The organism is Pseudomonas sp. N40(2020) (genome assembly GCF_014472415.1).
Taxonomy (GTDB): Bacteria; Pseudomonadota; Gammaproteobacteria; order Pseudomonadales; family Pseudomonadaceae; genus Aquipseudomonas.
The window spans coordinates 171298-275898 of sequence record NZ_JACSZV010000002.1; the positions used below are offsets into that span (position 1 = coordinate 171298).

The 104601-nt window shown below is 59.9% G+C and carries 99 protein-coding genes and 4 pseudogenes (1 of these 103 only partly in view); 42 read left to right on the top strand and 61 right to left on the bottom strand.

The features are described 5' to 3' along the window. The 9 genes and pseudogenes from IAI51_RS02325 to IAI51_RS02365 all read left to right on the top strand — a co-directional run. Nucleotides 1-90, top strand: partial view of a type II secretion system protein gene (locus tag IAI51_RS02325; RefSeq protein WP_187677011.1) — the end only. Its footprint begins 450 nt before the window's first position; the window shows 90 of its 540 coding nt (coding positions 451-540); the start codon falls outside the window, past its left edge; it ends in the stop codon at nt 88-90. Then, nucleotides 87-479, top strand: a complete 393-nt coding sequence (csgE, locus tag IAI51_RS02330; RefSeq protein ID WP_187677012.1) for a curli production assembly/transport protein CsgE — start codon at nt 87-89, stop codon at nt 477-479. Before IAI51_RS02325 ends, csgE begins: the two co-directional genes overlap by 4 nt. After that, on the top strand, nt 476-907 hold the full coding sequence (locus IAI51_RS02335; RefSeq protein WP_187677013.1) for a curli assembly protein CsgF: 432 nt from the start codon (nt 476-478) through the stop codon (nt 905-907). The genes csgE and IAI51_RS02335 overlap by 4 nt, the downstream gene beginning before the upstream one ends. Before the next feature lie 29 nt (nt 908-936). Further along, the gene (locus tag IAI51_RS02340; protein WP_187677014.1) at nt 937-1815 is read left to right on the top strand and encodes a CsgG/HfaB family protein; all 879 of its coding nucleotides are present in this window, start codon (nt 937-939) and stop codon (nt 1813-1815) included. 902 nt (nt 1816-2717) lie between these two features. Next, nucleotides 2718-3092 (top strand): DUF6124 family protein, encoded by a 375-nt coding sequence (locus IAI51_RS02345; RefSeq protein ID WP_187677015.1) that lies wholly within the window; start codon nt 2718-2720, stop codon nt 3090-3092. Nucleotides 3093-3259: 167 nt separating this feature from the next. After that, nucleotides 3260-3442, top strand: a pseudogene (locus tag IAI51_RS02350) (antitoxin); the annotation flags it as partial. Nucleotides 3443-3633: 191 nt separating this feature from the next. Continuing rightward, nucleotides 3634-3906, top strand: a complete 273-nt coding sequence (locus tag IAI51_RS02355) for a CopG family ribbon-helix-helix protein (protein ID WP_187677016.1) — start codon at nt 3634-3636, stop codon at nt 3904-3906. Further along, entirely contained in the window at nt 3906-4181 is a 276-nt protein-coding gene (locus tag IAI51_RS02360; protein WP_187677017.1) for a type II toxin-antitoxin system RelE/ParE family toxin, read from the top strand. The genes IAI51_RS02355 and IAI51_RS02360 overlap by 1 nt, the downstream gene beginning before the upstream one ends. A 53-nt stretch (nt 4182-4234) precedes the next feature. After that, a complete protein-coding gene (locus tag IAI51_RS02365; RefSeq protein ID WP_187677018.1) occupies nt 4235-4450 on the top strand; it encodes a hypothetical protein in 216 nt (71 codons plus the stop codon). A 67-nt stretch (nt 4451-4517) separates the two neighbouring features. On the opposite strand, the gene IAI51_RS02370 is transcribed toward IAI51_RS02365, so the two are convergent. The 4 genes from IAI51_RS02370 to IAI51_RS02385 form a co-directional block, all read right to left on the bottom strand. Continuing rightward, on the bottom strand, nt 4518-5969 hold the full coding sequence (locus IAI51_RS02370; RefSeq protein ID WP_187677019.1) for a curlin: 1452 nt from the start codon (nt 5967-5969) through the stop codon (nt 4518-4520). Nucleotides 5970-5996: 27 nt separating this feature from the next. Next, nucleotides 5997-6461 carry a curlin gene (locus IAI51_RS02375; RefSeq protein ID WP_187677020.1) on the bottom strand — a complete coding sequence of 155 codons (465 nt, stop codon included), beginning with the start codon at nt 6459-6461 and terminating at the stop codon, nt 5997-5999. A gap of 72 nt (nt 6462-6533) precedes the next feature. Beyond that, on the bottom strand, nt 6534-8765 hold the full coding sequence (locus IAI51_RS02380; protein WP_187677021.1) for an Ig-like domain-containing protein: 2232 nt from the start codon (nt 8763-8765) through the stop codon (nt 6534-6536). A gap of 35 nt (nt 8766-8800) precedes the next feature. Continuing rightward, a complete protein-coding gene (locus IAI51_RS02385; RefSeq protein ID WP_187677022.1) occupies nt 8801-10147 on the bottom strand; it encodes a hypothetical protein in 1347 nt (448 codons plus the stop codon). A 401-nt stretch (nt 10148-10548) separates the two neighbouring features. Between IAI51_RS02385 and IAI51_RS02390 the strand changes: the two genes are divergently transcribed. The 4 genes from IAI51_RS02390 to IAI51_RS02400 all read left to right on the top strand — a co-directional run bounded on the left by IAI51_RS02390 (nt 10549) and on the right by IAI51_RS02400 (nt 15328). Continuing rightward, nucleotides 10549-11997 carry an ATP-binding protein gene (locus tag IAI51_RS02390; protein ID WP_187677023.1) on the top strand — a complete coding sequence of 483 codons (1449 nt, stop codon included), beginning with the start codon at nt 10549-10551 and terminating at the stop codon, nt 11995-11997. Nucleotides 11998-12158: 161 nt separating this feature from the next. Next, nucleotides 12159-12281, top strand: a complete 123-nt coding sequence (locus IAI51_RS27865; RefSeq protein ID WP_262410280.1) for a hypothetical protein — start codon at nt 12159-12161, stop codon at nt 12279-12281. Nucleotides 12282-12435: 154 nt separating this feature from the next. Next, on the top strand, nt 12436-13929 hold the full coding sequence (locus IAI51_RS02395) for a sensor histidine kinase (RefSeq protein ID WP_187677024.1): 1494 nt from the start codon (nt 12436-12438) through the stop codon (nt 13927-13929). Continuing rightward, complete coding sequence (locus IAI51_RS02400) at nt 13898-15328, top strand: sigma-54-dependent transcriptional regulator (RefSeq protein ID WP_187677025.1); 1431 nt, start codon at nt 13898-13900, stop codon at nt 15326-15328. The genes IAI51_RS02395 and IAI51_RS02400 overlap by 32 nt, the downstream gene beginning before the upstream one ends. A 12-nt stretch (nt 15329-15340) precedes the next feature. Here IAI51_RS02400 and IAI51_RS02405 read toward each other — a convergent pair whose 3' ends face one another. From IAI51_RS02405 to IAI51_RS28110, 3 genes and pseudogenes are all read right to left on the bottom strand, one after another. After that, complete coding sequence (locus IAI51_RS02405; RefSeq protein WP_187677026.1) at nt 15341-15691, bottom strand: hypothetical protein; 351 nt, start codon at nt 15689-15691, stop codon at nt 15341-15343. 66 nt (nt 15692-15757) lie between these two features. Then, nucleotides 15758-16066 carry an addiction module antidote protein gene (locus tag IAI51_RS02410; RefSeq protein WP_187677027.1) on the bottom strand — a complete coding sequence of 103 codons (309 nt, stop codon included), beginning with the start codon at nt 16064-16066 and terminating at the stop codon, nt 15758-15760. Between the two features lie 2 nt (nt 16067-16068). Further along, nucleotides 16069-16158: pseudogene (locus tag IAI51_RS28110) on the bottom strand (type II toxin-antitoxin system RelE/ParE family toxin); the annotation flags it as partial. Between the two features lie 196 nt (nt 16159-16354). Between IAI51_RS28110 and IAI51_RS02415 the strand changes: the two are divergent. Beyond that, nucleotides 16355-17161 (top strand): class I SAM-dependent methyltransferase, encoded by an 807-nt coding sequence (locus tag IAI51_RS02415; protein ID WP_187677028.1) that lies wholly within the window; start codon nt 16355-16357, stop codon nt 17159-17161. 82 nt (nt 17162-17243) lie between these two features. On the opposite strand, the gene IAI51_RS02420 is transcribed toward IAI51_RS02415, so the two are convergent. From IAI51_RS02420 to IAI51_RS02500, 17 genes are all read right to left on the bottom strand, one after another. Next, nucleotides 17244-17936, bottom strand: coding sequence for a GNAT family N-acetyltransferase (locus tag IAI51_RS02420; RefSeq protein WP_187677029.1), 693 nt, complete (start codon nt 17934-17936; stop codon nt 17244-17246). A gap of 114 nt (nt 17937-18050) precedes the next feature. Then, a complete protein-coding gene (locus IAI51_RS02425) occupies nt 18051-18842 on the bottom strand; it encodes a ChbG/HpnK family deacetylase (protein ID WP_187677030.1) in 792 nt (263 codons plus the stop codon). Next, a complete protein-coding gene (locus tag IAI51_RS02430; RefSeq protein WP_187677031.1) occupies nt 18814-20001 on the bottom strand; it encodes a GNAT family N-acetyltransferase in 1188 nt (395 codons plus the stop codon). Before IAI51_RS02430 ends, IAI51_RS02425 begins: the two co-directional genes overlap by 29 nt. A gap of 4 nt (nt 20002-20005) precedes the next feature. Next, nucleotides 20006-20695, bottom strand: a complete 690-nt coding sequence (locus tag IAI51_RS02435) for an N-acetyltransferase (RefSeq protein WP_187677032.1) — start codon at nt 20693-20695, stop codon at nt 20006-20008. A gap of 68 nt (nt 20696-20763) precedes the next feature. Continuing rightward, the gene (locus IAI51_RS02440; protein ID WP_187677033.1) at nt 20764-22686 is read right to left on the bottom strand and encodes a hypothetical protein; all 1923 of its coding nucleotides are present in this window, start codon (nt 22684-22686) and stop codon (nt 20764-20766) included. After that, nucleotides 22683-23990, bottom strand: coding sequence for an oligosaccharide flippase family protein (locus IAI51_RS02445; RefSeq protein WP_187677034.1), 1308 nt, complete (start codon nt 23988-23990; stop codon nt 22683-22685). Before IAI51_RS02445 ends, IAI51_RS02440 begins: the two co-directional genes overlap by 4 nt. Continuing rightward, the gene (locus IAI51_RS02450) at nt 23987-24988 is read right to left on the bottom strand and encodes a polysaccharide deacetylase family protein (protein WP_187677035.1); all 1002 of its coding nucleotides are present in this window, start codon (nt 24986-24988) and stop codon (nt 23987-23989) included. Before IAI51_RS02450 ends, IAI51_RS02445 begins: the two co-directional genes overlap by 4 nt. Before the next feature lie 13 nt (nt 24989-25001). Then, the gene (locus IAI51_RS02455) at nt 25002-26138 is read right to left on the bottom strand and encodes a glycosyltransferase family 2 protein (RefSeq protein ID WP_187677036.1); all 1137 of its coding nucleotides are present in this window, start codon (nt 26136-26138) and stop codon (nt 25002-25004) included. After that, complete coding sequence (locus IAI51_RS02460; protein WP_187677037.1) at nt 26131-27099, bottom strand: glycosyltransferase; 969 nt, start codon at nt 27097-27099, stop codon at nt 26131-26133. The genes IAI51_RS02455 and IAI51_RS02460 overlap by 8 nt, the downstream gene beginning before the upstream one ends. Next, the gene (locus IAI51_RS02465) at nt 27096-28463 is read right to left on the bottom strand and encodes an O-antigen ligase family protein (protein WP_187677038.1); all 1368 of its coding nucleotides are present in this window, start codon (nt 28461-28463) and stop codon (nt 27096-27098) included. Before IAI51_RS02465 ends, IAI51_RS02460 begins: the two co-directional genes overlap by 4 nt. After that, nucleotides 28460-29554, bottom strand: coding sequence for a glycosyltransferase family 4 protein (locus tag IAI51_RS02470; RefSeq protein WP_187677039.1), 1095 nt, complete (start codon nt 29552-29554; stop codon nt 28460-28462). Before IAI51_RS02470 ends, IAI51_RS02465 begins: the two co-directional genes overlap by 4 nt. Further along, nucleotides 29551-31143, bottom strand: coding sequence for a GumC family protein (locus IAI51_RS02475; RefSeq protein WP_187677040.1), 1593 nt, complete (start codon nt 31141-31143; stop codon nt 29551-29553). The genes IAI51_RS02470 and IAI51_RS02475 overlap by 4 nt, the downstream gene beginning before the upstream one ends. Before the next feature lie 17 nt (nt 31144-31160). Beyond that, nucleotides 31161-32183: a polysaccharide biosynthesis/export family protein gene (locus tag IAI51_RS02480; protein WP_187677041.1), complete on the bottom strand. Its 1023-nt coding sequence runs from the start codon at nt 32181-32183 to the stop codon at nt 31161-31163. 21 nt (nt 32184-32204) lie between these two features. Then, entirely contained in the window at nt 32205-32852 is a 648-nt protein-coding gene (locus IAI51_RS02485; RefSeq protein WP_008084477.1) for a CpsD/CapB family tyrosine-protein kinase, read from the bottom strand. Then, entirely contained in the window at nt 32852-33598 is a 747-nt protein-coding gene (locus tag IAI51_RS02490; RefSeq protein WP_187677042.1) for a sugar transferase, read from the bottom strand. Before IAI51_RS02490 ends, IAI51_RS02485 begins: the two co-directional genes overlap by 1 nt. An 18-nt stretch (nt 33599-33616) precedes the next feature. Then, entirely contained in the window at nt 33617-34654 is a 1038-nt protein-coding gene (locus IAI51_RS02495) for an NAD-dependent epimerase (protein WP_187677043.1), read from the bottom strand. Beyond that, nucleotides 34651-36003, bottom strand: a complete 1353-nt coding sequence (locus tag IAI51_RS02500) for a UDP-glucose dehydrogenase family protein (RefSeq protein ID WP_187677044.1) — start codon at nt 36001-36003, stop codon at nt 34651-34653. Before IAI51_RS02500 ends, IAI51_RS02495 begins: the two co-directional genes overlap by 4 nt. Before the next feature lie 390 nt (nt 36004-36393). Here IAI51_RS02500 and IAI51_RS02505 point away from each other — a divergent pair, with 390 nt between their 5' ends. Next, on the top strand, nt 36394-38091 hold the full coding sequence (locus IAI51_RS02505) for a sulfatase-like hydrolase/transferase (RefSeq protein ID WP_187677045.1): 1698 nt from the start codon (nt 36394-36396) through the stop codon (nt 38089-38091). Nucleotides 38092-38122: 31 nt separating this feature from the next. Here IAI51_RS02505 and IAI51_RS02510 read toward each other — a convergent pair whose 3' ends face one another. Both IAI51_RS02510 and IAI51_RS02515 read right to left on the bottom strand, forming a co-directional pair. Further along, nucleotides 38123-39142, bottom strand: a complete 1020-nt coding sequence (locus IAI51_RS02510) for a helix-turn-helix transcriptional regulator (protein WP_187677046.1) — start codon at nt 39140-39142, stop codon at nt 38123-38125. Nucleotides 39143-39266: 124 nt separating this feature from the next. Continuing rightward, nucleotides 39267-40187, bottom strand: a complete 921-nt coding sequence (locus tag IAI51_RS02515) for a LysR family transcriptional regulator (protein ID WP_187677047.1) — start codon at nt 40185-40187, stop codon at nt 39267-39269. 96 nt (nt 40188-40283) lie between these two features. On the opposite strand from IAI51_RS02515, the gene IAI51_RS02520 reads away from it, so the two are divergent. Beyond that, the gene (locus tag IAI51_RS02520) at nt 40284-41126 is read left to right on the top strand and encodes an AraC family transcriptional regulator ligand-binding domain-containing protein (RefSeq protein ID WP_187677048.1); all 843 of its coding nucleotides are present in this window, start codon (nt 40284-40286) and stop codon (nt 41124-41126) included. Between the two features lie 42 nt (nt 41127-41168). On the opposite strand, the gene IAI51_RS02525 is transcribed toward IAI51_RS02520, so the two are convergent. Next, the gene (locus tag IAI51_RS02525) at nt 41169-43142 is read right to left on the bottom strand and encodes an alkyl/aryl-sulfatase (RefSeq protein WP_187677049.1); all 1974 of its coding nucleotides are present in this window, start codon (nt 43140-43142) and stop codon (nt 41169-41171) included. Nucleotides 43143-43281: 139 nt separating this feature from the next. On the opposite strand from IAI51_RS02525, the gene IAI51_RS02530 reads away from it, so the two are divergent. From IAI51_RS02530 to IAI51_RS02550, 5 genes and pseudogenes are all read left to right on the top strand, one after another. Further along, entirely contained in the window at nt 43282-43935 is a 654-nt protein-coding gene (locus IAI51_RS02530; RefSeq protein WP_187677050.1) for an ABC transporter ATP-binding protein, read from the top strand. Next, nucleotides 43932-46403 carry an ABC transporter permease gene (locus tag IAI51_RS02535; RefSeq protein WP_187677051.1) on the top strand — a complete coding sequence of 824 codons (2472 nt, stop codon included), beginning with the start codon at nt 43932-43934 and terminating at the stop codon, nt 46401-46403. Before IAI51_RS02530 ends, IAI51_RS02535 begins: the two co-directional genes overlap by 4 nt. Next, nucleotides 46393-47460: a lipocalin-like domain-containing protein gene (locus IAI51_RS02540; RefSeq protein ID WP_187677052.1), complete on the top strand. Its 1068-nt coding sequence runs from the start codon at nt 46393-46395 to the stop codon at nt 47458-47460. The genes IAI51_RS02535 and IAI51_RS02540 overlap by 11 nt, the downstream gene beginning before the upstream one ends. A gap of 115 nt (nt 47461-47575) precedes the next feature. Next, the gene (locus tag IAI51_RS02545) at nt 47576-47758 is read left to right on the top strand and encodes a hypothetical protein (RefSeq protein ID WP_187677053.1); all 183 of its coding nucleotides are present in this window, start codon (nt 47576-47578) and stop codon (nt 47756-47758) included. A gap of 85 nt (nt 47759-47843) precedes the next feature. After that, nucleotides 47844-48427, top strand: a pseudogene (locus IAI51_RS02550) (hypothetical protein). A 335-nt stretch (nt 48428-48762) separates the two neighbouring features. Here IAI51_RS02550 and IAI51_RS02555 read toward each other — a convergent pair. Next, nucleotides 48763-49584 carry a glycosyltransferase family 2 protein gene (locus IAI51_RS02555; RefSeq protein ID WP_187677054.1) on the bottom strand — a complete coding sequence of 274 codons (822 nt, stop codon included), beginning with the start codon at nt 49582-49584 and terminating at the stop codon, nt 48763-48765. A 166-nt stretch (nt 49585-49750) separates the two neighbouring features. Between IAI51_RS02555 and IAI51_RS02560 the strand changes: the two genes are divergently transcribed. Beyond that, on the top strand, nt 49751-50566 hold the full coding sequence (locus IAI51_RS02560) for a VanW family protein (RefSeq protein WP_187677055.1): 816 nt from the start codon (nt 49751-49753) through the stop codon (nt 50564-50566). Nucleotides 50567-50606: 40 nt separating this feature from the next. On the opposite strand, the gene IAI51_RS02565 is transcribed toward IAI51_RS02560, so the two are convergent. The 7 genes from IAI51_RS02565 to IAI51_RS02595 all read right to left on the bottom strand — a co-directional run bounded on the left by IAI51_RS02565 (nt 50607) and on the right by IAI51_RS02595 (nt 58935). Beyond that, nucleotides 50607-51104 carry a hypothetical protein gene (locus IAI51_RS02565; protein WP_187677056.1) on the bottom strand — a complete coding sequence of 166 codons (498 nt, stop codon included), beginning with the start codon at nt 51102-51104 and terminating at the stop codon, nt 50607-50609. A 192-nt stretch (nt 51105-51296) separates the two neighbouring features. Continuing rightward, on the bottom strand, nt 51297-52676 hold the full coding sequence (locus IAI51_RS02570) for a VOC family protein (protein WP_187677057.1): 1380 nt from the start codon (nt 52674-52676) through the stop codon (nt 51297-51299). A gap of 88 nt (nt 52677-52764) precedes the next feature. Continuing rightward, nucleotides 52765-53985 carry a glycolate oxidase subunit GlcF gene (gene glcF / locus IAI51_RS02575; protein WP_187677058.1) on the bottom strand — a complete coding sequence of 407 codons (1221 nt, stop codon included), beginning with the start codon at nt 53983-53985 and terminating at the stop codon, nt 52765-52767. A 2-nt stretch (nt 53986-53987) separates the two neighbouring features. Then, entirely contained in the window at nt 53988-55037 is a 1050-nt protein-coding gene (glcE, locus tag IAI51_RS02580; RefSeq protein WP_187677059.1) for a glycolate oxidase subunit GlcE, read from the bottom strand. Next, a complete protein-coding gene (glcD, locus tag IAI51_RS02585) occupies nt 55037-56536 on the bottom strand; it encodes a glycolate oxidase subunit GlcD (protein WP_187677060.1) in 1500 nt (499 codons plus the stop codon). The genes glcE and glcD overlap by 1 nt, the downstream gene beginning before the upstream one ends. Beyond that, nucleotides 56533-57459 carry an alpha/beta fold hydrolase gene (locus IAI51_RS02590; protein WP_187677061.1) on the bottom strand — a complete coding sequence of 309 codons (927 nt, stop codon included), beginning with the start codon at nt 57457-57459 and terminating at the stop codon, nt 56533-56535. Before IAI51_RS02590 ends, glcD begins: the two co-directional genes overlap by 4 nt. Nucleotides 57460-57480: 21 nt before the next feature. After that, nucleotides 57481-58935 carry a flavin-containing monooxygenase gene (locus tag IAI51_RS02595; protein WP_187677062.1) on the bottom strand — a complete coding sequence of 485 codons (1455 nt, stop codon included), beginning with the start codon at nt 58933-58935 and terminating at the stop codon, nt 57481-57483. A gap of 187 nt (nt 58936-59122) precedes the next feature. Between IAI51_RS02595 and IAI51_RS02600 the strand changes: the two genes are divergently transcribed. From IAI51_RS02600 to IAI51_RS02610, 3 genes are all read left to right on the top strand, one after another. Beyond that, on the top strand, nt 59123-60196 hold the full coding sequence (locus IAI51_RS02600) for a diguanylate cyclase (RefSeq protein WP_187677063.1): 1074 nt from the start codon (nt 59123-59125) through the stop codon (nt 60194-60196). A 115-nt stretch (nt 60197-60311) separates the two neighbouring features. After that, nucleotides 60312-61550 (top strand): M20/M25/M40 family metallo-hydrolase, encoded by a 1239-nt coding sequence (locus IAI51_RS02605; RefSeq protein ID WP_187677064.1) that lies wholly within the window; start codon nt 60312-60314, stop codon nt 61548-61550. A 229-nt stretch (nt 61551-61779) separates the two neighbouring features. Beyond that, nucleotides 61780-62082 (top strand): hypothetical protein, encoded by a 303-nt coding sequence (locus IAI51_RS02610; protein WP_187677065.1) that lies wholly within the window; start codon nt 61780-61782, stop codon nt 62080-62082. A 131-nt stretch (nt 62083-62213) separates the two neighbouring features. On the opposite strand, the gene IAI51_RS02615 is transcribed toward IAI51_RS02610, so the two are convergent. The 8 genes from IAI51_RS02615 to IAI51_RS02650 form a co-directional block, all read right to left on the bottom strand. Then, nucleotides 62214-63083 carry an oxaloacetate decarboxylase gene (locus IAI51_RS02615; protein WP_016774123.1) on the bottom strand — a complete coding sequence of 290 codons (870 nt, stop codon included), beginning with the start codon at nt 63081-63083 and terminating at the stop codon, nt 62214-62216. A 188-nt stretch (nt 63084-63271) separates the two neighbouring features. Next, the gene (gene astA / locus IAI51_RS02620; RefSeq protein ID WP_187677066.1) at nt 63272-64306 is read right to left on the bottom strand and encodes an arginine N-succinyltransferase; all 1035 of its coding nucleotides are present in this window, start codon (nt 64304-64306) and stop codon (nt 63272-63274) included. 61 nt (nt 64307-64367) lie between these two features. Beyond that, nucleotides 64368-65384, bottom strand: coding sequence for an arginine N-succinyltransferase (locus tag IAI51_RS02625; RefSeq protein WP_187677067.1), 1017 nt, complete (start codon nt 65382-65384; stop codon nt 64368-64370). A gap of 117 nt (nt 65385-65501) precedes the next feature. Further along, on the bottom strand, nt 65502-66851 hold the full coding sequence (locus tag IAI51_RS02630) for an APC family permease (protein WP_187677068.1): 1350 nt from the start codon (nt 66849-66851) through the stop codon (nt 65502-65504). 91 nt (nt 66852-66942) lie between these two features. Further along, nucleotides 66943-67695 carry an N-formylglutamate amidohydrolase gene (locus tag IAI51_RS02635; RefSeq protein WP_187677069.1) on the bottom strand — a complete coding sequence of 251 codons (753 nt, stop codon included), beginning with the start codon at nt 67693-67695 and terminating at the stop codon, nt 66943-66945. Continuing rightward, a complete protein-coding gene (locus IAI51_RS02640; RefSeq protein WP_187677070.1) occupies nt 67679-69010 on the bottom strand; it encodes a glutamine synthetase in 1332 nt (443 codons plus the stop codon). The genes IAI51_RS02635 and IAI51_RS02640 overlap by 17 nt, the downstream gene beginning before the upstream one ends. Next, on the bottom strand, nt 69007-69651 hold the full coding sequence (locus IAI51_RS02645; protein WP_187677071.1) for an isochorismatase family cysteine hydrolase: 645 nt from the start codon (nt 69649-69651) through the stop codon (nt 69007-69009). Before IAI51_RS02645 ends, IAI51_RS02640 begins: the two co-directional genes overlap by 4 nt. Nucleotides 69652-69653: 2 nt before the next feature. Beyond that, on the bottom strand, nt 69654-70508 hold the full coding sequence (locus IAI51_RS02650; RefSeq protein WP_187677072.1) for a MurR/RpiR family transcriptional regulator: 855 nt from the start codon (nt 70506-70508) through the stop codon (nt 69654-69656). Between the two features lie 330 nt (nt 70509-70838). On the opposite strand from IAI51_RS02650, the gene IAI51_RS02655 reads away from it, so the two are divergent. Continuing rightward, complete coding sequence (locus IAI51_RS02655; protein WP_187677073.1) at nt 70839-71408, top strand: histidine phosphatase family protein; 570 nt, start codon at nt 70839-70841, stop codon at nt 71406-71408. Continuing rightward, nucleotides 71408-72169, top strand: coding sequence for a precorrin-6A synthase (deacetylating) (gene cobF / locus IAI51_RS02660; protein ID WP_187677074.1), 762 nt, complete (start codon nt 71408-71410; stop codon nt 72167-72169). Before IAI51_RS02655 ends, cobF begins: the two co-directional genes overlap by 1 nt. Nucleotides 72170-72270: 101 nt before the next feature. Here cobF and IAI51_RS02665 read toward each other — a convergent pair whose 3' ends face one another. From IAI51_RS02665 to IAI51_RS02675, 3 genes are read right to left on the bottom strand one after another with little or no spacing between them, the layout of a single operon-like run. After that, the gene (locus IAI51_RS02665; RefSeq protein WP_187677075.1) at nt 72271-73452 is read right to left on the bottom strand and encodes an acetyl-CoA C-acetyltransferase; all 1182 of its coding nucleotides are present in this window, start codon (nt 73450-73452) and stop codon (nt 72271-72273) included. A gap of 11 nt (nt 73453-73463) precedes the next feature. Next, nucleotides 73464-74129 carry a CoA transferase subunit B gene (locus IAI51_RS02670; RefSeq protein WP_187677076.1) on the bottom strand — a complete coding sequence of 222 codons (666 nt, stop codon included), beginning with the start codon at nt 74127-74129 and terminating at the stop codon, nt 73464-73466. A gap of 24 nt (nt 74130-74153) precedes the next feature. Further along, nucleotides 74154-74852, bottom strand: a complete 699-nt coding sequence (locus tag IAI51_RS02675; protein ID WP_187677077.1) for a CoA transferase subunit A — start codon at nt 74850-74852, stop codon at nt 74154-74156. A gap of 231 nt (nt 74853-75083) precedes the next feature. On the opposite strand from IAI51_RS02675, the gene IAI51_RS02680 reads away from it, so the two are divergent. Next, nucleotides 75084-75959 (top strand): LysR family transcriptional regulator, encoded by an 876-nt coding sequence (locus IAI51_RS02680; protein WP_187677078.1) that lies wholly within the window; start codon nt 75084-75086, stop codon nt 75957-75959. 24 nt (nt 75960-75983) lie between these two features. Here the strand turns inward: IAI51_RS02680 and IAI51_RS02685 are convergent, their stop codons facing one another. After that, nucleotides 75984-76826, bottom strand: coding sequence for an NAD-dependent protein deacetylase (locus IAI51_RS02685; protein WP_187677079.1), 843 nt, complete (start codon nt 76824-76826; stop codon nt 75984-75986). A 54-nt stretch (nt 76827-76880) separates the two neighbouring features. Continuing rightward, nucleotides 76881-77927: a class I SAM-dependent methyltransferase gene (locus IAI51_RS02690; RefSeq protein WP_187677080.1), complete on the bottom strand. Its 1047-nt coding sequence runs from the start codon at nt 77925-77927 to the stop codon at nt 76881-76883. Nucleotides 77928-78333: 406 nt separating this feature from the next. Between IAI51_RS02690 and IAI51_RS02695 the strand changes: the two genes are divergently transcribed. Both IAI51_RS02695 and IAI51_RS02700 read left to right on the top strand, forming a co-directional pair. Further along, complete coding sequence (locus IAI51_RS02695; RefSeq protein ID WP_187677081.1) at nt 78334-79173, top strand: DUF692 domain-containing protein; 840 nt, start codon at nt 78334-78336, stop codon at nt 79171-79173. Then, entirely contained in the window at nt 79166-79909 is a 744-nt protein-coding gene (locus IAI51_RS02700; protein ID WP_187677082.1) for a DUF2063 domain-containing protein, read from the top strand. The genes IAI51_RS02695 and IAI51_RS02700 overlap by 8 nt, the downstream gene beginning before the upstream one ends. A gap of 56 nt (nt 79910-79965) precedes the next feature. Here IAI51_RS02700 and IAI51_RS02705 read toward each other — a convergent pair whose 3' ends face one another. Next, the gene (locus IAI51_RS02705) at nt 79966-81273 is read right to left on the bottom strand and encodes a sensor histidine kinase (RefSeq protein WP_187677083.1); all 1308 of its coding nucleotides are present in this window, start codon (nt 81271-81273) and stop codon (nt 79966-79968) included. Further along, nucleotides 81270-82010 carry a response regulator gene (locus IAI51_RS02710; RefSeq protein ID WP_187677084.1) on the bottom strand — a complete coding sequence of 247 codons (741 nt, stop codon included), beginning with the start codon at nt 82008-82010 and terminating at the stop codon, nt 81270-81272. Before IAI51_RS02710 ends, IAI51_RS02705 begins: the two co-directional genes overlap by 4 nt. Before the next feature lie 306 nt (nt 82011-82316). Between IAI51_RS02710 and IAI51_RS02715 the strand changes: the two genes are divergently transcribed. The 4 genes from IAI51_RS02715 (at nt 82317) to IAI51_RS02730 (ending at nt 85284) form a co-directional block, all read left to right on the top strand. Further along, complete coding sequence (locus IAI51_RS02715; RefSeq protein WP_187677085.1) at nt 82317-82580, top strand: DUF2790 domain-containing protein; 264 nt, start codon at nt 82317-82319, stop codon at nt 82578-82580. A 27-nt stretch (nt 82581-82607) separates the two neighbouring features. Further along, nucleotides 82608-82904, top strand: a complete 297-nt coding sequence (locus IAI51_RS02720) for a hypothetical protein (RefSeq protein ID WP_187677086.1) — start codon at nt 82608-82610, stop codon at nt 82902-82904. A 48-nt stretch (nt 82905-82952) separates the two neighbouring features. Then, the gene (locus IAI51_RS02725) at nt 82953-84164 is read left to right on the top strand and encodes a cytochrome c biogenesis protein DipZ (protein WP_187677087.1); all 1212 of its coding nucleotides are present in this window, start codon (nt 82953-82955) and stop codon (nt 84162-84164) included. Between the two features lie 307 nt (nt 84165-84471). Beyond that, a complete protein-coding gene (locus IAI51_RS02730; protein WP_187677088.1) occupies nt 84472-85284 on the top strand; it encodes a class I SAM-dependent methyltransferase in 813 nt (270 codons plus the stop codon). 126 nt (nt 85285-85410) lie between these two features. Here IAI51_RS02730 and pcsA read toward each other — a convergent pair whose 3' ends face one another. Continuing rightward, the gene (gene pcsA / locus IAI51_RS02735) at nt 85411-86133 is read right to left on the bottom strand and encodes a phosphatidylcholine synthase (protein WP_103306921.1); all 723 of its coding nucleotides are present in this window, start codon (nt 86131-86133) and stop codon (nt 85411-85413) included. A gap of 259 nt (nt 86134-86392) precedes the next feature. Here pcsA and IAI51_RS02740 point away from each other — a divergent pair, with 259 nt between their 5' ends. Continuing rightward, entirely contained in the window at nt 86393-87154 is a 762-nt protein-coding gene (locus IAI51_RS02740; protein ID WP_187677089.1) for a tellurite resistance TerB family protein, read from the top strand. Nucleotides 87155-87236: 82 nt separating this feature from the next. Here IAI51_RS02740 and IAI51_RS02745 read toward each other — a convergent pair whose 3' ends face one another. Further along, on the bottom strand, nt 87237-87695 hold the full coding sequence (locus tag IAI51_RS02745) for an REP-associated tyrosine transposase (protein ID WP_187677090.1): 459 nt from the start codon (nt 87693-87695) through the stop codon (nt 87237-87239). A gap of 314 nt (nt 87696-88009) precedes the next feature. Here IAI51_RS02745 and IAI51_RS02750 point away from each other — a divergent pair, with 314 nt between their 5' ends. Genes IAI51_RS02750 through ligD form a run of 3 tightly spaced genes read left to right on the top strand, consistent with a single transcriptional unit; the run spans nt 88010 to nt 92969 of the window. Continuing rightward, entirely contained in the window at nt 88010-89386 is a 1377-nt protein-coding gene (locus tag IAI51_RS02750; RefSeq protein WP_187677091.1) for an iron-containing redox enzyme family protein, read from the top strand. 11 nt (nt 89387-89397) lie between these two features. Next, nucleotides 89398-90351: a methyltransferase gene (locus IAI51_RS02755; RefSeq protein ID WP_187677092.1), complete on the top strand. Its 954-nt coding sequence runs from the start codon at nt 89398-89400 to the stop codon at nt 90349-90351. 17 nt (nt 90352-90368) lie between these two features. Further along, nucleotides 90369-92969 carry a DNA ligase D gene (ligD, locus tag IAI51_RS02760; RefSeq protein WP_187677093.1) on the top strand — a complete coding sequence of 867 codons (2601 nt, stop codon included), beginning with the start codon at nt 90369-90371 and terminating at the stop codon, nt 92967-92969. On the opposite strand, the gene IAI51_RS02765 is transcribed toward ligD, so the two are convergent. From IAI51_RS02765 to sodC, 3 genes are all read right to left on the bottom strand, one after another. Then, nucleotides 92970-93371 (bottom strand): hypothetical protein, encoded by a 402-nt coding sequence (locus IAI51_RS02765; RefSeq protein WP_187677094.1) that lies wholly within the window; start codon nt 93369-93371, stop codon nt 92970-92972. 80 nt (nt 93372-93451) lie between these two features. Then, complete coding sequence (locus IAI51_RS02770) at nt 93452-93766, bottom strand: DUF2388 domain-containing protein (protein ID WP_187677095.1); 315 nt, start codon at nt 93764-93766, stop codon at nt 93452-93454. A 139-nt stretch (nt 93767-93905) separates the two neighbouring features. Continuing rightward, nucleotides 93906-94427, bottom strand: a complete 522-nt coding sequence (gene sodC / locus IAI51_RS02775; protein ID WP_187677096.1) for a superoxide dismutase family protein — start codon at nt 94425-94427, stop codon at nt 93906-93908. A gap of 247 nt (nt 94428-94674) precedes the next feature. Between sodC and IAI51_RS28115 the strand changes: the two are divergent. Continuing rightward, a pseudogene (locus IAI51_RS28115) lies at nt 94675-95430 on the top strand (MCP four helix bundle domain-containing protein); the annotation flags it as partial. Between the two features lie 132 nt (nt 95431-95562). Next, nucleotides 95563-96288, top strand: a complete 726-nt coding sequence (locus tag IAI51_RS28120) for a methyl-accepting chemotaxis protein (RefSeq protein WP_401269288.1) — start codon at nt 95563-95565, stop codon at nt 96286-96288. A gap of 167 nt (nt 96289-96455) precedes the next feature. Here IAI51_RS28120 and IAI51_RS02785 read toward each other — a convergent pair whose 3' ends face one another. Further along, entirely contained in the window at nt 96456-96887 is a 432-nt protein-coding gene (locus IAI51_RS02785) for a nuclear transport factor 2 family protein (RefSeq protein ID WP_187677098.1), read from the bottom strand. A gap of 534 nt (nt 96888-97421) precedes the next feature. Here IAI51_RS02785 and mqo point away from each other — a divergent pair. After that, entirely contained in the window at nt 97422-99068 is a 1647-nt protein-coding gene (gene mqo, locus IAI51_RS02790; RefSeq protein ID WP_123529021.1) for a malate dehydrogenase (quinone), read from the top strand. Nucleotides 99069-99146: 78 nt separating this feature from the next. Here mqo and IAI51_RS02795 read toward each other — a convergent pair whose 3' ends face one another. After that, nucleotides 99147-99575 (bottom strand): nuclear transport factor 2 family protein, encoded by a 429-nt coding sequence (locus IAI51_RS02795; protein ID WP_187677099.1) that lies wholly within the window; start codon nt 99573-99575, stop codon nt 99147-99149. A gap of 172 nt (nt 99576-99747) precedes the next feature. On the opposite strand from IAI51_RS02795, the gene IAI51_RS02800 reads away from it, so the two are divergent. Further along, on the top strand, nt 99748-99915 hold the full coding sequence (locus IAI51_RS02800; RefSeq protein WP_187677100.1) for a hypothetical protein: 168 nt from the start codon (nt 99748-99750) through the stop codon (nt 99913-99915). A gap of 76 nt (nt 99916-99991) precedes the next feature. Here the strand turns inward: IAI51_RS02800 and IAI51_RS02805 are convergent, their stop codons facing one another. The 4 genes from IAI51_RS02805 to IAI51_RS02820 all read right to left on the bottom strand — a co-directional run bounded on the left by IAI51_RS02805 (nt 99992) and on the right by IAI51_RS02820 (nt 104485). Next, nucleotides 99992-100186: a hypothetical protein gene (locus IAI51_RS02805; protein WP_187677101.1), complete on the bottom strand. Its 195-nt coding sequence runs from the start codon at nt 100184-100186 to the stop codon at nt 99992-99994. A 149-nt stretch (nt 100187-100335) separates the two neighbouring features. Continuing rightward, the gene (locus IAI51_RS02810; RefSeq protein WP_187677102.1) at nt 100336-101724 is read right to left on the bottom strand and encodes an amidohydrolase family protein; all 1389 of its coding nucleotides are present in this window, start codon (nt 101722-101724) and stop codon (nt 100336-100338) included. 13 nt (nt 101725-101737) lie between these two features. Next, nucleotides 101738-103093, bottom strand: a complete 1356-nt coding sequence (locus IAI51_RS02815; protein WP_187677103.1) for a nucleobase:cation symporter-2 family protein — start codon at nt 103091-103093, stop codon at nt 101738-101740. A gap of 348 nt (nt 103094-103441) precedes the next feature. Beyond that, on the bottom strand, nt 103442-104485 hold the full coding sequence (locus IAI51_RS02820) for a CobW family GTP-binding protein (RefSeq protein WP_187677104.1): 1044 nt from the start codon (nt 104483-104485) through the stop codon (nt 103442-103444). Nucleotides 104486-104601 lie beyond the last annotated feature (116 nt).

Genomic DNA, 104601 nt, shown 5'->3' on the forward strand with positions numbered 1-104601 from the left:
TGGCAGTTCGTTGCCGAAAAAGCCTTCCTCGACGGCACCAACGGCCCGGCAAAAGGCCATTCGGTCTTGCCGCAGGCGTTGCAGCCATGAGCCGCCAGTGGATGTGCGCGCTGATCCTCAGTGTCGTGGTGGGCTGCGCTCACGCCGCTGAAGAGGATGAATTGATGGGCTTCATCGTCGACGACACGATCTCGCACATCGGCCACGACTTTTACTACTCGTTCAGTGAACGCCTGCGCGACACCAGCCGGATGGATTTCAACCTGGTGGTGCGCGAGCGGCCCGACGCGCGCTGGGGCAGCCTGGTGACCGTGGAATATCAGCAACGCCTGGTGTATCGGCGCTTCCTGCCGCCGAACACTGTGGAACTGAAGGAAGAGGCCTACGCGGCCGCTGACTGGGTTCGACGCCAGGTTGTCCAGCGCAAGCTGGAGGCTCTGTTGCAGGACACCACCGACCTTGAGAAGGACGAACTATGAAAACCACAACGTTCTCACGGCGCAGCGGATTCTGGATCTCGGGGTTGTTGATCGGCCTTGCCAGCGCTGCCGCCGTCCAGGCCACCGAACTGGTCTACACGCCGGTCAACCCGTCGTTCGGCGGCAACCCGCTCAACGGCACATGGCTGCTCAACAACGCCCAGGCGCAAAACGATCACGACGACCCGGACCTCAAAAGCCGCTCGACCGTGGCCGGCACCTCGGCGCTGGAGCGCTTCACCAGTCAATTGCAATCGCGGCTGCTAGGGCAGTTGCTGGACAACATCTCCACCGGCAACACGGGGAGCCTGTCCACCGACACTTTTATCGTCAACGTCATCGACGACTCCGGGGCACTGAGCATTGAAGTGACCGACCGAGCGACTGGTGAAGTTTCGGAAATTCAGGTGAACGGCCTCAACCCATGACGGGCTGACGGTTCCGGGGAGAGACGGACATGAAAAAGATCATCGCGCTAGGGCTGATGTTGGCGACATTACAAGGGTGCAGTCTGCGTGAGCCGATGTCGGCCGAGCAGGACACCGAAACCCCGACCCTGACCCCCAGGGCCTCGACCTACTACGACTTGCTGAAGATGCCGCGACCCAAGGGGCGTTTGATGGCGGTGGTGTACGGCTTCCGTGACCAGACCGGGCAGTACAAGCCGACGCCGGCGAGTTCGTTTTCCACCAGCGTGACCCAGGGCGCGGCCTCGATGTTGATGGACGCGATGCAGGCCAGTGGATGGTTTGTGGTGCTGGAGCGCGAAGGGCTGCAGAACCTTCTGACCGAGCGCAAGATTATTCGCGCCTCGCAGAAGAAGCCGAATACGCCGGTGAATATTCAGGGTGAGCTGCCACCGTTGCAGGCGGCGAACATGATGCTTGAAGGCGGAATCATCGCTTACGACACGAATGTGCGTAGTGGTGGGGAAGGGGCGCGGTATCTGGGGATTGATATTTCCCGGGAGTATCGGGTGGATCAGGTGACCGTCAACTTGCGTGCGGTGGATGTGCGCAGTGGGCAGGTGTTGTCGAATGTGATGACCAGCAAGACGATTTATTCGGTGGCGCGCAGTGCCGGGGTGTTCAAGTTTATCGAGTTCAAGAAGTTGCTCGAGGCCGAGGTGGGTTATACGACGAATGAGCCGGCGCAGTTGTGTGTGTTGTCGGCGATTGAGGCGGCGGTGGGGCATATGGTGGCGCAGGGGATTGAGCGGCGGTTGTGGCAGGTGGCGGGGGATAGTTCTTCGCCTTCTCAGGATGATGTTTTGAATCGGTATTTGAGTCAGAACAAGGTTGATCCGGGGGCTGAGGCTGAGGCTGACGTTGAGTGAACGTGGCGGCCTTTGGGCCGACCAGGTTCTTGTTGATTGAGTACATATCCGTTGCTGCGGTAACGGCTGCTTAGGGTTTCGCCCTGACGGCGACTCACTTTTTTGACAAACGCCTCAAAAAAGTAAGCAAAAAAAGGCTTGCCCCAACGTTCGGCCCGCTCGCTGGGGCTCGGGGTTCCTTCGCTACGGGCTTCATCCGGGGGCATCGCTTCCGGTTTGCTGCGCTGCACCTCCTTTCGATGTATGCGGCTTCGCCGCACGGCGCTGCGCGCCTTCCCCCGGATAAATCCCTCCGCTCAGCCTGCCGACGGGGCCGGTGGATCAAGATCAAGAGCAGCAGCCGAGCTAACGCTCATCCTGTTGAGTGGTGAGGAGCGCAGCGTGGTCGGCTTTGGATTTGTGGTGGATTTGCCCCTCACCCCAGCCCTCTCCCGGAGGGAGAGGGGGCCGATTTGTGTGCTTTTCAAAGTCCGAGTTCAACGCGATAGCGCACGTCGGCGTACTTCCACCAAACCACTCGGTCAGTTCCCTCTCCCTCCGGGAGAGGGCTAGGGTGAGGGTTACGATCTGAAGTTTGTTTAAAAAAGTGTCTGAATCGGCGGAACCTTCCCACAATGTTTTCAGGTTGTCCGTCGGACGTCCGGTCTCTAGCCTGTGTTCGTCGCTGCCAATTCAGCGGCCGGGCATGGAAACCCGAGTAACTACAGAGCGCACAAGCGCCATTCATAACGTATCCTTGCGCACCTTCACTGTGTGCACTTTGTTATGGCGGCTGTGCGTGGGAGACCTTGTGTCTGCCGGGTTGCCTCTGTCCCGGGTTTCCAACCTGCGTACAGCTGCCACCTATTCGCTTGGAAACCGAATGGGGGGCCAGCTATAACCGTCATACAGGGTAAATAATCATGAAAAAACCAACACCCAATCCGCCAGAATCAGAAATCACCACCGACACCACATCCCCCTACGCCTCAGTCGACAGCAAAAAACTCCACGAAGCCGCCGACCGTGCGCTCGATTACTACCTGAATCCTTCCGCTCCGATCATGTCCAGCACTAACGAGCCGGAGCCCATGTACTTCGCCAACCCCAGGTACAACACCGAGTCTCTACTGGCCAACGCCAGCGAAACCCTCGGTTCGGCCAGTGAAATGCTCAACAACTTCGCCGCCTCGCTGCCGCCCTCACACCGCAAGACCGCGCTCGGTATTGCACAAGTCGTCATGCTGGGCGAACTGGCGGTGAATCAGGCCCTCGATCACGTCGAACTGCACGATTAAGCAACCCTCTGTTGATCGTTCCCACGCTCTGCGTGGGAATGCAGCCCTTGACGCTCTGCGTCAAATTCGCGAGTTGGAACGCGGAGCGTCCCCAGAGGCATTCCCACGCAGAGCGTGGGAACGATGAAGAACAGAGACCGCGTTTTTACCCTCGGTCCGGAGGCACCATGGATCCCCTGTTTTCCACAACTGTTCCAGATTTCGAAAGCGAAGAGCAGGCAGCCAGTTATGACCGTTGGTTCCGTGCCGAAGTCCAAGCTTCAATCGATGACCCGCGCCCTAACCTTGCGCATGAGCAGGTGATGGTTGAGATATGGGCTCTGGTTGAAGCCAAGAGAGGCAAGTGTGACCGTTCATCAGTTGCAGGTCTGCTTTCACAAATTCCGCTCGAAGGCGCGATCAGGGAAATGGAGTATTACGATTAACCATGATTAACTTCGCCTCTGTTTGTCTTGGTAATAAGCTCAATCAATCATCGCGGCTAAGCTGGCATCAAGTGGTTTGTCTATTCACCTCAGCAGTCGCCCGAGGAGTTACTCAAATGGCTACCCCTGTAAAAACCCGATCTGTGACCGCCCATGTTCCTGTGCAACTGGCCGAAAAGGTCGACTTGATGGCCGAACGCCTGGAGCGCTCGCGTAACTGGATCGTCAAACAGGCGTTGAGCGCGTGGATCGATCAAGAGGAAGAGCGCAGCCGACTGACCATTGAAGCGCTGGCTGATGTGGATGCTGGTCGTGTCATCGACCACCAAGCCGTTCAGGCCTGGGCCGATAGCTTGACCACAGACAGTCCATTGCCGGTACCGCGCTAATGGAGTTGAAGTGGACGAGCAGAGGGCTTTCTGATCTGGCGAGACTTTATGAATTTTTGGCAACCGTGAATCAACCCGCAGCAGCACGGACGGTACAGCAGCTTACAGCGGCTCCAACTATGCTGATCGGGAACCCGCGTTTGGGTGAACGGTTGGAGGAGTTCGAACCACGTGATGTACGTCGGGTTCTTGTGGGGCATTACGAGATGCGATACGAGATCGTGGGTTCTGCCATTTACTTGCTGCGAATCTGGCACACACGTGAGGATCGATAATCAGCAGTCCACGGGCAGTTGCTTTCACCACATCTAAGTTTTGAGACTCTTTTTTGGATAGTTCACCCTTTGAAATCGAAAGAGCAGCGTTCGACGAATTTATCGGTCATTGGGAACAGGGACTGTTTGAAGGACAGCGTCTGGGTCAGGCGTTCTACAATCATTTTCGGCTACATCGGCTGAGCGATCAGTCTTTGCTGATGGAGCTCCATGCCGCGGATGGAAAGAAAGCGCGCGAGCAGATACGGCGTATTTTTCATCTCAACTGATGTCGATTTGGTCATTTAAGTAAAGCCGCGTTGCTTTCAGCAATCGCGGCTTTTTTATAACCAACCCTTACTGCTGCAAAACACTCGCCTGGTTAGCCGACCCGAACTGCTGAATATTCGCCGTCTGCGTCATCCCGCTCTGATCGACATTGGCAATGTTCCCAGTCCCGCCCTGGGTTACATACGCCACGTTCATGGTGTCAGCCTGTTTGACCGTGATCATGTTGTCGCTGCCATACAGCTGCGCGGTGTACGCCTGGTTGCCAGTCCCGGATTGATCAAACTCAGCACTGTTGCCGGTGCCGTTCGACGAGCCCTGGATCAGGTTGTTAGTGCCGCGCTGATCGGAGATCAGGATGTTGTCGCTGCCGTTCTGATCAAAGTACAGCTCGTTGTAGGAGTCAGCCTGTTTGACCGTGGTTTTGTTGCCAGTGCCGGTCTGGCTGGTGGTCATGATCTGGCCGACGCCATCCTGGGTGAAGTTGGCGATGTTGCCAGTGCCGGCCTGGGTGATGTTGGCGCGCTGGTTGCTGCCGAATTGGCCGCCGGTTTGCGGGCCTTTCCAGTTGCTGGCGTAGACCTTGTTGTCGTTGCCCACGGAGGTGGCGTTGAGGACGTGGCTGTCGCCGCTTTGGTAGGTGTAGTGCACGTTGCCGTTGCCGACCTGGTACAGCGCCAGGGTCGAGTTGACCGACTCGAACTGGTCGGCATAGATGGCGTTGGTGTTGCCGACCTGGGTGACGGCGGCGGTGTTGTTTTCGCCGAAGCTTTGATCGACCACGGTTTCGTTGCTGTCGCCGTACTGGTTGACGGTGGCCTGGCTGGCGAGTTGTGCGTCTTGCCAGATCTCGGTGCCGTTGAGGTTGCCGAACTGGTTGATGGTGATGTTGCCGCCGGTGCCGTCGCGCTGGTCGCCATAGGCGTAGTTGCCTTCGCCAGCCTGGTTGATGCCGATCTGCCCGCCGTTGTGGGTGACCTGTTCGGCGGTGCCGTAGTTGGCGGTGCCGTACTGGGTGATCACCGAACTGTTGCCGGTGCCTTCGTAGAGTTGCTCGATGTTGGCTTCGTTGCCGTCGCCGTATTGGAAGGTTTTGGCTTCGCTGCCGTTCTGCGAGTCTTGATAGACGAACGAGAAGTTGCCGGTGCCTTGCTGTTGTTGCAGGGCCTGGTTGCCGGCGCCGAAGCCCAGCGACTGGCTGGCGTGGCTGGTGTTGAACGCGCCGGCTTGCTGCTGGGTGATGACACTGTTGTTTTCGAACAGTTGCTCGGCGTAACCGGCGTTGTAGTCACCGACCGCGTCTTGGGTGATCACGCTAGTGGCGTTGTCTTGCAGGGCGGCGGCGTTGTTGCCTTGGCCCAGTTGGGTCTGGGTGGCGGTGCTGAACGGGGCCTGGGTCTGCTTCACATCGGCGATGTTGGCAGTACCGGCCTGGTTCTGGGTGGACAGGCTGTCGTCGGCCATGGCCTGGGCACTGATCATGACCAGTAGGGCGGCGGTGAGGGGCGTCAGTTTGAACATGATTAACTCTCCGATGAGTGCAGTGCTTTAGCGATATTGCTTGACCGAAACGCTCATGCCGTTGCCCGACTGGGTCACGGCGCTTTGCAGCCCCGCGCCGGCCTGCTCGATGCTGGCGTCGTTGTTGTTGCCGTTTTGCGAAATCTGCGCGCGGTTGTGGCTGCCGTTCTGGGTGATCGACGCGGCGTTGCCGGAACCGTTCTGGGTGATCAAAGCCATGAGGTCGCTGCCCTGTTGCAGGATGTAAGCTTCTTGATTGCTGCCCGACTGCACGATCCGCCCAAGCAGCGACTGACCGTTTTGTTGCAGCAGCGCGAGGTTGGCCTGGCCGATCTGCTCGATCAGGGCTTGCTGGCCCACGGGGGGTGGCAGCTCGCCGAGGTCGGCGCTGGAGGGCGCCAGGTCATCGTTTTCCATCAGGTCGTCGGCACGCACCCCTGCACTGCTGCACAGCAGGAGCAGGCAAAGCAGGGCGGCGGTCGGCGTGTTCATGGCGGAAAACCTCTTGGGCAATAAGCGCTTGAAGCCAGGCCCCACCCACCCGAAAGTGGGTGGGGCGCAGGTTCAAAGCGTGTTCACCGACACCGTGCGCACGGTGCCCTGGGACGAGCGGATGGTTGCGGTCGGGTTGGCCGATGGCACCACCGTCGTGTTGTTCAGCGTCAACCGCCAGCGACCGGTCAGCGGCACCGTCGTCGTGCCCAAGGTGACCAGCCCGGTCGGGGTGGTGACCTGCACGGTGATGGTGTTGCCGGTGGTCACCGAGGACGTGCCGGTGAAGTCCCAGTTGAAGCGTCCACCGGAGCGTGCCTGCACCGTCGAGGCGGTGACCGCGAAGGTTTCCGCCGCTGGCCGTGGCGAGACTTGCACCGTCACCGTGGCCGACGTCGACTGGGCGCCGAAGCTGTCCCGGGCGATGTAGGTGAAGGTGGTGGTGAACGCCGTGGTCACGGTGGCCGGTGGGGTGTAGGTGATCACTGTGCCGTCGGTGCTGACCGTGCCGCGGCCGGCGGCCGGTTGGGTCAGGCTGGCGACGCCCAGCGGCACGTTGCCTTCCGGATCGGTGTCGTTGGCCAGGACGTTGATCGGGATCGCCACGCCCAGTGTCGCGACGCTGTCGGCGACCGCAGTCGGTGCCCGGTTAGGCGCTACGGTGATGGTCACGGTGGCCGGAGCCGTCGAGGCCAGACCTTTGACGTCTTGTGCCTTGTAGGTGAAGGTCGTGGTCAGTGGCGCATTCACCACGGCTGGCGGGGTGTAGACCACAGCGGTGGAGCCGCTGAGGGCGACGGTGCCTTGGCCGGCAGCCGGTTGGGTCAACGCGGTGATACTCAACGGCGTGTCGCCGTCGGGATCGCTGTCGTTGGTCAGCAGGCTGAGGGTGATCGGCACGCCGAAACTGGTGCTGCCGGCGTCGGTATTGGCGATCGGTGGTTGGTTCTCACCGGTGTTCGGCGCGGTGCCGACCACCACAACAGCCTCGGTGTCGCTGCCACCGGCGGCGGATTTGACCGTTACGGTAGCCGGTGGCTGGGTCAGGTCGGCGATGGTGATGCGTTGCAGGGTGCCGGTTTTCGACAGACGTCCGTAGCCCTGCGCGACCATGTCCGGCACGGCCACTTCATCGGTCGAGGTGGCCTCGATCAAAAGGCTGTGATTGCTCCAGCTGTAGCGCGCGGTCTGCACTTTCACCACGTCGGTGAGTTTGGCCGACACGGCCGTAGGTCGCGTGGTACCGGTAGGGTTGGTGGCGGTCACCACCACGACCGGTGGGACGGCGCCGGTGCCCAGGCGCTGACCGAAGAACAGGCCGTTGTTGTCACCCAGCAGACTGGTCTGACAAGGCGTCGGCGGCGGGCCGGGGAGCAATGCCACGGTTTCCCGGAAGCACAGCGCCGAGCTGCTGTCAGCCTTGGCAAACACTTCGGCACGCACGCCAGCGGCAGTGCGGTGATAGGTGGCGCGGTCGATTTCCACCTGAGTTTGCTGACGGTTGTCGAGCACCTTGCCGGACAGACTGAAGATATTGGACTGGATCGTGCCGGCGGGACCGGTGATGCGCACGAAGTTGGTGTCGAACGGGCTGCCGGTCACCGCCTCGGTGAGGTTCGGGTCGCCAACGAAGGTTTCGGTGGCGCCGGTGTCCGGGTTCACCTCGGTATAAGGCCCGTTGACGCTGCGCAGGAACGGGCCGATAGCCCCATTCAACGCACCACTGAAATTGCCCGGGGCACCGATGCCGATGTCGCGGGTGATGTTGATCGCCCGCCGACCCGGGGTGGTGACATTGACCGTTTCCACGCCGTAGGGGTGGGTGATGGTATAGGTGCCGGCGGTGGGTACCGAGACCCGAATGCGGATCCGCGCAAAGCTCGCCTGATCGCCATCGATCGGGTTCTCCGACGCGAACGCCGCTTCCATCGCGGCCACGTAGGCTTCCAGTTCATAACCACTGTTCCCGACTTGCGGAATGGTGGTTTCTGCCAGGAACCAAAACGATTCCGGTGGCCAGTTATCGGGGAAGATCATCGGCTGGGCATCGTCATAGATCCCAGGCTCGGCCAGCAAAATACACATGTAGGCCGGTGGTGTGCTGACAGGCACTCGCGAACTGGCGGCGCGCGACTGGCAGAGTTCCATCGACAGCAAATTGTTGTCCTGATACCACATCGGGAATTTCCCGGTGGCGAAGGTGTAGGGGCCGGGGTCGACGGCGGCGAGTTGCGCATAGGCACTGCCGGTCAGCGAGAGAGCAAGCCCGAGCGCGTTGAGCGCAAAGCGTGGCCACTTGTTCATGATGCCTCCTGATACGGATCTGGGCATGTGAGCGTTCATTGCACGATGACCACTTCTTCGGTATCGCTGCCGCCGTTGGACGACGTCACCCGAACCTTGGCCGGTGGTATCGGCGAGATCCCGGTGGCCAGGGTTTTCACCGCGCCGTCGCCGCTCAGGGCGCCAATGGCGGCACCACTGAAGGAGCTGGCGGTGAGCACCGGCGGCGAGGTCTCGTCACTGGTCGAGGCGACCAACGTCAATTGCCCGGAGCTGAGGCTGTACTCGGCGCGCTGGATCACCACCAGGTCGGTCAGGGTCATGGGCAGGGTGGTTGGCGTGCTGCTGGCGATGGCCAAGTGGTTGTCGGCGGTCACTTGCAGGGTGGTCGGCAAGGTCGGGTTGACTGCCGATTGCGCGTACCAGGCACCGGTTGAGTTGGCTTCGGTCATGTTCAGCACCGGGGTGCTGCTGGTGACGGCCACGGTGCCCGGCGCGGGCGGAGCTTTCACAAACACGTCCTGCTGGGCCACGGGTGCGCTGTCGCCTGCTTTGCGCGAGTAGGTGCTGCGCTCGGTGATCATTGGCGTTGGCCGGACTACGGTCGACAATTTGCCGGAGATCGCAAACAACGTGCTGCGCAGGTCGAGGCCGTTAGGGCCTTCGATCCGCACGTAGTTGGTGTTGAACGGACTACCGGTGACCGCTTCGTTGAGGTTCGGGTCACCGACAAACTGCTCGGCGGCGCCCGTCACCGGGTTGGTCTCGGTGTAGGGCCCATTGACGCTGCGCAGGAACGGGCCAATGTCACCCTTGAGCGCGCCGTCGTAGGTTTGCGGTATACCGATGCCGATGTCGCGGGTCATGTTGATCGCGCGCCGGCCGGGGGTGTCGATGTTGAACACGTCGACGCCGTACGGGTGGGTGATCACGTAGGTGCCGGCGGTCGGTACATCGACGCGGATACGGATCCGCGCAAAGCTGACCTGATCACCTTCCACCGGTTCTTCGGCAGCGAACGCGGCTTCGATCGCACTGACGAAACCGAGGTCGATCCCGCGTGCGGCATCGACGATGGTGGTTTCGCCGGTGAACCAGAACGATTCATCGGGGAAGTTGGTCGGGAAGACAATCGGCTGTGCGTCGTCGAACACGCCGGGGGTTGGCAGCAGTGTGCACATGTACGAAGGCGCGCCGGGAGCGCTGGGCACTCGCGAGCTGAGCGCTTTGGACAGGCACAGATCCAGGGTGCGGCCGTGGGTGTCCTGATACCAACTGGCGAAACCGCCGTTGGCCGGTATGTACGGACCCGGATCAACAGCGAACAAAGCGGCCTGGGCAATGCCCTGGGCCAGGGCGCTCACGACCAGGACGGTCGCGGTTTTGGACAGTAAAGGGTGCATGAGTTAATCCCTCTATCGAAGTACCTGCCCCTTAGGGATGGGTCAGTTGCAGAGGGCCTGTACACCTTCCATGCCAAGGTGTGGCGAACAGGTCGCAGAGGGCCGTGATAGAGGGGTTGCAGGGTTGGGAAGATGAGGTCTGCAGTCACTGGGGAAAGGGCGTCAGCCCCCAGGATTGGGTGTGGCTGGGGATATGCGTCGGATGAAGAACCTGAGGGAGCTGGCTTGCCAGCGATAGCAGAATTCCCGTAACGAAGATGTCGACTGACTCACCGCAATCGCTGGCAAGCCAGCTCCCACAAGGGTTTGCAGTGATCAGGGAATCTGCGCACCCCCCGCATCCGGGCAAAGCCCCAACCGTGGGCTATAACCCTATAGGGAAGTTTCCGGAAGTCGCCGCCATGAACATGCAGTCGAAATCGCTTCCAGTCGAGGACCGCAATCTACGGTTGAGCTCGCGCACGCTGCCGTTCAACCTGTTGCGCTGGTTTTCGCTGATCAGCATGGCCGTGATCGGCACTGTGGCCGTGGCGCTCGGTATGGTGTCGACACGCTTTGTGATCGACGAAAGCGTGCAGCGCGATGCCTTGCTGACGGCGCAATTCATTCAGGCCATCGCTTCGGCTGAAGTTCGGCATGTCTCGATTCCCAATGTGCGAACGATGGGCGAACTGCTCGACCCGCGCCTGGACAAGGATTTTGCCGATATCGATCCGAAGGCCCGGGCAGATGCACGCGCTGAGTTTCTTGATCACATCGAAAACCTGCCAGACGTGATCCTGGCCAACATCTACGCACCGGATCGGCTGGTGGTCTGGTCGACGAACCCGGCGCTGACAGGCACGCGCATTCATTCCGACGAAGACCTCGATCGCGCCTTCAATGAAAAGATTCCGGTGTCGGCCAGTTATCACAACGTCGACAAGGAGCGTGAGGAGCAGAAATTCGTCACCCCACCGGACTACATGTTTATTGAAAACTACATTCCGCTGTTCGACGCCGACGGCAAAAACGTTACGGCGATGGTCGAGATCTACAAGGAGCCCAAAGACCTGATTGCCCGTATCGAACGCGGGCTGACGCTGATCTGGCTGGCCACCGCGCTGGGCGGCGGGCTGATTTATCTGGGGCTGTACTGGATCGTGCGGCGCGCGGCCATTCTGCTTGCGGCGCAGCAGAGACAATTGATTGCCAATGAAACCTTTGTCGCACTGGGCGAGATGTCTTCAGCCGTGGCGCACAGTCTGCGCAATCCGCTGGCGACCATCCGCTCCAGTGCCGAACTGGCGCTGGAGTTCGACGCCGGCCCCGCGCAGAAGAACATCAACGACATCATCGGTCAGGTCGACCGCATTTCGAAGTGGGTGCGCGAGTTGCTGCAGTCGCTGCGCCCGCTCAACGATGACCCGGAACCGGTGAATCTAGTGGCGGCGCTGTACGAAAGCCTCGTCGCGTTCGAGCAACAGATCGCCAGGGCCAGCGTGCAAGTGGTGTTTCAGCCGCAAAGTACGCCCATGGTGTTGAGCCAGCCGGTGCAACTGACGCAGATCCTCAACAGCCTGTTGGCCAACGCGCTGGAGGCCATGGACAAGGGCGGCACATTGACCGTCAGCCTCGAACCGAGCGGCGACCGGGGAGTCTGCGTAGTACTCAGCGACACCGGCAAAGGCATGAACGAAGAACAGCGCAGCATGGCCTTCCGGCCGTTTTTCACGACCAAGTCCGGTGGTCTTGGTGTGGGCCTTGTGCTGGTCAAGCGCATCATGGAACGCTTTGGTGGCGGCGTGACCCTGGATAGCCGTGAAGGCGAGGGGACCACGGTGCGTCTGGCGTTCCAGCGGGTGCCATAACCGCGAGGTTTGCTGACTTTCCCCAATAGTGGGTGCCAAACCCCGGTCACGGTGGGGTGGGGCAACTCACAACACGCATAACTACCTGTTAAAGCTGGAAATAATATTCTGGCGCAGTAGTTGCAAAACACCATCACCCCTTCCTGATGAAGAGGCTGGTGATGGACATAACTATGCGTGACCTCAGCGATAGCTGGCCTCAATTCGACACTGATCATGCCCGAATCCCGATGTCCGACCGGCGTCTGGACGAGGCGTTCGCGCAGGCGATCATCGACTGTTGACTGCGCATTGACGCGAGTAAAACCGGGCGATCCCGCCGCGAAGGTGAGTCGTATGCAATAGCGGCGAAATAGCATCATTGAACCATGTGTCGCTGTCATAGCCACCTACACTGATTGCTATGACCGGCTCGATACAAATCTCCAGGGCACTCTCATGCAGCGACTGGAAGCACAAAATATCCCTGCGCCGGTGGCATCGGCCGCAGCAGGCAAAGGCTGGCGGACTCAGTTCAATCTGTTGCGCTGGTTCTCGCTCGCGAGTTTTTTCATCATCGCCGCCGTGGCGGTGGGGCTGGCCTACATCTCCACGCGGTTTGTGGTCACTGAAAGTGTCGAGCGCGATGCGCTGTTGACCGCGCAATTCGTCCAGGCAATCGGCGAGGCAGAAATGCGTCATGCCAAGATCACTTCGGCCAGGACCATGGGCGAAATGCTTGATCCGCGCCAGGACAACAGCTATCCCGATGTCGATCCGGCCGCGCATGTCTCCGCCCGCATCGAGTTTCTCGATCACGTCAAACACTTGCCGGACATTTTGCTGGCCACGGTTTATGCGCTGGATCGCACGGTGATCTGGTCAACCAATCCGGAGCTGATCGGTGTACACATCGACGATGACGACGAACTTGACGAGTCATTCGAGATGAAAGTGCCGGTGTCGTCGAGCTATCACAAGATCGATGATGAGCGTCCGGAGCAGCGGCTGCTGCGCGAACCGAAATACCTGTTCATCGAAAACTACATCCCGATGTTCAACGCCGATAAAAGCAAAGTCATCGCCATGGTCGAGGTCTACAAGGAGCCGGCGGATCTGGTCGCCCGGATCGACCGTGGCTTCGCCTCGATCTGGGCGGCAACGCTTTTCGGGGGCGCGGTGATCTTTCTCGCGCTGTTCTGGATCGTCCGCCGGGCGGCGCAGTTGCTGCAGAGCCAGCAGCAACAGTTGATCAGCAATGAAACCTTTGTCGCGCTGGGCGAGATGTCCTCGGCCGTGGCCCACAGCCTGCGCAATCCGCTGGCGACCATCCGCTCCAGCGCCGAACTGGCGCAGGAAGTCGCCAGCGAGGGCGCGCAGCGCAATATCGGAGACATCATCAGCCAGGTCGATCGCATGTCGCGCTGGGTGCGTGAGTTGCTGGTGTCGCTGCGGCCGATGGGCGAGGAAGGCGAGGCAGTGGATCTGGTTCTGGCGGTCGAAGACACCCTTGGCGCCTTCGACGCGCTGATCAAACGCAATGGAGTCGAGGTGCGTTTCAGTCCGCAACCTTGCCCGCCAGTGGTCAGTCAGCGGGTGCTGCTCACGCAAATACTCAATAGCCTGTTTGCCAACGCTCTGGAAGCCATGCCCAAGGGCGGTGTGCTCAGCGTCGAATTCGAAACACCGCAGGCCGACAGCGTGCGCATGACCCTCAGCGACACCGGCAAGGGCATGAGTGCGCAACAGCAACTGTTGGTGTTCAAACCGTTTTTCACCACCAAGCAGGGCGGCCTCGGGGTTGGTCTGGCGTTGGTCAAAAGAATCATGGAGCGTTTTCAGGGCTCGGTCGTCTTGACCAGCAAAGAGCAGGAAGGAACCCGCGTCAGTCTCAACTTCAAAGTGGCATCGGGAGGGGAATATGGAGCACAGCATTCTGCTGGTCGAGGATGATGAACTGTTGGCCGAAAATATTCAGACCTACCTGGAGCGCAAAGACTTCGAGGTGACGGTTTGCCATTCGGCCGAAGACGCGCTGGAGCAATTGGGCAGCTTCATGCCGGACATCGTGCTGACCGACAACTCGCTGCCGGGCATGAGTGGGCACGACTTGATCCAGAAGCTGCGCATCAGCGCGCCGGATCTGAAAGTGATCATGATGACCGGCTATGGCAACGTCGACGATGCCGTGGTGGCCATGAAGGAGGGCGCCTTTCATTACGTCACCAAACCGGTTGCGCTGCCGGAGCTCAAACTGCTGCTCGACAAGGCCCTGGCCACCGAGCGCATGGAGCGCACGCTGTCGTTCTATCAGGAACGCGAGGCGCAGAAATCCGGAATACAGGCGCTGATCGGCGAGTCGGCGCCAATGCAGTACCTGAAGAACACCATCGGCCAGTTGCTCGATGCCGAACGGCGCATGGCCAACACCGATTTGCCGCCCGTGCTGGTGGAGGGCGAAACCGGCACCGGCAAGGAACTGGTGGCCCGCGCGCTGCACTTCGACGGCCCACGCAGCAAAGGCCCGTTCATTGAATTCAACTGTGCGTCGATCCCGTCGAATCTGGTCGAGTCGGAACTGTTCGGCCACGAAAAGGGCGCGTTCACCGACGCCAAGGATCGTCGCGTGGGGTTAGTGGAAGCCGCTGACGGCGGGACATTGTTTCTCGACGAAGTCGGGGAAATGGATCTGCTGTTGCAGGCCAAGCTGTTGAAGTTGCTGGAGGACCGGACGATTCGCCGGGTCGGTGCGGTGAAGGAGCGCAAGGTCAACCTGCGGGTGATCAGCGCGACCAACTGCAACCTTGAGCAAATGGTCCAGCAGGGCAAATTCCGTCGCGATCTGTTTTTCCGCTTGCGGATCATTTCGATCAAGGTGCCGCGCCTGTATGCCCGAGGTGAAGACATCCTGATGCTGGCCCGGCACTTCCTCGCCAGCCACGGCAAACGCTACGGCAAACCGAACCTGCATTTCAGCCAGCAGGCCGAAGAGCTGCTGCTCAGTTACACCTGGCCGGGAAACGTGCGCGAATTGCGCAACATGCTTGAGCAAACCGTGCTGCTGGCGCCGAGCGACACCATCGCCGCGCATCAGTTGAACGTGTGCATGAGCCTGGTCGACGAACCACCGCTGCACCTGCACGAAGTGCCCACGCATTACGAACCACGTCCAGCGAGTAATACCGAGTCGATGAACCTGCCGGAAGTCGAGCGCGACATGGTGCGCAAGATGCTCGACAAGACCGACTGGAACGTCACCAAATCCGCGCGTTTGCTGGGCCTGAGCCGCGACATGCTGCGTTACCGCATCGAAAAGCTCGGCCTCGCGCGCCCGGACAAACGCCAGTGGTGAACCCACAGTGGATTAGTGTTGCACTTGGCGGCTCAGGCACTCCAGCACACAACTCGGGTCGAGCACCTCGTCATTCACATAAATCCCGCGCTCGGCATCGTACGTGCGGATAAACACCCGCACTGTCGCATCCGCCACCGTCGGCAGTTGCGAGTCGGAGAACACGCGGCGGTCGGGAATGATCACGAAATCCTGCGGCGCCGTGTCATCAAAGGGCCGCGGAGGCGTGGCGTTCAGCGAATACGGGGCAGGGTGGGCGAAGGGCTGGTTCGGCCCGTAGTAAACGAAATTGCTGTCCAGCGCTTGCACCGAAGTGGCGGCGAGCAGACAGACGGTCAACAACAGCCGATTGAGCATTTGCATGGCGGCACCTGCGAGTGCGGTTTTCCCCAAGGCTATTAACTATAGCTGCCTCTGCCATCCACGAGCTCAAGATGTCGAGTGATTGATCAAATGCCCCGGTTGTGCACAAAGGTCAATGCCAAGGGCATGGATGACCTTCAATACGGTGTCGAAGCGCGGCTTTGCGCCTGGCGCGAACGCCTTGTACAGACTTTCACGACCCATGCCTGCGTCTTTGGCTATCTGCGTCATTCCGCGGGCTCTGAGCACATAACCTATTGCTCGAAGAAACTCCTCGTTATCGCCATCTGCAAGAACCTGGGACAGGTATTCGCTGATGGCCTCGTCACTGTCCAACAATGTCGCCATGTCGAAATTCGTCAAAGTCTGGCTCATGGTTAAACCTCCCTTGCCATTTTTTTTGCGCGCCGGATGTCTGCGCTTTGTGAGGATTTGTCGCCTCCGGCCAGTAGAACGATGACTGCACCTCATTACTGACTGTATCCAAGTAGATACAGATAAGCAGTCGGCCAAGTCTTCTATCGGTCCTGGATAATTCGTCGACACTTGTGGGCGAAAAGCGCCTGTTTTGTAGGAGCGTCGCTTACAAGTTTTCGACAATTACACCTGACAGCCTGATCTAGACTCCGACCGCTCAATCACGAGCATCGTCCGGAGTGCGCCATGGAAGTGCCGAACAATAAAAACGCCATCGAAAGCAATCGACAGGCGTGGAACGATTCCGCCCGCCATCATCAGGATTCGCCTGACTGGCAGGCGCTGCTGAGCGACGTCGCACAGGCAGATTTCTCCTGCCTCGATGACACGCTGCGCGGGTTGCTGGAAGAGGTCGGTGTCGACGGTAAAGATGTGATTCAACTGGGCTGCAACAACGGTCGCGAGAGTCTTTCGCTGTTCGCACTGGGTGCGCGCAGTGTCGTGGGGGTGGATCAGTCGAGCGCTTTTCTCGATCAGGCCCGTGAGCTGAACAGCCGCTCAGCGCACAACGCCGAATTCATCGAAAGCGATATCCATCACCTACCGGCATTGCTGCACAACCGCTTCGACGTGGCGCTGATCACCATCGGTGTACTCAACTGGATGCCCGACATCGGCGAATTCTTCCGTCACGTTGCGTCGACCCTGAAACCGGGTGGAAAACTGGTGATCTACGAAACCCACCCGTTTCTGGAAATGGTCGATCCGGACGCCGAGGATCCGTATCGCCTCGCCAGCTCGTACTTCCGCGCCGAGCCGTTCGTGCAGGAAGAGCCGATTGTCTATGTCGGCAAGGTCGAGCAGCAGGCGGCGAAGTCCTACTGGTTCGTGCATAACCTCGGCGCAATCTTCAGCGGCGCCATCGGGGCAGGGCTGAACATCGCGCACTTCAAGGAATATGCGCATTCGAATCGGGAGGAATTGTATGACCGGTATCTGAACCGGGAGGCGCAGTTACCGATGTGTTTCACCTTGGTTGCCACCAAAGTCTGAGATTCATCAGCGCGGCTACAGGCCTCATCGCTGGCTTGCCAGCGATGGCGGCATCAATGCCGCCATACATTTGTGGATTGGCTCAAGTCTGCGCCGCCGCGCTCACCACCGGCCGCCCCGGTTTGCGCAATGGCTCCAGCCGCGAGCCTTCGTAGCGTGTTTCACGGAAGAATTTCCAGCGGCCGAACAGGCAGTAGACGTGAGTGATGCGCCCCTGTTCCTGGTAGCCCATGCGGATGTGCAGTTTCAGCGCCGGGATATTGTGGGTTTCGCAAACGTCCACGACCTTGTTGCAGCCCTGGGCCGCCATGGCTTCCCAGAGGGCGACTTGCACGTCCACCGACAGGCTGCTACCGAAATAGGCACGGATCATTTCGCCGCCAAACTCGAAGAACTCGCCGGGTTTTACCGGAAACATGCAGCCGTAATAGTGGCGGTCGTGATAGTCGCGAATACTGCCCCAGATAAACCCTACGGCATGACCGTCCGCATCGAGGTACATGTGCCCGGTGTGCCCCTCGGCGGCGAGCTCCGCCATGGTCTCCACGCGGTCACCAAAGTGTTTGCCGAACGCCCCGGCATTTTCCGGGGTGATGTCGACTTTGCGCAGGCCGTCGTAAGGGCGCAGCTTGTGCGGCGGCACCGGGCTGACCAGGTCTCGCTCCATCCACAGCAGTTCCCAATGGAAGAACACGTAGCGTTTCCACATCGTGCCGAAGGTGCGGCCGAGGCCTTTTTGACGGATGCGTTCTTGTAGTTTTTCGATGACGCTCATGATGTCCTCCGTGGCCGAAGCCAGGGTGCTGTGGATGGTGCTTTTGTGGGTATAGATCAAGCCTTCAATTTCATTTAAAAGTGCCATCCTGGAAAGTATTGCAGGGTATGTAAGTCAATCGAGTGCCGTGGCACCACGCACAAACTCCTTGTTCAGATCTGCGTAGGAAACCCGTGGAACGCCCTTCAGCTGCCGCTCTAGCACGCGGCTCAGGGACTCATCAGTGGGGAGATAGGCATCGCCGAAATCCGACCCAAGCTGAGTCGGATGGGCGACGATTTCCAGCACACCGTCGGTCGGCGCACTGTCGTTACGCAGGTCCACCGGCGTGCAGACGTAGTCGGCAGTGGCCCCGGCCAAACCTTGCAAACGCCAATTGAGCAGACCTTTGAACACGCGTTTGGGCAGGCTGAGGTTTTGCCCCAGATTGCGCGCCAGCCGAATCGGCACACCTTGCTGCGCAGCGAAGCGCGCGACGATCTCGCCAATCGGCCAGATGTTGTGAACGTGCTGATGCGAGTCGATGTGGCTCGGGCGCACACCGTGATCGACACAGCGCTGCCACTGCGCCTGCAACTCCTCACGCACCGCGTCGCGATCCTCACGGCAAAGCCACAAGCGATGGCGCGGCAGGCTGAGGTCGAACACACCATAACCATCGCAGAACGTGCGACGAGCCAGAATCGCCTGGCTCAACGGCCGCCCGTAAGTCAGGTTGAAGTGCAGCCCGACCCGGCCCTCAAGCGACGGATGCCGAGCCATGGCACAGGCCGCTTCGAACGCCGGCATGGTGGCCATGGCGGTGGCGGAGCTGATGACCCCGGCCTGAAACGCGGCGAAGATCACCGCGTTTTCGTTCGGGCTGAGGCCGAAATCGTCAGCGTTGACTATGACTTGGCGCGGCATTTGGTTCGCCCTCCTTGGTGATCGCGACAGGTTTGACGACGGTTGCAGGTTTGTCTGCGCGCTTGGCTCGCCACTGCTGCAGTGCAGGTTTGAACCGCTGCCATACGCGCAACGCCAGGCCGAGTGCGAGACCACTGGGCCGCCAGGAATAGAAGCTCCAGCGCCAGTGTTCCAGTTGCCCGGTCATGCGCTCATGGAGTTGATGGCTGGAGTTTTTCAGGCTCACCCGCGAGGCATCGATCCAGCGCCAGTGATCGTCCAGGCCCCAGCGAATCCACTCTTCCAGCAACACCCGACCGCTGCCCAGATCAGCGTATTGCGGCAGGAACGCGAGGTTGTAATCGTAGAGCCGACCCCGTTCGAGCAGCCCGAGCCGGTAGCTGATGCAACGCCCGTTCAACTCCAGCGTCACCACCCGCACTAGGCCTTGGTCGGCGAGCGCGGTGAACGCGCGCTCGATCAATTGGCGGCTGTGTTCGCTGGCGAAAATGCCGACGCCTTCGTCACCTTTCCAGCTCACCGCTTCGACTTCTCTGATCAGCTGCAGCAGTGGCCCCATCGAAATCGCATCCGGAATGATCCGCCGCACCTCGGCACCGCAGGCGGCAATCCGCTTGCGCGCCCGACGCAGTTTGTAGCGTGGATCGCCGGAGACTTCCTGATGATCCGCCTCGCTGATCAGATGCACTGGCACCCGACAGCTCAGCCGTCGCTCACCGGTGGAGCTGTGGGCCATCCACTCGGTGAGGGCACTTTCTTCACCGGCGGGCTCGGACAATTCGTTGAGTTGCAGCAACGCGTGGGGCAGGCGTTGGCGGATCAACAGCAAGGCCTCGCGCATGTCTTCGCTGCCGAGCAAAGAGAGCAATGCCAGCCGATCGGCCAGCGGATAGCCCAAGTGATGCAACACTCGAAGCGGTACGCCGAAAAAGCGCTCGCGACTCGCCACGAGCGGCAAGCACAGACGCAACTCCTCCGCTTCCCAACCCAGCAGAATGTGCAGATGCTCACCCTCGCCAAGTGCCTGCTCAGCCGCACACAACCAGCCAAGGTTGTTGAACGGCGTGTGATCCGTCACTCGCAGGCGCAGCGTTTCATAGGCTGCTGCCGGGAAGTCGGCGGCGCACAGTGAAGTGCGCCATTCGAATCGCGTCACCATAGGCTCAGGCCGCCGTTGCTGTTACAGGTGGTCGGGAAGGTTTGCGCAGGGCATCCAGGCGCGAACCGCTGTAGCGGGTTTCGCGGTAGAAGCGCCAGCGACCGAACAGGGTGTAAACATTCATGATCCGGTGTTGTTCGGTATAGCCCATGCGCAGGTGTAGCTTGAGTGCCGGTACGTTATGGAACTCGCAGACATCGACAACTGTGTCGCAGCCCTGGGCGGCCATGGCTTTCCACAACTCCAGTTGCAGGTCCACAGACAGCTCGGTGCCCCAATAGGCACGGGTCAGTTCACCGCCGAACTCAAAGAACTCGCCAGGTTTTACCGGGAACAGGCAACCGTAGTAATGCCGGTCGAAATAGTCCTGTGCGCAGCCCCAGATGAACGCCACGGCGTCGCCCTGATCGTCCAGGTGCATGTGCCCGGTGTGACCTTCTTTGGCCAGTTCGGCCATGGTCCCGACACGGTCGCCGAAATAGCGGGCGAAGGCGTTGGCGTTGTCCGTCGTGATCTTCACCACCTTCAGCGGCGGATAAGGTTTAAGGCTGTGCGGTGGCACCGGGCTGGCCAGATCGCGCTCCATCCACAGCAATTCCCGATGGAAAAACACGTAGTGCTTCCAAATTTTTTTCACCGTGGCAGAGAGTCCTTTCTGCCGGATGTTTTCAGTCAGTTTTCGCAGCATATTCATGGTGTTCACTCCTGATGACGATGCGTCGCGCGGCCGAACGCCGGCGCGGCAGAACATCAAAAGGGCGGTCATGAAGCGCTCCAACTCAGAGCGAATAGCGTTTGTCCTGGCAGCTCGAAGCGCACACGGCCGTCCTGGCAGTGAAAAGGCGCATCGCGGCTGCGGTTGTCGGCGCCGAAGTAACGCAACGCGCCGTTGTTCAGCGGGCACTTGGCACCGCTCAGATCGACACGCTGTAAACGCGTGCCTTTGTTTACGCCGAGCAGCTCACGCTGCTCGTCGCCGGCCATCGCCAGCACATCGACTTCAAACGCATCGTTTTCCAGCCACAACACTTGATGCAGCCAGTGTTGCGCAATGAACTGCTGGGCCAGCCCCACCGGTTTCAGTTCGAAGCGATTTTCGTCGGCCGACACCCGCAACATGCCCTTGGGGTACTGCGGCTCATCGGCGGCCTGAAACCAGTTGAGCATGCTCAGCAAGCCGTCCTGCGAGGCGTTGATCACCACCGAGGCCCACCATAGCGACGCGTAGTGGGTTTCCTGATCGTAGGGGCTGAGGCTGGAGCCGCTGGACATATTGGTCTGATCGAGCAGCAGCCTTTTGCGCGGTTGGCCCTGGCCATCGAGGCCGACCAGTTCAGCAGCACGACGCACGCTGTCGCGGTAGACGCGGGTGGCGAGCAGATCGCGGATCATCCATTCGTGCCATGCCAGCGCATCGACTTGATCACCGGACTCCGCGAGCAAGCGCCGCGCCCAATCGATGCCGCGCTTGTCGGCCGCATTGTTGGCGAACGGGCCATTGACCAGCCGCGAACTGGCCGGCATGGCGATGCGCACGCCTGCCTTGGCGTTGGCTGGGTCGCTGCGCACCTGCCGCGCCATGCTGCTGAAGATCGCCCGGTATTGTTCGTAGCTTGAATAGTTGAGATTAGGCTCGTCGGCGAAACCGATGTAATGCGTGCCTTTGCCACCCAGGGCGCGGGTGCCGGCGAGCCAGGCGTCGAGGCCGCTGTTGCTTTGCACATCGGCGCGCAGATCAGCCTGACGCTGACTGCCGGCGAGCAGGGTGATGTCCTGTTTGATGCCGAAACGATCCTGATAAAACTGGCGGAACGCGTCTTCGAAATGCGGCTCCTTCGCCGTGACATCGACAAAGCTGTAGTAACTCGCCGCTGTCGGTTTCAGCGCATCGAGCGCAGCGTGACTGGCTGGCGGCGGCATCACATAGGGCAGGGCGATGCCCAGATCCGGCGTGCGCCCGAGGACTTTGTCGTGCAGGGTCAAACGCGTCTGACCAGCGTCTTCGCGTACGGCTTTGAGTTGCTGCGGATTCTGCGCAAACAGATTGGCCGTGCCGTCGAGCCAGAACGCCGCTTTACCGCTGCCTTGCACGCGCATGCGCCAGACTTGTTCACGGTCGCTGACCGGCAGCGCGACCTTATCGAATTGCCAATAGGCCCGATAGGGTTTCAGCGCCAGCGTCAAAGATTGCCCATCACCTGCACGCTGCGCCTGCAACGCGGTGACGCCACCGTGAAATTTGCCGGCGAGCACCGCGCGCTCGCCCGGCGCAACTCTGAAAAACAGCTCATCGCCGTGACGGGTATCGACGCTGAAATGCACCTTGGCCGGGGCGAACAAGGCGATTGTACGTTCGTCATGTTCGACCCGGTAATTGCGGAAGCTGTAGCCGGGGATTTCCAACCGATAACTGGCCGCGCCGGGCACCAGTGACCAGCTCTGGCTGCCACGAATTTCGTCGGCTTTGATAAACCGGTCGCCCTGCAACTTGCCCTGACCGTCGAGCAGGTACAGATGCTCTTCGTTGGCATCCGCCTGCCACGCCGGCGTCCAGCGCACGGTCACTGTGTCCGGGCGATCGGTTTGCAGATACAGGCTGCCGTCGCGGATCTCGCCCCAACGCATCGACGCAGCAAACGCGTCCAGCGACAGGCCGAGGCCGAACAGTAGGGCCAGGCCTTTCATGCGGCCTTCCGACGTTGCAGCATCAGCCACATCGGAGTGATGTCGCTGGGCAGAATGATCAGGGTTTGCCAGAACGGCACGCCGCTCAGGCGGCAGTACAACACCAGCATCGCCAAGGTGACGGCGAGATAAGCAATCGACGAAGCGGCTGCGGCGCCGACGATCCCGTAGGCGGGAATCAACACCAGGTTCAGTGCCAGATTGAGCAGGGCGCCGAGGCCCATCAGCATGGACACCGTGCCGGGACGATTTTTGCCGATCAAGTCCAGGCGCAGGATGCTCGCGTAGCACAAGCCCAACAGCCCCGGCAGCAAGGCGAGCAGCGCCGGATAGGCCGGTTGGTAAGCAACGCCGAACAGCGTGACGATCAGCCATTCGCCGATCACCGCCATGGTCAGGCAGGCACCGAGCATCACCGTGGCGGTCAGGCGCAACGCCAGCGGGGTGACCTTATCCATGCCTGCGTCCTGCTGCAACAGGCGCTTCATCAGCGGCGTGGTCACCGCTTCCGGGACGATCAGCAGCAGTTCGGCGGCGGCGCTGGCCATGGCGTAATGGCCCAGCGCGGTGCTGCCGAGCAGGGCGCCGATAAACAGGTAGTCCGAACGCAGAATCACTTGCTGGAACAGCAGATCCGGATGGCTGCGCGCACTGAAGCGCAGTAGTTCTTTCTGGCTGGCACGATCCCATTGCAGTTGCAGCGGCTGCGCACGTTTGAGCCAGACCCAACCGACCAGTACCACCAGACTGATCCCGGCCAGCCAACTGATCAGCGCCGCTTCCAGGGCGGCGCTTTTCCACATCCAGAACAAGCCGAGAAACAGCAGCAGTGGCGCCAGCGATTCCACCAGACGCAAGACGTTGAACGCGACCACGCCGCCGGAGGCGTTGTGCAAGGTCAGCAGACCGCTTTTGAGCACCGTCATCGGCACCGCCAGCAGCAACAGCCACGCGAGCAGCCCGAGTTGCATCGTCACATCCAGTTCACTGCCAAACTCACGCGCCAGCGCCACCACCAGCAAGGTCAGCAAAGCGGCGAGCAAACACCCGAACACCAACACCTGGCTGAGCAACAAGCCCATCGGCCGCTGCTTGGCGGCTTGATAGCCGACCGCCGAATTCAAGCCGCCGCTGGTGGCGGCACTGATCAAGTCCGGCAGGGTGCTGAGCAGGGCAAACAAACCACGTTCGCTCGGCCCGAGGATTCGCGCCAGCAGCACGTTGCGCAGCAAACGCAGGGCAATCATCGCCAGTTTGGTGCCCATGCTCAGCGCCAGATGCTTGAGGTAGTTGCCTCGACTCATGGTCGCGCCCCGCGAAATATCCGCCATGACAGCAACTGCGGATTGCGCGCGGTACGTTGACTGACCCCGAAACGCGGCAGGTTCAGCGGATCGCCTTCACCGCGATAAATGCCGGTGCCGGTGCCCAGCGCAAACGGATAATCGTGATCGGCAATCTGCTTGCGCACGCGCTCGTCGTTGTCGCCGTTGGGGTAGCAATACACCGGCAGCGGCCGGTTGCAGCCGTTTTGCAGGGCATGGCGGCTACGGCTGATTTCTTCGTTCAAACGCACATCATCAAGACCGGTGAGGATCGCGTGACTGGCACCGTGCGGGCCGAACCGCACCAGACCGGACGCCTCCAGTGCGCGCACCTGATGCCAGTCCAGGGCTTGCGGTTGTGATTCCGGCGGGCACTCATCGGTCAGACGTTCAAGCTCTCGTGGCGCCAGCGTCTTCAGCCCTTGCAGGTAATGCAGCATCGACAGGCTGCGTCGATCGACATCAATGTCATCCACCAGCACGGGCACCGGATGACCGCTGGCGTGCAGGCATTCGATCAAGTGCATACGCGCCTTGTCGCCATGGCTGCCCCACAGGGTTTCGCCCAGGCTTTCCCACCAGAAGCGCTGCCGGCTGCCGATGAAGTCGGTGGAGAGAAAAATGCTCGCTGGTACCTGATGTTTTTGCAGCAACGGGAAGGCGTTGACCGCGTTGTCGCGCCAGCCGTCATCGAAGGTGAGCGCCACCCGTGGGCGCTCGCTGCGCAGGGAGTTGGGCTGGAGGATTTCCATCAGCGGCACGCAGTCGAAGTGTCGGCGCAACCACACGAGCAAATGCTCGAAGGCTTTGGGCCCGACGCACAATTCGTTGCGGTGCGGCAGGTCGGCTGCGCGGTCGTTGGCCAGCACCCGGTGCAACATCAGGATCACGCCGGCGCCTTGCAATTGATTACGCCCCACGTGCGAGTTCAGATAGAGCCAGCCACTGGTGCGTTTTAGCAGTTGTTTGATCGCCATGGCTTCGGTCCTCTTAACGGTTCTGTTCAGGATTCCACTGGGCATACCGCTGGCCGCGCAAGAACTGCCAGAGGCCGATGCTCATGCCCGCCAGTGTCACCAGCAGAAAGGCTGCGAGACGAAACGGTTTGGGCAAGCGGTGTTGCGAATCCAGCAGTCCGGCGATCGCCACGGCGTAACCGAACAGTTGCGCGATCAGGCTCAGGCGATAGAAACCATGCTCGTTCCACAGCCAGAAGTTGCTCAGCAGCAACGGCAGCAGGAGGATCGGCGCCAGACGGCGGATCATTTTGTGGCTGATCAGTGCGAGCGAATACAGGCCGTGTTTGAGTGGGTTGAGCAACTCGCTGCGCTGGGCCAGGCTTTGCAGGCCACCGACGGTTACCCGTTGACGACGGCGGAACTGTTTATCCGCCTCGTCTACACCGTGATCGATCACCTGCGCCTCGGGCACGTAGACGATGCGTTTGTGCGCCACTGGCGCGCAGGTGCTGATAAAGAAATCGTCGTTCACTTCGGCCGGGACGTTCTGGAACAACTCACGGCGCAGGGCGAGCAGGGCCCCGTCGGCGGAGACCATGCAGCCGGTGCGATTTTCCACCCGGCGCAGCCAGCCTTCGTAATGGCGATAGAGGCTGTCGCCGACGCTCAAGCCGCCGCCAGTGACGGGAATCACCATGTGCCCGGCACAGGCACCGACCTGCGGATCGCTCAACGGCGCGAGCAAGTGGCCGAGGGTGTCGCGCGACCATTGGTTGTCGGCGTCGGTGAACACCAGAATGTCGCCGCTGCTCACGGCGACACCGGCATTCAGTGTGGCGGCTTTGCCCTGGCGCGGCAGGTCGAGCACAGTGATGCGCGGATCGACAACTTTGTGCGCGCACGCCACGGTGTCATCGCTCGAGCCGTCGCTGGCGAGAATGATTTGCAGCGTCGCCGGTTGATAATCCTGGGCCAGCAGAGTGCGCAACTTGTGTTCGATATGCCGCGCCTCATTGTGCGCGGCGATCACGATGCTGATCTTCAGCGACGGCGCCGGGGTGTGGCGCCAAGCCGGAAACAGCGGCGCCAAGATCGTCAGTAGCAGCGGATAACCGATATAGGCGTACACCGGCAGCAACAGGCACATCCAGAACATGAATTCAGCCACGGGCAGGCCTCCTGGCGTTCCAATGACACAGACTGAGAATGAACGCGGCACCGGCCAGATGCAGGCGCAGCCAATGCAAGCCCCACAGTTGCAGGGTCAGGCCGACATCGCGATGTTTGATGCTCTGGCGAATGCTCAGCACCAGGCCCGGTAACAAGGTCAACATCACCATGATCGCGGCGTGATGCGGGAAGCCGTCGAGCAGTGCAGAAATCGCCAGAAAATCCAGAATCCACACCGCAATCGACAGCATCGGAAAACGCAGCAAACGCAGGCTGAAACCGTGGGTGCGCAGCAGTTGCAAATGACTGCCCTGACGCCATAGTTCCTTGCCCATCCACTCGCGCCAGTTCATTTCGTAACCCCAGTGCAGGGCGACGTTGTTGTTGATCGACAGCAGCACCGCACCGTGTTGGCGCAGGCGCAGGGTGAACTCCTTGTCTTCGCCGGTGCGCAGGTTTTCGTTGAAACCGCCGACCTTGTCGAACCAGCGTTGGCGCATCAACAGGTTGGAGCTCGGCAGCCAGTCCACTCCATGTGAGGTCTGCGAGGACACGCGCAGGGTGCGCCGCTGCCACGCGGTGGCGTACCAAGGCGCTTCGGCGGGGGTGTGCAGATCCAGGCCGAACACATCGGCCTGAGCACTGGCCTCCAGATCGAACAGCGGCTTCAGCCAGTCTTCCGGCATTTCGATATCGGCGTCGATGAAGGCCAGCCATTCACCCGTGGCGATGGCCGAACCGCGATTGCGCAGGGCGCCGATCAGCAATCCGGGCATGACCAGCACCTGTGCGCCGAATTGCCGGGCGATCTGCGGGCCTTCGTCGCTGGAGCCGTTGTCGACGACGATCAGTTCGCATTCGATGTCGGCCGCGTGCGCGGCTTTTTGCGCGGCCAGCAGGGTACGGCCAATGTGGCGGGCCTCGTTGTACATCGGGATGACGATGCTGATCCGGCTCATGCCTTGGCCTCCGTCAATGGGGCTTGCTCGGCTTTGAGGCGCAGGACGCTGGTCAGCGCGAGCATGATCCACACGTATTTCTGGTTCGGTGCGCTGAGGAACATCAGGAACAGGGTCAGCGACAGAAAACTCACACCCAAGTGGGTCATCAAGTCGGCCTGTTGCCAATCGCGTCGTAGCATCCACGCTGCCCGCGCGCGGATCAGGTTGTACAACCCGAGGCCGAGCATGCCGACAAACAACAGGCCGGCCGGAACGCCGATCTCACTGAAAATTTCCAGGTAGGTGTTGTGGGCGCGGCGGTAGAGGTCGCCGATCTTGCGGTTGGCGGAAAACGCCTTGGCGTAACCGGTGGTGGCGTAGTGCAGCGGGAAGGTGCCCGGGCCGGAACCGAGCAGCGGGTTCTCGCGGATCATCTGGCTGCCAACCACGATGTACGAAGCGCGGCGACCAAGGGATTCGTCCTGCGCCTTGGAGCCGGCGCTGAGGATACTCAGCGACTGGATGCGCGCCATGTAGCCGGCGGGCATCGCATAAATGGCCAACGGAATCACGATTGCCGCGCCAAGCATGGCGAAGCCTGAATGCCGAGGACGAATCCGCGTCAGTTGGGAGCGGTAATGCCAGCAGCCGATCAACAGACTCAAGGCCACCACCACCAGCCCCGAGCGCGATTCGGTCTTGGTCATGCCGCCGAGTAACAGAATGCAGCATCCGCCCCAGAACAACCGATGCAACAGGTTCGGGCTGCGGATCACCAGCAGCAGCGCCAGCGGAATGGCGAAGGCGATCAGCATGGCAAAAGCATTAGGGTCTTCGAGCAACCCGGCGGCACGGCCCTGATCCTGGAACTTTGCCGAGAACATGGCCATGGCGCAGGTGGTGCTGATGGCCAGAGTTGCCAGTCGGGCGAACAGATCAAGGTTCAGTTCGCGACCGATCAGCAGGGTGATGACAAACAGCACCAGGCCGACACTCAGTTCGCGCAGGTGCCCGAGTGACATGCCCATGTCATCGGTATTGAACAGGCTCAGGAAGTACAAAACCATGAACCAGATCAAGTAACGCCAGATATTGCTGCGCAGGCGCTCCGAGGGCATCTGGTGCAGAGCCAGTTGCAACATCAGGATCACCGCCAGCGAAGCGCCGAGGAGTTTGCTTCCGGACAGAAGACTGTCCTTGAAGAAACCTTCGAACGGCACCAGCGCAACGATACCGAGCAGGCCCCAGGTCGGCTTGCGATACAACACCGCAAAACCCACCAGGCCCAGCACCGCTCCCGGCGCCAGATAAGGATAAGGGCTGGCCAGCAAAGCGATGCAGACCAGACCGAGCAAACTGACGATCGAGAGCGGGAAAATCATGCGCGTGCCTCCCGTGCCGTGCGGATGTACAGCTGCGACCAGCGTTCGGCCAAAGCCTTGAGGTCGTAGCGATCCTGTTGCGTGCGTTTTGCGTTGTCGCGCAGTTGCCGCCCCAGTTTCGGTTCGTTCAACAGCGCGTCGAGCTGGCGGGCGAGGGCAGCACTGTCGGCCGGTTCGGCGAGTAAACCGTTGTGCCGGTGTTCCAGCACATCGGGAATCCCGCCAACACCGAACGCCACCACTGGCACACCGGCCTGCATCGCCTCCAGCAAAATCATCGGCGTGCCCTCAGTGCGCGAGCTGATCACCAGCGCATCGAGTTGCTGCCACCAGGGTTGCATCGCGATCTGATAACCGGGCAAGCGAATCCGTTGCTGCAAGCCGGCGCCGTCGATACGCGCCTGCAATGCCTCGTGTTCCGGGCCGTCGCCGAGCATCACAGCGTCCAATTGCGGATGCTGATGACACAGTGGAATCAGCGCATCAAGAAACAGATCCGGGCCTTTCTCGCTACTGAGCCGACCGACATATCCGGCGAGCCAGCGTGGCCTATCAGTGTTGTGGACCATCTGCGCAGGGGCGGCCGGCAAACCATTGGGGATCACCTGCAACTTCTCCGCCCGGACACTGGCCTGACGGTGCAACACGGCGATGCTTTCCGCCACGCAGACCACCCGGTTTACCGAAGCAGTGCGGCACAGTTGCAGGCTGAGCCAGGTGTAGAACTTTTGCTTGCGGCTACGCGGGGTGAACCCGTGTTGGGTGATCACCAGCGGCAGGCGCAACAGCGTTGCGCCTGCCCAACCGAACAGTAGCCCTTTGAAGTTGTGCGTGTTGATCAGCGGCTGCTCGTGTTGTCGTTGACGCAAGTGCCGCAGCAATTCACCCAGCCCGGCACAGCCCTGGCAGTCCACCCCGGCCTCGCGAAAGCGCGCGATCAGTTCTGGCGGCGCGTCGAGAAACAGCACCTGATGCTGCCCCGGCGTCGCCAGACAATGATCCAGCAACATCCGCTCGGCCCCATAGAACCCGCCGCTGCTGAGCAAATGAATGATCGGCAGCGCGGCGTTCGGGGTGGGCACGGTCTTCAATTGCGCACCCAGTGCAAGAAGCTTGGCACTGTCCAATTCTTGTGTGGATTGCTCGGCAGCACGTTTTGGTCGTTGATCACCAGCAGCACCGGAATGCCCAGTTCGTGGCTGATTTGCGCCGGATGTTTGAAGCGATGATCGAAGAACTCACGCACGTAGACGAAAGCGATCGCCAGCAGCAGACCGGTGAGCATGCCGAACGGAATAATCAGCCCCGGCTTGGGAAACGCCGCTTCGGTCGGTTCGAACGGCGGGCTCAGTACCCGGGCGTTGGACAGATCATCGTTCAGCGCACCGGTTGTACTGCTTTCGGCAAAGCGCTGAGCGTAGGTCGAGAACGCGGCATGCAAGGCGTCGATTTCGGTGTCCATCTGCCGCAGCTTGCTCTGGGTTTGCTGCAGGTCGCGGATGCGCGCCTTGAACTCAGTGATGCGCGCGGTTTTCTGATCGATCACCTGTTGCACCACTGCCAGATCGTTGGTGCGTTCCTGAATGCGGTTGCTCACCACTTTGAGGAATTGCTGACGGGTGCGGGCGATCTGCTCGCGGGTCAACAGCATCGGTTCGCTGCTGGGCTGGAAGACGGCGAGGTCATTCATATAGCGGCTGACCTGGGTGGTCAGTTGCTCGCCCATCTGTTTGATTTCCCGATCCTCGAACGCCACGTTGTCCACTGTGGTGGTGAAGGTGAAGGGGAAGGTGTAATCGTTGAGTTTGCTGGTGCTGGCGGCGGTCATCGCGGTTTTCAGGTATTCGAGCCAGCGCTGACTTTGCAGCAGACGGTCGCGATACAGGTTCAGCGCTTGCTCTTCGGTGTTGATCGCGTTCAAACGGAAGGTGATTTCTTCCTTCGGATCGGACGCGCCGACACTCTCCAGCAGGGCCTGACGGTTGCCTTCCAGGCCATCGAGGCGCACCTGATAGAGGTGCTTCTTCGATTCATAGAAGGACTGTGGCAGGTCGATCGATTGCAGCGCCTGGCGGCTGAACAGGTAGTTTTGCAGCAGAGCGGCGACAAACGTCGTGCCTTGATGCGGGTCAGGGAAGCTGTAGATGATCGAGATCACGTTGGAGCCGGGCAGGGTCTCGATTTTCAGACTGTCGATGGCTTGCTGGGTCAACGCATCAAGCGCCGTGTCACGCACCGGATCGGTTTCCAGCCCGAGCATGTTGCGCGTCGGGTTGATCACGTATTGGCGCAGCGGCGAACTGATGTAACGCTTGAACGGCTCGCTCACCAGTTTGCTGAAGATGCCCGGCGAAGGCGTGTATTCGCCTTTGTCGCGCAATTCGCTGATGGTCTGGCGGATCAGTGCTGGCGAACGGAGGATATTGCTCTCGGTTTCCATGTCCGCCAGTGAAGGTGGAATGAAAGTGGCGTTGTCCACCGTCAGCGACGTGGTGGCGTCACCCTGGGAGAGTTTTTTCGACTGCACGATCACTTGCGCGGTGATATCGAAGCTCTGTTTGAGCAACAGGGGCAGCAGCAGGGCGATGACTGCAAAGGTCAGGAAGACGCGCTTCACCAGTTGCTTGTTGGCGAAGAAAATCCTGAAGAACTCATGCAGGTAGTTTTCCTTTGGGTTCATGGTCGGTCACCTGAGAGTTAGTTATCACTGTCTTTGTTGTCGACGCGGTAGCCGAAGCTGAAACCGACGCCCTGGAACAACACCACGTCGGCCAATTGCCGGGCGAGTTCGCCGGCGCTGGCCAGTTTGGTTTTCGGTACGAAGAGCATGTCGTCCGGTTGCAGATACGCGATCTGCGAAGCATCGCCGGAAAGGGCTTTCTCTACGTCGTAATGCACGGCCTGCACCTGATTGCCGTTGCGACGCATGATCACCACCGAGTCCAGCCGCGCCTTGACGTTGGTTCCGCGCGCCAGGGTCAGCGCTTCAAGCACCGAGACCGGCCGGCGAATCGGGTAGGAGCCTGGCTGACCGACTTCACCGAGCACGTAAATCTCGTTGCCTGCGGTGGATTTGAGCAGCACATCCACAGTCATCCGACCAGGCAGTTTTGCGTACCTCTGGTTAAGGAAGGTTTCCAGTTGATTGACGGTCATGCCTTGCAGCGGCACGGCACCGATCTCGGGGAAACTGGCGTAGCCGTCAGTGCCCACAGTGATCTCGCGGCTCATGCCGGTGGCTGGGTGATTCAGCGCGTTTTTCAGGTTTTGTTCGTTGGTCAGCGGGCTGATGATCTGCACGGTCAACTGATTGCGATTGGGCTGGAACAGTTGTTTGCGCTGGTAGGCCCGCTGGATTTCCTCACGCGCTTGCTCGCTGGTCAGCCCGGCGATTTTCACCGAGGTGTTGGCGCCCGGCAGTTCGATGGTGCCGTCCGGCAGCACCAGTTGGTTGCCGTTGAGCTGGCTGGCGGCGGTGAAGTTCAGACCGATCTGATCACCCGACTGCACGCGATAAGCGTCCGAGCCGCTGGTGCTGATGTGGAAGATCACGTCAAGCACATCCTGTGGGCGCAGGGTCTGCTCGATCTTCGGCATGTCGGTCGCCTGGGCGTTGGCCGGGGCGGCGGTGAGGATATTCACCGGCATGGTCTGGGTTTCGGAGGTGCTTGAGCAGCCCGCGAGCGGCAGCATCAGCAGCACAAGAATCTTGGCGTTCATGGCGTCATCCTTTGCGTTCGCTTACAGGTTTTTGTAAAGCCATTTAGGCATGTAGTACTTGCGCCGGTTGAACACGCTACCGACCACTTTTGCCCCGGCCTGAGTCAGGCGTTGCACGGCGGCCTGGGCGACTTCCCAGCGGGTGTCTTCGGCGCGAACGACAAACACCACGCCATCCACCTGAGTACTGATGACCAGCGTGTCGGCGGCGGAATACACCGCGTCGCCGTCAATCACCACGAAGCGGTATTGGCTGCCCAACTGGTCGAGCAACGGACTCAAACGCTCGGCGGTCAGGTGTTCCATGGTGCGGATCGGCCGGCCATTGGGCAGTACGTGAAATGGCAGGCTCGACACCTGCACCACGCAGTCTTGCAACAGTGGTGGGTTATCCGGATTGAACAGCAAGTCGCGCAGACCGCGCTCTTTGCTCAGGTTCAACTGCTGGGTGAGATTGCTCGCCGACTGGCTGGCGTCGACCAGCAGCACCTGGCCGCTGCTCATTTGCGCCAGTTGACTGGCCAGCGCCAAAGCGCTGGTGGTGGTGCCGGCGCCGGGGTTGGCGGCTGTCAGGAACAGGATCCGCAGATCAAGATCCAGCACGGTCGACGTCAGGTTCGATTCGCTGGGGTTGGCAATGCTCAGGCTTTTGTTGGTTGAACCGTCCATTAGCTTGCTCCGTGGCCGCTGAATACTTTGAAGGGGGTTTTCAACAGGATCTTCAGATCAAGCAAAAGGCTTTGCTCGGCGATGTAGCTGAGGTCCAACTCAACGCGCTGGTCGAAGTCGATGTTGCTGCGTCCGGAGATCTGCCACAGGCCGGTCATGCCGGGGTAGATAGCCAGACGTGCGAGGTGATTGTCCTTGTAGCGGTAAGCGTTGAACGAGGTCGGGCGGGGGCCGACCAGGCGCATGTCACCGGTCACCACGTTGATCAGGTTGGGCAGTTCGTCGAGGCTGGTGCGCCGCAGGAAACTGCCGATGCCGGTAATGCGTGGGTCCTTGTCGATTTTGAAGTCGATGGCGTCGGCCCCGTGTTTGTTGAGGTGACGCAGCGACTCTTTCAGCTCTTCGGCGTTGGCGACCATGGTGCGAAATTTGTACATGCCGAACTTGCGACCGCGGTAGCCGGTGCGTTTCTGCACGAACATCACCGGCCCTTGGCTGGTGAATTTGATGATCAGTGCCAGGCCAATCAACAGCGGCGAAATCAACAGCAGAATCGTCAGTGCGCCGAAGCAGGCCACCACCCGATTGGTGCGCGACAGTTGCCATGGCCGACCGCCATCGCGACCGGTGAACCAGCCGCGGCCCTGGCGGTGAATCGCCGCATCGAGGCGCATTCGGTGCTCGGGGTCGACGCGCTTGTCACGACGCATCTCTTGGATCGGCACACCTTTTTCATGTCCAGTCATGGAGTCCTCCACATAAATTCAGCCGCGAGCGGCACGTGGGCGATAGGCAGTGGGGTAGTAGTCGCGGAACCAGGCGATGAACCGCCCCAGTCCTTCGTCCAGCTCTATCCGGGGCTGAAACCCGGTGGCCTGGGCCAGATCGCTGGCCTCGGCGCAGGTATTGAGCACGTCGCCCGGTTGCAGCGGCAGCAGCTCGACAATGGCTTTCTGGCCGAGGTGTTTTTCCATCAGCGCCAGATAGGTTTTCAGTGCCACCGGGTGTTGCCCGCCGATGTTGAACAGCCGCCATGGCGCCATGCTGCTGGCCGGGTCGGGTTGCTCGCGATCCCACTCGGGCTGTGCCAGCGGCGGCATATCGGTGAGGCGGGCGATGCTTTCGATGATGTCGTCGATGTAGGTGAAGTCGCGCTGGTGCTCGCCGTAGTTGAACAGTTTCAGCGGCTCGCCTTGGCTGATCGCCCGGGCGAACTGGATCGGCGACATGTCCGGCCGACCCCAAGGCCCGTACACGGTGAAAAAGCGCAGGCCGGTGCAGGGAATGCCGAACAGATGGCTGTAACTGTGGGCCATCAGCTCGTTGGCTTTCTTGGTCGCGGCGTACAGCGACAGCGGATGATTGACCCCGTCCTTCACCGAGTAGGGCGTGTGCTGGTTGGCGCCATACACCGAGCTGGATGAGGCGTAGATCAAATGCTCGACCGGGTGATGCCGGCAGCTTTCAAGAATGTTCAGGAAACCGTTGAGGTTGCTGTCCAGATACGCCCGCGGATTTTCCAGCGAATAACGCACACCGGCCTGCGCGGCGAGGTGGATCACCACTTGCGGACGTTCACGGACAAACAGCGCGTCGATGGCCGACGCATCGGCCAGGTCCACCGTGGCGAGCTGGAAATCGCCGACCTGCCCTCGCACCCATTGCACGCGGTCGTGCTTGAGCTGCGGGTCGTAGTAGGCGTTGAAATTGTCCAGGCCGACCACCGCGTGCCCGTCGCGCATCAGCCGAAGGACGCAATGGGCACCAATGAAACCAGCCGCGCCGGTGACCAGAATCTTCATGATCGCAGCCCTTCGGGGGCGATGTGGCGCAGGCCTATGCCGCTGTAATGCAGACCCGCAGCGGCGAGATGTTCCGGGTTGTAAAGGTTGCGACCGTCGACCACCACCCGTGAGCGCAGTTTGCTGGCCAGCAGCTCGAAATCCACCACGCGAAAGTTTTTCCACTCGGTGCAGATCACCAGTGCATCGGCGTCTTCGAGGGTGTCGTCGCGGGTGGCGCACAGGTGCAAATCGTTGCGGTAGCCGTAAATGCGTCGGCATTCGGACATGGCTTCTGGATCGTAGGCTTGCACGCTGGCGCCCTCGGCCCATAACGCATCCATCAGGTAGCGGCTGGGCGCTTCACGCATGTCATCGGTGTTCGGTTTGAACGCCAGGCCCCAGATGGCGATGGACTTGCCGGCCAGGCCTTGGGGGAATTGCGCTTTCAATTTGCTGAAGAGAATGTGCCGCTGCAGATCGTTGACGTCGGTGACGCTGCGCAGCAGTTTGAGCGGCATGCCGTTGTGTTCGGCTGTGTGCAGCAGGGCGCGCAAGTCCTTGGGAAAGCACGAGCCACCGAAGCCGCAGCCCGGATAGATAAAGTGGTAACCGATGCGCGGGTCGGAGCCAATGCCCTTGCGCACCGCTTCAATATCGGCGCCGAGCAGTTCGGTGAGGTTGGCCAGTTCATTCATGAAGCTGATGCGGGTGGCGAGCATCGCGTTGGCGGCGTACTTGGTCAGCTCGGCGCTGCGATTGTCCATGAACATCAGTTTTTCGCGATTGCGGCAGAACGGTGCGTACAACTCGCTCATCTGCTCGCGGGCTTCTTCGTCGCGGGTGCCGACGATGATCCGGTCCGGGCGCATGCAGTCGGCGAGGGCGCTGCCTTCCTTGAGGAACTCGGGGTTGGACACCACGCGCACCTGCAAATCGGTCTTGCCGCGGCGCAGCAATTCGCTGTTGGCAGCGGCCAACACCTGATCCGCCGTGCCGACCGGCACCGTTGACTTGATGATCAGCGTGCGATCGGCCTCCATGTACGAAGCGATTTGCCGAGCGACATTGAGTACGTGGCTGAGGTCGGCGGAACCGTCCTCATCGGCCGGAGTGCCGACCGCGATGAAGATCAATTCGGCATGCTCGACCGCGTCGCTGGCCTGGGTGCTGAACAGCAGGCGCCCGGCCTTAATGTTTTCTTCAAGGGTGCTGGAGAGGCCTGGTTCACTAATTGGCGGTACGGCTTGTTGCAGTTGTTTAATCTTGTTCGGGTCAATATCAACGCACAAAACCCGATGACCTACATCTGCAAGTGCGGCGGCTTGTATAAGACCAACATAGCCCGTGCCAAATACGCTCACGTCCATCTGCGCACCCTCGATAGAGCGAAAAGAAGAAGTTCGGAAGAAGACTGTAAAAGGGGTATAGCGCAGGGTTTGAAAAGCGTGTCAGCAAAATGACATGTTGCACCTGTATAATACTTGAGCGTTTTTTGGCGATTAGCCATCAAGTCATTGCTGCGATTAGATTTGTTGATTTTTTGCAGATTTGTTCAGATTTCAAATAAGCGATGGATGGTCGTAAGCCTCTAGTATTAAGGCTTGTAGCGTTTGTGGCGTGTCAGATTTGAGTCATCTTTTTTTTGACGCTTTCTAAAAAAAACAGTCAATTCTTGCGCTTTGATGGCCGGGTGCTAGTGTCAGGTTCTGACCGACAATCCCTTGACCCTCTGCCGTTTTGCACGACCGGTATTGCCCATGTTCAGATACGCCAAAGAACTGCTTTTAATTGTTTATTTGCTGCTTTATTCCGAATATTACATAGAGCGGTTAAATGCTATCGGCCTGGGTTTTGCTGTGCTTCTTTTTGGCGCGATGTTTTTGGCGCTTACTTTAGCGTTATATCTAACGGCCTATATACGGCACACTCTCGTTCGACATTTATTCGCATTGACGATGTTTGTTTCGGCGGTGTTTTTTGATGTCTATACCCGGGTCACGGCGGATTACCTGAACTACAGCAGCTTCGTCTCGCTGGTGTACTCCGGCGGCTTCATTCAGGAGGCGGCTTACCAGTATCGCGACGCGATCATCCACGGCGCCCTCAGTGGCTTGTTGCTGTTGTTCGGCATCGGGTTGAAACCGCGACATTCGTTGGTGGTGCCGAACGCATTGCGCGTGGCGGCGCCGCTGTGTGGCGTGCTATTGCTCAGTGCGGTGCTGTTTTTGCGTGCGGGCGAGGGCGCCCGTGGTTTGCCGATCATGTACACGCCGCTGGCCTATCTGAATCTTTTTGCCTATGAAGCACTGCACAACACCGTCGGCCCGCGTGAGCCGGTAACGCTGACACGCAACGCGCAAGCGGTCGGCCATGACATCGTGCTGATCATCGACGAAAGCATTTCCGGCAATTACCTGGACATCAACGCGCCGTTCGGCGTGCACAGCAACCTCAAACAACCGCAGGCCGGCGTAGATATCTTCAATTACGGTTACGCCGCGTCCATCGCCAATTGCAGCGCCGACACCAACATCACCCTGCGTTACGGTGGCACCCGCGCCGACTACATGCGTATCAACAGCACGCTGCCGTCGATCTGGCAGTACGCAAAAAATGCCGGGCTGCGCACCGTATATATCGACGCCCAGCGCACGGCCGGCAACCTGCAGAACCTGATGAACGACACCGAGAAAAAGGACATCGACGAGTTTGTGCAATTCGACCAGACCAGCGTGCGCGACCGCGACATGGCCGCAGCGGCGAAGCTGATCAGTTTGCTCAACGACGATAAGTCAGAGCTGATCCTGATCAACAAGGTCGGCGCGCATTTCCCGGTGCACGATAAATATCCGGATGCCTTCATGGCGTACCGTCCGACCCTGCCGCGTGGGCAGTTCACTGAAGTGGTCGACACTGGCGAGCGTAACGGTTTCAACGGTCAGCCGGATGACTGGGTGCTGTACCGCAACGCCTACAAGAACACTGTTTTATGGAATGTCGGCGAGTTCTTTTCGCGGGTGTTTGCCCAGGCCAACCTCAACAATGCGTTGCTGATCTACACCTCCGATCATGGCCAGGATCTGCATGAGCGTGGCAATCCAGGGCTCAACACGCATTGTGGAGGCGATCCGGTGGAGGAAGAGGGGTTGGTGCCGTTGGTGGTGATTTCCGGCAGCAACCTGAAGACACTGGACTGGCCCGCTCAACTGGCGGCGAACAAGGATCGCTCCAGTCACTACAACATCTTCCCGACCCTGTTGCAGTTGATGGGTTACGACCTGGCGGGGATCGAGGCGGTGTATGGCAAGCCGTTGACGGTGTCGACGGCGGATGCGTTCACCTTCAACTATCGCTTCAATGCGCGGCTTGGGGCCAAGCCTGAATGGAAGCACATTGATCTGGGCAGCATTGTGACGCCGTCGCAGGCGCCGACCAGTGTGGCGGCGGGGCAGTAGGTTTCGAATTGGCCGGGTCAGACACCCGTGATCACACTCCAGCCCACCGCGTCCGATAAACCCCCGGTGCACACCCCAGCCATCTCAGGCATGCGCGGTTGAAACTCTGCACATCGCTGTACCCGAGGCGATCGGACACCTCGACCAATTCCAGTTCGCCGACCTGCAAAAGATCCTCGGCGCGATAATGCCGATACTCATCCAGCAACTCGGAAAAACTCCAGCCCAACGCTTTCAACCGTCGAGCCGCCGTACGCTCGACTAAATGATGCGCGGCGCAGAAGCGCTGCCAGTCAGCGCCCGCCAGGTCTTCGATCAAGTAATCGCTGAGTTGCTCCAGCAAGGTCGATTCGCTGTTGCGCCGTGTCTGCTCCAGCAACGCCACCAGAGTCTGTTCCAGCGACTGATTGCCCGGTGTCAGTGGCGTCACGAACAGTTGCGGATCAAGCCGAATCGCCGGATACGCCTGTTCGCCCTGCACCGGAGCACGAAAGGCACGCTCATGTTCTTCGCTGCTGGCCGACACCAGCGCCACGCCCGTCACCGGATCACGCCCGAGTCCGCTGGCCAGCAACTTGCGCCGCAACATGCTGCACAGGCTGATCAGGATGTAATCGGCGGTGGCCGCACACGCCCGAAGGCTGCCGGCATCGAGCAAACGCAGCTCGACAGCCTCGCCCTCGCGCACGATCTGTGCACGGAAATGCCCACTGAAGAAGGGAAAAAACCGTACGAAGTAATCGCAGGCGCTTTCCAGCGAAACCGCGACATCGAACAGATACGTCAGGCCATTGGTCGCCGTGGAGACAAAACGTCGGCCCGCCGCCAGACCGAACAGCGGATCACCGGTCTGCTCCAGGGCAAACGTCCAAAAGCGTCGCGAGAGCACCAGCGGAATACGCATGAACGGCGTGCGCAGATCGAACAGGCTGCGGTGAAACTGCGCTTCAATGGCTGGCTGCGCCACACCGCGTGCGAGCAATTCTTCGATGGCCGCCAGCAGGGTGGGGGCGTAAAAAATGTTGGCGGGCGGCTGATTGATTTTTGTCATGTAGGGCTCACCGCTTGTTTCAAGGCACTGGTCAGGCTGGCCGACGTTAAGCGATTTGCCGGAGCAAGACCATGCTTGCCTTTGATGCGATCTGTCAGCAACAGGGTTTTATGTAAATCAGGGATTATTGGTTAGCCGCGAGCAGGCGTTGATCGACTGCCAGAATCGCCTCAACCATCGCCCGCGCCGCCGGGGTCATGGAGTAGCCGACGCGGGTGACGATGCCGTAACTCAAATGCAAGGCCGGGTCCTCGGGTGGGATGTCGATGAAGTCGAGCAGATGGATCAAGCCTTGATCGACCTGATCGCGCAGTGCCTCCAGCGTCGCCAGACCTACCGCGTCGGAGCGCAGCACCACGCGCTGAATGGCGTCGAACTGGGCGCATTCGACACTGGGATTGAAGTCCGGCTCGCCCAGCACATCGGCGAGGATCTTGCGGATCATCGGCGGAATCCGCGTTCCCACTATCGGATAATCGAGCAGGGAACGCAGTTTCAAATTCTCTCGATTGGCGAGCGGGTGATCAGCGCGGCAGAAAAAACACCCCGCACGGGTACGCAGCAGTTGCACGTGGTACTGCGGATCGCCGATGAAATAACGCGCATCCGCCACCAGAAATTCAATCTGCTGCTCGCGCAGCCACAATGACAGTTGCTGCCAGTCGCCTTGATGAAACCGCGTGCGGATCGCTGGATGTGCCTGAATGAAGTCCGCCAGTGCTTCCGGCACCAGTACCTGCGCCGGATAAGGCCCGCAACCGAATTGCAGTTCACCAACGGTGAGGCCGTTGTATTGGCTCAACTCGTTTTGCAGCGCCTGACTGCCAGCGAGCAGACGCCGTGCGTGCTGCAGGACCAGTTCGCCCTGACCGGTGAGGCGGAATTCGCGACTGCTGCGCTCCACCAGCTCACAACCCAAATCGCGCTCCAGGGTCTGAATGCTTCGGCTGAATGCCGGTTGGCTGAGATTGATCGCCTCGGCCGCGCGACCAAAACTGCGGTAGTCGGCGAGGGCTGCCAGGTGGCGAAGCTGTCGCAAATCCATCATGCGTCTCCTGCATTTTGCGGATACTTTTAATGCATTGGATCGATATCACGTTGGCTGGCATAAGTACACGCCTGTCTCTTGGTAGTGATCGCCATGCCCCAAACGATGTTCGCTTCCAGCGCCTTCACCCGCACCATTCTCGGTCACGCCGAACAGGCCGGTCTGTGCCCGCAAACCTTGCTGGCGCGGGCGGATATCAGTCGCGCCGCATTGGCTGATCAGGATGAACAGATCCCTGCGCATCGGGTTGAACAGTTATGGCGTGAATGTGAGCAGGCCGGTGTCGCCGCGACATTTGGCTGCGAACTGGTCAACGCGATGTCGACCACTTGTCTGCAAGGCCTGAACATCCTGCTTGATTCAGCGGCGACCCTGCGCGCCAGCCTCGATTGCTTCGTGATGTTTGTGCCGCGAGTGAACAATTACGTGGCCGTCGAGTTGCAGGAGGCGGGGGATTTCGTGCAGTTGCGTCTGCGTCCGGTGCAGGGTCGGGTCCATCACTTTGGCCTCGATGCCGCAACGCTTGCCTTGGTGCGCAACATCGCCCGGCGGTTGGGCAAGGCCCCCGACGCCGTGTTTGTCGGTGTCGGGATTTGCCCGCCGCAAGCGGCTGGACACTGGTTGCGTCAAGCCGGCATTCGCGTCGAAGAAGGCGAATATCCGTGCCTGACGCTGCATCGCTCATGCCTCGACGAAACGCTGCTCGGCGCCAATCCGTTTCTGCACCAGAGCATGCTCCGCCACTGGCTATCCGAATCATCTGCGCCCAGTCGCAACGACAGTCTGGAAATGGCGCGGCACTGGCTGACCGCGGGTGATCAGCCGATTGAGCGCATCGCCGAGCGTCTCGGTTACCGCCAGCCGAGCAACTTCATCCGCGCGTTCCGCAAACAGTTCGGCATCACGCCAAAGCAGTTTCGGCTCAATCCTTTGTAAGTGCAGCGATGATGGTTTTTTGTCGGCCATCTCTGGCTTATCTCAAGGTGTAACGATGTTGAACTGCGGCCCAAATGTATCCAGGCTGTCCATCAACTCGCCCAGTTTCTTGCCGTTGCCTTGCAACTTGATCAGGCCTTTCTGCATCGCCGTCGGGAAGTCCAGTTGTTTGAGGCTGATCTTCTCCAGTGTGTCCTTGCTCAGGCTGACACCGGCATCCGCCGCCGGGTTGAGCCCGACGCGATGGGTCAGCACGCCATTGCGCAGCGTCAGATTGAAGTCCCGGTGCAGGTCCTCGAACGTCCAGTTCAGCGTCAGGTCATGGCCGACGGCCTTGTCACTGTCGAGCCGCACTGCCAGGTAATCAAAGAACATTTCCGGACTCATTGCCCGCACCATGTCCACCGACACCGAAGTCCCGGCGTGAGGGGGTACGCCGTTGCGCAGCTCCATGGCACCGGTCAGGTACATGTTGCGCCAGGTGGCGTTCTCGCTTTGATAGCCCAACTGTTCCAGTGTCTCGGCTTGTGCCTTGCGCACGTCGGCATTGTCCGGCTCGGCGAACAGCAGTTGATTGCCCAGTTGCGCGGCCCAGCGATAGTCACCGCTGGCCATCGCGGTGCGCATTTTCTCCAGTACCGCAGCGCTGCCGCCCATGGCCTCGACCGTGCGCTTGGCGCTGTCCACCGGCGGCAGTGGATTGAGGTTCGCCGGGTTGCCGTCGTAGAAACCCAGGTAGCGCTGATACACCGCGCGGGTGTTGAAACTCAGCGAGCCGTAGTAACCACGGGTGTACCACTTCTGATCCAGCGAACCCGGCAGCTTCTTGATCGCGTCGGCGATTTCCAGCGGCGTCAGCCCCTGATTCAGCAGGTGCAACGTTCGGTCATTGAGGAAGGCGTACATGTCACGCTGGTCAGCGAGGAACGTGCGAATCCGCTCGCCACCCCAAGTCGGCCAGTTGTGCTGGGCGAACAGCACGTCGGCCTTGTCGCCATAGCGCGCCAGACTGTCGTCCAGATATTGCGACCACGCCTTGGCGTCACGCACTTGCGCGCCACGTGGAGTGAGGATGTTGTGCATCATCTGCGTGGCGTTTTCCGCCATGCACAGGGCTTTCAATTCGGGCAGGTACAGGTTCATTTCCGCTGGTGCTTCGGTGCCCGGCGTCAGTTGAAACTCGACTTGCACACCCGCGATGGTACGAATGTCCAGTGCCTTGTCGATAAGGTCGGTGGGCGGGATCAAGGTGATTGTGCCGCCGGCCGGCGTGCTCTTGCCCAGACCGGCGTCGACCTGACCTTTTTCACCACGGGGCAGCAGGCTGCCGAACTGATACTGCGCGCGACGGCTCATCGCGTTGCCGGCGTAGACGTTCTCGCTCATCACGTGTTCCATGAACCCGGCCGGGGCGAACACCTTGACCTTGCCGGCCTTGACGTCGGCCTCGTCGATCACCCCGCGCACACCGCCGAAGTGGTCGACGTGGGTGTGGCTGTAGATCACCGCCACCACCGGTTTGTGCGGACGGTTGGCGTAGTACAGATCCAGCGCAGCCTTGGCGGTTTCGGCCATGGTCAATGGGTCGATGATGATCAACCCGTTGTCGCCTTCAATAATGGTCATGTTGGCCAGATCGAGGCCGCGCACCTGATACAGCTTCGGGCTCACTTCAAACAGTCCGGCATGGGCGCTGAGTTGTGCCAGACGCCAGAGACTCGGATTCACCGATTCCGGGGCCTGATCTTTGTTGAGGAAGTCGTAGGCCTGCACATCCCAGATGACATTGCCGGCGGCATCCTTGACCTGGCCCTTGAAGGGCGCGATCAGGCCTTTGCTGACCGACTCGAAATCGGTGCGGTCGCTGAAGGGCAGTTGTTGCAGGACGGCGGCGTTGCTGGCGGATGTCTGTGCGCTGGCGATAACCGGTGCGTCGGCAGCGAGCACCGCTTGGCTCAGGCACGCGGTGATCAGGCAGGCCAACAGGCCACGGGGGCTCAAAGTGAAACGGGGCATGGTGTCTCCGGTTTTTTATCGTTATAGGTGGATCCGCCTTGAAGGGTAGTGCGCTGCTCTGGCGTGACGTTGATCGTCAACGGACAAAAACCATTCAGGGCCGCTATCCTTGGGCGAGGTTCATTGATCAGGTTTGCCCATGCTTGAGGTTCGCAACGTCTTCAAACGCTACGCCACCCCCCAAGGCCCGCTACCGGTGCTGCAAGGCGTCGACCTGACGCTCGAACCCGGCAGCAGCCTGGCGCTGATGGGCGAATCCGGCAGTGGCAAAAGCACCCTGCTGCATCTGGTGGCTGGCCTCGACAAGGTCGACAGCGGCAGCATTCGCAGCGGCGAGCATCGCCTCGAAAGCATGAACGAAGCGCAACTGGCCAACTGGCGACGCACGGAAATCGGTCTGGTGTTCCAGCAGTTCAACCTAATCGGCAGTTTGCGCGTCGAGGACAATCTGGCGTTTCAGGCGCGCCTGGCCGGGCGTCATGAACCGCGTTGGCAGGCGCATCTGGTGCAGCGTCTGGGGTTGGGCGATTTGCTCAAGCGCTATCCCGAGCAATTGTCCGGCGGCCAACAGCAGCGGGTCGCGCTGGGCCGGGCACTGGCCTCGCAACCTAAACTGCTGTTGGCCGACGAACCCACCGGCAGTCTCGACGAAGCCACCAGCGACGAAGTGCTGCGCCTGTTGCTGGAGTTGCTCGACGACACACCGACAACCCTGTTGATGGTCACCCACAGCCCACGGGTGGCGGCGCGCTTGGCGCAGCGGGTAGTGCTCTCCAGCGGCCGGCTGACGTGATCATTTTCCGGCAAACCTTGCGCGCGCTGCTCAGCCATTGGCGGCGGCATCCGGTGCAGTTTTTCAGCGTACTGACCGGGTTGTGGCTGGCCACCAGCCTGTTGACCGGGGTCGAGGCGCTGAACAGTCAGGCCCGTGACAGCTACGCCCGCGCCAGCCAACTGATCGGCGGCGAACCGCAGGCCAGCCTGAGCACGCCGAACGACGCGACGTTCCCGCAGCAATGGTTCATCGATCTGCGCCGTCAGGGCTGGCCGGTGTCGCCGCTGTTGCAGGGCCGCTTGAACCTCAAGGATCACGACAATCAGCGTCTGCAGGTGATGGGCATTGAGCCGGTGTCACTGCCGGCCGATTCTGCGGTGGCCGGGGAGGCGATGCCGATCGAACGCATCGTCGAGTTCTTCACGCCACCGGGCAGTACGTGGATTTCCCCGGAAACCTTGCAGGCCTTGAACCTGCGCGAAGGCGCCACGCCGCAAACGATCAATGGCCAGACGTTGCCGCCGCTGCGCGCGCAAAAGGACATGGCACCCGGCGTGTTACTGGTGGATATCGGCGTCGCGCAAACCTTGCTCGAACAACCCGGACAACTGTCACGGCTGTTACTGCCGAAGGATTTCCACGGCGAGTTACCGGCCACGTTTGAAGGCCAATTGCAGCTCAAGAGCAGTGGTGAGGAAAACAATCTGGCGCGACTGACCGAGAGCTTTCATCTCAACCTTGATGCCTTGGGATTTCTCTCGTTCCTGGTCGGTTTATTCATCGTCCACGCGGCCATTGGCCTTGCTCTGGAACAACGGCGCGGCTTGCTGCGCACACTGCGAGCCTGTGGGGTCAGTGCGCGGATGTTGATTGGCTGTCTGGTGGTTGAGCTGGGTGTGCTGGCACTGATCGGCGGCGTGTTCGGCGTGGTCAGCGGTTATTGGCTGGCCAGCGTCTTGCTGCCGGATGTCGCCGCCAGCCTGCGCGGTTTGTACGGCGCGGAAGTGGCGGGGCAGTTGCGCTTGAGCCCCTGGTGGTGGTTCAGCGGGATGGGTTTGAGTCTGCTTGGCGCTTTGCTGGCCGGGGCCAACAGCCTGCTGCGGGCAGCGCGTCTGCCGTTGTTGGCGGTGGCCGATCCGCAAGCCTGGCATCAGCAATATGCGCGTTGGCTGCGTCGCCAGGGTTGGCTGGCCTTGGTGTTGGGCGTGATTGCGCTGGTGGCGTTGATCTGGGGCGACAGTCTGGCCAGCGGTTTTGTGTTGATGGCGGGGTTGTTGCTCGGTGCCGCGTTGGCCTTGCCAGTGTTGCTGAGTGCGATACTGAGTCCGTTGCTCGGACGCAGTCGCTCAGTGCTCGGCCAGTGGTTTCTCGCCGACTGCCGGCAGCAACTTCCGGCATTGAGTCTGGCGCTGATGGCTTTGCTCCTGGCGCTCGCCGCCAATATCGGCGCCGGCAGCATGACCGCCGGTTTTCGCCAGACCTTCAACGACTGGCTCGAACAACGCCTGAGCGCCGAGCTATACATCAACCCGACCAACCCGGCTCAGGCCCGCGAAATGTACAACTGGCTCAAACGACAGCCGCAGGTCACGGCAATATTGCCCAACTGGCAGGTGTCGGTAACGCTGCAAGGCTGGCCGGCGGACGTGTTCGGGGTGATCGACCATGCTTATTATCGTCAGCACTGGCCGTTGCTCGACGCCAGCGGCAGTGATCCGTGGGCGCATCTGGCAACGGACGATGCGGTGATGCTCAGCGAGCAACTCGCGCGACGGCTGAAAGTGCGCGCGGGTGATCGCCTGACAATTCCCGCACCGAATGGCGCCTGGTCGCCGCGCATCGTCGGCATCTATGCCGATTACGGCAATCCCAAGGGCCATTTGCTGGTCAACATCAATCACCTGCTGCGCGGCTGGCCACAACTGACGCCAAACCGGTTCAATCTGCGCATCGACCCGCAAAAGATTCCGGCATTCGTGAGTGCGTTGCAGGCACGCTTCCAACTGGATGACAGTCGAATCGTCGATCAGGCGCGGCTCAAGGGCTGGTCGGTTCAGGTATTCGAACGCACTTTCGCCGCCACCGCCGCGCTGAATAGCCTGACCTTGGCGGTCGCGGGCGTGGCGTTGTTCATCAGCCTGCTGACCCAGAGCCAGAGTCGTCTCGGCCAACTCGCACCACTGTGGGCGTTGGGCGTGACGCGACGTCAGTTGATGCTGCTCAACCTCGGCCAGACCTGGCTGTTGGCGGTATTGACGCTGGTGTTGGCGCTGCCATTGGGCATCGCGCTGGCGTGGTGCCTGGATGCGGTGATCAACGTGCAGGCGTTTGGCTGGCGTCTGCCGCTGCGAGTGTTTCCGTGGCAATTGGTGCAGTTGATGGGCTTGGCGTTGCTCGCGACTTTGCTGGCCTCGGCGTGGCCACTGTATTCGCTGTACCGCACGCAACCGGTGGATCTGCTGAGGACGTTTGCCCATGAGGATTAACCTCGTTGTGCTGATGCTTGTGCTGTTGCTCGCTGGCTGCGATCAGTCAGCGCCTGAGCAGAAGGGTTTTGCCGGGATGGGCGATCAGGCACAGGCATTTACTCCGGTGTTGCCGGGACGGGTGTTCAGCTTCCCGGCGGATCATGCTGCCCACGACGGTTTTCGCATTGAGTGGTGGTACGTTACCGCCAATCTCAAGGATCAGCAGGGCAATGAATTTGGCGTGCAATGGACGCTGTTTCGCAGTGCATTGAAACCAGTGCCGGAGCAAACAGGGTGGGGCAATCAAACGATCTGGCTGGGGCATGCGGCGGTGACTTCCAGCTCGGTGCATCACGCTGCCGAACGCTATGCCCGGGGTGGCGTCGGTCAGGCTGGCGTGCGTTTGGTGCCGTTCGAGGCGTGGATCGACGATTGGATGTTCGCCAGTCAGGCGCAGGATCCTTTGACTGACCTGCAACTGAGTGCGCGCGATAAATCCTTCGCCTATCAACTACACCTCACCTCCAGCCGTCCGCTGGTGCTGCAGGGTGATAAAGGATTCAGTCAGAAATCGGAGGAAGGGCAGGCGTCGTATTACTACAGCCAGCCGTTCTTTCAGGCCAGCGGCACCTTGCAGATCGGCGGTCAGACCTACACCGTCAGCGGCCCGGCCTGGCTCGACCGCGAGTGGAGCAGCCAACCGCTGACCGCCAATCAGACCGGCTGGGACTGGTTCTCCCTGCATCTGGATAGTGGCGAACACGTCATGCTGTACCGCATGCGCCAGAAGAACGGTGCGCCTTATCTGACCGGCACCTGGATCAACGCCGACGGCCAGACGCAAACCCTGCACAGCGAGCAGATCAAACTCACGCCGCAAGACACTGCCCAGGTCGCTGGCCGCTCGATGCCGGTGCGCTGGTCGATCAGCATCCCGGAAAAACACCTCGACATCAGCCTGTCGGCGCTCAACCCCAATGCGTGGATGAACCTGCGCATTCCCTACTGGGAAGGCCCGGTGCGCATCAACGGCAGTCATGGCGGGCAGGGCTATCTGGAAATGACCGGTTACTGAGGGAGTGCATGGATTGAGTTGAACTCCATTTGATCTCTCAACCTCTACAAAAGGACTCGCCCGCCATTAACGTCGCCCGCGAAATGGACGGCCCCGAAGCCTGAGGACTACCCCGATGAAACCGACATCCGAAAACGAGCACCCCGACGAACCCCGGCCAGCGGGGGAAACCGAGCGTGACAACGATGCATTGCGGCCCACCGATCCGAAGAAACGCGAGGAAAGCGGCAAAGGTACCGCCAGTGGCGAATCCACCGCGCAAGAAACCGCCGCACCACACACCAAGGTCAAGCCCTGAACAGCGTCTATGCTCAGTGACACACCTGACGCCTGGGACGAGTCCGGCGCCGGGTGCTGCCACTCACTACAGGGAAAGTACGCTTATGAAGCTCCATGCACTGGCCAAGTCGATCACCCTTGCAACCCTTCTGTCCGCCACCAGCCTTGGCGCGTTTGCCGCCAAGATACCCCTGTCCGCCACCATCGAGGCAGATCAGGTCACCACCAAAGTGGTGTCCGTTGATGCGGCCAATCATCAGGTCGTGCTGGAAGGCGCTGAGGGTCGTCAGGTTCACGTTCAGTTCAGCGACAAAGCGAAAAACCTCGCCAATCTGAAGGTCGGCGATCTGGTCAAGGTCGAAGTTCAGCGATCCGTCGCGGCCTACCTCGACACCGATGTGGATAAAGGTCTGCCTGGCACCGTCGAACGTTCCGGCGAAGTGCGTAACGCTCCCGGCAGCGATAATCCCGGCGGAGAGGCTTATCGCCAGATTCAGGTGCAGTTGGAAATCACCAAAATTGATTTGAAGAAAAATCAGGTAACCCTGAAAAACCCGGCGGGCCAGTCGAAAACCCTCGACGTGAAATCGCCTGAAAACCAAGCCAAGCTGAAAGATCTGAAAGTCGGACAGAGCGTTTTTTCACTTACACCGATATCTTAAAAGTGACCAGTCAACACGAAAGTTGAGTATTAACTCTACAGGGTGACTGCTCTTGTACAGTTTATGTATGAGAGTAGTCATACTATTAGTTGAGTTTGCTTTTCTTGAAAGTTTCACGAAAGCAATCGCCGATAAATATCTATTAAATTATTCGTACATAAATTTCATGTACGTCGATGACGACATAACCGCCAACTTCTATTAAAATCCCTCCCGTTCGCCCAGTGTCAGGGCTCTTTACCGGTGCATGGATTGCCAGGCCATTACACTGGGCGAACACCTCCTTGGGAGCAGATGTATACAATTTCAGTTAACAAAAAGGGCGACTTTAAAGTCGCCCTTTTTGTTGCTCCGAATAATTTCATGCGTGCGTCGCAGTTTTGGTTCGCTGGCCCTGAAAGCGCTTGATCGTTGCCTGATACATTTTCGTCCGACGGTGATTTTCCCCGTAGGTGCCCGCCGCAGCGACCGTTCCTGCCTGGATGTGATCGAGATAGCGGAAAATCTTGCGTGGCGACAGGAACCTGATGCCATAGCCCAGACCCGCCATCCGATCCTGCAACGTATAACCCGGCACTCGATCATCCATGCAAAAGTGCAGGCCCAGCGACTTCATCAATCGAGCATTCCACAAGGTGCAGAAACTTTTCAGATGAGTTTCTTTATAAGGTCTCGGCGGTTTGGATTTCAAACCCAAACGGACTTTTAACTGGCGAACATAATGCTTGCAAAAGCGCGAAGTTAAGCGCCAGGTATCCCGCACAACCCCCCGATTGATTTGCTCGACACAACCGACTGCCGCCATATCCGCACTTTTCGTGCATTCGCGCATCATCATCGCAAACACTTCTTTGTCGTAGACAAAAGTGTCGGTGTGCAGCAAGAAAAGGTAATCGGTTTCAACTTTTTCCAGCGCCAGATCCAGTGCCTTGCCATGGGCAATATGGCCGGCTTCTTTGCACGGCGAAGGCCGCTCAATCAGATTGATCCAATCAAGCGAACGCAAGTAATCCAGACTTTCATCTGCCGAATCGTTGTCCACCACCCACACCGGAATTCGCTGTTCAACGACGTGCTGGTGCAATAACTCCAGGCACATCCTGGTGATGTCCGGGGTTTTGTAATTGACCAAAACGAGACTGAAGTTCGGCTGTGGCTGGGTTGGCAGATCAAACGCACTCATAACAGAAAGACTCATCCGCGATTCAATGGCGACAGGGTTCATGAGCCGGGAGGTTAGCGAGGCAACCTTAGGCGAAGCTTAATTTCCAGAATCGCGCGGCAGACACGCTAAACTGCGCGCCCCTTTACGGTTCAAGGAAGAAACGGCGAGCGCCGTTGTGTCACGGATGAAAAAACCACTCTCCCTATACCATCCAGCCCTGTACTGGCTGCGCGTGTGGCAAAAAAGACTGTTCCGCCAAATCGCCTGGCACTGCTCCGGCAAGCGCTACGCACGGCCTGTTGCGTTGGCCGAGCGACTGCCATTTCGCTACCTCAAACACACCTCAAAACTCATCCGCAAACTCGGCGACTCCGACCTCGCCCTGCAACACAACAAAGTCATCAACCTGAAGCTCGCCGTCGCCGCCATCGACGGCGTCGTCATTGCACCTGGCGAACACTTCTCCTTCTGCCGCCTCGTCGGCCGTCCGACTCTGAGGCGCGGTTATGTTGAAGGCATGGAACTGTCTTTCGGCGAAGCACGAACCGGGGTGGGTGGCGGGATATGCCAACTGAGCAACCTCATTCACTGGATGGCCATTCACTCGCCGCTGGTGGTGGTGGAACGCTCCAACCACAGCTTTGATCCATTCCCGGATGAGGGCCGAGTGCTACCGTTTGGCTCTGGGGCGGCAATTTTTTACAACTACGTTGATCTTGTGCTGCATAACCCGACGGATCGCAGTTTTCAGTTGAAGTTGAAGGTGGGCGAGACGCAGTTGGAGGGTGAGTTGTTGTGTGACCAGGTGCGGGCGTATCGGTATCACGTGTTTCAGGAAGGGCATCGGTTTGTGCGGGATGGGGGGAGGGTGTATCGGGAGAATGAGATTTGGCGGGAGGTTAGGGAGAAGGGGCAGGTGGGGGAGTTGGTGGTGCGGGAGAGGTTGTATCGGAATCGGGTGGTAGTCAAATATGCGGTGCCGGAGGAGTTGATCGGATAGCGCGCGGATACTATTGGATGATCCTGCGCGCCTGATTTGATCAGTTTCTGAAATACAACTCGTCCAACTGGCGTCTGCGTATCGACAGATACTCATCCCATACCTTGGGAAAGTCCTCATCGCGGGACAGCGGGAAGGTCAGATAAATGTACCTTCCAACAACACTGATGTATTGCCGCGCACGTTTGAAGGCTGGCTGTTCATAAAGGGCAATACTCTCGTCGTAGGCGTCATGGTAGTGACGGATGCTTACGCGGTGAGGGGCGATCATGCATCGCGCAAAATCGATCACCCAGCAGCTATCAACGCCTGTACTTAAATAGCCATATACGCCATCGCTTGATAGCAGGATGCACGAATTGGCCTGGGTGCCGTCCTCATCGTTTACCAGAATGATCTGGTCTGCGAAATATTGGATGCTCCTGTTGTCCGGCCCTTGGAGAAACAAGCCCCAGCCTTCCACCCCCATGCGGAACTCACCCTTGTTTTCAAAGGTGGCGGTCCAGCCGTTTGCAAGCTTGATCTGATGTTTATTCATGGGTTACCTGGTCAGCTAAAGCGTCTCGAACTCGATAGGGCAGCCATTGCTTTTTAGTCTTTATAGTTCTTTGTCAAACGAGTGTTTCCGCGCTCTCGGTCGATGAAAGCGGCCCGGGTAATCGTAGTCTTCGAGGTCGGGGCCATTGGAGCACGCCAATCATCGAAACTTGAAGTACCAGATACTGATCTATCAGCGCAAAAGTAGCGCCAAGCACTCTTCAATCGAACGCCACTGCGTCTCGGCATACAACCCCAACTCATCAATGGTCGAACGCCCCAGCGCCTGTTCAAACGCCTGCCGATTGGAATACTCGCCATAGTGTGTCTGCGCGGCATCGCCAAGGTTCGACTGAAAAATCCCCGCCGCACTGACCGGCAGGAAATCTTCGTACACCAGCGGTTCAGCTTTCACATGACCGTCACGCAACAAATCTTCAAGCGAGACCTCACCGAGACTACGCTCCGCCAAACCCTTTTCCGTGGCGAAGTAGCGAAAGTACGCTAGACCCTGTTCGCGCATGCCCTCGACGCTGTCAGGAAATTCGCCAAAGTGTTGAGTCATCAGCGCGTTGTAACGTGCGGCGTTGGCTTCATTGGGAAAATCACCCAGTTCATCACGCGCCGCGTTCAATAGACGGTCATACAGCGCCCGGCCCTTGGGCGTCAGTGCTGCGCCGCGTTGTTCGATTTCGCCGAAGCGCGCGCTGTGGCTGCCACGGCTTTCGTTTTGATCGGTGAAGGCGATCGGCTCGTCCAGCGCCTTGAAACTGGTCTGGCGCAGCAGGATCGGGCATTGACGACGCGGTGGGCCTTCGATCACTGCTTTTGGTGTGATGCCATGAGCTGGCATCTGTGCTTGCACGATGTCGATGTCCAGGGTACGCGGGGTCAGGTGGTTGATGTGCGGGCCTTTGAACGCAACCACATCCGCGATCAGACGATGCTGGGCGCTCAACGTCTGGTACTGCTCAGCGGTGACTGTGGCGCTGTGATGCCAGCGAAAGGTTTCCAGCGCCTGTAGGACGAATTCCTGTGCTTCGGCTTCGTTGAGTCCGCCAGCGGTCTCAGCCTGCGCGATCAAACGTAATGCCGCCGCCGTGAAGATCGAACGCTTGCCCAGCACCGATTCGGCAAAGGCGCGAAGTTCAGGATCTTCAATCAACTCCAGCCGCAACAACGAGGTAAACACTCGAAACGGACTGACTTGCAGCGCCTCTTCATGTACCGCGCGAAACGCCGTGGAATGCACCGGCACACCTGCCGGCGTCAGGTCGTAATAACCCACCGGTTGCATGCCCATCACCGCGAACAGGCGGGCGAGGGTGGCCAGTTCCGTCGCGGTGCCCACACGGATCGCGCCATGACGCTCCATGTCCAGCCGTTCGATTTCGCCGGTGCTGTTGAGTTGTCGGGCGATGTCTGGCTGACGTGAAAGCACGTCGCGGTTGGTCTGCTCCACCAGTTCCATTAGCGCGCCGTACAGCGGGACTTCTTCGCGGTACATGTCGGACATCGCTTTGGAGAAGCGTTGGCGGATCAGGTCGGGGCTGACGAAAGGCTGCACGGTCATGAAAAAAATTCCTGCCACGGTCACGAAATGGATGGAGGAAAAGATCGCAGCCTTCTCCCGCGCGGGCAAACGAAGAATCCTACGAACTTCATTCTGCCAACGACTGATCCACCAGTTCGATCCAGTGCCTGACCGGTGTCCGACCAGCGCTGGCGAGGTGGCTCTGGCAGCCGATGTTGGAGGTGACGATCAGCTCGGGGCGGCCGCTTTCCAGAGCATTGAGGCGGTTGTCGCGCAGTTGCCGGGCGATGGCCGGTTGGGTCAGCGAATAAGTGCCCGCCGAACCGCAGCACAAATGACCGTCCGGCACGTTGGTCAGGTTGAAGCCCAGGCGAGTCAGCACCGCTTCAACGGCGCCGCCAAGTTTCAACGCGTGCTGCAAGGTGCACGGGCAATGCACGGCGATCCGCTGTTCGCTGGCGGCACACACCTGTTCCAGCGGTTCCTGCGCGATAACTTGCACCAGATCGAGGGTCAGTTCGCTGATCCGCCGCGCCTTGTCGGCGTAAGCCGGATCATCCTCCAGCAGATGCCCGTAATCCTTGATGAACGCGCCGCAGCCGCTGGCAGTTTGTACGATGGCTTCGGCGCCGTTTTGCAGATGCGGCCACCAGGCGTCGATGTTCTGCCGGGCGCGATCGAGGCCTTTGGCCTGGGCGTCGAGGTGATAGTCCAGCGCGCCGCAACAACCCGCTTCGGCCACTGGCGTGACACTGATCCCGAGTCGATCCAGCACCCGCGCCGTGGCGTCATTGGTATTCGGCGACAAACCCGGTTGCACGCAGCCTTCCAGCAGCAAAACCCGGCGCGCATGCTGTGGGTGCGGGCGCACACCCGAACTCGGCAGATGCTGTGGCAATTTGCTTTCAAACATTCGCGGCAACAGCGGTCGGAATGCCGTGCCCATCCGCAGCAAACCCTTGAACAACCCCGGATTCGGTGCCAAGGCCCGCAGTCCCTCACGCAACAAACGCTGCGCCGCCGGACGCGGTACCGCGTGATCGACCACCGCCCGGCCAATGTCGAGCAAGTTGTGATAATCGACGCCGGACGGGCAGGTGGTTTCGCAGTTGCGGCACGACAGGCAGCGGTCCAGGTGCAGTTGCGTCTGCGGGGTGGCCGGTGCGCCTTCGAGTACTTGCTTGATCAGATAGATGCGCCCGCGCGGGCCATCGAGTTCATCACCCAGTAATTGATAGGTCGGACATGTGGCGTTGCAAAAGCCGCAATGCACGCAAGTGCGCAGGATCTTTTCCGCCTCGGCGGCACGGGGCAACAGTCGGGATTGCTCGCTGAGGGTGGTTTGCATGGCTAGAACTCCGCGTACATCCGGCCTGGGTTGAACAGCCCTTGGGGGTCGAGTTGCGCCTTGAGTTGCCGGTGATAGCGCAGCAGGGTCCAGTCCAGCGGCTGGAACGGCGAGTCACTGGCGCCGTGAGTGAAGCACGTGGCGTGGCCGCCGAGTTCCTGGGCGTGGATATGAATGTGCGGTTTGTCGGATTTAAGCCAGCGTTGCGCGCCGGCCCAGTCGATCAGTTGCTCGCCTGGCAAGTCCAGTGGGCCGAGGTTATTGGGTAGTGACAGGCGCCAAAGCGGCAGGCCTTCGTCGAAAAACGGCAAACGTTGTTCGTTCAAATCCCGCCAGAACACCGAGTCCAGCGGTTCACCGCCCAAACGTTGATGCGCCGCCGTCACAGAACCTTCGCCGCCCTCAAGGCGCAGGTAAAGACTGTCGCCATCGTGACACGCGGCGCTGATCGGCAGCGGTTGCTGGCCCCATTCGGCGAGATTGGCCAAGGCGCGGGTGCAGTCGATATCGAGGCGGATGCTCAGGCACTGACGGGGTTTGGGCAGGACTTTCAGCGAGACTTCAGTCAGCACGCCTAGGCAGCCGTAACTACCGGCCATCAGCCGTGACAGGTCATAACCGGCGACGTTTTTCATCACTTCACCGCCGAAGCGCAGGTGTTGGCCGAGACCGGTGATCACCCTTGTGCCAAGGACGAAATCCCGCACCGAGCCCGACCATGGCCGCCGTGGCCCGGACAACCCGGTGGCGATCATGCCGCCGACCGTGGCGCCGTCGCCGAACGCGGGCGGTTCGCACGGCAACATTTGCCCGGCAGCGTCCAGCGCGGCGAGCAACTCGGACAACGGCGTGCCGGCACGCACGCTGACTACCAACTCGGTCGGGTCATAACGAACGATGCCACGGTGCGCGCGAGTATCCAGCACTTCACCGGCCACTTCGCGCCCGAGAAACGCCTTGCTGTTGCCGCCCTGAATCTTCAGCGGCGTGGCATTGGCCCGCGCCTCGTTGACCTGATCGAGCAGGGCGCTGCTGGCATCGAAATCGGCCATCAGAAGCGCTCCAGCTCAGGGAATGGCAGTTGCCCGGCATGAATGTGCATCGCACCGAATTCGGCGCAGCGGTGCAGGGTCGGGATGTTCTTGCCGGGGTTGAGCAGGCCCTTCGGGTCGAACGCGGCTTTTACCGCGTGAAACAGGCGCAGTTCGTCGTTGTTGAACTGCGCGCACATCTGATTGATTTTCTCGCGGCCGACCCCGTGTTCGCCGGTAATGCTGCCGCCGACCTGCACGCACAATTCGAGGATCTTGCCGCCCAGCGCTTCGGCGCGGTGCAGTTCGCCGGGTTGGTTGGCGTCGAACAGGATCAGCGGGTGCATGTTGCCGTCGCCGGCATGGAACACGTTGGCCACACGCAAGTTGTACTCCTCGCCGAGGCGCGCAATGCCTTGCAGCACGCCGGGCAATTCGCGGCGCGGGATGGTGCCGTCCATGCAGTAGTAGTCCGGCGACAATCGGCCGATGGCCGGGAAGGCGTTTTTGCGCCCGGCCCAGAAACGCACGCGTTCGGCTTCGTCACGGGCCTGGCGCACTTCGGTCGCGCCGGCCTCGGTCATGACGGCGCGTACCCGCTGGCAGTCGTCATGGACATCGGCTTCGACGCCATCGAGTTCGCACAACAGGATGGCTTCGGCGTCGACCGGGTAACCGGCGTGAATGAAATCTTCAGCGGCGCGGATGGCTAGGTTGTCCATCATTTCCAGGCCACCGGGAATAATCCCTGCCGCAATAATTTCCGCCACCGCGCGCCCGGCCTTTTCCACGGAATCGAAACTGGCCAGCAGCACCTTGGCGACCTGGGGTTTGGGCAGCAGTTTGACCGTGACTTCGGTGATGATCCCCAGCAAACCTTCGGAACCGGTGAACAGCGCGAGCAGGTCGAAACCCGCTGAATCGAGGGCATCGGAGCCCAACGTCAGGCGTTCGCCCTCGATGGTCAGCACTTCGATTTTCAGCAGGTTGTGTACGGTCAAACCGTACTTGAGGCAATGCACGCCCCCGGCGTTTTCGGCGACATTGCCGCCGATCGAACAGGCGATCTGTGACGACGGGTCCGGCGCGTAATACAGGCCGAACGGCGCGGCGGCCTGGGAGATTGCCAGATTGCGTACGCCCGGCTGAACCCGTGCGGTGCGCGCAGCCGGGTCGATGTGCAGGATGTTGTTGAAGCGCGCCATGACCAGCAGCAAGCCTTTTTCCAGCGGCAAGGCACCGCCGGACAAACCGGTGCCCGCGCCACGAGCGACCACCGGAACGTTCTGTTGATGGCAGAGTTTGAGCAGGGTCTGCACCTGATCGAGCCGACGGGGCAGGGCAACCAGCATGGGCGTCGTGCGGTAAGCCGACAGACCGTCGCATTCGTAGGGTTTGAGTTCGTCTTCACGCCACAGAATGTCGAGGTCGGGCACGGCTTGCTGCAAGGCCTTCAGTAGCTCGGCCTTGTTCACGTCAGGCAACGGGCCGTCGAGGCGCTCGTCGTAGAGGATGTTCATTGCTGATTTCCCAGAAACTCCCGGTACAACCGCGCGGTATTAACCGGCTGTTCGACCATCGGCATATGCCCGACGCCGTCCCACACATCCACCTGCAAATTGACGATGCCTTTACTCCAGATCGGCACGCTGCTGACGTCGATCAGCCGATCCTTGCGACCCCACAGCAGCAGCGCCGGACATTTGATGTCGGCCAGTTTCGGCTCCATCGGCGGGCTGGCGCGGAAATCGCGGAAGATCTCTTCCAGTTCATCGCGTTGCCGTTCGTAGCGCTGGGCGATGGCATCCAGTACCAGCTTCGGCACCCACGGCGGCGAAGCCATGGTCATGGCATAAAACTGCTGGAATTCCTCTCGGGAATTGATCAGAAACGGGTTATGCCCACGGGCCAGATGCCGCTCCATGTCACTGACCTCCGGCGCCGTGACGCCGGCCGGATCAATCAGCGCTACCGAGGCAATCCTGTCCGGATACGTCGCCGCCAACCACGCCGCAATGTAGCCGCCCATGGAGTTGCCGATCACATGGACTTTCTCCACGCCGCAAACGTCGAGCAACTGGATCATGCGCTTGGCCTGCAGCGGGATATCGTAGCCGCCGCCGGCCTTGAAGCCGGTTTCACCGTGGCCGGCCAGATCCGGAATGATCACTCGATACTGGCGCACGAAATGCCGCGAGAAGCGCAGCCACAGGTTCTTGTCGGCGCTGTAACCGTGCAGCATCAGGATCGCGCTGGCAGCTTCGTACGGCCCACCTTGCCAGGTCGACACGGTCATCTCGGCGATCGGCACTTCGATCTTGTGCAGCTTGTACAACTTGGCTTCGGTGGCCATGTTCAGGTCATACAGCCAATGGCCGACCGCCGGGTAACTCAGCCAACTCCAGGCCACGAACACTGCGAGGGCGACAAACAGCAAAAGCATCGACGTCTTCCTTTTACGTAGTCAGGACAGAATGTGATCGGCCGGTTTCAGCGCCCGGGTCAAGCGGTAATAGCTGAAACTGAAGCCGGGAAACATAGCGATCACATGACCGCTCTTGCTTTGGTACCAACTGTGGCAGCCGCCGGACTTCCAGACCGTGCGCTCCATCTCCCGGTGGATCATCTCAGTGTAGGTACGTTCTGCCTCGGGACGTACTTCGATGCTGCGCAGGCCTCTGGCCTGCACGGTGCAGATGCAGTCGAGGATGTAGTTCATCTGCGATTCGATGATGAACAGCGCCGATGTGTGGCCAATGCCCGTGTTGGGGCCGGTGACGATAAACAGGTTGGGAAAGTCCGGCAGGCTGGTGCCGAGGTAGGCGCGGGGGTATTCGGCCCATACCTCTCTGAGCTGCACGGCGTTTTTTCCGCTGACCGGGTAGGAAATAACGCCATCGGTGGCGTCGTAACCGGTCGACCAGACGATCAGATCCACATCGATGTGCTGACCGTCCTGGGTGTTGATCCCGCTTTCGTCGATGGAGGCGATGCCTTGTTCGCGACTGTGCAAGGTGACGTTAGGCCGAGTCAGCGCCGGGTAGTAAGTGCTGGAAACCAGCACCCGTTTGCAGCCGATGGTGAAATCCGGGATGAGTTTTTGCTGAAGTACCGGATCGGGCACCTGGCGCTTGAGAAAGCGCAATGCCTGCTTCTGCACCAGGTGAATCGCCGGTTTCGAGTATTTGAAGGCAATTACCCGAGTTTCGAACTGCCAGTAGATCAGCCAGCGCAATAGCTTGTAGGCCGGTTTCAAGCCCAACAGCCAACGCTGAAACGGCCCGAACACGCGATCAGCGCGAGGCAACACCCAATGCGGTGTGCGCTGGAACACATGCAACTGCTCGACCTTCGGCGCAATCGCCGGGATCACCTGCGCCGCGCTGGCGCCGCTGCCGACGATGGCCACGCGTTTACCGCGGTAGTCGTAGCTGTGATCCCAATGGTTTGTGTGAAAAGTCTTGCCCTGAAAGCGCTCCTGCCCCGGGAAGTGTGGGATCACCGGTTGGCTCAACGGCCCGGTGGCATTGATCATGAACTGCGCGTAGAACGTGCCCTTGGTCGCGGTGTGGACGGCCCAGCGTTTTTCAGCCTCGTCCCACTCGACGCGCTCGACATTGGCCTGCAGTTCCACCCGCTCACGCAGACCGAACTGGTCGATCACATGCTCGGTGTAACGGTGCAGTTCCGCCTGCTCGGCAAACATCTGCGACCAGCGGTACGGCGCAAATGACAGCGAATACAGCGGCGACGGCACGTCCACCGCCGCGCCGGGGTAAGTGTTCTGGCACCAGGTGCCACCGAAGAAGTCGCGCCGTTCCAGCATACGAAAATCGTCGATCCCGGCCTTGAGCAGGTTGACCGCCGCACACTGGCCGCCAAAACCGCTACCGATGATCAACACTTGGTAAGTCTGCATGGGCCTCCTTCTTATAGTTGTTTTTCCGTTTTCCTCCTTTCATGTATAGCCAAATATTTGCACTGTGCGCGGCGGATCAGCGCCCGTTGAGCCCGCTAGCCGGTGATGGCTATTTAACGTCGCCCTGTTAGACTCCAAGCCAGTCCGTCTGACGGTGTGCAAGTTCCGTCGAGTGATCGAGGCCCCTATGGGAAACACGGGAGGGAAGGGACTTTCATTGGCCAGGAGGCTCTACACATCGCGAACCCTCGGTCTGGTCCTGGGGCTTCTTTGCGTGAGCGTGGCGATGTACCCGCTCGATCCACCGCTGTGGGTATGGGCGCTGATGCTGATCAACGGCCTGGTCTGGCCGCATTTGGCCTTTCAATGGGCGCGCCGTTCAAGCGTGCCTTACCACGGCGAACACCGAAATCTATTGATCGACGCCTTTCTCGGCGGTTTTTGGGTCGCCGCCATGCAGTTCAATCCGCTGCCCAGCGCCACGACCATCTCGATGATGGCGATGAACAACGTGGCCATCGGCGGTGTTCGCTTTCTGCTGGCCGGATCTGCGGCGCAGCTCCTTGGGGTTGGCGTAGGGCTGGTGGTGTTTGCCCCAGCCTTCATTCCGCAAACCTCACCCTTGCAACTGTATGCCTGCCTGCCGTTGCTGATGCTCTATCCGCTGGCGCTGGGCTGGATCTGCTTTCGCCAGGCCTACACGCTGGGGCTGCATAAACGTGAATTGCTCGCGCTTAGCCGCACCGACAGCCTCACCGGGCTGCTCAACCACGGTGCCTGGAAGGATCAACTGGAAATCGCCTTTCAGCGCTGCAAACGGCAGAAACAGGGTGCGGCGATTGCATTGATCGACATCGATCATTTCAAGGCGATCAATGACACCTACGGCCATGTGGCCGGCGACATCGTGCTGCGGCAACTGAGCAAACTGCTCAAGCAGAACCTGCGTGCCACCGACATCGCGGGGCGATATGGGGGCGATGAATTCTGCGTGATTCTCCCGGAGCTACCATTGTTCCATGCCGCCCAAGCCATGGAAGCGTTGCGCGAGCGCTTCGCCACGCTGGGCTATGAGCAGAACCCGGCGCTGAAGGTCAGCTTGAGCATCGGACTGGCGGAGTACGATCCGGCCCATGCCGATGCGACGCGTTGGCTCAATGATGCGGATCAGGCGTTGTACGAGGCCAAGGCCAGTGGGCGCAACCGGGTTATCTGCAATTGCGACAACCTGCCCAAGCAGCCGGTGCTCGACTCGGTCTGACTCCCCGTATATCACCTGTGTGAACCGGTTCAATCGGTGTCGCATCCGGGATAGAGCCTCGCGTCAATGTCAGGTACGGTTCAAGTCCCTCCCGACGCGAAACAAGGATCGATTCATGACGTTCTCATTTTCCCGCTCCCTGCTGGCCGCCAGCCTCGGCCTGACGCTCGCATTCTCTGCCGCTACCGCCAATGCCGAACCGCATAAACAAGTCCTCGCCAATGCTGAGCAATACCAGCCCGAAGCCCTGAAACTGCTGGAACGCTTGGTTAATATCGATACAGGCTCCGGTTATGAGCCGGGCCTCAAGCAAGTCAGCGAGATCGTCATCGATGAACTGAAAAAGCTCGGCGCCACCCTCGAACTGATACCCAACACCCCGGAAAAAACCAACCACGTACTGGCCACGTTCAAGGGCACCGGCAAGGCGAAAATCCTGCTGATGGCGCACATGGACACGGTGTTCAAGGAAGGTTCGGCGGCCGAGCGGCCATTCCACATCAAGGACGGACGCGCCTACGGCCCGGGGGTGATGGACGACAAGGGCGGCATCGTCGCCGGGATCTATGCACTGACAATCCTGAAAAACCTCGACTTCAAGGACTACGCGCAAATCACCTTTCTGCTCGACGCCAGCGAAGAAACCGGCTCGGACGTCGCCACCGACCTGATCAAGAAAACCGCCAAACTGCATGACGTGACGCTCAATCTTGAGCCGGGTCGTCCGGCCGATGGCCTTGTGGTGTGGCGCAAGGGCAGCGCGACGGCGGTGGTCGAGGTCAAGGGCAAAGCAGCGCATGCCGGGGTCGCGCCGGAATTGGGGCGCAACGCGGCGATGGAAGCGGCGCACCAGATTCTGCAACTGGGCAAGCTGGGTGATGAGGCGAAGAAAACCACCATCAACTTCACCGTGCTCAAGGCTGGCGATCGCACCAACGTGATTCCGGATCAAGCCACGGCCAAGGCTGACGTGCGTGCGGCGGTGCCGGAGGAGTTCGACCGGATCGAGAAGGATCTGGCGCGGGTGTCGCAGGACAAGCTGATTCCTGACACTGAGGTGAAGACTTCTTTGCAGCGCGGGTTACCGCCTATGCCGCAAACGGCCGAGTCGGATCGCTTGATGGCCATGGCGCAGGGGATTTACGGCGAAATCGGCCGCAAATTGACCGAGGAGGGCAGCGGTGGCGCGGCCGATGCGAGTCTGTCGGCCGGGGTTGGCATGCCGACGCTGGATGGCTTCGGGATTGTTGGCGGCAATATTCATACGCCGGAGGAATATGCGGAGGTGGCGAGTGTGGCGCCGCGGATATATCTGTTGTCGCGGATGATTATGGAGTTGTCCAAGGGGCAGTGACGGGAGTTTGTCGTTATTCATAGCGTAACCCCCCCGTCCTGTAGGAGCTGTCGAGTGAAACGAGGCTGCTCCTACAGGGGCTTCAACTACGTACAAAAATTAGCGAAAAGTCTGACAGAGACTCTCATTGCGACTATCGAGTGCGGCTTTTATAGTCTCGATTCGCGGAAAACTCTGCGACGATCTTGGCCGGTCGAGTACAGGACCTGACCCTTCTGGAGTGAACTCGATGACTGACCAAGTAATGCCTCGCTACATCCCCATCGACACCTACGACGCCGAGTCCCCGGTGCTCTATATCAACACCCACAAAGAACTCAGCGACATGGCCGCCTGTGCGATGCACCGGTTTGTGGTTGTGCGCGATCTGGCGGACACCTTGTCCAGCCTCAACCTCAAGGGTATTTCCGATTTTGACCTGACGCGGGTGACCAGCGCGGTGCATCTGTTGATGCGCGAAGGGTGTGCGATTTTGAATGTGATTCAGGCCAGGGCGATGCAGCGGGAGGAGGCTTACAAAACCCCGATTTAGCGCTGTGGCGGCTGACGTCATCGCTGGCAAGCCAGCTCCCACAGGATTTTCTTGTGACCACAAATCTGTGGTCAGCCACTTAACCTGTGGGAGTCTGGCTTGCCAGCGATGGCGTCAGTCCGGCCAACACATCACTCCTTGACGCTCATATATTCCTTGGCCCAGAGAATGTATTCCTCCGGCTGGGTATAGGTATGCGTCAATTCGGTCGCGCTCAAGTCCGAAGCCTGGGTAAAGATCTGCCGCTGTTCGCGCAGGCTGTCGTAGGTTGCCTTGATCGCCGCGAAGTACGCGCCATGGCCGTCGATGGTCACGCGCACGCCCAGTTCGGCCAGACGTTTGTCGTCGCGCAGTGCCGGGTTGCCGTAGGTCACCAGCATCAGCGGCACGGTCAGATGTTCTGCAATCTGCTCCAACTGATCGAAGTCCTGCACGCCAACCATGCAAATGCCATCGGCGCCGGCAGCTTGATACTGGCGGGTGCGGCTGATGATTTCCTGGTTCGGCAGGATGCCGGCGTTGGTGCGGGCGATGATCGCCATTTCCGTGTCGACCCTGGCTTCCAGCGCTGCGCGGATCTTGCCGACGCCTTCGGCAACCGTGATCAGGTCAGTGGATTTACGGCCAAATTGGGCGGGCAGCAAGGTGTCTTCGATGGTCAGGGCGGCGACGCCGGCGCGTTCCAGTTCGACGATGGTGCGCATCACGTTGAGGGCGTTGCCGTAGCCGTGGTCGGCGTCGGCGATCACCGGCAATTGGGCGACACGGCCGATGCGGGTGGCCTGTTCGGCGAACTCGCTGAGGGTGATCAGGGCAAAGTCCGGCGCGCCCAATACCTGCAGCGAGGCCACGGAACCCCCGAGAATCCCCACTTCAAAACCCAGGTCCGCGGCAATGCGGGCGGACATCGGGTCGAACACCGAGGCCGTGTGGTAGCAGGTGTCGGAGGCCAGCAGCTGACGGAAGTTACGGCGCAAATCTTGATGGGAAAGCCTGGTCATACGAGTTCCACCAATACAAAGGAATGGAACGGCTTGAGCAAAGGTGTCAACGCCGAAGAATGAAAAGGCTATCACGCGAATGGGTCAATGATCATGACGAATTTGCAAGGATGCTGCTGGCAGTGAGTCCCGGGCTGAAAGGATTCACTTGTAAAGGGGGGATTTGCTTGTGGTGTGATCTCTGAAGTTCAGGCTGCCACCGCTTGTTGCTGTTGATTGGGCAACATCACCGCCCGCACCGAATTGCCCGGTTGCAGTTGCAGGCGCTTGGCCGTGAGGCGGTCGATCACCAAGCTGCTGCCGACCCGACGAGCGCGGGCGACGGTGATGCGGCAGTTTTCCAGGCGGCGGTTATGGATCAGCCACAGAGGCGCCTGTTCGTCCGGGGTGCCGAGGCTCAGGGCCAACTCAAGGCTGTCGCGCACCGTGCGAATGTTGCGGATTGGCGCTTCGATCACCGGCCCACCGTCGAAAATGTCGATATAGCCTTTGTGGGTGAAACCCTCGGCCTGGAGGATTTTCAGCGCCGGTTCGGTATTGGGGTGCGCCTGACCGATGGCGGCTTGCGCCTGTTCGGTGAGCAGGCAGGTGTACAACGGCTGGCGCGGCATCAATTCGGCGATGAACGATTTGTTGCCCAGCCCCGACAGGTGATCGGCGTGACTGAAGTCCATCTGGAAGAAGTGTCGGCCCAGACTGTCCCAGAACGGCGAGCAACCCAGCTCATCGGCACTGCCGCGCAGTTCGGCGATCATCTTCTCGCCAAACAGATGCGGGAACTCAGCGACGAACAGCAAACGCCCCAACGACAACAAGCGGCCGTTGCTGCCGTGGCGATGGTTATGGCCCAGAAACAACGAGCACAGCTCCGATTGCCCGGTCAGTTCGTTATTGAGGAACAGAGTCGGGATCTGCCGTTGAATGCCCAGGTCCGGGGCCGAACTCACCGTCAGCCCGACCCGATAGTTGTACCAGGGCTCGCGCAAACCAACCGCGCCGGCCATTGCGCTGACACCCACCACGCGCATGTCATCGTCTTCGAGCACAAACAGATAGTCGGCATCGGCACGTTCGACCTGCTCGGCGAACGCCCGTTGCGCCCAGCGCACCCGGTGGGACAGGCGATCTTCGTTGGCCGGCAGGGTGGTGAACCCCGGGCCTGCCTGCTGTACCAGCGTCATCAACGCGGGCAGGTCGCTGACTTTAACCGGGCGGACAATCATGCTGTAACTCCTTCTTCGCGCCTGTTCGGGCACTGTCGTTGGGTGCGGAACCGGGCGCGGTTCACAGGGCAATCAGCCGGATCGGGCTGTCATCGGTCACGTTCAGCGCCGCACACATTGCAGGGGTGAGGGACAGCGGTTGATCGGGGTGGTAATCGAGTTCGGCGACGATGGCCCGGAAGCCATGCAGCGCATCGTTGCTCAGCAGATAACGGCTGCGTGCATCAATGTGCGATTGTTGCTGCGCCTGTGCGGTCCGGCTTTGAGCGACTGAACGGATGTTCGCGGTGCGCGCGTACAACGTCGGGCCAGCGTCGAACAAGTCAATGTAGCTGTTGGTTTCGAAGCCTTCGCGCTCAAGAATGTCGAAGGCTTCCTGGCCATCCGGGTGAATACGGCCGATACAGTCCTGTGCCGCTTGCGGCAGCATCGGCACGTAGATCGGGTATTGCGGCATCAGTTCGGCGAGGAACGCGCGGCTCTGCAACCCGCACAGGCGCTCGGCCTCGGCGTAGGGCAGGTCGAAGAAGTGTTTGCCCAGCGCATCCCAGAACGGCGAATGACCGTTCTCGTCGCTGTAACCGACGATTTCGGTAATCACTGCTTCGGCGAAGCGCTGCGCGTGGGCCGCGATGAACAGCAAGCGCGCCCGCGAGAGCAATTCGGAAAACGGCGTTCGCACTAGCGCTGCGTCGATGTGGAAACCACGCAACAGGGTGTGATCGTTCAGGTCGTGGCACAACGAAAGCGCCGGCACGCCGTGCTCGATATTCAGCTCCCGCGAGGCACTGGTGAAATGGCGATTGCGCAGGCTGTAGAACGGCTCGCCAAAACCGGCCTTGGCGAGGATCTCCGAACAGCCCACCAGCCGCTGACTGTCGGAATCTTCCAGCACGAAGAAATAGTTCTCCGGGCCGTGGGCCGCGGCTTCGCTGTCAAACGAGGCACAGGAGCCAGCGATTTTCTCGCGCAAACGCTCGCTGTCGTCCGGTAGGGAGGTCACGCCCACCAGACTGTCGCGGGCCAATTGTTGGAGCTGGGGCAGGTCATTCTGCTCGACTGGGCGTAAGACCAGCATGGATGTACTCCTGTATCAAAAGGTTCGGCGAATCACCGAACCTGACTATCACTGTCGGTTTCCACGCGTTAAAGCGGCGGTCGCCTGATTTGTTGTCAGACGCCGCTCTTTTTCTTGTCAGCCGTTGCTCGGGTCAGGCAGCGCGGTACTGGCGCCGAACTTGTTGAGGAAAAACAGGTACACCAGGCCCAGACCAATCCAGATCAGGCCGAGTTTTTGCGCATCGACGCCCATGTTGTACATGATGGCCGCGACGATGATGAAGCCGATCACCGGGCAGATCAGATGGCGCACGACCTGACCGGATTTTTTCCGACGCCAGTAGTAGTTGATCACGGTCAGGTGCAGCAGCATGAAGCCGCTTAGCGCGCCGAAGTTCACCAGCGAGGTCAGGGTGTCGACCGAGTTGATAAACAGGTAGCAGATCACCAGCGACAGCACCGCCACCAGATAAATGCTCAGGTACGGCGTGTTGTGTTTCGGATGCACTTTGGCCAGCACTTTCGGCAACTTGCCGTCGCGGGCCATGCCGAACAGCAGGCGCGAGACAGCGGCTTGCGAAGTGATTGCCACCGCCACGCCCCAGGCCAGCGCAGTCGCTACAGCGGTCAGGGTCGCCAGCCAACTGCCAGCGGCGATTTCGGCAATTTCATAGAACGCGGTGTCGGCGGATTTGAAGCCCATGCCCGCTGCCAGATCAGTAGCAATCCAGGTCTGCGCAACGAAGATCACACCCATCACCATCAAGGTGATCAGAGCGGCTTTGCCGACGCTGCGGCCCGGGTCGCCCTTGATCTCTTCGGCGAGGGTGGAAATCGCGTCGAAGCCGAGGAACGACAGCACCGCAATCGACACCGCTTGCATCAACAGGGCGAAATTGAAGGTTTCCGGGTGATACAGCGGCGCCAGAGTCAGCTCGCCGTTACCGCCACCGTTGTGCAGGGCGTTCCAGGCGTAGAACAGGAAGATGCCCAGCACCACCAGTTGCGCCAACAGGAAAATGATGTTCATCCGCGCGGTGAAGGTGATGCCGCGCAGGTTGACGAAAGTCGCGCTGACGAGGAACGCCAGAATGAAGCCGACTTTCGGAATGTCCGGATACAAATGGTTGAGCGCCATCGCCGCATACACATACAGCAGCGGTGGTATCAGCAGGTAATCGAGCAGCATCAGCCAACCGGCGATGAAGCCGACGTGTTGATTGAGGCCGCGTTGCGCGTAGGAATACACCGAGCCTGCGATCGGAAAAGCCTTGGCCATGCTGCCGTAGCTCAACGCCGTGAACAGCATCGCCACCATGCCGATGATGTACGCCAGCGGCACCATTCCCGGTGCCTCGGCATTCACGTAGCCATACACGCCGAACGGGGCGATGGGGATCATGAAGATCATCCCGTACACCACCAGATCCGTGAGCGTGAGGCTCCGTTTCAACTCTTGCTTGTAGCCGAATTCTTCAATTTCCATGAAGCGCAACTCCTTGTCAGCCATCGATTGTCTTTTAGTTCTTCTATCGGTAATCCGTTACAGCATCAGCAGTCTTTACAGGCGTCTTTCCTTACAGCAATGGTGCGAGGTATCCAGCCCAGCGCGAGACGGCTTCCGGGCTTTGCAGCAAGTCGTTGCGCACCTCGATCAACACCGACTCCAGGCCGCGGGCGTCACCGTGCACCGGCACGGTCATGTCGCCCAGCGGATCTATCTTGTACGGCTGGTTGCCCGCGACTTTCAGCGGAAGCTCTTCGAGGCCGTCGAGCAGCCGTTGGGCATACGCCTTGGCCTGACCAAACAACACGCCGATTTCCAGCGGGCGCGGCTGGCCGTAATACACCGGGGTGAAACTGTGAATCCCGACCACCCGCACCGGTTGACCCTTGGCGATGCGTTCGTCGATCAGCGTCTGCAACTGTGTGTGAAACGGCTTGAACAGCGTCTGGCGCCGGTATTCTCGGGTGGCTTCGTCCAGCTCGCGGTTGCCCGGCACTTGGTAAATCTCGCTCTGCGCCGGAATGCTGTCAGGCGCATGCCGTGGTCGATTCAGATCAATCAGCAGCCGCGAATAGTTGGCGCTCAACAGCGTCGCGCCGAGTGTTTCCGACAATTGCTCGGCCAGTTGCAGCGCGCCGATGTCCCAGGCGATGTGCTCGCGCGCGGCGGCATCGTCCAGACCCAGGTTGTTCAGGGCCTCTGGGATGTAGCGACTGGCGTGCTCGCACACCAGAATCACCGGGTGCGTCGAGTCAGCTCGGCTCAGGTTGTAGACCGGTCGGGTGTACAACCCCAGTTCGGTGGATTCAGTACAGGCGTGCATAGTGTTCACACAGGTCAGCGGGCGAGAGCTGTTCCGTCAGCGCCAGTTCCTCGGTTTTCAGGGCGTGGTAAGTATCGAGCAACGGCTTGGGCAGCCATTCATTGAAGGCGCCACTGTTGCGCAGGCAATCCAGTGCCTGGGCCAGCGAGACGGGCAGGGCAACGATGCCCCGCGCCGTGCGTTGCTCGTCGTTAAGTGAGTCGGGAATCTCATCGGTGATCGCGTTCAGCGCCAGACGCTGTTCGATGCCCAGGCGTCCGGCGATCAGCAGCGCAGCCATGGCCAGGTGCGGCGAGGCGGTGGCGTCCATGGCGCGGAATTCCAGGTTGAACTGCGTGGCCACGGATTTGCCGCCCAGCGTCACCGTCGGGCAGATGCGCAGCGCCGCTTCACGGTTCTGCTGGCCCAGGCAGGCGTAGGACGCGCTCCAGTGGTGCGGCTGCAAGCGCTCGTACGACACCGGCGTCGGCGCAGTAAACGCACACAGCGCCGGCAAGTAATGCAGGATGCCCGCCGCCCAATGCTGGCCGAGAGTCGACAGACCATTGCTGGTACCCGCGTCGTAGAGCATTGGCTGGCCGGCCAGATCAAGAAGGCTGACGTGCAGGTGTACCCCGTTGCACACCGCGTTCTCGGCGGTTTTCGGCGCGAAGCTCAGGTCGAGGCCCATTTGCCGGGCAATCTCGCGGGTAATCTCGCGCACGTTTACTGCGCGGTCCGCCGCTGCCACGCCGAGGGTTGGACGGCAGGTGATTTCGTATTGATGCTTGCCGTATTCCGGCAGGAACATTTCCGGCTCGACGCCACCGGCGCGCAGGGCGCTGAGCAGCCAGCCGCCGAATTCGGCGCCCTGACGCTGCGCTTCGAGGGAAAACGCCAGGTGTTCGGCAAAGCCTGCATGCAAGTTGAATTCGTGTTCGAACGCGGCGTTGACCTGCAACCCCAACGCGTCGCGGTAGCGCTCGATTTCATCACGCAACAACGTGCGCGGGCAGGCGCCCCACGGGCGGCCATCGGTTTCGCGGATATCGCCGTGAATGAAATCCAGCGCTGGCGCATCGGCATCCGGCCCGTTGCTGACGGTGACGCGGCTGCTCAGATCGGGAATCAGGCGCAAGTCACCATAAGCGCCCCACGGGTTGGTCGAGGCAATGATGTCTTGGGGCGTCAACGCGCTGTTGGCCGGAACCCAGCCGCAACCGGCGGCCTGGTAATGCTCAAGTTCATCGGTGGGGAACGAGCGGCCACGGGTGATGCCGATCAGGTCAGTGGTGACGATGGTGGTCATCGGCAGCGGCGTCAGGCGTGCGCTCATTGCTGCATCTCCTGCAACCGAGCGAGCACGGTATCGGTGTCGGTGATCCAGCAGTAACCCTTGATCGCATTCAGGCAGGCGTGATGCCGGGCTTCGTTGTAGGTGGCGCAGGCGTCTTCGACCAGCGTCACCAGATAGCCACGGTCGGCGGCGTCGCGCACGGCCATGTCGACGCATTGGTCGGTGACGATGCCGGCGATGATCAGATGGCGGGTTTCGAGGTTGCGCAGCACGTAGTCGATGTTGGTCGAGTTGAAGACCCCGGACGAGGTTTTCGGCAGGACGATTTCGTTTTCCACCGGGGTCAGGTCTTCAATGATTCGCGCCTGCGCGCTGCCCTTGGGCAGGTGCATGTCTGACAGCTTGTGATCCAGCGAGCGGTCGCGGCCATCAGCGGTCAGGCTTTCGATGATGGTGTGCAGGACGTTTTGCCGCGCCTGACGAAAGGCACTGAGCAACCGGCGTTGATTGGGCACCACCTGCATGTGCGCGCGGGTCAGGAAATACTCGCCGTCCGGGCCGTTCAGGTGCGGGTCGAACTGCGGTTCGAGCCAGGCACGCTGCATGTCGACCAGCAGCAACGCGGTATGGTCGGTGACAAACGGCAAGTCCCGCGGCGAGCGGTGGGGAAGGCTGAACATCCTTATTTATCCTCCAGCAGGTGGGTGTTGAAGTCGTTGCGCAGGGCGTCGATGCCTTCCAGGCGATCGGCCAGATTTTCAGTGCGCAGGGTCAGACAGGCGATCAGTGCTTCGACCTGAGCCAGCGCCGGGACCATGGTGTCGAACGGCGAAGCCGATTCCACCGGGGCGCTGATGATCAGATCAGCCAGTTCGCGCAGCGGCGAGGCGTAGATGTCGGTGAACAGCACCACGCGCGCGTTGCTGTTTTTCGCGGCACTGGCGACGCGCAGGGCCTGGGTTTGATAACGGCGGTAGTCAAACACCAGCACCACGTCCTGGCGTTGCAGATCGAACAGGCGATCGGGCAGTTGCGCGTTGTCCTCCAGTGCAAAGCAACCGGGGCGCAGCAGGCGCAAGTGATTGAGCAGGTAAGTCGCCATCAGGCTGCTGAAACGGCCGCCGAAGCAGTACACCTGATGTCGGCCATCGAGCAGCCAGTCGGTGAGGATGCGCACGTCTTCGGGTTGGGTCAGCGATAGGGTTTCAACCAGCAGGCGGTGGCTGTCGCCCAGATAGTGGCTCCAGGCGTCATCCTTTTGCTGCTGCGCGCGTGGCTGCAGCAGGGTGCGCGGCGAGCGCAGGCGATGGTCCATGTCGCTGAGCAGGGCGTCCTGGAATTCGGCATAACCGCCGAAACCGAGTTTTTTCACCAGCCTGACGATGGTCGGATCGCTGACGCCGGCATGTTCGGCCAGTCGCGCCATGGGCCCCAGCCCATTGCGTGGGTACTGATCAAGCAGGGCGCGAACAACTTTGCGCTCCGACGGCGTAAGGTCGAGGCCGGGGTCGGTGATCAGGTCTCTGAGAGGGGGCATCCTGGCTCCTGCTGGATGGGTGTGTCGAATTCGTTTCACAATCCGTTAAAACAGTATTTATGTAACGGACGCTACATGTCTAGCGATTTTTTTGCCGTGTTGAAAAGGCCCTAAAATGGGGCGAGATACCCGTGTAACAAGGGCTACATTGAGGTCGACATGTCTTGTAGTCCATTGCCCATTGTGGTGTCAGATATCGCCGCTTTTTCGCCATCGCTGAGTGACACTTCGCGGCATCGGTCAGTCCGGAAGCCTCGGTTTACGGCACAATGGCCAACATATCGGCAATGCGCCGTTGAATTTTGATGTCCCTCGACCGAGTGATTGATTGTGCAAACCAGCCGTTTGACATTGATATGCCATGCACGAACCGTCGCACAAAAATTGGCGCGTTTTCCTACGAGTGAGCCTGTTGAAAATATTGGCTTGGCCTCTGAGGCGCTGGCTACGCGTTTCCAACCTCCGCGGCGTTTGATCTGCGGACCGGAGTTGCGCACCCGGCAGACGGCGGCGTGGTTTGGCGCGGATGCTCAAGTCGATGAGGCGCTGCGCGATTGTGATTGGGGGCAGTGGCACGGCCAATCGATCAAGGATCTGCAAAGCACACAGGAAGCGGCGTTGCGCACCTGGCTCGAACATCCCCACGCCACGCCCCACGGTGGTGAGTCGGTTGCGCAACTTTGTGAGCGGGTGGCAGCGTGGCTGGTCAGTTTGCAAGCCACGCCGGGCCATGTCGTGGCGGTCACCCATCCGTTCATCATCCGCGCCGCGCTGATGCAGATGATGCGCGGTTCGGCCTTTCATGACATTGATGTCGAGCCGTTATCGGTTGTCGAATTGCGCTTCACGGGGCGCTGGCGGCTACGCTTGCCCGGTCTCGACGTTGCAGGAGCGCACTGATGAAACAACTGCTGGTGATCGGCATCGGTGCCGGCAATCCGGACTACATCACGATGCAGGCGGTGAAAGCGCTGAATCGGGTGGATGTTTTTTTTCTGATGGATAAAGGCGCGAGCAAGGACCAACTGATCGACCTGCGTCGCGAGATCTGTGAGCGCTACATCACGGATCCCACGTATCGTTTCGTCCAAGCCCACAGCCCGGAGCGCGAGCGTGGCGACGTGGACTACACCACCAGCGTCGATGATCTGAATCGCGCCAAACAGCAAACCTTCGAACGGCTGATCAATGACGAAATGTCTGACGGCGAGTGCGGCGGTTTTCTGGTGTGGGGCGATCCGGCGTTGTACGACAGCACCATTCGTATCCTCCAGGCGATTCTGGCGTCAGGCCGCTGTGCCTTCGAGTTTGAGGTGATCCCCGGGATTACCAGCGTTCAGGCGTTGGCCGCGCAGCACAAGGTGCCGCTGAACACGATTGGCCGCTCGATAGAAATCACCACAGGCCGGCGTCTGGCGGCGGGGCAGGTGAGTGATGCCGACAGTCTGGTGGTGATGCTCGACGCCGAAGATTCCTACCAGCATGTGGCTGATCCGCAGACAGAGATTTACTGGGGGGCCTATCTGGGCACGCCGGATGAGATTCTGATCAGCGGCAAAATCGGGGAGGTGGCGGATGAGATCGAGCGGGTGCGCAAGGCTGCACGGGCTGAGCATGGGTGGATCATGGATACTTATTTGCTGCGCAAGCCATATTCGTGAACGACACAATCCTCTATCGGAGCAGCCTTCGGCAACTCCTGCAGGTAAGCAGGTAGACAGCGGGCGGATGTCGTGGATCCGCTCGCTGTCTGTATTGCTCTTTATCCGCGTTGCAGCGCCAGGGCGACGCCTTGGCCACCACCGATGCAAAGGGTCGCCAGACCCTTTTTCGCATCACGCTTGATCATTTCATGCAGCAAAGTCACCAGCACCCGGCAACCCGATGCACCGATCGGGTGGCCCAAAGCGATAGCGCCACCGTTGACGTTGACCTTGTCCAGATCCCATTGCAGATCCTTGGCCACGGCCAGCGATTGTGCGGCGAAGGCTTCGTTGGCTTCGATCAGATCGAGCTGGTCAATCGACCAGCCAGCCTTGTCCAGGCAGCGACGAGTGGCCGAGACCGGGCCGATGCCCATGATCGCCGGGTCGACGCCCGCGTTGGCGTAAGCGGCGATAGTGGCCAGCACTGGCAGGCCCAGCGCCTTGGCTTTCTCGGCGCTCATCAGGATCACAGCGGCGGCGCCGTCGTTCAGCGAGGAAGCATTGCCGGCAGTGACACTGCCATCCTTTTTGAAAGCCGGGCGCAGTTTGGCCAGGGATTCGGCGGTGGTAGCGCCGCGCGGTTGCTCGTCAACCTTGAACGCAACCGGGTCGCCTTTGCGCTGCGGAATCAGGATCGGGGTGATTTCATCGACGAAGCGACCGGCCTCGATGGCAGCGGCGGCTTTCTGCTGTGAAGCAGCAGCGAAGGTGTCCTGCTGTTCACGGGTGATTTCGTATTTGTCGACCAGATTCTCGGCAGTGATACCCATGTGGTAATCGTTGAACGCATCCCACAGGCCGTCGCTGATCATGGTGTCGACGATTTGCGCGTGACCCATGCGCAGACCGGTGCGCGCACCCGGCATCACGTAGTTGGACAGGCTCATGTTTTCCTGGCCGCCGGCGATGATCACGTCAGCGTCGCCGCAGCGGATCGCCTGGGCGCCGAGGTGCAGGGCTTTCAGACCCGAGCCGCAGACCTTGTTCAGGGTGATGGCCGGTACGGCGTGGGGCAGGCCAGCCTTGATCGCGGCCTGACGCGCCGGGTTCTGGCCGGCGCCGGCAGTCAGCACTTGGCCCATGATCACTTCATCGACCTGAGCACCGTCCAGACCGGTCTGCTCGAGCAACTGGCGGATCACCGCCGCGCCCAGATCGACTGCGGATACCGAGGCCAGCGCACCCTGGAAACTGCCGATCGCGGTACGCGTGGCGGCAACAATGACAACGTCTTGCATTTTCGAATTCCTCACTGGGCAGCGAACTGCATTTCCGGTACGTGATCAGGCACGATCAGTTTGCCGGCGGTTTTGGCCACAATCTCTTCAATGCTGACGCCCGGTGCGCGCTCTTTGAGAATGAACGCGCCGTTCTCGATTTCGAGATAGGCGAGGTCGGTCAGCACACGCTTGATGCACCCGGCGCCGGTCAGCGGCAGGCTGCACTTGGATAACAGTTTGGACTCACCATCCTTGGATGCGTGGGTCATGATGACGATGATGTTGTCTGCGCCAGCCACCAGATCCATCGCGCCGCCCATGCCCTTGACCAGTTTGCCGGGGATCATCCACGAGGCGATGTTGCCTTCGACGTCCACTTCAAACGCGCCGAGCACGGTCAGGTCGACATGGCCGCCGCGAATCATCGCAAAGGATTCGGCGGAGGAGAAGATCGACGCGCCAATGCGCGCGGTCACCGTCTGTTTGCCGGCGTTGATCATGTCGGCATCGATGGTTTCTTCCGTCGGAAAAGGACCCATGCCGAGCAGGCCGTTTTCCGATTGCAGCATGACTTCCATGCCTTCGGGAATGTAGTTGGCGACCAGGGTCGGAATGCCGATACCGAGGTTCACGTAATAGCCGTCCTGCATTTCGCGGGCGACGCGCTGAGCCATTTGTTCGCGGGAAAGTGCCATGTTTTTATTCTCCGTCAGCCTGAATTATTTGCGGATGGTGCGCTGTTCGATGCGTTTTTCGAACGTGCCGCAAATGACCCGGTCGACGTAGATGCCCGGGGTGTGGATGTGTGCCGGGTCCAATTCGCCGGGTTCGACGATTTCTTCGACTTCGACCACGGTGATCTTCCCAGCAGTGGCGGCCAGCGGATTGAAGTTCTGCGCAGTGTGACGGTAGATGACGTTACCGAAGTGGTCGGCTTTCCAGCCTTTGACGATGGCGAAGTCGCCGGTGATGGATTCTTCCATCAGGTACTTGCGACCTTTGAACTCACGCACTTCTTTACCGTCGGCGACTGGAGTGCCGACACCGGTAGCGGTGAAGAAGGCCGGGATCCCGGCACCACCTGCGCGCATTTTCTCGGCCAGGGTGCCTTGCGGGGTCAGGATGACTTCGATTTCGCCTTTGAGCAGTTGCTCTTCGAACAACTTGTTTTCGCCGACGTAAGAGGCGACGACCTTGCTGATCTGGCGGTCGGTCAGCAGTACGCCAAGACCGAAACCGTCGACGCCGCAGTTGTTGGAAACTACGGTGAGGTCGCGGGTGCCTTTGCGCTTGATCTCGGCGATCAGGTTTTCCGGAATGCCGCACAGACCGAAGCCGCCGGCGATGACGGTCATGCCGTCTTCAAGCCCGGCGAGGGCTTCCTCGTAGGAACTCACGCGCTTGTCGAAACCTGCCATATGCACCTCTTTTATTATTTGCGGGCGGCTGGCTAGCCGAATGGTTGGAGTGTCGCGCCGGTGGATATATTTGTTAAGTTGATTTTTAAGGTTGATTGATAGATAAAACTCAACAATCCATATCGATTCACTGTAGGAGCTGCCGAAGGCTGCGATCTTTTGGTTTTTGTTTTTCAAGATCAAAAGATCGCAGCCTTCGGCAGCTCCTACATTAAAGGGCGTACAGCGTTCATGACCATCAAACAGATCCGCGCCTTTCTCGCCGTGGCCCAAAGCCTGAGTTTCGCCGTGGCCTGCGAGCGGTTGCACCTGTCGCAATCGGCGCTGAGCCTGACCATCAAGGCATTGGAAGAGGGCTTGGGCGGGCGCCTCTTCAGCCGCAACACCCGCAACGTCGCGTTGACCGCCGAGGGTGAATCCCTGCTGCCGCTGGCCCGACGCCTGATCGCCGACTGGGACAACGCCGAGGACGAAATGCGCCAGCGCTTCAGCCTGCAACGCGGGCGGGTGACGCTGGCGGCGATGCCGTCGTTTGCCGGTAATCTGCTGCCGCCGATTCTCAAGACTTTCCGCGCGCGCTATCCGAACGTCAACGTGACGGTGAATGACGTGATCAACGAGCAAGTGCTGGAAATGGTTCGCGACCGACAGGTGGAGTTGGGCGTGGCTTTCGAGCCGATGCAGAACACCTCGATGACCTTCACGCCTCTTTATATGGATCGCTTTGTGGCGGTGGTGCCGCAGGATTCACCGCTGGCGGATCTTGCCGAAATAGATTGGCAAACCTTGTTGCAGGAACCGTTCATCACCTTGCAACGACCGTCGACGGTGCGGGTGATGCTCGAAGAACACTTGCAGGCCCGGGGCATGAAGCTGCCCGTGGAATTTGAAAGCCATCAACTGGCGACGGTCGGGCGGATGGTTGCCAGTGGGCTGGGCGTCAGTGCGGTGCCGGCATTGTGTGCCGAGCAGATGCAGGAACTGGGTGCGCGATGCCTGACGTTGAATGATTCGGTGGAACGGGCGATTGGTGTGCTGACCGAGCCGGGCAATGAACTGTCGGCGGCGGCGCAGGCGTTGTTCGATATCCTCAAAGCCGAACATTGATCCCTCCTACAGGGATTTATGTGCTCAGCAGGTCAGGCGTTGCGCTAACAGCGGCAACAACTCTTCGCAAGACCCCTCAATCTTTAAATCCAGCAAATCATCCGCACGGGTCTTGCCCAGATTGATCGCAATCAACGGCTTGCCACGATCCGCGATCACCCGGCACAGACGAAACGCCGAATAGGCCATCAACGACGACCCCACCACCAGCATCCCCGCTGCATTTTCCGCCGCCGCCATGGCCCGGGCCGCCGTGGGTTGCGCGACGTTTTCGCCGAAAAACACCACATCCGGTTTCATCCGCTCACCGGCGCAATGCGGGCAGTGCGGTACCTGAAACCGCGCTTCGAACGCCGGGTCGAGCAGGGTATCGCCGTCCGGTGCCTGTACTGCGTCGACGCCGGCCAGATACGGATTGTGCATTTCCATCAAGCGCTGAATTGCATCGCGCTCACTGCGCTGACCGCAATCCAGGCACAGCACGCGATGCAAACTGCCATGCAGTTCGATGACGTCGTGGCTGCCAGCCTGATCGTGCAAGGTGTCGACGTTTTGCGTGATCAAAGCGCTGATCCGCCCTTGGCTCTGCAAACCGGCCAGTGCCTCGTGCGCCGCATTCGGCCGCGCCTGACGCACCCGAGGCCAACCGAGCATCGCCCGCGCCCAATAACGACGGCGTGATTCCGGGGCGGCGAGGAATTCCTGATACATCATTGGCTGCCGGCCTCGGCGCACACCGTCGCTGTCGCGGTAATCGGGGATGCCCGATGGCGTGCTGATGCCGGCGCCGGTCAGCACAAGAAAGTCACCATCGGCCATCGCCTGTTGCAGCGTGTCGAGGTGTTCGCGGATCGGGCTGTCGAGCATGGTCAGCGCTCCGGGGAAGACGGTGCCAGCAGGTTAGCACGCGATCCGCGCGACTTACTTACGCGCCTCCAGAATCAGATTGAACGGTGTTTGCGTGGCGCGTCGGAAGTGATTGAACCCCGCCTCGCTAAATACTTTGCGCAGACGCATTTCCCCCGCTTGTGCGCCGAGACCGAGGCCGACTTCCTGGGACAGCGAGTTCGGCGTGCAAATAAACGTCGACGCTGCGTAAAACAACCGTCCGACCGGGTTGATGTTGTCGTCCAGCGTGTCGTTGGCGAACGGCTCGACCAGCAACACCGTGCCGTCCTCTTTCAGCGAGTCGTAAGCGTGACGCGCCGCGCCGACCGGGTCGCCCATGTCGTGCAGGCAGTCGAAATAGCAGATCAGATCGTAGTCATCACCGGGGTAACTTTTCGCAGTGCCCTGGAAAAACTTCGCCCGACTGCCGACGCCGCCTTCTTCGGCGCGTTGCGTGGCGACGGTGACCGACGGTGCGTGGTAGTCGTAGCCGACGAAGCGCGAGTTGGGAAACGCCTGGGCCATGATCACCGTCGAGGCACCGTGGCCGCAGCCGATGTCGGCAACTTTCGCGCCGTTTTCCAGTTTGGCGACGACGCCGTCCAGCGCCGGCAACCATTCGGCGATCAGGTGTCCTTTGTAGCCAGGACGGAAAAACCGTTCGGTGCCGGTGAACATGCACGGATGGTGATCGCCCCAGGGCAGGGCACCGTTGCCGCGCATGGCTTTGACCAGTTTGTCCTTGTCATGGAAAAACGACGCCACCACGCCCAGTCCGCCGGCGACATACACCGGCGAGTCTTCGACGGCCAGCGCCAGCGCGTGCTCTTCTGGCAGGCGGAACTGGCCATCGTGGTGCTCCATGTAGCCGGAGGCGGCGTGGGCGCTGAGCCATTCACGCACCAGACGGGGGTTGCAGGTGGTTTTTGCGGCGAGGGCTTCGGGGCTGATCGGCTGACTGTCGGCCATCGCCCGGTACAAACCGAGTTCTTCGCCGACGATGACATTGGCCAGCATCGCCGCGCCGCCCATGTCGTTGACCAGTTTGCCCATGAATTCGTTGAGTCGGGACTCGTCCATCACATGTGCTCCTGAAACAGGATCACAGTCCGGCGGCGTTGAGGGTCGAGGCATGCGCCACCGGGCGGTGGTCACGGAAACGGGCAGGGCACAACTAAAGTCCTGCAGCCCCCTCGACTGGGTCATGAAAGAGTCTAGCCCCGTTTTTGCGACAAACACTGAGCAAAATGCAGGAGTGAGCCTGCTCGCGAAAGCGTTGGGTCAGTCACTCCTGATTCGACTGAAATAACGCTATCGCGAGCAGGCTCACTCCTACAGGGATTTATGCCGATCAGGAGGGGGATGTATCGCTGTGTATCACGTTGGCTGGGGGATACACGCGGCTGCATATATCGGGTTGACTGAACACAGTGGCGATACAGCCGAAGGCTCAACTGGGCAGGCCAATCACCCGAGGTCAGCCCCCATGCAAACCCCTCAATCATCATCGCCACCCAGCGTCGGCCTGGGTCTGCGTCGTGGTCTGTTGAAAGACCTGCAAGCCGCACGCACCGGCGATTTCGACTTTCTTGAGGTCGCCCCGGAAAACTGGATCGGCGTCGGCGGTGCCAATGGCGCTGCGTTGCGCGAGCTGGCCGAGCGCTATCCGTTGTCCTGTCACGGATTGTCGCTGTCGCTTGGCGGGCCTGCGCCGCTGGACATCGGTTTTCTGCATGAAGTGCGAGTGTTTCTCGACCATCACCACGTGCAGCATTACAGCGAACACCTGAGCTATTGCAGCGACGACGGCCATCTCTACGACTTGCTGCCACTGCCGTTCACCGAGGAAGCGGTGCACCATGTCGCCGCCCGCATCCGCCAATCCCAGGACATCCTTGGTCGGCGTCTGGCGGTAGAAAACGTCTCCTATTACGCCGCACCGCGTCAGGACATGGATGAAGTGACCTTCACCAACGCCGTTTTGCGCGAGGCTGATTGCGATCTGCTTCTGGACGTCAACAACGTTTACGTCAACTCGATCAACCACGGTTTCGATCCGCAGGATTTTCTGGCCCGGATCGAGCCGGGCAGGGTGGTCGGCATGCACGTGGCCGGGCATTTCGACGAGTCCGATACGCTGAAAATCGACACCCATGGCGCTTCGGTAAAACCGGTGGTGTGGTCGTTGCTGGCCGAGGCCTATGCCCGGTTCGGCGCACGGCCGACGCTACTGGAGCGGGATTTCAATTTCCCGGCATTTTCCGAACTGGTGGCGGAGCTGCAGACCATTCGCCACCTGCAAAAACAGGAGGTCAGCCGTGGATAATCTTTTACTGCAACAACAGGTGCTGACGCGCTATCTGCGTGATCCCGATCAACAGACACCTCCCCCCGAAATGAACGTCGCACGAGTCAACGTGTACCGCGATCTGGTGTTCAACAATCTCTCGCAATTGTTGAGTGGCACCTTTCCGGTGCTGATCCGGATTATCGGCGATCAGCGCTGGCGCACGCTGGTTCGTGGCTTTTTGCGTGATTACCGTGCGCAGACGCCGAAATTCGGTGAGATTGCCGAGGAATTTGTCGATTACCTTTCGGCAGCCCCGGCAGTGTTGTCCAACTTCCCCCCGTTTGTGCTGGAACTGGCGCATTACGAGTGGGTGGAAATGGTCTTGCAGCAGTCAGACGCCATGCCCTTGCCGTTCACGGATGCGACATTGTTGCTGGAGCGGCCGTTACAGGTATCGGCATTGGCCTGGCCGTTGGCTTATACCTGGCCGGTGCAGTTGCTTGGGCCAGATCACCAGCCCTCGTCACCACCGGCACAACCGACACTGTTGCTGGTACGGCGGGAGGCGGATTTCGGTGTGAAGTTCTCTGAGTTGAGTCCGCTGGCCTGGCGGTTGTTGCAGCGCATTGGTGAGTTGCCGCAGTTGACCGGGCGTGAGCAGTTGCAAGGATTGGCGCAAGAGGCAGAACAGTTTGCGGACGCGTTGTTCATGGATAACGGCTTGGTGCTGTTGCAGCAAATGCATGAAGACGGCGCCATCGGCATTCTTTAAATCAACTTAAAACACTGTGGGAGCAAGCTCGCTCCCACAGGTTTATTGCAGTGATCTCAAGATTGCAGCGGTATCCGCAGCTCCGCACACAAGCCACCACCCTCACGGTTGCTCAGGGTCAGCGAACCACCCAACGCCATCGCCAGTTGCTGGGCAATGGCCAGTCCCAGCCCTGTGCCACCGGTATCGCGGTTGCGCGAGTTTTCCACGCGGTAGAACGGTTCCATCACCTGCGTAAGTTCCGCTTCGGCAATGCCCGGGCCGCGATCCATGACGGTGATCGACAGGCTGCCCTTGTTCGCCTCGACCCACACCTCAGCGGCACCGGCGAACTTCAGGGCGTTGTCGGTCAGGTTGACCAGCACCCGGCGCAACGCGTGCGGGCGGGTGTCGACCACCACCGCACTCTTGCCGACCAGCTGCACGTCCTTGTCCATGTCCTGATAGTCGAACACCAGGCTTTCGAGGAATGAATCCATGTTGGTGCGTCGACTCTCTTCGGTCGAGCCATGAATGCTGCGGGCGTAGGCCACGCCTTCGCGCACCAGATGTTCCATCTCGCCGAGGTCGTTGCACAGTTTGTCCCGTTCCGCCGAATCGTCCATGAACTCGGCGCGCAGTTTCATCCGCGTGATGGGGGTTTGCAGGTCGTGGGAGATCGCCGCCAGCAGTTGCATGCGTTCTTTGAGGTAGGCGGCGATACGCGCCTGCATCGCGTTGAAGGCACGGGCGGCGTAGATCACCTCGTTCGGGCCTGTCTCGTCCAGATGGATCGGGTGGGCGTTGGGGTCAAGGGTTTCGACAGCGTTCGCCAGGCGCGTGAGCGGGCGGATGGCGATGCGCACTGCCAGCCAAGTGCAGGCGATCATCAGCGCCAATTGGCCGAGCAGCACCACCGGCAACCAAGGCGACAGGGGTACCATCGCCGGACGCACGTCGATGGTCACCGGGCTGCCGTCGCTCAGGCGCAAATGGCCCTGAAAGTGTTTTTTCGGACCGGGAATGTCGGTGAAGGTCAGGGGGTATTTTTCGCCGATGGCTTCAGTGATCGAAGTGACCGCAACGGGCACATCGGCAGGCTTGATCGGCGTACCGCGGTCACCTTCGCTCAGTAGATAACCGTAGTTTTTCCGCGCCAGACGCTTGAGCCAGGCCGGGCGCTCTTCGGAGGGCAAGCGATCAAGGATCGCAATCGAGGTCGAGACGTCGGTTTCCAGATTGCCCAGCATCGTGTCTTTCGCACTCTGGTAACGCTCGTAATACTGCGCACCGAACGACAGCGCCTGGGCGAGGATCAGCCCTACCAGAAAAATCAGCGACACCCGCGAGGCGAGGGTGCGCGGCCAGTGCAGATTGATGGTCATGCCGTGGCACCGAGGATCTCGACCGGCAGTGAGAACACATAACCTTCGCTGCGCACGGTCTTGATGTACGCCGGTTCACGGGCGTCATCCAGCAGGCGCTGGCGCAGACGGCTGACCAGCAGATCAATCGAACGATCGAACAGGTCGGCGTCACGGCCCTGGGTCAGGTTGAGCAATTGATCGCGGCTGAGTACCCGTTGCGGATGATCGAGAAATACCCGCAGCAAGCGATATTCGGCGCCACTCAGCGCCACCATGGTGCCGTCCTTGTCCAGCAGGTGGCGGGCCGAGGTGTCCAGTTGCCAACGGCCGAACGCCAGCAATCGACCGGCTTCGGTGACCACCAGATTCGGCGGCAGCATTCGCGTGCGGCGCAGCACGGCGTTGATCCGCGCCAGCAATTCACGGGCGGCGAAGGGTTTGGTCAGGTAGTCGTCGGCGCCCATTTCCAGGCCGATGATCCGATCGGTTTCATCGTTGCGGGCGGTCAGCATCAAGACCGGCGTGGCTTTATGCTTGCCGACGCGCAGCTCGCGGCACAACTGCAGGCCATCGTCGCCGGGCATCATGATGTCGAGCACGATCAGGTCGACGGTATTGGATTCGAGAAAACTGCGCATCTGCCGGCCATCAGCAACGACTGTAGTGCGCAGGCCGTTTTTCTTCAGGTAATTGCCGACCAGTTCGCGGATCTCGCGGTCGTCGTCGACGATCAGGATGTGATCGACATGTTCCATGGGGCCAGACCTCTAGCAAAGTGGAGATGACGTGCAGTCTATAGAGCCTGCAACGGCTCGCCTGCCTGCCTTTGTATTGCAGTGTATCTGCCGTGACGACCGATACACGGGGACGCAAAAACACGATTTTTTCAGGGCTTTGTATCGCTGTGTATCCCCCGGTGGCAAGGATACACAACCATTTAAACCCGCCGCTTCCCGACACATACGGGATACCTCGCGAGCTTTAAATGAGCTCCATCGAGGCACACCAAACAGCCTCGGCTCAATCAACGATCTATCCATTGAAGCCTTGAGGAAAACACCATGAACAACAAATCCGTAATCGCCGCTTGTCTGTTCGCCGCCCTGAACATCTGCACCCTGTCGGCCCGCGCCGAAGCGGATGTCGCCGCGCAAACCTACACCTACGGCACCCATCTGGATATCCAGAAAGTGATCTCGCTGACACAGGACAACTCGGTGACCTGCGGCATCGTCGATGCGCAAATGACCTACCTGGATTCGGCCGGCAAAACCCGAGTCCTCGATTACAGCAAATTCGCTGACGGCTGCAACAACGACAACTGAGTCATCACCCCTTTCAGGAGCCTCACCATGAACAACGTCTCGCGCTTTCTCACTGCTGTTGCTTTCGCTTTCGCAGGTGTTGCTACCCATGCCAATGCTGCGGTTGAACAGCATAGCTGCAACAGCGGCAGCTGTTTTCAACTGACGCCGATGGCCAAAAAGGCCAGCGACGCCTTGATCGCGGCGGATGGCTCCAGCCGCACACCGCAAGGACAAATGGTTGCCGCGGACGGCTCCAGCCGTACACCGCAAGGACAGATGGTTGCTGAAAACGGCGCCAGTCACACTCCGCAGGGGCAGTGGCTTGAAAGCCAAAGTGCCTGATGCCCTCGGCACAGGATTCAGTGTTCACATTTATCCAGGGTGACCTTTATGTACCTCATCGCATTCCTCGGCGGTCTGCTGACCGTCCTCAGCCCCTGCATCCTGCCGGTGGTGCCGTTTCTGTTTGCCGGGGCCAATCGCAGCCGTGCCTCGATCCTGCTGACCCTCGGCGGCATGGCCCTGACCTTTGCGTTGATCGCCAGCCTGGCCGTGGTCAGCAGCGAATGGGTGATTCAAGCCAGTAACAGCGGCCGCCACATCGCGCTGATCGTGATGGCGTTGTTCGCCCTGTCGCTGATTTCTGCGCGCATCGGTGACTGGCTGACGCGCCCGTTTGTCATGCTCGGCAACCGCCTCGATCCGGACGCCCGGAACAAGACCGGCCCGATGGGTTCAATCATGCTGGGTGTTGCCACCGGTCTGTTGTGGGCGCCGTGCGCCGGGCCGATCCTTGGCGTGATTCTCACTGGTGCGATGCTGCAAGGCGCCAATGCACAGACCAGCCTGTTGCTGCTGGCCTACGGTGCGGGCAGTGCCTTGTCGCTGGGGACGCTGATTTTCGCCGGGCGTGGACTGGTCAACCGCTTGAAACCATCGATTCCGTTCACGGGTTGGTTTCGTCGTGGTGCCGGTGTTGCGGTGCTCGCTGCGGCGGCGGTGATTTCTACCGGTGCCGATAAAACGCTACTGGCCGGCACCTCCTCCGAGGGCGTTGCCAGCATTGAAAAAAGCGTGCTGGAAAACGTGCCGAAAGTGGTCGATTACTTTGTCAGCAAGGTGCGTGCGGATTCGATGATGGATGAGAGCAAAGGCGCGATGCCGTCCCTGGCTGGGGCGGTGCAATGGCTGAATTCGCCGGAACTGAGCGCTGAATCGCTACGCGGCAAAGTAGTGCTGGTGGATTTCTGGACCTATGACTGCATCAACTGTCAGCGCACCCTGCCGTACGTCAAGGCGTGGGAGCAGAAGTACGGCAAGGACGGCCTCGTCGTGATTGGCGTACACACCCCGGAATACGGCTTCGAACGGATCATCGACAACGTCAAGGATCAGGTGAAAAAGCTCGGCATCACCTACCCGGTGGCCATCGACAACAACTACGCGATCTGGCGCAACTTCGACAATCAGTACTGGCCGGCCCATTACCTGATCGATGCCAAGGGCCAGATGCGTTACAGCCACTTCGGCGAGGGGCGCTACGAGGCGCAGGAGCAGATGATCCAGCAACTGCTGGAAGAGGCCAAGGCGCCTGCCGCCTGATCGGCGAATCTCAATGGCTCATAGGTCACGCACCATGAGCCATTGTTCGTTGTCCCGGCGCGGAAAGATTCCATACGGGGAGCAGGAATGGGTGAATGCCGATTGCTCTGGGCGCTGGCAATTCCCGTGAGTGTTTCGACGGCTTTACAAAATCCCGCCATTCATCGGCGAAGCGCCTGTTTTACAGGCTCGCCGGACGATTGACAGGGACGCCAATCGGACGCGGCGCGATAGTGCAGCAGCAGGCTCAGCAGAACCTGCCACCGCCCGGTAACGTTCGATCCAACCTGTAGCGGAGCACCCATTCATGAGTACCCCGATTGATCTCACTGCCTTGAAGGAACGCCAAAAAGTCGCTTGGGCCAGTGGCGACTACGCCGTGATCGGTACCACCTTGCAGATCGTCGGCGAAAACCTCGCCGAAGCCTGCGACCTGCGCTGCGATGAACAAGTGCTCGACGTCGCGGCCGGTAACGGCAATGCCACGCTGGCGGCGGCGCGGCGTGGGTGTCTGGTCACTTCGACCGACTATGTCGCCGCTCTGTTGGAACGTGGCCAGGATCGTGCCCGGGCCGAACATCTGGACGTGACCTTTCAAGTCGCCGATGCCGAAGCCCTGCCGTTTGCCGATAGCAGTTTTGCTGCGGTGCTTTCCACGTTCGGGGTGATGTTCGCGCCGGATCAGGCCACCGCTGCCACTGAGCTGGGGCGGGTCTGTCGCCCCGGCGGACGGATCGGACTCGCCAACTGGACGCCGGAAGGGTTCGTCGGCCAGATGTTCAAAACCCTCGGCCGCCATCTGCCACCACCTGCCGGCGCACAACCGCCATCAAACTGGGGCACGGAAGCGTGGCTGCACGAGCACTTCAAGGATAAGGATTTTGTCGTGCAGGTGACCCGCCGCAGCTTCAACTTTCGCTACCGCTCGGCGGCGCACTTCATCGATATCTTCCGGCACTGGTACGGGCCGGTGCACAAGGCGTTTGCAGCGCTGCCGCCGGAAAGCGGTCAGGCGCTGGAAAATGATCTGGCGGATTTGCTGAACCGGTTGAACCGGGCGGGGCAGGACTCGCTGGTGGTGCCGAGTGAGTATCTGGAGGTGGTGGTGACCAAGCGCTAGCCCAGATTCAAAGAACATTTCCTGTAGGAGTGAGCCTGCTCGCGATTGCGGTTACTCAGTCAAAAAATCCTTGGCTGACACATCGTTGTCGCGAGCAGGCTCACTCCTACAGGGGGGGGCTCGTACCTATTTCAACTGCGAGCGATCAAACCATTCCAATGCCGTGCGCCAGATGCAGATCCCCAGAAAATATGCCGACATCAGCAACCACAAACCCATCACCATCGGGTTGATTACCGGGTGGTTGAGCACCAGTGAAAGGCTGCACAACAACCAGATCGCCGTCACGGCAATGTTGATGGGCATAAACCGGCGCACCCTGAACGGGTGCAGGAACTTCATCCGCGTCACCGTCAGCAACGCCAGCCCGATCACCGTCAGGAAGGTAATCCACGGCCCAGGCCCGATGATGTACAGACACAACGCAACCACATTCCACGCAGCCGGAAACCCGACAAAGTAGTTGTCCTTGCTCTTCATATTGACGTTGCAGAAGCAGAACAGCGATGACACCAGAATCAGCGACACCGTCAGCAGCAATGTGTAATCGGGCAGCGGAATATAGCGATAGATAAACAGTGCAGGAATGAATACGTAAGTCAGGTAATCGATCACCAGATCGAGGATCGAGCCGTCGAAACTCGGCAGCACCGATTGCACATTGACCTTACGCGCCAGTGCGCCGTCGAGTCCGTCGACGATCAGCGCCACACCCAGCCACATCAAGCAGTGGACGGGCTGGTTTTCCAGCAGGGCGAGGGTGGCCAGAAACGCCGTAACCACGCCGGTCGCGGTAAATCCATGGGCACCCCAGGCCTTGAGCCTGGCAATGTGGACGGTCGATATCACGGGGGCGTTCTCCAGAAAGTAAAACAAGCCGGGTATCACCCTTGAGCAGCAAGGGCGCCGGCAAACCGGGTCGGGGTTGCAGCTATCGACCGGTTTGGCCGGTATAAGGTTCACCATCCTTGAATCTTAGCTGGCCGCAAAAAAATACGTGGGCGAAATCTGTAGGACTTTTCTCTGTCGGCCAAACGGTGCTGGCGCAACCCGCGCAGCGGTCTATCGTTGCCAGACGCAGTCAATGCCAATGCTTGAGGATGACGTCATGAACACCAGCGATTTGCTTGAACAACTGCTGCGGGGAAGAAACTCGGCGGGTCAGCAAAGTGGCAATTCGGCCGGCGACGGCCTGGGCGGTCTCGGTGGATTGTTGGGCGGTTTGCTCGGTGGTGCGGGCTCCACCGGTACACGTGGCGGATCTGCGGCCGGAGGGCTTGGCGGTCTGGGTGGCTTGCTCGGTGGACTGCTCGGCGGCGGTGGCGGTGGCGGTTTGGGCGGTGCGTTGGGTGGCGGCGCGGGCACACAAAGCCGTTCAGGCGGGACCAATTATGCAGCGCTGGCGTCTTTGGGGATGATGGCGTTCCAGGCGTATCAAGCCTGGCAGCGCAGCCAGGCCAGTAACGCACTGCAACAGACGCCTCAGACGGCCAATCTGCTGGCCGGCCCGGAAATCGAAGAACACAGCCACGCCGTGTTGTGTGCTTTGATCGCTGCAGCCAAGGCTGACGGGCGCATCGATGAGACGGAAAAACACCTGATTAGCAGCGAAATCGGCAAGCACACCGAGGATCTACAACTGCAGCAATGGCTGGATGCAGAGGTCGCCAAACCACTCGACCCCAACGAGGTCGCGCAGTCCGCAAACAAAGACCCGGCGGTAGCCGCCGAAATGTACCTGGCCAGCGTGATGCTGGTGGATGACCAGCAGGACGCCGAGCGTAACTACCTGGATGAACTGGCGGCGGCGTTGCAGATTGATCCTGAGTTGCAGGTGCATCTGGAGCAGCAGACCAAGGGCACGGCATAAACCAAGACCGAAATATCGCAGCCTTCGTCAGCTCCTACACTGATCTCCTGTAGGAGTTGCCGAAGGCTGCGATCTTTTGATCTTAAAGCCAAACTGCATCCCAAAGCGGGTAGTCTCCGAGTCGCTTCACAATCCCTGCACGGAGCGGATTCATAACGATGTAACGCGCGGCGGCTTTAAGATTCTCGTCGCGCCTCAACGCCCGATCGTGATAACCCCGCTGCCACAACGACCCTTGACGGCCGTACTCGAGATTGATCGAACGGCAACTTTTGGATTTAACCCGACACATCAACTCCGCCAAAGAACCTCGCCTTAGTTCGACCAGCCAATGCAAATGGTCCGGCATCACCACCCAAGCAAGCGATTGCACCATCCCCTCATCATTCGCAGCACGCATCTGTTCGACCAGTAACCGTCCGATTCGCCAATCCGAAAACACCGGCCGACGTTCGTGCGCAACCGCAGTGAGCAAGTAAATACGACCTGTTTCAGAATATCGCCCCTTTCGCAAACCACACGCTTTTGCAGCCTCAGGCATTCCTTTGCCCTCCATCAATTCCAGTCTCTGAACGTTAGCTATAACCCTGCGCTACGCGAATTCAAGCCATTGCACGATGTAACCCTGTAGGAGCTGCCGAAGGCTGCGATCTTTTGATCTTGCTTGTAAAAATCAAAATCAAAATCAAAAGATCGCAGCCTTCGGCAGCTCCTACATGAAGACGTGGAAGGCGGGGTTAGCTCGCCGTCCGTCCGGGCAATTTTCACGTCGATTGAATTTTTGGCACGCGCCGCCTCTCTGCTGCTGTAGAGGCGTACGAAACAGCGTCCTGCCAACCGACCGAGAACTTTGCCATGACTGTCCTGACACCCCTGCAATCTGTGCCAGCCCAAGCACAAGCGATGGATCCCGCCGGAAATATCCGTGGCATTTATGAAACGCTGTTGCGGGCGGAAAGCCCGCAAACACTCGCGCAATCATTTTTGAACGAACAGTTGCAACGTGCCACAGAGTTGCCCGAAGTGCTGCCGCAAGACACTTCTGCCTGGCACACGTGGGTCGCCGCGCACTGTGCCGATGTTGCCCGTCAGTACGCGGACTATCTGCAACAACGCAAGGCCGGCGGCCCCCGCCAATTCTTCACCAGCAAGGCCCACGCGCTGTATTTTCTGCAAGCGGTGGCGCCGACCAAGCTGGTTGACGGCGCCTGGTTATACGGCTTGTTGCAGCACTGGCGTGACCCGCGTTTCAGCGGTTTGCTGTGCACCTATCTGGAAGAACTCGGCGAGGGCAATCCGGCACAGAACCATGTGGTGATCTACCGCAAACTGCTGGCCGAACACGACCTTGAGCATGCCAGTCCGCTTGATGATGAACGTTACCTGCAAGGCGCGCTGCAACTTGCGCTCGGCGCCTGCGGTGATGAGTATTTGCCGGAGGTGATCGGATACAACCTGGGTTACGAACAACTGCCGTTGCACTTGCTCATCAGCAGCTACGAACTCAGTGAACTGGGCATCGATCCGTACTATTTCACCCTGCACGTGACCATCGACAACGCCAGTACCGGCCATGCGCAAAAAGCCGTGCAGGCCGTGCTGGATCTGTTGCCGCTTGAGGCGGATCGCGCTGATTTCCTGCGTCGGGTATCGTTGGGATATCGACTCAATGATCTGGGGCAGGGCAGTCGCGCGATCATTGAAGGGTTTGATCTCGAAGGCGAATTGCTCGCGATGCTCGAACGAAAGTGCCCGTTCGCCCAGCACATGCACTCGGACTATTGCCGCTTCGAGGGCAAAACTGTCAACCAATGGCTGGCCGAGCCGGAACATTTGCCCGGTTTCCTGCAAGCGCTGCAGGACAAAGGCTGGATCAAACGCCACGAGGACCCACAGAACAGTCGCTTCTGGCAATTGATCGATGGCGATGGCGCTGCGATGTTCGGCGTATTCAGCGCCTACGAAAAGCAACTGGTGCACGACTGGATAGCCGGTGACTGGAAATCCGCGAAAAAAGCCACCGCGTTGCGCCGACGCGCGCCGGCCAACTCACCGATCGAGGTGCCGGAACAGGATCCCGATGTGCAGCAGCTCAACGCCGCGCTGGAAGGACTGGATGGCCATGCACAAATGGCAGCGCTCATCCCCTGGCTCGCCCCAGCGCGGCATGCGCATCCCGCCGGGCTACTCGCAACCCGCCGGTTCATCGAACTCAAATCTTGTCTGCCATAAGGACATCATCCATGAATCAGGAAGAACCACTGTCCACCAATGACCTCGTACTGTTGCAATTGGGACGGCGTTTACAGGCCGACGGCTACCGTTTCACCACGCCCACGCCGCTGACCCATCAGCGAGTCAATCAGCGCGACGAGGGCCAGTTCGCCGATTCCCTGCGTGATGTGTTTGGCTGGTCGCGCCCCTTCGAACCGGGCTTGCTGTCTGCTGACGAACAACGGCAATTGCAGGATGCCCAGGTCATTGATAGCTATGAAGGCCATCTGAAAAGTCGTGTGCGCTGGTCGAGTCTGGACGACTTGCTATTCGTGCATTCGGCTTTCCCCACCGACGCGGCCGATTCGGTTTTCTTCGGTCCGGATACCTATCGTTTCGCCCAATTGATTCACGCGCACCTGCAGCAGAATTTTGCGCCAATCCATCGCGCCGTGGACATCGGTTGCGGCGCCGGTGTCGGCGCGATCCTGATCGGCCGCGCCCGCCGTGAAGCGCAAGTGCTGGCGCTGGACATCAATCCCGCCGCGCTGCGCCTGACCACGATCAACGCCGCGCTGGCGGAAGTGGCCAACGTCCAAGCGCACGCCAGCGACCTGTTACAGGGTGTCGATGGCGACTTCGACCTGATCGTCGCCAACCCGCCGTACATGGCCGATCCGGCCGCGCGAGCCTATCGACATGGCGGCGGAACGCTGGGGGCCGGACTGTCACTGCGTATCGTCGAGCAGGCACTCAATCGGCTCACACCGGGCGGGTCGTTGCTGCTTTACACCGGGGTGGCGATGGTGGATGGCCGTGATCCGTTTCTGGATACCGTGTTGCCGCGACTGGATGAAACGCGCTTTGGCTGGACCTACCACGAAATCGATCCCGACGTGTTCGGTGAAGAATTGTTGAACCCCGGTTATCAGCGAGTCGACCGGATTGCCGTGGTCGCATTGACCGTGACCCGAATCGGCTGAAACAAGGCAGGTGCGTCATGAGCAGGAATCTCGACGACTACAACCGCATGCGCGACTTCTCGGCAACGTCGGAACCGGCCGCCGTCAAGCGCTCGGGCAAGAAGACTGCTGCGGATCACGCCTTGCAGTTCTGCATCCAGAAGCATGACGCCTCGCACCTGCATTACGACTTTCGCCTGGAACTCGATGGCGCGCTGAAAAGCTGGGCGGTGCCAAAAGGGCCCTCGCTTGATCCGAAGGTCAAGCGTCTGGCGGTGCATGTCGAGGATCATCCGCTCGATTACGCGACGTTCGAGGGCAGCATTCCCGAGGGGCATTATGGCGCCGGGGATGTGATTGTCTGGGATCGCGGTGTGTGGATTCCGCTGGAAGATCCGCAAAAGGCCTACGCCAAGGGCAAGCTCAAGTTCGAGTTGCAAGGCGAAAAACTCGCCGGGATCTGGAATCTGGTTCGCACGCACATGCCTGGCAAGAAGGAGAACTGGTTTCTGATCAAGCATCGGGACAATGCCGCCCGACCGCAGGATGATTACGACGTATTGGTCGCCGAGCCGGACAGCGTGCTGAGCGAGCGCACTCTGGTCGATAAACCCAAGCTTGCGGCCAAGCAGGTCAAGCCCCTGGAGAAGACCGCAGCCAAACCTCGCAAAAAGGCGTCGGGCACACTGACGGGCGCGCACAAGGCAAAAATCCCCGCGCAACTGAAACCGGAACTCGCGACCTTGGTCGACAGTGCGCCGGAAGGGGATTGGAGCTACGAGATCAAGTTCGACGGCTACCGGATCATGGCGCGAATCGATCATGATCAGGTGCAGCTATTCACCCGCAATGGCCACGACTGGACGCACAAGTTGCCGAAACAGGCCGCAGCGTTGGCCGCGCTGGGCCTCGAATCCGCCTGGCTCGACGGCGAAATGGTGGTTGCCAATGAGCAAGGCGTGCCGGATTTTCAGGCGCTACAAAATGCTTTTGATTCCGGCAGCAGCGCCAACATCCTTTATTACCTGTTCGACTTGCCTTACCTCAACGGCGTCGACTTGCGTGAAGTACCGGTTGAGGAACGGCGCGCGGCGCTGGCCACGGTGCTGGGTGCCCATGAACAACCCCTGCTGCGTTTCTCCGAAGCCTTCGATGAAACCCCGGATGCACTGCTCAACAGCGCCTGCCAGATGAAGATGGAAGGCCTGATCGGCAAGCGCATCGGCTCGCCGTATGTTTCGCGCCGCAGCAGTGACTGGATCAAGCTCAAGTGCAAACACCGCCAGGAATTCGTGATCGTCGGTTACACCGATCCGAAGGGTTCGCGCAGTGCCTTCGGCGCATTGCTGCTGGGCCTGCATGATCGCGACAGTGGCGAGTTGAGATATGCCGGCAAGGTCGGTACCGGTTTCAATGAAACAACGTTGAAAAGCATTCTTGCCCAGCTCAAACCATTGCAGGTGAAGACGGCGGCGGTGGTCAATCCGCCCAGCGGCTTTGAAGCCAAAGGCGTGCACTGGCTCAAACCAAAACTGTTGACGGAAGTGGCGTTCGCCGAAATGACCAAGGACGGCTCGGTACGCCACGCGGTGTTTCATGGTTTGCGCGATGACAAGCCGGCCAAGGGCATCACCGAGGAGCGAGCAAAGCCCGTGAAGACACCTGAGAGCAAAACCGCCGCAAAGAAAGTGCCGAAAAAAGCCGCCGCCAGCAAACCGGCAACGACCGAGACCGCGCCATCGCAACTCGGCCTGGCCAACGGCAAGGTACGCATCACTCATCCGGATCGGGTGATCGACGCTGTCAGTGGCACCACCAAAATGCAACTGGCGGAGTATTACGCCAGCGTCGCCGAATGGATCCTGCCGCAACTCAAGGATCGCCCGGTGGCGCTGGTGCGTGCGCCGGATGGTATCGCCGGTGAGCTGTTCTTCCAGAAGAACGCCGAACGTCTGGCGATCCCCGGCATCACCACGCTGGACAAGGACGTGACCGGCCAACCGGTCATGCTGATCAACAACGCCGAAGCGCTGGTCGGCGCGGTGCAGATGAGCACCGTCGAACTGCACACCTGGAATGCCACCACGGTTGATCTGGAAAAGCCCGATCGCTTTGTCCTTGATCTCGACCCGGATCCGGCGCTGCCATGGAAAAGTATGGTCGAAGCCACTGCGCTGACCCTCACGGTGTTGGATGAATTGGGGCTCAAGGCTTTCCTCAAGACCAGCGGTGGCAAGGGTATTCATTTAGTGGTGCCGTTGACCCGCAAGCTGGGCTGGGACGAGGTCAAGGACTTCAGCCACGCGATCGTCAGTCACATGGCAAAGCTATTGCCAGACCGGTTTTCGGCGGTCTCCGGGCCGAAAAGTCGCGTCGGGCGGATCTTCATCGATTACCTGCGTAACGGACTCGGCGCTACTACGATTTGCGCTTATGCCGCGCGGACGCGCGAAGGCTTACCGGTCTCGGTGCCGCTGTTTCGCGAGGAGGTGGCCGAGATCAAGGGGGGCAATCAGTGGAATGTGCACAACGTGCATGAGCGCTTGGCGGAGGTTGGCGACGAGCCATGGGCGGACATGAAGAAAACCCGCCAGAGCATCACAGCTGAAATGCGCAAACGGGTCGGCATGAAAAAGTAATCAGGTGTCGCGCAGCAAGTCGTGGGCGTTGAGCAGTTCGAAGGCGATCTCGGGGTTGTTGTTGAGACTACGACGAATCGCTGCCGGGATAGACTTTCGAGTCTTGCGGCAGAGCCCTGGAAGTTCCTCGATCTGAATATCGATGCCCAACATGGTGCGTACTTCGTGGAAACCTGGCGAGACTTCGACACGAATACCCAACTGCTCGAACATACGTTTTTGCAGATGCTGGAGGTCGGCGAGGTCTTTGAGTTGTTCCAGGCGTGCGAGGAGGATTTTTTCTTGCTCGCGGGTCAGCAGCAGGATGCGCAAATCCGCATCCGGCATTTCCAGCAACAGATCGCGCCCGCAATCGCAGGCGCCGGGCGGGCAAGGTGAGCGCATTGGCGCAAGAGTCGTCATGGCCTCCATCATAGAGGCCGTCGGACCGTTTTGCCTATGCGCCGTCAGTTGCCGTCCATCGGCCGCCGCATCCTTGGCAATTACTGATTCAGGCCTTCGTAATGCACCAGAATCGCGTTGGCCAGGTCTTCATCGCTGGCATCGATGCCGGGATTGTCCTGACGAACCTGTTGCAGCACTGACTCAAGATAAACCCCACGAATGGCCCCGCCGCTGGCGACAAATGCAGACAAGTCGTCACGGGCTGGAATCACCATTTTGTGATCCTTGAAGGTCGAGTACAGCGACGCGGAGACACCTGCCGAGGTGGCGACATCGCCCGCATCAACACGGGCCAGCGCTGAACCGACTGGCAGGCATAAGAGTAAAGAAGAAACGAGCACTAACTTGCGCATGACGGTATTCCTCCACAAGCGCGAAGCAAAAAGGGAAGTACTACATAACGTCAGAGGGGCGCAGCGGGTGGTAGTTCCGTAGAGGTTTATGAGAGAGAAGCGGGCAACGCCGTGTGGGTTGCCCGGTTGCATGGTGGAGTCAGATTACCCCGCAGGCCATGCGGTCGCCGCCACCGCCCAAGGGCTTGGGCATGTCGGAATGGTTATCGCCGCCGGCATGAATCATCAATGCATGCCCTTTGACTTCGGAGATTTTTTTCAGGCGTGGGGCCAGCACGGGATAGGTGGCGATACCGTCAGCGGTTACGTAAACCGCCGGCAAATCACCCAAGTGGCCGTCAGCGTAAGGGCCCAGATGTTTACCGGTTTTTTGCGGATCAAAGTGTCCGCCGGCTGCCAGTGCGGCGCCTTTAACGCCATCCTTCACACCGGCCTCGCAACTGCCGTTCTCATGGACATGAAAGCCATGCACGCCGGCGGGCAGGGATTTCAGGTCGGGGGTGAACAGCAGGCCATAAGGCGTCTCACTGATAGTGATAGCCCCGATTGCCTGCGGTGCGCCATCGGCGCTGACCAGGTTGATCGCAACTTTTTCGGTCGCCGCCTGGGCAGTGCCGAGGGCAAAGGAACCGAGTAAACCCAACCATAGTGCGCGTTTCATAAGCGTTTCCTTTTGCTGCACGAGTGTTCAGAAGGATCGATTCAATAACTCTTCAGAGTTAACGGGCGATGAAGGCTGGATCCGACTGCCTTGAAAAATGAGACTCATCGCACAATCCGAAAGTTTTGCCGGGTTTGCCTCCCCGCCCAGACACTCGTTGACACGCTCTGACACGGCAGACCGGCGCAAATGGGCTTAACTCAAGGTCTTGCAAGGCTTTTCGAGCGTTCCCTGGGAGGAGTTCACGGTGTCGATAAAATTGCGTTTAGTGTTGCTGGTTGTTACCAGCCTGCTGACGGCGTTGATCGTAAGTCTGGTCAGTTATGTCGGCAATCTGCGGATGGCCTCGGCGGTCAGCGACAACGTGGTCAGCATGAGTGCGCTGCGCAACCACATGGAAGCCGACATGATGCACGACGCCCTGCGCGCCGATGTTTACTCGGCAATGCTGGTGGGGTTGGGCAAAAGTACCGGCACGGCGGCCGAAGTTCGCGATTCGATCAACGAGCACGCCGGGCATTTCCATGAGGTACTTGATGAAAACCTCAAGTTGCCGATCAACCCGACTTTGCGCACGGCGCTGGAGCAGATCAAGCCGAGCCTCGAAACGTATATCAACGCAGCCGAGCGGATTGTCGGGCTGGCGCTGGACAACCCTGATGCGGCGCAGCAGCAACTTGGCACGTTCAACACCGCGTTCAGTCAACTCGAAGAGCAGATGGCGGCTCTAAGCGAACAGATCGAAACCAATACCCGACAGACCAGTGAAGGTACCGAATCGGCGATTCGCAGTGCAAATCTCGCCCTCGCGGTGGTGCTGATCGCCAGTGTGTTATTGCTGCTGGCACAGGGACGCTGGGTGATGCTGAGCATTTTGGGGCCGCTGCGGTCGGCCAGCCGCATTGCCGAGAGTATCGCCCACGGCAACCTCAGTGAACCGATTGCCGAGCCGTCCGGTAAGGACGAGGCCAGCGTATTGATTCGCACCCTGGCGACCATGCAAAGGGATTTGCGCAACATGATCGACGTGGTGCGGCGCAATGCCCATGGCGTCAGTGGCATGAGTGAACAATTGAGCCACGGCTGCCATCAGGTCGCCGACAGCAGCCAGCAGCAAAGTGTCGCCGCCGGGACCATGGCCGCAGCGGCCAGCCAGATGACCGCGAGCATCGAGGAAATCACCCGTCACGCCCAGCGCGCGTTGGGCATGGCCAATCAGGCTGAATCATTGGCGAAGAATGGCGGGCAGGTTATTCATCAAGTGGTCAACGATATGGACGATATCGCCCGCTCGGCGCAGCAGTCGGCGCAGGTTATCCGCACGCTGGATCAGGAATCCGAAGCCATCTTCAACATCATTCAGGTGATCAAGAGCATCGCCGACCAGACCAACCTGCTGGCGCTCAACGCCGCGATTGAAGCAGCCCGGGCGGGCGAGCAGGGCAGGGGGTTTGCGGTGGTGGCGGATGAAGTTCGCAGTCTGGCAGCGCGGACCAGTGCGTCCACCCAGGAAATCGCCGCGATGGTCGCGCGCATCCAGCACAGCACCCGCGAGGCGGTCAGCAGCATGGAGGCGGGTGTGGCGCAGGTCGACAAGGGCATGGCAGTGACGGCCGATGTCGAGCGGGCAATTCGCGAGATCCTCGAGGCGACGTTGAGCACCACACAACTGGTCAACGACATTACCCGCACCATTGGCGAGCAGAGCCAGGCCAGTAACGAGATTGCCCATCAGGTGGAAATGATTGCGGGGATGTCCGAGGGCAATAGCCGGGTGATCGGCCAGACGGCGAATACGACAGATGAGCTGTCGAGCCTGGCGGGGCAGTTGGCGCAGTCGGTGGATCGGTTTCGGTTGTGACAGTGGGAGTAGGGCAATTGTATTTTTGGTGGCTGATCTGCCTTCATCGCGAGCAGGCTCACTCCCACAGTGGGCGGTGCAGTTGCCTGAGTTGCGTTAACACCGCCCAACCCCCTGTAGAAGTGAGCCTGCTCGCGATTGATTAATCTGAAGGAGATTTAGTCCAATCAGAACTTGAACGCCTGCCGCCCCACCAGCAACCACTTGCCGTCCTGCTTCTGCCAGATCTGGAAGTTCTCGATCTCGGTCGGCACCACTTCAGTCCCCTTCAACGCCTGCGCGGAAAAGTGGTGACGCACCAGCGCTGTGTCGCCGGACAGGGTGATGGTCTGTTTTTGCATCTCGAGGGTCTTGAACGCGCTTTTGCCGGTTTCGATATCGGCGATGAATTCTTTCTTGTCCTGAATCTTGCCGCTGGAATGGCCGTAGGTCAGGTTGCTGGCCGTCAGCGCGTTCAACTCGGCGATGTCTTTATGCAGCATCGCCTGGGTCAGATGATCGACCGCTTTGGCGACATCTTTTTCCGTCGGGGCGGCAGCGGCCATGGCATATCCGCTGAAGGCGCAGAGAAAACCGATCAGGAGTCTGGTCTTGGTCATGAGGTGTTTCCTTGTTGTTATCGGGTTGATGACTGATCAATTGTTTTGAATTTGTCAGTCATCGTACAACGTAGCAGATTCTTTATGGATACGGCAGCGGCCGCACGCACTGAATCGCCAGGGTATCTATACTGAAAAAGCTCGACGGCTGCAGGCACAGCCTTCGCCGGTTCATGTTCAGCGCCGGTTGGCCGATAACGCCCAGAGCGGAAAAAGACTCTCAAGTCGGGAACAGACGCGCGGGTTTGCCCTGACGTGATATTCTTCGCGCCAACTTGGTTTGACCTAATTCAGTTTGCTTGCCTTTAGGGCGGGCCGACGGAATCCCTGTCGCTCAAGTAGCTGAGCCAATAATGATAAGAAGTCAGTTCAGAAGGGACATTAACTGGGGTCGATGCAGCATGTCGGCCTTGTGTGCCCACCCGTCAAAATTGAAGTGTGCCGGAATCTGCGACGCCAGCCTGAGCGTCATCAAAGCGGATCGCATACAGATAAAAGCGGCGGGCGGAAGGCGTTTTATCATAGGTGCAACAGATGTTTAAAAAAGTGAACACGGCCTTGCTAGGGCTGGCTTTGTCGATGGGGCTGACGTCCGTTCATGCGGCAGAGGCCAAGAAAGTTGACGTACTGCTGATCGGCGGCGGCATCATGAGCACCACCCTGGGTGTGTGGATCAATGAGCTGGAGCCAAGCTGGTCGATGGAAATGGTCGAGCGTCTTGATGGCGTCGCCCTGGAAAGCTCCAACGGCTGGAACAACGCCGGTACCGGTCACTCGGCTCTGGCTGAGCTGAACTACACCCCGGAAGACGACAAAGGCAACGTCACGATCCCGAAAGCCGTCGAGATCAACGAAGCGTTCCAGGTGTCCCGTCAGTTCTGGGCCTGGCAGGTTCAGCAAGGCGTTCTGAAGAACCCTCGCTCGTTCATCAACACCACTCCGCACATGAGCTTCGTGTGGGGCGATGACAACATCAAGTTCCTGAAAAAGCGCTACGAAGCCCTGCAAGCGAGCCCGCTGTTCGCCGGCATGCAGTACTCCGAAGACCCGGCTGTGATCAAGAAGTGGGTTCCGCTGATGATGGAAGGGCGTGACCCGAACCAGAAAATCGCGGCCACCTGGAGCCCGCTGGGCACCGACATGAACTTCGGCGAAATCACCCGCCAGTTCGCCGGTTACCTGCAGACCAAGCCTAACTTTGACTTGAAACTGTCCAGCGAAGTGCAGGACATCACCAAGAACGAAGATGGCACCTGGCGCGTCAGCTACAAAAACCTGAAAGACGGCACCAAAACCGAAACCGACGCCAAGTTCGTGTTCATCGGCGCGGGCGGCGGCGCTCTGCACCTGCTGCAGAAGTCGGGCATTCCTGAAGCCAAGGAATACGCTGGCTTCCCGGTTGGCGGCTCGTTCCTGGTGACCGATAACCCGGCCATCGCCGAACAGCACCTGGCCAAGGCTTACGGTAAAGCCTCGGTTGGCGCACCACCGATGTCCGTTCCGCACCTGGACACCCGTGTTCTGGACGGCAAGCGCGTCATCCTGTTTGGCCCATTCGCGACCTTCAGCACCAAGTTCCTGAAAGAAGGCTCGTACCTGGACCTGCTGACCAGCACCACCACCCACAACATCTGGCCTATGACCAAGGTCGGCATCAAGGAGTACCCGCTGGTCGAGTACCTTGCTGGCCAACTGATGCTGTCGGATGAAGACCGTCTGAACGCGCTGAAGGAATACTTCCCGAACGCCAAAGCTGAAGACTGGCGCCTGTGGCAAGCCGGCCAACGCGTGCAAATCATCAAGCGTGATGAAGCCGCTGGCGGCGTGTTGAAACTGGGCACCGAAATCGTTGCTGCACAAGACGGCTCCATCGCCGGTCTGCTGGGCGCCTCGCCAGGCGCGTCGACCGCTGCACCGATCATGCTGAGCGTGCTGCAGAAAGTCTTCAAAGACAAAGTGGCAACGCCAGAATGGCAAGCCAAGCTGCACCAGATCGTTCCAAGCTACGGCACTCAGCTGAACAGCGATCCAGCCAAAGTGGCTGCCGAGTGGGCTTACACCGCCAAAATCCTCGAACTGCCGACTCCACCCGTGATCGGTCAGGCTGCTGCTCCGGCTGCACCTGCAGCTGAAAAAGCTGAAGCTCCGAAGGAAAACGCTGCACGTGACATGGCTCTGTAACTAGACGCCTGGCACACAAAGCCCACTGAACCGGCGACGGTCAGTGGGCTTTTTTGTGTCTGTACCGTGGGCGGACGTTCAGGCTTTGGCGGTAGCCAGATAAGCTCCAAGCCGTCGCCCCATCTCTTCACCCAGCGCCTGCAATCCGCTTAACGGGCGCACCATCACCTCGAACTCGACAATCTTGCCGTGCTCATCGAAGCGAATCATGTCGATGCCCTTGAGCTCCTTGGAGCCGACTTTGGCGCTGAACTCCAGAATCACATTCAACCCGTCAGCCGTGGACAGTTCCCGGTGATATTCAAAATCCTCAAACACCTTGAACACAGTGTTGAGGATCATCGCCACCACTTGCGCGCCGGGATAGGGCGTGTGCGCCATCGGTGAGCGAAACACGGCGTTGGCATCAAGCAGCGTGGGCAGGGCGCTCAAGTCGCCGGTACGGATCATCTCGTGCCAGCACTTCAGGGATTCGGCAGCACTGGGTTGCAGATTAAGGACAGTCATTTGTACCTCTGGGTTTTTATTGTTCTTCGACTCTAGATCAAAGCGCCGGCAGGGCAAGCTTGTTGTCGCTGCCTGAATACCACCCTATGACAGCTCCTACAGATCAGATCCCATCTGATACGCTTTTTTCGTTTCAATCTGCCCCTGTAATCGGTTCAGATGCAGGATCAAAATGCCCCGGCAGTTCGGTCACTCGCGACAGTCCTTCATCCCGAAGCGTCCAGTGCACCGCAAGCTCAGCATTGAGGAGAGCAACATGAACAAGATGGCGTTTTTTCTGGGTGGCTTTTTGGTACTGACCATCATGATTGGCCTGCTCGCGACGATTTCTCCGGTCTGAGGTATACGCTTCAAATGACGGCCACCGGTGCGCCGCGCGAGTCGGGTTTAAATACCGCGCCCCACACCTGACAGATTCACGATTCTGACGTGCCCTGGCGGCGCGCAATGCCATCCGGGTTGCCAATGTCCAGCAACCTCCTTTCCGCCAGTACATTCTCCAACGCCTGACGTTCGACTGGCTTCATTTGGTGCTCGCGTTTTTTCAGCTCCAGCAGGATCGGGCTGGACCAGGTGCGGTAGGTCTGTTCGATGTTGCGGCGGTACGTCATCAGTCTCTCCTTGATCAAGAGCCCGGTGTGGCTGGCAGGGGCTCTGTCCGATGAGGAAGTAACGTTAGTCGAGAATCCCTGAAGTCGCGAATCCACCGGTTTTGTGTAGGAGCAGCCTTCGGCAGCTCCTACACGGTTTGGCGGTGGGATCAATCTTCGACCTTCATCATTGCCTGCACACCTTCCCACGCCTCGGCGCGCATGCGTTCGATATCCAGCCCCGGAATCACGCCGTTATCCACGACCACACGGCCGCCGACCAGACTGTATTTCACTGTGATCGGTTCGCCCGCCACGACCGGTGCGACGGCGCTGTCGTGGAAACCGTAGAAGCGTGGGTGATCGAGACTGTATATCACCAGATCCGCTGCCTGGCCGATTTCCAGCGTGCCGACCGCGCCCAAACCCAACACCTGCGCGCCGCCTGCCGTACCCCAATGGATGACGTCTTCTGCCGTGGTCGCCGAAGCGCCTTGTTCGGCGCGGTGGATCAGCCACGCGGTGTTGGCTTCGCCGACCATGCTTCCGGATTCGTTGGAGGCCACGCCGTCGACGCCCAAGGAGATCGGCACGCCGGTCTCATACATTTGCGGTATGGGCGCGACGCCGCTACCCAGGCGCGCATTGCTCACCGGGCAGTGGGAAATGCCGGTGCCGGTCTGCGCGAGCATGCGGATTTCGCCGGGTTGCAGATGCACGGCGTGGGCGAACCAGACGTCGGGGCCAAGCCATTCGTGTTCGGCGACGAATTCCACCGGCAGGCAGTTGTATTTTTCGCGGCAGAAGTTCACGTAATTTTGCGTCTCGGACAAGTGCGTGTGCAGGCGCAGACCGAGGCCGCGAGCGGTGTGGGCCAGCTCACGCAGCAGGGTGGGCGGCAGCGAGAAGGTCGGCGTGGTCGGCGCCACCACGACACGTCGCATCGCATCTGGCGTGTCCTGGTGATACAGCGATTTCAGCCGTTCGATGTCGCCGACCATTTGCTCCAGACTTTCCGGTTGCAGGGCAGTTTTCGAGAAGCCCGGATGAGCGCTGGCCGACTCCAGTGCGCCGCCACGGCACAGGACGAAACGCAAGCCGAATTCATCGGCCAGATCGAACAGCAAATCGCCGGTCTCGGTGCTGCCGTGGGCGTGGTAGAGGTAGTGGTGATCGGCGCAGGTGGTGACGCCGGACAACAGTAACTCGACCATGCCCAGCCGCGCGGCGATTCGTGCCAATTGCGGCGTGAAGCGGTTGAGGCGCGGGTAGGGAACGCTGGCGAGCCAGCCTTGCAGATCCTGATTCAAGCCTTCGGGAACGGCTTTGAGCAGGTTCTGAAACAGGTGATGGTGGGTGTTGATCCAGCCCGGATAGACCACGCAGTGGCGCGCATCGATCACCCGTTCGCCGGTATGTGGCTCAAGGTTGGCGGCCATTTCAGCGATCCGGCCATTGACCACGCGGATGTCCACGGCGCCGGCCCGGGCGCGCGGGCCGCGCAGGCCGGTCATGACCGCGACCGGGTTTTTGATCAGGATGTTTTGCAATTGAGTCATGGCAGGCTCCAGTTCAGAGGATGTGCGAGGCGGACTTGCTGGCGGTGGAGTCGGGCACGCTGACGCCATTGAGCGCAGCATTGAGCAGCACCGACACCAGGCAGGCGATGACCACGCTGCTGTGTAGGAACGGCTGTGACCACTCGGGTAATTGTTTGAACAGGGTGGGTGCGAGCACCGGCACCAGCGCGGCGGCGAGGGTGAAACCGACGATCAGCACGTTGTAGCGATTGCGCTCGTAGTCGACTTTGGCGAGGGTCTGAATCCCCGCCGCCGCGACCACGCCGAACATGGCAATGCCGGCGCCGCCGAGGGCTGCGGTCGGCATCGAGGCGATGATCGCCCCGGCCTTCGGCACCAAAGCAATCGAGCACATGAGCAAGCCGCTGACCGCGACCACCCAACGGCTGCGCACGCCGGTCAAAATCACCAGGCCGACGTTTTCCATGAAAGCGATAAACGGGAACGCAGCAAACATCCCGGCGATGGTGCTGGCCAGACCGTTGGCGCGCAGGCCGTTGATCACCTGCTTGTCTTCCACGGGTTTTTCGACGATGTCGCCGATGGCCACGAACAGCCCCATCGACTCGACCATTTGCACGATCATCACCACCACCATGGTCGCGATGGGGATCAGGCTGAAGGTGGGCAAACCGAAGTAGAACGGATACGGCACGGTCAGCCACGGCGCTTCTTCGACGCTGTGAAAACTGCCCATGCCCAGGCCATACGCCAGACCTGCACCGGCCAACATGCCCAACAGCACCGCCATATTGCGCAGCATCGGGCTGCCGTAACGGTTAACCAGCAGAATGGTCAGCAACACCACCACCGCCACACCGAGAAACGCCGGTGCACCGAAGTTGCTCGCATTGCGCCCGCCGCCGACCCATTCATAGGCAATCGGGAACAGCTGCAAACCGATCACGGTGACGATGCACCCGGTCACTACTGGCGGGAAAAACCGCCGTAGTCGACCCACGAACGGCGCGATCAGCATGGTAAAAATCCCGGCACCGATCACCGCCCCGCAGACGCCGGCAAACCCCACCTCCGGGTTGCTGCCGATGGCGATCACCGGGCCAACACTGCTGAACGCCACGCCTTGCAAAATCGGCAGGCGCACGCCGAACTTCCAGAAGCCGACGGTTTGCAACAGGGTGGCGATGCCGGAACAGAACAGCGTGGTGCTGATCAGCGCCACCGTTTCGGCATGGGACATTTTCAAGGCACTGGCGACAATCAACGGCACGGCGATGGCGCCGATGTACGAGACGGCCATGTGTTGCAGGCCGAGGGTGAGCATCTGTCGTACCGGCAAAATGCGGTCGACGGGGTGAACGGTGGAGGAAGGAGTGGCTGACGACATGGGGAAACACCTCTGGCTGTTTTTATGCGGTAGAGAGGGGTATTCGTCTGATGCTTGCGAACCTGGGAACACTGAAGATCGGTTGTTGGAATGAGCGCTTGGAGTGAAGGGGAGCCTGTGGCGAGGGGATTTATCCCCGATCGGCTGCGAAGCAGTCGCAAATGCTGTGCATGCGGTTTGTCTGATCAACCGCGAGTTCAGGTTTTGGGGGTGCTTCGCACCCCATCGGGGATAAATCCCCTCGCCACAAGTAACCTCATCACAGGGTTCATTCCATAGATTTACAGTGCCTGATCGGCATCAGTCATTCGTGCCCGGAACCGCCATCCACCGGCTCCGATGCCTTGTTCAGCCTGCCAGGCAGGCGGCAAAGCCCTGGTTCAGCGCCGCGCGGTCCAGGTCGCGGCCGATGAACACGATCTTGCTCGAGCGCGGCTCCGTGCCCCACGGGGTCGACGCGCGGAACTCCACCAGGCTGTGTACACCTTGCAGCACGTAGCGTTGGTCTTCATTGGCCACCGCCAGCACGCCTTTCATGCGGTACAGATTGTCGGCCTGCGAAGAGCGCAGTTCACTGATCCAGCGGTGGAAGGCCATCAGATTGACCGCGCCGTCCACGGCGATGCCGACCGAGGACACGCTTGGGTCGTGTTGGTGGTCCGCTTCTTCGTGGTGATGTTCGTGGTCATGGTGGTCGTGCTCATCAGCGCCGATTTCCATCAGCTTCTGTGTGGCTTCGAAGGCGCCGATACCGAGAATTTTCGACAGGTCGATTTGCGCATGGGTGGAGGTCACAAGATCCGCCGTGGCGTTCAACCCACGGATTTTGCCGCGCAGGGTTTCCACCTCTTCAGGGCTGACCAGATCGACCTTGTTGATGACGATGCGGTCGGCGCAAACGATTTGGTCCACGGCCTGATTGTCGACGCCATCCAGTTGCAGATCTTCCAGATGCTGGGCGATGTGCTTGGCGTCGACCATGGTCACGATGGCGTCGAGTTCGACTTCATCGGCAATCGGGTCGTTGATGAAAAAGCTCTGTGCCACCGGGTACGGATCGGCGAGGCCGCTGGTTTCGATCAGGATGTGATCGAGCCGCACCGGGCGCGCCACCAGTTCACGGACGATGCGTACCAGGTCCTCGCGAACCTCGGCGGTGCAGCACACGCAACCGTTGACCATCTCGTAGATTTCTTCAGTTTCCGAGCTCAGCACTAGATCACCGTCGATGCCGACTTCGCCGAATTCGTTTTCGATCACGGCGATCTTGCGGCCGTGGTTTTCCTTGAGGATGTAGTTGAGCAGGGTGGTTTTGCCGGCACCGAGGAATCCGGTGAGGATGGTGACGGGGATTTTGGTGTTCGGGGTTGGGGCGTTGAAGGGGGTGTTCATCTAAAGCTCCTTACCTGTGTTTTTGTCGGAGTGCGATCAACTGTGGGAGCGAGCCTGCTCGCGAATGCGGTGTGTCATTGAGCGGTGATGCCGACTGACCCACCGCTTTCGCGAGC

Excerpts from the sequence above, each read along its gene's own strand:
- csgE (WP_187677012.1), top strand. The coding sequence starts at position 87 with ATGAGCCGCCAGTGGATGTGCGCGCTGATCCTCAGTGTCGTGGTGGGC.
- IAI51_RS02335 (WP_187677013.1), top strand. The coding sequence starts at position 476 with ATGAAAACCACAACGTTCTCACGGCGCAGCGGATTCTGGATCTCGGGG.
- IAI51_RS02340 (WP_187677014.1), top strand. The coding sequence starts at position 937 with ATGAAAAAGATCATCGCGCTAGGGCTGATGTTGGCGACATTACAAGGG.
- IAI51_RS02345 (WP_187677015.1), top strand. The coding sequence starts at position 2,718 with ATGAAAAAACCAACACCCAATCCGCCAGAATCAGAAATCACCACCGAC.
- IAI51_RS02355 (WP_187677016.1), top strand. The coding sequence starts at position 3,634 with ATGGCTACCCCTGTAAAAACCCGATCTGTGACCGCCCATGTTCCTGTG.
- IAI51_RS02360 (WP_187677017.1), top strand. The coding sequence starts at position 3,906 with ATGGAGTTGAAGTGGACGAGCAGAGGGCTTTCTGATCTGGCGAGACTT.
- IAI51_RS02370 (WP_187677019.1), bottom strand. The coding sequence starts at position 5,969 with ATGTTCAAACTGACGCCCCTCACCGCCGCCCTACTGGTCATGATCAGT.
- IAI51_RS02375 (WP_187677020.1), bottom strand. The coding sequence starts at position 6,461 with ATGAACACGCCGACCGCCGCCCTGCTTTGCCTGCTCCTGCTGTGCAGC.
- IAI51_RS02380 (WP_187677021.1), bottom strand. The coding sequence starts at position 8,765 with ATGAACAAGTGGCCACGCTTTGCGCTCAACGCGCTCGGGCTTGCTCTC.
- IAI51_RS02385 (WP_187677022.1), bottom strand. The coding sequence starts at position 10,147 with ATGCACCCTTTACTGTCCAAAACCGCGACCGTCCTGGTCGTGAGCGCC.
- IAI51_RS02390 (WP_187677023.1), top strand. The coding sequence starts at position 10,549 with ATGAACATGCAGTCGAAATCGCTTCCAGTCGAGGACCGCAATCTACGG.
- IAI51_RS27865 (WP_262410280.1), top strand. The coding sequence starts at position 12,159 with ATGGACATAACTATGCGTGACCTCAGCGATAGCTGGCCTCAATTCGAC.
- IAI51_RS02395 (WP_187677024.1), top strand. The coding sequence starts at position 12,436 with ATGCAGCGACTGGAAGCACAAAATATCCCTGCGCCGGTGGCATCGGCC.
- IAI51_RS02400 (WP_187677025.1), top strand. The coding sequence starts at position 13,898 with ATGGAGCACAGCATTCTGCTGGTCGAGGATGATGAACTGTTGGCCGAA.
- IAI51_RS02405 (WP_187677026.1), bottom strand. The coding sequence starts at position 15,691 with ATGCAAATGCTCAATCGGCTGTTGTTGACCGTCTGTCTGCTCGCCGCC.
- IAI51_RS02410 (WP_187677027.1), bottom strand. The coding sequence starts at position 16,066 with ATGAGCCAGACTTTGACGAATTTCGACATGGCGACATTGTTGGACAGT.
- IAI51_RS02415 (WP_187677028.1), top strand. The coding sequence starts at position 16,355 with ATGGAAGTGCCGAACAATAAAAACGCCATCGAAAGCAATCGACAGGCG.
- IAI51_RS02420 (WP_187677029.1), bottom strand. The coding sequence starts at position 17,936 with ATGAGCGTCATCGAAAAACTACAAGAACGCATCCGTCAAAAAGGCCTC.
- IAI51_RS02425 (WP_187677030.1), bottom strand. The coding sequence starts at position 18,842 with ATGCCGCGCCAAGTCATAGTCAACGCTGACGATTTCGGCCTCAGCCCG.
- IAI51_RS02430 (WP_187677031.1), bottom strand. The coding sequence starts at position 20,001 with ATGGTGACGCGATTCGAATGGCGCACTTCACTGTGCGCCGCCGACTTC.
- IAI51_RS02435 (WP_187677032.1), bottom strand. The coding sequence starts at position 20,695 with ATGAATATGCTGCGAAAACTGACTGAAAACATCCGGCAGAAAGGACTC.
- IAI51_RS02440 (WP_187677033.1), bottom strand. The coding sequence starts at position 22,686 with ATGAAAGGCCTGGCCCTACTGTTCGGCCTCGGCCTGTCGCTGGACGCG.
- IAI51_RS02445 (WP_187677034.1), bottom strand. The coding sequence starts at position 23,990 with ATGAGTCGAGGCAACTACCTCAAGCATCTGGCGCTGAGCATGGGCACC.
- IAI51_RS02450 (WP_187677035.1), bottom strand. The coding sequence starts at position 24,988 with ATGGCGATCAAACAACTGCTAAAACGCACCAGTGGCTGGCTCTATCTG.
- IAI51_RS02460 (WP_187677037.1), bottom strand. The coding sequence starts at position 27,099 with ATGAGCCGGATCAGCATCGTCATCCCGATGTACAACGAGGCCCGCCAC.
- IAI51_RS02465 (WP_187677038.1), bottom strand. The coding sequence starts at position 28,463 with ATGATTTTCCCGCTCTCGATCGTCAGTTTGCTCGGTCTGGTCTGCATC.
- IAI51_RS02475 (WP_187677040.1), bottom strand. The coding sequence starts at position 31,143 with ATGAACCCAAAGGAAAACTACCTGCATGAGTTCTTCAGGATTTTCTTC.
- IAI51_RS02480 (WP_187677041.1), bottom strand. The coding sequence starts at position 32,183 with ATGAACGCCAAGATTCTTGTGCTGCTGATGCTGCCGCTCGCGGGCTGC.
- IAI51_RS02485 (WP_008084477.1), bottom strand. The coding sequence starts at position 32,852 with ATGGACGGTTCAACCAACAAAAGCCTGAGCATTGCCAACCCCAGCGAA.
- IAI51_RS02490 (WP_187677042.1), bottom strand. The coding sequence starts at position 33,598 with ATGACTGGACATGAAAAAGGTGTGCCGATCCAAGAGATGCGTCGTGAC.
- IAI51_RS02495 (WP_187677043.1), bottom strand. The coding sequence starts at position 34,654 with ATGAAGATTCTGGTCACCGGCGCGGCTGGTTTCATTGGTGCCCATTGC.
- IAI51_RS02500 (WP_187677044.1), bottom strand. The coding sequence starts at position 36,003 with ATGGACGTGAGCGTATTTGGCACGGGCTATGTTGGTCTTATACAAGCC.
- IAI51_RS02505 (WP_187677045.1), top strand. The coding sequence starts at position 36,394 with ATGTTCAGATACGCCAAAGAACTGCTTTTAATTGTTTATTTGCTGCTT.
- IAI51_RS02510 (WP_187677046.1), bottom strand. The coding sequence starts at position 39,142 with ATGACAAAAATCAATCAGCCGCCCGCCAACATTTTTTACGCCCCCACC.
- IAI51_RS02515 (WP_187677047.1), bottom strand. The coding sequence starts at position 40,187 with ATGGATTTGCGACAGCTTCGCCACCTGGCAGCCCTCGCCGACTACCGC.
- IAI51_RS02520 (WP_187677048.1), top strand. The coding sequence starts at position 40,284 with ATGCCCCAAACGATGTTCGCTTCCAGCGCCTTCACCCGCACCATTCTC.
- IAI51_RS02525 (WP_187677049.1), bottom strand. The coding sequence starts at position 43,142 with ATGCCCCGTTTCACTTTGAGCCCCCGTGGCCTGTTGGCCTGCCTGATC.
- IAI51_RS02530 (WP_187677050.1), top strand. The coding sequence starts at position 43,282 with ATGCTTGAGGTTCGCAACGTCTTCAAACGCTACGCCACCCCCCAAGGC.
- IAI51_RS02540 (WP_187677052.1), top strand. The coding sequence starts at position 46,393 with ATGAGGATTAACCTCGTTGTGCTGATGCTTGTGCTGTTGCTCGCTGGC.
- IAI51_RS02545 (WP_187677053.1), top strand. The coding sequence starts at position 47,576 with ATGAAACCGACATCCGAAAACGAGCACCCCGACGAACCCCGGCCAGCG.
- IAI51_RS02555 (WP_187677054.1), bottom strand. The coding sequence starts at position 49,584 with ATGAGTGCGTTTGATCTGCCAACCCAGCCACAGCCGAACTTCAGTCTC.
- IAI51_RS02560 (WP_187677055.1), top strand. The coding sequence starts at position 49,751 with ATGAAAAAACCACTCTCCCTATACCATCCAGCCCTGTACTGGCTGCGC.
- IAI51_RS02565 (WP_187677056.1), bottom strand. The coding sequence starts at position 51,104 with ATGAATAAACATCAGATCAAGCTTGCAAACGGCTGGACCGCCACCTTT.
- IAI51_RS02570 (WP_187677057.1), bottom strand. The coding sequence starts at position 52,676 with ATGACCGTGCAGCCTTTCGTCAGCCCCGACCTGATCCGCCAACGCTTC.
- glcF (WP_187677058.1), bottom strand. The coding sequence starts at position 53,985 with ATGCAAACCACCCTCAGCGAGCAATCCCGACTGTTGCCCCGTGCCGCC.
- glcE (WP_187677059.1), bottom strand. The coding sequence starts at position 55,037 with ATGGCCGATTTCGATGCCAGCAGCGCCCTGCTCGATCAGGTCAACGAG.
- glcD (WP_187677060.1), bottom strand. The coding sequence starts at position 56,536 with ATGAACATCCTCTACGACGAGCGCCTCGACGGCCCGTTGCCTGACGTG.
- IAI51_RS02590 (WP_187677061.1), bottom strand. The coding sequence starts at position 57,459 with ATGCTTTTGCTGTTTGTCGCCCTCGCAGTGTTCGTGGCCTGGAGTTGG.
- IAI51_RS02595 (WP_187677062.1), bottom strand. The coding sequence starts at position 58,935 with ATGCAGACTTACCAAGTGTTGATCATCGGTAGCGGTTTTGGCGGCCAG.
- IAI51_RS02600 (WP_187677063.1), top strand. The coding sequence starts at position 59,123 with ATGGGAAACACGGGAGGGAAGGGACTTTCATTGGCCAGGAGGCTCTAC.
- IAI51_RS02605 (WP_187677064.1), top strand. The coding sequence starts at position 60,312 with ATGACGTTCTCATTTTCCCGCTCCCTGCTGGCCGCCAGCCTCGGCCTG.
- IAI51_RS02610 (WP_187677065.1), top strand. The coding sequence starts at position 61,780 with ATGACTGACCAAGTAATGCCTCGCTACATCCCCATCGACACCTACGAC.
- IAI51_RS02615 (WP_016774123.1), bottom strand. The coding sequence starts at position 63,083 with ATGACCAGGCTTTCCCATCAAGATTTGCGCCGTAACTTCCGTCAGCTG.
- astA (WP_187677066.1), bottom strand. The coding sequence starts at position 64,306 with ATGATTGTCCGCCCGGTTAAAGTCAGCGACCTGCCCGCGTTGATGACG.
- IAI51_RS02625 (WP_187677067.1), bottom strand. The coding sequence starts at position 65,384 with ATGCTGGTCTTACGCCCAGTCGAGCAGAATGACCTGCCCCAGCTCCAA.
- IAI51_RS02630 (WP_187677068.1), bottom strand. The coding sequence starts at position 66,851 with ATGGAAATTGAAGAATTCGGCTACAAGCAAGAGTTGAAACGGAGCCTC.
- IAI51_RS02635 (WP_187677069.1), bottom strand. The coding sequence starts at position 67,695 with ATGCACGCCTGTACTGAATCCACCGAACTGGGGTTGTACACCCGACCG.
- IAI51_RS02640 (WP_187677070.1), bottom strand. The coding sequence starts at position 69,010 with ATGAGCGCACGCCTGACGCCGCTGCCGATGACCACCATCGTCACCACT.
- IAI51_RS02645 (WP_187677071.1), bottom strand. The coding sequence starts at position 69,651 with ATGTTCAGCCTTCCCCACCGCTCGCCGCGGGACTTGCCGTTTGTCACC.
- IAI51_RS02650 (WP_187677072.1), bottom strand. The coding sequence starts at position 70,508 with ATGCCCCCTCTCAGAGACCTGATCACCGACCCCGGCCTCGACCTTACG.
- cobF (WP_187677074.1), top strand. The coding sequence starts at position 71,408 with ATGAAACAACTGCTGGTGATCGGCATCGGTGCCGGCAATCCGGACTAC.
- IAI51_RS02665 (WP_187677075.1), bottom strand. The coding sequence starts at position 73,452 with ATGCAAGACGTTGTCATTGTTGCCGCCACGCGTACCGCGATCGGCAGT.
- IAI51_RS02670 (WP_187677076.1), bottom strand. The coding sequence starts at position 74,129 with ATGGCACTTTCCCGCGAACAAATGGCTCAGCGCGTCGCCCGCGAAATG.
- IAI51_RS02675 (WP_187677077.1), bottom strand. The coding sequence starts at position 74,852 with ATGGCAGGTTTCGACAAGCGCGTGAGTTCCTACGAGGAAGCCCTCGCC.
- IAI51_RS02680 (WP_187677078.1), top strand. The coding sequence starts at position 75,084 with ATGACCATCAAACAGATCCGCGCCTTTCTCGCCGTGGCCCAAAGCCTG.
- IAI51_RS02685 (WP_187677079.1), bottom strand. The coding sequence starts at position 76,826 with ATGCTCGACAGCCCGATCCGCGAACACCTCGACACGCTGCAACAGGCG.
- IAI51_RS02690 (WP_187677080.1), bottom strand. The coding sequence starts at position 77,927 with ATGGACGAGTCCCGACTCAACGAATTCATGGGCAAACTGGTCAACGAC.
- IAI51_RS02695 (WP_187677081.1), top strand. The coding sequence starts at position 78,334 with ATGCAAACCCCTCAATCATCATCGCCACCCAGCGTCGGCCTGGGTCTG.
- IAI51_RS02705 (WP_187677083.1), bottom strand. The coding sequence starts at position 81,273 with ATGACCATCAATCTGCACTGGCCGCGCACCCTCGCCTCGCGGGTGTCG.
- IAI51_RS02710 (WP_187677084.1), bottom strand. The coding sequence starts at position 82,010 with ATGGAACATGTCGATCACATCCTGATCGTCGACGACGACCGCGAGATC.
- IAI51_RS02715 (WP_187677085.1), top strand. The coding sequence starts at position 82,317 with ATGAACAACAAATCCGTAATCGCCGCTTGTCTGTTCGCCGCCCTGAAC.
- IAI51_RS02720 (WP_187677086.1), top strand. The coding sequence starts at position 82,608 with ATGAACAACGTCTCGCGCTTTCTCACTGCTGTTGCTTTCGCTTTCGCA.
- IAI51_RS02725 (WP_187677087.1), top strand. The coding sequence starts at position 82,953 with ATGTACCTCATCGCATTCCTCGGCGGTCTGCTGACCGTCCTCAGCCCC.
- IAI51_RS02730 (WP_187677088.1), top strand. The coding sequence starts at position 84,472 with ATGAGTACCCCGATTGATCTCACTGCCTTGAAGGAACGCCAAAAAGTC.
- IAI51_RS02740 (WP_187677089.1), top strand. The coding sequence starts at position 86,393 with ATGAACACCAGCGATTTGCTTGAACAACTGCTGCGGGGAAGAAACTCG.
- IAI51_RS02745 (WP_187677090.1), bottom strand. The coding sequence starts at position 87,695 with ATGCCTGAGGCTGCAAAAGCGTGTGGTTTGCGAAAGGGGCGATATTCT.
- IAI51_RS02750 (WP_187677091.1), top strand. The coding sequence starts at position 88,010 with ATGACTGTCCTGACACCCCTGCAATCTGTGCCAGCCCAAGCACAAGCG.
- IAI51_RS02755 (WP_187677092.1), top strand. The coding sequence starts at position 89,398 with ATGAATCAGGAAGAACCACTGTCCACCAATGACCTCGTACTGTTGCAA.
- ligD (WP_187677093.1), top strand. The coding sequence starts at position 90,369 with ATGAGCAGGAATCTCGACGACTACAACCGCATGCGCGACTTCTCGGCA.
- IAI51_RS02765 (WP_187677094.1), bottom strand. The coding sequence starts at position 93,371 with ATGACGACTCTTGCGCCAATGCGCTCACCTTGCCCGCCCGGCGCCTGC.
- IAI51_RS02770 (WP_187677095.1), bottom strand. The coding sequence starts at position 93,766 with ATGCGCAAGTTAGTGCTCGTTTCTTCTTTACTCTTATGCCTGCCAGTC.
- sodC (WP_187677096.1), bottom strand. The coding sequence starts at position 94,427 with ATGAAACGCGCACTATGGTTGGGTTTACTCGGTTCCTTTGCCCTCGGC.
- IAI51_RS28120 (WP_401269288.1), top strand. The coding sequence starts at position 95,563 with ATGGCCGCAGCGGCCAGCCAGATGACCGCGAGCATCGAGGAAATCACC.
- IAI51_RS02785 (WP_187677098.1), bottom strand. The coding sequence starts at position 96,887 with ATGACCAAGACCAGACTCCTGATCGGTTTTCTCTGCGCCTTCAGCGGA.
- mqo (WP_123529021.1), top strand. The coding sequence starts at position 97,422 with ATGTTTAAAAAAGTGAACACGGCCTTGCTAGGGCTGGCTTTGTCGATG.
- IAI51_RS02795 (WP_187677099.1), bottom strand. The coding sequence starts at position 99,575 with ATGACTGTCCTTAATCTGCAACCCAGTGCTGCCGAATCCCTGAAGTGC.
- IAI51_RS02800 (WP_187677100.1), top strand. The coding sequence starts at position 99,748 with ATGCCCCGGCAGTTCGGTCACTCGCGACAGTCCTTCATCCCGAAGCGT.
- IAI51_RS02805 (WP_187677101.1), bottom strand. The coding sequence starts at position 100,186 with ATGACGTACCGCCGCAACATCGAACAGACCTACCGCACCTGGTCCAGC.
- IAI51_RS02810 (WP_187677102.1), bottom strand. The coding sequence starts at position 101,724 with ATGACTCAATTGCAAAACATCCTGATCAAAAACCCGGTCGCGGTCATG.
- IAI51_RS02815 (WP_187677103.1), bottom strand. The coding sequence starts at position 103,093 with ATGTCGTCAGCCACTCCTTCCTCCACCGTTCACCCCGTCGACCGCATT.
- IAI51_RS02820 (WP_187677104.1), bottom strand. The coding sequence starts at position 104,485 with ATGAACACCCCCTTCAACGCCCCAACCCCGAACACCAAAATCCCCGTC.